114 protein-coding genes and 1 other annotated feature (1 of these 115 only partly in view) are annotated in these 115,343 nt (G+C 45.4%); of the genes, 7 read left to right on the forward strand and 107 right to left on the reverse strand.

Annotated features, from left to right (window positions below):
* From OM416_RS04605 to mtrB, 32 genes are all read right to left on the reverse strand, one after another.
* On the reverse strand, positions 1 to 272 hold the start of the coding sequence (locus tag OM416_RS04605) for a sporulation protein YpjB (RefSeq protein ID WP_264927436.1). Its footprint begins 598 nt before the window's first position; 272 of the gene's 870 nt are visible here — the first part of the coding sequence; it begins with the start codon at positions 270 to 272; the stop codon falls past the left edge of the window.
* 66 nt (positions 273 to 338) lie between these two features.
* Positions 339 to 965 carry a DUF1405 domain-containing protein gene (locus tag OM416_RS04610; RefSeq protein ID WP_264927438.1) on the reverse strand — a complete coding sequence of 209 codons (627 nt, stop codon included), beginning with the start codon at positions 963 to 965 and terminating at the stop codon, positions 339 to 341.
* A gap of 110 nt (positions 966 to 1,075) precedes the next feature.
* Complete coding sequence (locus OM416_RS04615) at positions 1,076 to 1,960, reverse strand: menaquinol-cytochrome c reductase cytochrome b/c subunit (RefSeq protein WP_264927440.1); 885 nt, start codon at positions 1,958 to 1,960, stop codon at positions 1,076 to 1,078.
* A 21-nt stretch (positions 1,961 to 1,981) separates the two neighbouring features.
* Positions 1,982 to 2,653 carry a menaquinol-cytochrome c reductase cytochrome b subunit gene (qcrB, locus tag OM416_RS04620; RefSeq protein ID WP_017687726.1) on the reverse strand — a complete coding sequence of 224 codons (672 nt, stop codon included), beginning with the start codon at positions 2,651 to 2,653 and terminating at the stop codon, positions 1,982 to 1,984.
* 15 nt (positions 2,654 to 2,668) lie between these two features.
* Positions 2,669 to 3,211, reverse strand: a complete 543-nt coding sequence (locus tag OM416_RS04625) for a ubiquinol-cytochrome c reductase iron-sulfur subunit (RefSeq protein WP_264927453.1) — start codon at positions 3,209 to 3,211, stop codon at positions 2,669 to 2,671.
* 193 nt (positions 3,212 to 3,404) lie between these two features.
* Complete coding sequence (locus OM416_RS04630; RefSeq protein ID WP_264927455.1) at positions 3,405 to 3,827, reverse strand: YpiF family protein; 423 nt, start codon at positions 3,825 to 3,827, stop codon at positions 3,405 to 3,407.
* Positions 3,828 to 3,979: 152 nt separating this feature from the next.
* Complete coding sequence (locus OM416_RS04635; RefSeq protein WP_017687723.1) at positions 3,980 to 4,159, reverse strand: IDEAL domain-containing protein; 180 nt, start codon at positions 4,157 to 4,159, stop codon at positions 3,980 to 3,982.
* Positions 4,160 to 4,182: 23 nt separating this feature from the next.
* Complete coding sequence (locus OM416_RS04640; protein ID WP_264927457.1) at positions 4,183 to 4,689, reverse strand: gamma carbonic anhydrase family protein; 507 nt, start codon at positions 4,687 to 4,689, stop codon at positions 4,183 to 4,185.
* Between the two features lie 44 nt (positions 4,690 to 4,733).
* Positions 4,734 to 5,852, reverse strand: coding sequence for a hypothetical protein (locus OM416_RS04645; RefSeq protein ID WP_264927459.1), 1,119 nt, complete (start codon positions 5,850 to 5,852; stop codon positions 4,734 to 4,736).
* Positions 5,853 to 6,129: 277 nt separating this feature from the next.
* The gene (locus OM416_RS04650; protein ID WP_264927461.1) at positions 6,130 to 6,729 is read right to left on the reverse strand and encodes a histidine phosphatase family protein; all 600 of its coding nucleotides are present in this window, start codon (positions 6,727 to 6,729) and stop codon (positions 6,130 to 6,132) included.
* A gap of 43 nt (positions 6,730 to 6,772) precedes the next feature.
* Complete coding sequence (locus OM416_RS04655; protein ID WP_264927463.1) at positions 6,773 to 7,411, reverse strand: anti-sigma factor family protein; 639 nt, start codon at positions 7,409 to 7,411, stop codon at positions 6,773 to 6,775.
* On the reverse strand, positions 7,408 to 8,001 hold the full coding sequence (locus OM416_RS04660; RefSeq protein WP_062835180.1) for an RNA polymerase sigma factor: 594 nt from the start codon (positions 7,999 to 8,001) through the stop codon (positions 7,408 to 7,410). The genes OM416_RS04655 and OM416_RS04660 overlap by 4 nt, the downstream gene beginning before the upstream one ends.
* A 714-nt stretch (positions 8,002 to 8,715) precedes the next feature.
* Positions 8,716 to 9,810: a prephenate dehydrogenase gene (locus tag OM416_RS04665; RefSeq protein WP_264927465.1), complete on the reverse strand. Its 1,095-nt coding sequence runs from the start codon at positions 9,808 to 9,810 to the stop codon at positions 8,716 to 8,718.
* Positions 9,811 to 9,836: 26 nt separating this feature from the next.
* On the reverse strand, positions 9,837 to 10,937 hold the full coding sequence (gene hisC / locus OM416_RS04670; RefSeq protein WP_264927467.1) for a histidinol-phosphate transaminase: 1,101 nt from the start codon (positions 10,935 to 10,937) through the stop codon (positions 9,837 to 9,839).
* A gap of 86 nt (positions 10,938 to 11,023) precedes the next feature.
* The gene (trpA, locus tag OM416_RS04675; RefSeq protein ID WP_264927469.1) at positions 11,024 to 11,830 is read right to left on the reverse strand and encodes a tryptophan synthase subunit alpha; all 807 of its coding nucleotides are present in this window, start codon (positions 11,828 to 11,830) and stop codon (positions 11,024 to 11,026) included.
* Positions 11,827 to 13,026 carry a tryptophan synthase subunit beta gene (gene trpB, locus OM416_RS04680; protein ID WP_264927471.1) on the reverse strand — a complete coding sequence of 400 codons (1,200 nt, stop codon included), beginning with the start codon at positions 13,024 to 13,026 and terminating at the stop codon, positions 11,827 to 11,829. Before trpB ends, trpA begins: the two co-directional genes overlap by 4 nt.
* On the reverse strand, positions 13,023 to 13,724 hold the full coding sequence (locus tag OM416_RS04685; protein ID WP_264928810.1) for a phosphoribosylanthranilate isomerase: 702 nt from the start codon (positions 13,722 to 13,724) through the stop codon (positions 13,023 to 13,025). The genes trpB and OM416_RS04685 overlap by 4 nt, the downstream gene beginning before the upstream one ends.
* A gap of 35 nt (positions 13,725 to 13,759) precedes the next feature.
* Positions 13,760 to 14,548, reverse strand: coding sequence for an indole-3-glycerol phosphate synthase TrpC (gene trpC / locus OM416_RS04690; RefSeq protein ID WP_264927473.1), 789 nt, complete (start codon positions 14,546 to 14,548; stop codon positions 13,760 to 13,762).
* Positions 14,538 to 15,578 (reverse strand): anthranilate phosphoribosyltransferase, encoded by a 1,041-nt coding sequence (gene trpD, locus OM416_RS04695; protein WP_264928811.1) that lies wholly within the window; start codon positions 15,576 to 15,578, stop codon positions 14,538 to 14,540. The genes trpC and trpD overlap by 11 nt, the downstream gene beginning before the upstream one ends.
* A gap of 68 nt (positions 15,579 to 15,646) precedes the next feature.
* A complete protein-coding gene (gene trpE, locus OM416_RS04700) occupies positions 15,647 to 17,215 on the reverse strand; it encodes an anthranilate synthase component I (RefSeq protein ID WP_264927475.1) in 1,569 nt (522 codons plus the stop codon).
* Between the two features lie 732 nt (positions 17,216 to 17,947).
* On the reverse strand, positions 17,948 to 18,325 hold the full coding sequence (gene aroH, locus OM416_RS04705; protein ID WP_264927477.1) for a chorismate mutase: 378 nt from the start codon (positions 18,323 to 18,325) through the stop codon (positions 17,948 to 17,950).
* A gap of 5 nt (positions 18,326 to 18,330) precedes the next feature.
* Entirely contained in the window at positions 18,331 to 19,425 is a 1,095-nt protein-coding gene (gene aroB, locus OM416_RS04710; RefSeq protein WP_036607679.1) for a 3-dehydroquinate synthase, read from the reverse strand.
* 1 nt (position 19,426) lies between these two features.
* Positions 19,427 to 20,596 carry a chorismate synthase gene (gene aroC, locus OM416_RS04715; protein WP_062835188.1) on the reverse strand — a complete coding sequence of 390 codons (1,170 nt, stop codon included), beginning with the start codon at positions 20,594 to 20,596 and terminating at the stop codon, positions 19,427 to 19,429.
* Positions 20,597 to 20,775: 179 nt separating this feature from the next.
* Positions 20,776 to 21,570 (reverse strand): CheR family methyltransferase, encoded by a 795-nt coding sequence (locus OM416_RS04720; RefSeq protein WP_264927481.1) that lies wholly within the window; start codon positions 21,568 to 21,570, stop codon positions 20,776 to 20,778.
* Between the two features lie 25 nt (positions 21,571 to 21,595).
* Positions 21,596 to 22,039, reverse strand: a complete 444-nt coding sequence (gene ndk, locus OM416_RS04725) for a nucleoside-diphosphate kinase (RefSeq protein WP_264927482.1) — start codon at positions 22,037 to 22,039, stop codon at positions 21,596 to 21,598.
* 193 nt (positions 22,040 to 22,232) lie between these two features.
* The gene (locus OM416_RS04730) at positions 22,233 to 23,207 is read right to left on the reverse strand and encodes a polyprenyl synthetase family protein (protein WP_062835191.1); all 975 of its coding nucleotides are present in this window, start codon (positions 23,205 to 23,207) and stop codon (positions 22,233 to 22,235) included.
* 343 nt (positions 23,208 to 23,550) lie between these two features.
* Positions 23,551 to 24,171, reverse strand: a complete 621-nt coding sequence (locus OM416_RS04735) for a UbiX family flavin prenyltransferase (RefSeq protein ID WP_169482454.1) — start codon at positions 24,169 to 24,171, stop codon at positions 23,551 to 23,553.
* A complete protein-coding gene (locus tag OM416_RS04740) occupies positions 24,172 to 25,038 on the reverse strand; it encodes a UbiA-like polyprenyltransferase (protein ID WP_062835193.1) in 867 nt (288 codons plus the stop codon).
* The gene (locus tag OM416_RS04745; RefSeq protein ID WP_264927490.1) at positions 25,031 to 25,759 is read right to left on the reverse strand and encodes a demethylmenaquinone methyltransferase; all 729 of its coding nucleotides are present in this window, start codon (positions 25,757 to 25,759) and stop codon (positions 25,031 to 25,033) included. Before OM416_RS04745 ends, OM416_RS04740 begins: the two co-directional genes overlap by 8 nt.
* 15 nt (positions 25,760 to 25,774) lie before the next feature.
* Positions 25,775 to 26,638, reverse strand: a complete 864-nt coding sequence (locus OM416_RS04750; protein WP_264927492.1) for a heptaprenyl diphosphate synthase component 1 — start codon at positions 26,636 to 26,638, stop codon at positions 25,775 to 25,777.
* Positions 26,639 to 26,739: 101 nt separating this feature from the next.
* Positions 26,740 to 27,291: a hypothetical protein gene (locus OM416_RS04755; protein ID WP_264927494.1), complete on the reverse strand. Its 552-nt coding sequence runs from the start codon at positions 27,289 to 27,291 to the stop codon at positions 26,740 to 26,742.
* 121 nt (positions 27,292 to 27,412) lie between these two features.
* The gene (mtrB, locus tag OM416_RS04760) at positions 27,413 to 27,634 is read right to left on the reverse strand and encodes a trp RNA-binding attenuation protein MtrB (RefSeq protein ID WP_105409088.1); all 222 of its coding nucleotides are present in this window, start codon (positions 27,632 to 27,634) and stop codon (positions 27,413 to 27,415) included.
* Positions 27,635 to 27,781: 147 nt separating this feature from the next.
* On the opposite strand from mtrB, the gene OM416_RS04765 reads away from it, so the two are divergent.
* Complete coding sequence (locus tag OM416_RS04765) at positions 27,782 to 27,943, forward strand: hypothetical protein (RefSeq protein WP_264927497.1); 162 nt, start codon at positions 27,782 to 27,784, stop codon at positions 27,941 to 27,943.
* 66 nt (positions 27,944 to 28,009) lie between these two features.
* On the opposite strand, the gene OM416_RS04770 is transcribed toward OM416_RS04765, so the two are convergent.
* The 23 genes from OM416_RS04770 to OM416_RS04880 all read right to left on the reverse strand — a co-directional run bounded on the left by OM416_RS04770 (position 28,010) and on the right by OM416_RS04880 (position 47,658).
* Positions 28,010 to 28,282 (reverse strand): HU family DNA-binding protein, encoded by a 273-nt coding sequence (locus OM416_RS04770; protein WP_024630670.1) that lies wholly within the window; start codon positions 28,280 to 28,282, stop codon positions 28,010 to 28,012.
* Between the two features lie 217 nt (positions 28,283 to 28,499).
* A complete protein-coding gene (locus OM416_RS04775) occupies positions 28,500 to 29,486 on the reverse strand; it encodes an ABC transporter permease (RefSeq protein ID WP_062835197.1) in 987 nt (328 codons plus the stop codon).
* Positions 29,483 to 31,000, reverse strand: a complete 1,518-nt coding sequence (locus OM416_RS04780) for a sugar ABC transporter ATP-binding protein (protein WP_264927505.1) — start codon at positions 30,998 to 31,000, stop codon at positions 29,483 to 29,485. The genes OM416_RS04775 and OM416_RS04780 overlap by 4 nt, the downstream gene beginning before the upstream one ends.
* Before the next feature lie 113 nt (positions 31,001 to 31,113).
* A complete protein-coding gene (locus tag OM416_RS04785; RefSeq protein ID WP_264927507.1) occupies positions 31,114 to 32,211 on the reverse strand; it encodes a sugar ABC transporter substrate-binding protein in 1,098 nt (365 codons plus the stop codon).
* A gap of 218 nt (positions 32,212 to 32,429) precedes the next feature.
* The gene (spoIVA, locus tag OM416_RS04790) at positions 32,430 to 33,908 is read right to left on the reverse strand and encodes a stage IV sporulation protein A (RefSeq protein ID WP_036607700.1); all 1,479 of its coding nucleotides are present in this window, start codon (positions 33,906 to 33,908) and stop codon (positions 32,430 to 32,432) included.
* Between the two features lie 455 nt (positions 33,909 to 34,363).
* The gene (locus tag OM416_RS04795; RefSeq protein WP_264927511.1) at positions 34,364 to 35,143 is read right to left on the reverse strand and encodes a DUF3939 domain-containing protein; all 780 of its coding nucleotides are present in this window, start codon (positions 35,141 to 35,143) and stop codon (positions 34,364 to 34,366) included.
* 46 nt (positions 35,144 to 35,189) lie between these two features.
* The gene (locus tag OM416_RS04800; RefSeq protein ID WP_074095650.1) at positions 35,190 to 35,540 is read right to left on the reverse strand and encodes a 2Fe-2S iron-sulfur cluster-binding protein; all 351 of its coding nucleotides are present in this window, start codon (positions 35,538 to 35,540) and stop codon (positions 35,190 to 35,192) included.
* Between the two features lie 17 nt (positions 35,541 to 35,557).
* A complete protein-coding gene (locus OM416_RS04805) occupies positions 35,558 to 36,175 on the reverse strand; it encodes a hypothetical protein (protein ID WP_264927513.1) in 618 nt (205 codons plus the stop codon).
* 83 nt (positions 36,176 to 36,258) lie between these two features.
* Positions 36,259 to 36,438: a DUF2768 family protein gene (locus OM416_RS04810; RefSeq protein ID WP_017687688.1), complete on the reverse strand. Its 180-nt coding sequence runs from the start codon at positions 36,436 to 36,438 to the stop codon at positions 36,259 to 36,261.
* Between the two features lie 173 nt (positions 36,439 to 36,611).
* A complete protein-coding gene (locus OM416_RS04815; protein WP_017687687.1) occupies positions 36,612 to 36,887 on the reverse strand; it encodes a stage VI sporulation protein F in 276 nt (91 codons plus the stop codon).
* A 102-nt stretch (positions 36,888 to 36,989) separates the two neighbouring features.
* A complete protein-coding gene (locus OM416_RS04820) occupies positions 36,990 to 38,030 on the reverse strand; it encodes an NAD(P)H-dependent glycerol-3-phosphate dehydrogenase (RefSeq protein ID WP_264927517.1) in 1,041 nt (346 codons plus the stop codon).
* On the reverse strand, positions 38,023 to 38,646 hold the full coding sequence (plsY, locus tag OM416_RS04825) for a glycerol-3-phosphate 1-O-acyltransferase PlsY (protein ID WP_264927519.1): 624 nt from the start codon (positions 38,644 to 38,646) through the stop codon (positions 38,023 to 38,025). Before plsY ends, OM416_RS04820 begins: the two co-directional genes overlap by 8 nt.
* 11 nt (positions 38,647 to 38,657) lie before the next feature.
* Positions 38,658 to 39,980: a ribosome biogenesis GTPase Der gene (gene der / locus OM416_RS04830; protein ID WP_169482442.1), complete on the reverse strand. Its 1,323-nt coding sequence runs from the start codon at positions 39,978 to 39,980 to the stop codon at positions 38,658 to 38,660.
* Between the two features lie 185 nt (positions 39,981 to 40,165).
* Positions 40,166 to 41,380 carry a 30S ribosomal protein S1 gene (rpsA, locus tag OM416_RS04835; RefSeq protein WP_062835205.1) on the reverse strand — a complete coding sequence of 405 codons (1,215 nt, stop codon included), beginning with the start codon at positions 41,378 to 41,380 and terminating at the stop codon, positions 40,166 to 40,168.
* A gap of 141 nt (positions 41,381 to 41,521) precedes the next feature.
* Complete coding sequence (locus tag OM416_RS04840) at positions 41,522 to 42,109, reverse strand: lysophospholipid acyltransferase family protein (protein ID WP_062835206.1); 588 nt, start codon at positions 42,107 to 42,109, stop codon at positions 41,522 to 41,524.
* Positions 42,106 to 42,810: a (d)CMP kinase gene (gene cmk, locus OM416_RS04845; RefSeq protein WP_264927523.1), complete on the reverse strand. Its 705-nt coding sequence runs from the start codon at positions 42,808 to 42,810 to the stop codon at positions 42,106 to 42,108. Before cmk ends, OM416_RS04840 begins: the two co-directional genes overlap by 4 nt.
* Before the next feature lie 103 nt (positions 42,811 to 42,913).
* A complete protein-coding gene (locus OM416_RS04850; protein WP_264927525.1) occupies positions 42,914 to 43,138 on the reverse strand; it encodes a hypothetical protein in 225 nt (74 codons plus the stop codon).
* Between the two features lie 63 nt (positions 43,139 to 43,201).
* Complete coding sequence (locus tag OM416_RS04855) at positions 43,202 to 43,855, reverse strand: flagellar brake protein (protein WP_264927528.1); 654 nt, start codon at positions 43,853 to 43,855, stop codon at positions 43,202 to 43,204.
* A 149-nt stretch (positions 43,856 to 44,004) separates the two neighbouring features.
* Positions 44,005 to 45,351 (reverse strand): germination protein YpeB, encoded by a 1,347-nt coding sequence (gene ypeB / locus OM416_RS04860; protein WP_264927530.1) that lies wholly within the window; start codon positions 45,349 to 45,351, stop codon positions 44,005 to 44,007.
* Between the two features lie 123 nt (positions 45,352 to 45,474).
* The gene (locus OM416_RS04865; protein ID WP_167350887.1) at positions 45,475 to 45,645 is read right to left on the reverse strand and encodes a hypothetical protein; all 171 of its coding nucleotides are present in this window, start codon (positions 45,643 to 45,645) and stop codon (positions 45,475 to 45,477) included.
* 118 nt (positions 45,646 to 45,763) lie between these two features.
* Positions 45,764 to 46,459, reverse strand: a complete 696-nt coding sequence (gene prsW, locus OM416_RS04870; protein WP_062835211.1) for a glutamic-type intramembrane protease PrsW — start codon at positions 46,457 to 46,459, stop codon at positions 45,764 to 45,766.
* A 43-nt stretch (positions 46,460 to 46,502) separates the two neighbouring features.
* Positions 46,503 to 47,117: a genetic competence negative regulator gene (locus tag OM416_RS04875; RefSeq protein WP_062835212.1), complete on the reverse strand. Its 615-nt coding sequence runs from the start codon at positions 47,115 to 47,117 to the stop codon at positions 46,503 to 46,505.
* 187 nt (positions 47,118 to 47,304) lie between these two features.
* Entirely contained in the window at positions 47,305 to 47,658 is a 354-nt protein-coding gene (locus OM416_RS04880) for a hypothetical protein (RefSeq protein WP_264927534.1), read from the reverse strand.
* Positions 47,659 to 47,752: 94 nt separating this feature from the next.
* Between OM416_RS04880 and OM416_RS04885 the strand changes: the two genes are divergently transcribed.
* Positions 47,753 to 48,649, forward strand: a complete 897-nt coding sequence (locus OM416_RS04885; RefSeq protein WP_264927536.1) for a polysaccharide deacetylase family protein — start codon at positions 47,753 to 47,755, stop codon at positions 48,647 to 48,649.
* A gap of 45 nt (positions 48,650 to 48,694) precedes the next feature.
* Here OM416_RS04885 and OM416_RS04890 read toward each other — a convergent pair whose 3' ends face one another.
* From OM416_RS04890 to OM416_RS04900, 3 genes are read right to left on the reverse strand one after another with little or no spacing between them, the layout of a single operon-like run.
* Entirely contained in the window at positions 48,695 to 49,492 is a 798-nt protein-coding gene (locus OM416_RS04890) for a metallophosphoesterase (protein ID WP_264928812.1), read from the reverse strand.
* A 29-nt stretch (positions 49,493 to 49,521) separates the two neighbouring features.
* Complete coding sequence (locus OM416_RS04895; RefSeq protein WP_062835216.1) at positions 49,522 to 49,974, reverse strand: hypothetical protein; 453 nt, start codon at positions 49,972 to 49,974, stop codon at positions 49,522 to 49,524.
* On the reverse strand, positions 49,971 to 50,564 hold the full coding sequence (locus tag OM416_RS04900; protein WP_062835217.1) for a CPBP family intramembrane glutamic endopeptidase: 594 nt from the start codon (positions 50,562 to 50,564) through the stop codon (positions 49,971 to 49,973). The genes OM416_RS04895 and OM416_RS04900 overlap by 4 nt, the downstream gene beginning before the upstream one ends.
* A gap of 335 nt (positions 50,565 to 50,899) precedes the next feature.
* Positions 50,900 to 51,130 (forward strand) — a binding site (T-box leader).
* A 199-nt stretch (positions 51,131 to 51,329) separates the two neighbouring features.
* On the opposite strand from OM416_RS04900, the gene serA reads away from it, so the two are divergent.
* The gene (gene serA / locus OM416_RS04905) at positions 51,330 to 52,925 is read left to right on the forward strand and encodes a phosphoglycerate dehydrogenase (protein WP_264927540.1); all 1,596 of its coding nucleotides are present in this window, start codon (positions 51,330 to 51,332) and stop codon (positions 52,923 to 52,925) included.
* A 65-nt stretch (positions 52,926 to 52,990) separates the two neighbouring features.
* Here the strand turns inward: serA and OM416_RS31800 are convergent, their stop codons facing one another.
* The 45 genes from OM416_RS31800 to OM416_RS05140 all read right to left on the reverse strand — a co-directional run bounded on the left by OM416_RS31800 (position 52,991) and on the right by OM416_RS05140 (position 110,428).
* Positions 52,991 to 58,450 carry a BclA C-terminal domain-containing protein gene (locus OM416_RS31800; RefSeq protein WP_319951889.1) on the reverse strand — a complete coding sequence of 1,820 codons (5,460 nt, stop codon included), beginning with the start codon at positions 58,448 to 58,450 and terminating at the stop codon, positions 52,991 to 52,993.
* Positions 58,451 to 58,646: 196 nt separating this feature from the next.
* Positions 58,647 to 60,044, reverse strand: coding sequence for an ATP-binding protein (locus OM416_RS04925; protein WP_319951901.1), 1,398 nt, complete (start codon positions 60,042 to 60,044; stop codon positions 58,647 to 58,649).
* A gap of 55 nt (positions 60,045 to 60,099) precedes the next feature.
* Positions 60,100 to 60,816 (reverse strand): response regulator transcription factor, encoded by a 717-nt coding sequence (locus OM416_RS04930; protein ID WP_017687664.1) that lies wholly within the window; start codon positions 60,814 to 60,816, stop codon positions 60,100 to 60,102.
* A 137-nt stretch (positions 60,817 to 60,953) separates the two neighbouring features.
* On the reverse strand, positions 60,954 to 62,216 hold the full coding sequence (gene ccsA, locus OM416_RS04935) for a cytochrome c biogenesis protein CcsA (RefSeq protein ID WP_264927546.1): 1,263 nt from the start codon (positions 62,214 to 62,216) through the stop codon (positions 60,954 to 60,956).
* Positions 62,213 to 63,886: a cytochrome c biogenesis protein ResB gene (locus OM416_RS04940; protein ID WP_264927548.1), complete on the reverse strand. Its 1,674-nt coding sequence runs from the start codon at positions 63,884 to 63,886 to the stop codon at positions 62,213 to 62,215. Before OM416_RS04940 ends, ccsA begins: the two co-directional genes overlap by 4 nt.
* 14 nt (positions 63,887 to 63,900) lie before the next feature.
* Positions 63,901 to 64,428, reverse strand: a complete 528-nt coding sequence (locus OM416_RS04945; RefSeq protein WP_264927549.1) for a redoxin family protein — start codon at positions 64,426 to 64,428, stop codon at positions 63,901 to 63,903.
* A gap of 257 nt (positions 64,429 to 64,685) precedes the next feature.
* Positions 64,686 to 65,435: a pseudouridine synthase gene (locus OM416_RS04950; protein ID WP_264927551.1), complete on the reverse strand. Its 750-nt coding sequence runs from the start codon at positions 65,433 to 65,435 to the stop codon at positions 64,686 to 64,688.
* A gap of 195 nt (positions 65,436 to 65,630) precedes the next feature.
* Complete coding sequence (locus tag OM416_RS04955) at positions 65,631 to 66,449, reverse strand: S1 family peptidase (protein ID WP_264927553.1); 819 nt, start codon at positions 66,447 to 66,449, stop codon at positions 65,631 to 65,633.
* Positions 66,450 to 66,512: 63 nt separating this feature from the next.
* Positions 66,513 to 67,046, reverse strand: a complete 534-nt coding sequence (locus OM416_RS04960; protein WP_264927555.1) for a spore maturation protein — start codon at positions 67,044 to 67,046, stop codon at positions 66,513 to 66,515.
* Between the two features lie 6 nt (positions 67,047 to 67,052).
* On the reverse strand, positions 67,053 to 67,679 hold the full coding sequence (locus OM416_RS04965; RefSeq protein WP_264927557.1) for a nucleoside recognition domain-containing protein: 627 nt from the start codon (positions 67,677 to 67,679) through the stop codon (positions 67,053 to 67,055).
* A gap of 32 nt (positions 67,680 to 67,711) precedes the next feature.
* Positions 67,712 to 68,899 (reverse strand): D-alanyl-D-alanine carboxypeptidase family protein, encoded by a 1,188-nt coding sequence (locus OM416_RS04970; RefSeq protein WP_264927558.1) that lies wholly within the window; start codon positions 68,897 to 68,899, stop codon positions 67,712 to 67,714.
* Between the two features lie 164 nt (positions 68,900 to 69,063).
* On the reverse strand, positions 69,064 to 69,867 hold the full coding sequence (locus OM416_RS04975; protein ID WP_264927560.1) for a sigma-70 family RNA polymerase sigma factor: 804 nt from the start codon (positions 69,865 to 69,867) through the stop codon (positions 69,064 to 69,066).
* Positions 69,868 to 69,922: 55 nt separating this feature from the next.
* Entirely contained in the window at positions 69,923 to 70,642 is a 720-nt protein-coding gene (locus tag OM416_RS04980) for a lytic transglycosylase domain-containing protein (RefSeq protein ID WP_264927562.1), read from the reverse strand.
* Between the two features lie 63 nt (positions 70,643 to 70,705).
* Positions 70,706 to 70,915, reverse strand: coding sequence for a hypothetical protein (locus tag OM416_RS04985; protein WP_264927564.1), 210 nt, complete (start codon positions 70,913 to 70,915; stop codon positions 70,706 to 70,708).
* A 2-nt stretch (positions 70,916 to 70,917) separates the two neighbouring features.
* On the reverse strand, positions 70,918 to 71,292 hold the full coding sequence (locus OM416_RS04990; protein ID WP_264927566.1) for a hypothetical protein: 375 nt from the start codon (positions 71,290 to 71,292) through the stop codon (positions 70,918 to 70,920).
* A 79-nt stretch (positions 71,293 to 71,371) separates the two neighbouring features.
* Positions 71,372 to 71,755: a hypothetical protein gene (locus OM416_RS04995; RefSeq protein ID WP_264927568.1), complete on the reverse strand. Its 384-nt coding sequence runs from the start codon at positions 71,753 to 71,755 to the stop codon at positions 71,372 to 71,374.
* Between the two features lie 135 nt (positions 71,756 to 71,890).
* Positions 71,891 to 72,457, reverse strand: coding sequence for a sigma-70 family RNA polymerase sigma factor (locus OM416_RS05000; RefSeq protein WP_083679489.1), 567 nt, complete (start codon positions 72,455 to 72,457; stop codon positions 71,891 to 71,893).
* Positions 72,458 to 73,054: 597 nt separating this feature from the next.
* On the reverse strand, positions 73,055 to 73,471 hold the full coding sequence (locus OM416_RS05005) for a Na-translocating system protein MpsC family protein (RefSeq protein ID WP_076331364.1): 417 nt from the start codon (positions 73,469 to 73,471) through the stop codon (positions 73,055 to 73,057).
* Between the two features lie 239 nt (positions 73,472 to 73,710).
* Positions 73,711 to 73,908: a hypothetical protein gene (locus tag OM416_RS05010; RefSeq protein WP_264927575.1), complete on the reverse strand. Its 198-nt coding sequence runs from the start codon at positions 73,906 to 73,908 to the stop codon at positions 73,711 to 73,713.
* Positions 73,877 to 74,200 (reverse strand): hypothetical protein, encoded by a 324-nt coding sequence (locus tag OM416_RS05015; RefSeq protein WP_264927577.1) that lies wholly within the window; start codon positions 74,198 to 74,200, stop codon positions 73,877 to 73,879. Before OM416_RS05015 ends, OM416_RS05010 begins: the two co-directional genes overlap by 32 nt.
* 155 nt (positions 74,201 to 74,355) lie before the next feature.
* Positions 74,356 to 75,150 (reverse strand): hypothetical protein, encoded by a 795-nt coding sequence (locus tag OM416_RS05020; RefSeq protein WP_264927578.1) that lies wholly within the window; start codon positions 75,148 to 75,150, stop codon positions 74,356 to 74,358.
* A 12-nt stretch (positions 75,151 to 75,162) separates the two neighbouring features.
* Entirely contained in the window at positions 75,163 to 75,564 is a 402-nt protein-coding gene (locus OM416_RS05025) for a hypothetical protein (RefSeq protein ID WP_264927580.1), read from the reverse strand.
* Entirely contained in the window at positions 75,561 to 76,397 is an 837-nt protein-coding gene (locus OM416_RS05030) for a hypothetical protein (RefSeq protein ID WP_264927582.1), read from the reverse strand. Before OM416_RS05030 ends, OM416_RS05025 begins: the two co-directional genes overlap by 4 nt.
* A gap of 12 nt (positions 76,398 to 76,409) precedes the next feature.
* Entirely contained in the window at positions 76,410 to 77,201 is a 792-nt protein-coding gene (locus tag OM416_RS05035; protein WP_264927584.1) for a hypothetical protein, read from the reverse strand.
* Between the two features lie 15 nt (positions 77,202 to 77,216).
* Positions 77,217 to 78,158 (reverse strand): hypothetical protein, encoded by a 942-nt coding sequence (locus OM416_RS05040; RefSeq protein ID WP_264927586.1) that lies wholly within the window; start codon positions 78,156 to 78,158, stop codon positions 77,217 to 77,219.
* Positions 78,158 to 79,216, reverse strand: coding sequence for a hypothetical protein (locus OM416_RS05045; protein ID WP_264927588.1), 1,059 nt, complete (start codon positions 79,214 to 79,216; stop codon positions 78,158 to 78,160). The genes OM416_RS05040 and OM416_RS05045 overlap by 1 nt, the downstream gene beginning before the upstream one ends.
* Before the next feature lie 12 nt (positions 79,217 to 79,228).
* Positions 79,229 to 79,576, reverse strand: coding sequence for a hypothetical protein (locus tag OM416_RS05050; RefSeq protein ID WP_264927589.1), 348 nt, complete (start codon positions 79,574 to 79,576; stop codon positions 79,229 to 79,231).
* Positions 79,577 to 79,580: 4 nt separating this feature from the next.
* Positions 79,581 to 81,353 carry a hypothetical protein gene (locus OM416_RS05055; RefSeq protein WP_264927591.1) on the reverse strand — a complete coding sequence of 591 codons (1,773 nt, stop codon included), beginning with the start codon at positions 81,351 to 81,353 and terminating at the stop codon, positions 79,581 to 79,583.
* A 62-nt stretch (positions 81,354 to 81,415) separates the two neighbouring features.
* Positions 81,416 to 82,561 (reverse strand): DUF1349 domain-containing protein, encoded by a 1,146-nt coding sequence (locus OM416_RS05060; protein ID WP_264927593.1) that lies wholly within the window; start codon positions 82,559 to 82,561, stop codon positions 81,416 to 81,418.
* Positions 82,562 to 82,577: 16 nt separating this feature from the next.
* A complete protein-coding gene (locus tag OM416_RS05065) occupies positions 82,578 to 87,224 on the reverse strand; it encodes a hypothetical protein (protein WP_264927595.1) in 4,647 nt (1,548 codons plus the stop codon).
* Positions 87,225 to 87,268: 44 nt separating this feature from the next.
* Positions 87,269 to 92,854 (reverse strand): hypothetical protein, encoded by a 5,586-nt coding sequence (locus tag OM416_RS05070; RefSeq protein WP_264927597.1) that lies wholly within the window; start codon positions 92,852 to 92,854, stop codon positions 87,269 to 87,271.
* A 78-nt stretch (positions 92,855 to 92,932) separates the two neighbouring features.
* Positions 92,933 to 94,078, reverse strand: a complete 1,146-nt coding sequence (locus OM416_RS05075; protein ID WP_264927599.1) for a hypothetical protein — start codon at positions 94,076 to 94,078, stop codon at positions 92,933 to 92,935.
* 16 nt (positions 94,079 to 94,094) lie between these two features.
* Entirely contained in the window at positions 94,095 to 95,990 is a 1,896-nt protein-coding gene (locus OM416_RS05080; RefSeq protein WP_264927600.1) for a hypothetical protein, read from the reverse strand.
* Positions 95,991 to 96,001: 11 nt separating this feature from the next.
* The gene (locus tag OM416_RS05085) at positions 96,002 to 96,367 is read right to left on the reverse strand and encodes a hypothetical protein (protein WP_264927602.1); all 366 of its coding nucleotides are present in this window, start codon (positions 96,365 to 96,367) and stop codon (positions 96,002 to 96,004) included.
* 63 nt (positions 96,368 to 96,430) lie between these two features.
* Positions 96,431 to 96,847: a hypothetical protein gene (locus OM416_RS05090; RefSeq protein WP_264927603.1), complete on the reverse strand. Its 417-nt coding sequence runs from the start codon at positions 96,845 to 96,847 to the stop codon at positions 96,431 to 96,433.
* Positions 96,847 to 99,987 carry a M23 family metallopeptidase gene (locus OM416_RS05095; protein ID WP_264927605.1) on the reverse strand — a complete coding sequence of 1,047 codons (3,141 nt, stop codon included), beginning with the start codon at positions 99,985 to 99,987 and terminating at the stop codon, positions 96,847 to 96,849. Before OM416_RS05095 ends, OM416_RS05090 begins: the two co-directional genes overlap by 1 nt.
* Before the next feature lie 15 nt (positions 99,988 to 100,002).
* Positions 100,003 to 101,415 carry a hypothetical protein gene (locus OM416_RS05100; RefSeq protein WP_264927607.1) on the reverse strand — a complete coding sequence of 471 codons (1,413 nt, stop codon included), beginning with the start codon at positions 101,413 to 101,415 and terminating at the stop codon, positions 100,003 to 100,005.
* A gap of 40 nt (positions 101,416 to 101,455) precedes the next feature.
* Entirely contained in the window at positions 101,456 to 102,106 is a 651-nt protein-coding gene (locus OM416_RS05105) for an S-layer homology domain-containing protein (protein ID WP_264927609.1), read from the reverse strand.
* A 14-nt stretch (positions 102,107 to 102,120) separates the two neighbouring features.
* On the reverse strand, positions 102,121 to 105,975 hold the full coding sequence (locus OM416_RS05110) for a hypothetical protein (RefSeq protein ID WP_264927611.1): 3,855 nt from the start codon (positions 105,973 to 105,975) through the stop codon (positions 102,121 to 102,123).
* Positions 105,976 to 106,042: 67 nt separating this feature from the next.
* Positions 106,043 to 106,375 carry a hypothetical protein gene (locus OM416_RS05115; RefSeq protein ID WP_211175732.1) on the reverse strand — a complete coding sequence of 111 codons (333 nt, stop codon included), beginning with the start codon at positions 106,373 to 106,375 and terminating at the stop codon, positions 106,043 to 106,045.
* 20 nt (positions 106,376 to 106,395) lie between these two features.
* On the reverse strand, positions 106,396 to 106,875 hold the full coding sequence (locus tag OM416_RS05120) for a hypothetical protein (RefSeq protein ID WP_264927615.1): 480 nt from the start codon (positions 106,873 to 106,875) through the stop codon (positions 106,396 to 106,398).
* Positions 106,876 to 107,003: 128 nt separating this feature from the next.
* Positions 107,004 to 107,825 (reverse strand): hypothetical protein, encoded by an 822-nt coding sequence (locus tag OM416_RS05125; protein ID WP_264927617.1) that lies wholly within the window; start codon positions 107,823 to 107,825, stop codon positions 107,004 to 107,006.
* Positions 107,826 to 108,077: 252 nt separating this feature from the next.
* Entirely contained in the window at positions 108,078 to 108,716 is a 639-nt protein-coding gene (locus OM416_RS05130; protein WP_264927619.1) for a hypothetical protein, read from the reverse strand.
* Positions 108,700 to 109,791 carry a glycosyltransferase gene (locus tag OM416_RS05135; RefSeq protein WP_264927621.1) on the reverse strand — a complete coding sequence of 364 codons (1,092 nt, stop codon included), beginning with the start codon at positions 109,789 to 109,791 and terminating at the stop codon, positions 108,700 to 108,702. Before OM416_RS05135 ends, OM416_RS05130 begins: the two co-directional genes overlap by 17 nt.
* Positions 109,784 to 110,428: a glycosyltransferase family 2 protein gene (locus OM416_RS05140; RefSeq protein ID WP_264927623.1), complete on the reverse strand. Its 645-nt coding sequence runs from the start codon at positions 110,426 to 110,428 to the stop codon at positions 109,784 to 109,786. Before OM416_RS05140 ends, OM416_RS05135 begins: the two co-directional genes overlap by 8 nt.
* Before the next feature lie 190 nt (positions 110,429 to 110,618).
* Between OM416_RS05140 and OM416_RS05145 the strand changes: the two genes are divergently transcribed.
* From OM416_RS05145 to OM416_RS05160, 4 genes are all read left to right on the forward strand, one after another.
* A complete protein-coding gene (locus OM416_RS05145) occupies positions 110,619 to 111,359 on the forward strand; it encodes a GT-D fold domain-containing glycosyltransferase (RefSeq protein ID WP_264927625.1) in 741 nt (246 codons plus the stop codon).
* Positions 111,360 to 111,542: 183 nt separating this feature from the next.
* Positions 111,543 to 111,812 (forward strand): hypothetical protein, encoded by a 270-nt coding sequence (locus OM416_RS05150; RefSeq protein ID WP_264927627.1) that lies wholly within the window; start codon positions 111,543 to 111,545, stop codon positions 111,810 to 111,812.
* Positions 111,813 to 111,987: 175 nt separating this feature from the next.
* The gene (locus OM416_RS05155; RefSeq protein ID WP_264927629.1) at positions 111,988 to 112,215 is read left to right on the forward strand and encodes a hypothetical protein; all 228 of its coding nucleotides are present in this window, start codon (positions 111,988 to 111,990) and stop codon (positions 112,213 to 112,215) included.
* A 180-nt stretch (positions 112,216 to 112,395) separates the two neighbouring features.
* Entirely contained in the window at positions 112,396 to 112,602 is a 207-nt protein-coding gene (locus OM416_RS05160) for a hypothetical protein (protein WP_264927631.1), read from the forward strand.
* Here OM416_RS05160 and OM416_RS05165 read toward each other — a convergent pair.
* From OM416_RS05165 to OM416_RS05180, 4 genes are all read right to left on the reverse strand, one after another.
* Complete coding sequence (locus OM416_RS05165; protein ID WP_264927632.1) at positions 112,599 to 113,378, reverse strand: N-acetylmuramoyl-L-alanine amidase family protein; 780 nt, start codon at positions 113,376 to 113,378, stop codon at positions 112,599 to 112,601. The two genes, OM416_RS05160 and OM416_RS05165, sit on opposite strands and share 4 nt — an antisense overlap.
* Entirely contained in the window at positions 113,378 to 113,800 is a 423-nt protein-coding gene (locus OM416_RS05170; protein ID WP_105409163.1) for a holin family protein, read from the reverse strand. Before OM416_RS05170 ends, OM416_RS05165 begins: the two co-directional genes overlap by 1 nt.
* 161 nt (positions 113,801 to 113,961) lie before the next feature.
* Positions 113,962 to 114,444, reverse strand: coding sequence for a GerW family sporulation protein (gene ytfJ / locus OM416_RS05175; RefSeq protein ID WP_036607830.1), 483 nt, complete (start codon positions 114,442 to 114,444; stop codon positions 113,962 to 113,964).
* A gap of 148 nt (positions 114,445 to 114,592) precedes the next feature.
* Complete coding sequence (locus tag OM416_RS05180; protein ID WP_264927638.1) at positions 114,593 to 115,330, reverse strand: DUF2953 domain-containing protein; 738 nt, start codon at positions 115,328 to 115,330, stop codon at positions 114,593 to 114,595.
* Positions 115,331 to 115,343: the final 13 nt, after the last annotated feature.

Raw genomic sequence — 115,343 nt, forward strand, 5'->3', positions numbered from 1 at the left:
TGTCCCTCAAAGGAGATATGCTCCAGACTTTTACTGATGCGCAGAATGCTTCCTCGTACTTCTTCAATATTATTCTCGAGCGCCTGACGATACAAAACGGCTGCTTCTTCATTCAGCTGTGCAATTGAATTGCTTGTGGACACTTGCTGATCTGAATTCGAATTCAATCCTTCACTTTGCGCGGATACACGATATGCTAAGTTCGTCCAAAGCAGCAGAGCCATGAACGATACCACCAATAAGCCAGTTTTGAACCTGAACGTTCTCTTCATGGACATCCCTCCCACCATCAATGTATGGCGGGGCACAGTTCCTTAGAACAAGCTCAAGATCGGATATCAGGTTCGTTTCGCTTGTCTGAGCGCAAGCCATGCACACAGAATACTCACCAGCGTCAGTCCGAATGTGAAATTACGCACACCATCTACATGATCGTAGAGGGAGGCGGGTAACCAAGGGTAAATATCATATGTATAATCCATCGTATCGTTCAACAGCGTCCAGAGACCTGCAACGACAAGAGCAGCCCAGCGGAAACCGAAAAACCGTACATATATAAGAGCTTCAATAGCCATCGCACTATGCGAAGCAATCAACATCCAGTCTTGCCAGTGCTGTGTGCCACCCTGCATCCAGCCAGCGAAAATAATAGAAACGGCCCACACGCCATATTTCACAGATGTGACCACGGCAAGCGCCTGAATTACATGTCCGATCTGTTTAATGATGATAGACCGTGGTGGGTATAAGATCCATAGCAATCCTAAGGTGAAAAACAAACTCGCCGTTGGACTATCCGGCACAAATATGACCTGCCACACCGGCTGTTCAGCCAGCGTCATTTTCATTTGCTCTCCGTACCAGATGTATCCGTATACCGTTCCTACTGCATTACACCAAAACAAAAGCCACAGAAAATAACGATTGGTCAGAAATTCCCTACTCCAGAAAAACGATAAAGCCACGCTCCCTGCCCCTTCCTTCTTCACATGTTATGCACGATAACGTGCTGCCCCAAAAACACTTCAAAAAACCTGACCGCATAAACGATCAGGTTTCATTGGTTATTTCGATTTTACTGTTCTGCTTTCTGTTTCGCAAGCCATTCGGCCAGATGATTAATTTCTTCATCCGTAACACCTTGAGCGATGGCATTATTGTACTGAGGAGGCATCTCGTTGTAGCCTTCTTTGATAATGGTGAGAATCTCTTCCTGACTGTGCTTGTCACCCACACCCCGAAGTGAAGGTCCACTTGCGCCCTTCATATCAGCCGCATGGCAGCCAATACACCCAGCCTTCTTGTACGTTTCCATTGCAGGGTCATCCTGTTCCACGATGGCCACTTCCTGTTGCTGTCCAGGTGCATTGGAAACTGGTGGAAGCCCCTGTTCATGCCTCTCCAGCGCTTCTTCCTCACGCTGAATGTGCTCAGGCTTCTGTCCACTTGCTTCCAACTCATGCTCGTAATGCGTCCACGCTACATTCGTCAGGTAAAATACAGCAATGACCGACAAAATCATCAACGATGAAGCAATGGGACGTTTATAGAAACGTCGCTCCTTGCCTGTGTCCAGGAACGGTGCAAGCAGTAAAGCTCCGAAAGCGACTCCACTGACTCCCAGTACCCCGAGCAGGACGTAATCGCCTGATGCGTATGGATACTTCAAATACTGATACAGAAAAAGGAAGTACCAGTCCGGCATGGGAATAACGGATGCGCTTGGATTGGCCGGATATCCCAAAGGTGCAGGTTCTGAGATCGTGAGAACCAAAATCCCTACCAATACAACGACACCAACCATCCATTCTTTCAGCAGGAAGTTGGGAATAAAGGCTTCTGATTTGCCGGGATACGCCGTGTAATCAGGAGGGGTTATAAATCCCGCCCCTTTACGTACGCGTGAATCACCGACAAAGATAACCTTTTCCTCATCATCCTTCTTATGTCCGTGAGCCATTGCGATTCCTCCCTTCTCAGTTTATAGTGGTCCCGAAATGCCCTGTCTGCGGATCATGATAAAGTGTCCGACCAGAAGCACCAGAAGCACCGCGGGGAGGAAGAATACGTGCAGGGCAAAGAATCGGGTTAGTGTCTGTGCACCGACAATCGTACCGCCTTGCAGGAATTCTTTAATGATTGGTCCCAGCCAAGGAACCGTATTGGCAATCTCCAGTGTTACTTTTGTTGCAAAATAGGCTTTGTTGTCCCATGGTAGCAAGTACCCTGTCAGCCCCAGGCCCAGCATGACGAAAAAGATCAGCATGCCGACAACCCAGTTCATTTCTCGCGGTGCCTTGTAAGAGCCTGTAAAGAACACACGCATCGTATGTAAGAACATCATTACGATAACCAGACTGGCTCCCCAGTGGTGCATGCCGCGAACAATTTGGCCGAAGGCTACTTTGGTTTGCAGGTACTCCACACTTGCGTAGGCATTGATAATATCAGGTACGTAATACATGGTCAGGAACATGCCTGACAGAATCTGAATAACAGTAATAAAGAACGTCAATCCACCAAAGCAGTACACGAATGCGGAAAAGTGATGAGCCGGATTTACATGCTCTGGAACTTCATGATCCGCAACGTCCCGCCAGATTGGCGTGATGTCAAGACGCTCGTCAATCCAGTCATAGACATTTTTAAACATCTGCGTTCACGCCTCCTAATTCACTCGGGTGTTCGGAACAATGTCGCCCAGATATACCCAACCCTGCTCTTCCTTGATTACGTACTCATCCAGCGGTTTGGGGGCTACGGCAAGATTCTTCCCTTCCTTGTCATAGTGCGCGCCATGGCAGGGGCAATGATACTCTTCAGGATAACTTTTGTCACTATTCCAGCCCACTGTACATCCCAGATGTTTACAAATAGGTGAGAGCGCATAAATTTTACCCTGCTCGTCTTTGCGAATCCACGCCACTAACGATGCATTACTCAGATACCAACCATCCTGTTGTTGAAGTTCAAAGGTGAATTCTTGAGGCTCATTCGTAATTTTACTGATTTCAGCTACTTTTACAGAGGTGCCTTCTCCCTTATGCTGCAAAATCGGGTCCACCGCAAAACGGACCATGGGAAGGATTGCACCGGCGGCCATGTAGGCTGTAGCTCCACCAAGCGTGTACGTCAAAAACTGCCTGCGTGACATCTCCATGCGGCTTGGCAATTTCAATGAAGCTTCGTGCTGGTCATGCTCACTGCTCATACTGTCTCCAACCCCCTTTTTCAGCCAACTCTCTCAAACGTTTTCATTTTCAGAAATTCCACGACTTACTAGAACATACATAATCATATAGTAGCCCTAGAACACCGTCAAGAATTTGTCACACATTTTTAAGGTTCAATTGTAAGCGTTATTAAAAAAGTGTTGTAAAATTGTCACATTTGTCACGCGAAACTCATTTTTTCCACAACTCTCGTATTTTCTCCCCGACAAATCTCGCAATTCCCTCTTCTCCAACTTCACGCGTTAACGCTGACCGACTCAAAACTAAATCAGCAGATGCAATTTCCATACCATCAAACTGACCATCTGATGACATAATAACCACATATTTGAATCCTGAAGATTTAAGCTGTGCGGACAAGGAATTTAATGTCATTGACATTTCAGAATTAGCATAATGAAAGGCTGGATACGTCATAATTCTCCCTTTGAAAGGAATCTCTACCATATCCAGAAAATCTCTCAGCCGCTCCAGTGCTTCGGTAGCTTCAACTGGCGACTGCTCACCGCTAAGAGCCGTGTATGGAATAAGGCATGTATCCAGATAGAGTTGCAGTTCAGCCCAGCTGTCTTGAGTCATCTCACTGAATTTCAATTCCCTATATCCCCTTTCTATCCATTTTATTCCCATATTATATATGAGCATATCTTATAAATCCAGACATTCATTTTGGAATTACACATAGCAAAAAAGGAAACACGCATCTGCGCATTCCCTTTTATATCAGAAAAGATGTATTGTGCCCATCAGTTTATCGTCCTCAGTTCATCCGTCAGACTCCGGAAAGCTACTTCGTCTCCGGTAGCTAACGCTTTATCGATTTCCAAATAGAGCTTTTCGCTGCGCTGTTTGCGAAGCGCTTCGTCCCACACCATCTCAGCTGCCAGCCCCAACATGACTTCATACGTAACTTTCATTTTATCCAATAGGATGCACCTCCAAAACGGATTTAAGAGCTCCTATATTCTTTTCCTTTGGTAACATAACCCAGTGAAGTTCTGGACATTCGCTCGAGATCGGCATCAGTCAGCTCACGTATCACTTTGGCAGGTGTCCCCAAGGCCAGAGTATAGGGCGGAATTTTACTATTCTCAGTAACAACTGAACCGGCCCCAATCAGCGTATATTCGCCAATGTCGGCTCCATTCAACAGAATGGCTCCCATGCCGATTAATGATCCTGTTCCAATACGACAACCATGAATGATCGCTGAATGTCCTACCGAAACATCGTCTCCCAAAATCAAAGGTTGATCTGTGTTGACATGCCCTACAGCATTATCTTGAATATTACAGCGCTTTCCAATGATTATGGGAGCCAAATCGGCTCGTAGGACTGCATTGAACCAGACGGAAGATTCTTCTCCCATTCTCAAATCACCGATCAGTTTTGCACCTTCAGCCATATATACTGAAGGGTGTAACTGAGGTTGTAGACCTTTGTATGGAATTATCATTGATATCACTCCTTAATTTGGGAGTGATTTTAGCAACTTGTCCTTCACTTGTCAAACATAATAGGTGTAACGTCTCCGGAGATGGAACGACAGGATGCAGCAAGACGTGTGCCCCAGGCTGTCATTTGTACAGTCCGGCCTTCCTCATGTTCCCCGATGCGGACCATGCCAAGATGCAACATCATTTTAACAATTCTGTTATCATAGATGGCCTCGGCCGTATCGTAATAGAACGGCTGAATGAATGGACCGATCTGACCAAACAGCGATTCGGCAGTTGACCATTCCGAGGCACATTCGCCTGTCCAATACACAATAGAGGACAGATTGGGAATAGCACCTTTATACAATCTTAACCAAAACCTAAATAGCTGTATCATTTCGGCTGTTTTCTCAGCCCCTAGCTTGTCTTCACCAGCTGGTGATAACCTCAGCGTACCTTGCTCCTCGCGAACCAGCCGATGGTGAAATGCGTAGTCGTATAGAAGCGCGAAACGATCCGGGTAATCCTTGAACGAACGGCCATATCCGAATCTCCAACCGGCTTTGCCCACCAATTCCTCACTGATGTGCAGATGCTCCATAATCTGCTGTTGGGAACGACGATACATCATGCCTTCAGCGTTAAGGGCAATTTCATGCTGCTGGACAAACTGCAGGAACAATTTGAGATCATCCGCTAAGAGATGGTACTCATCCCGATACATGGGCGGTTCCGTCGTTTTGGTAATCCCAGCTCGCAAATGTGTGGATAACACATCCCTAAACCTTAATTTCAGATCCTGAGGTACCTGATACAGATATCTGGTCTGCTGCGTCGTCCCATTGAACAACCATCCGCTCTTATTGAAGCGAACGATGAGGTCACGTGGACTGGCTCCAGCCTCACTCTCCTTTTTGTCCATCGATTGACGGGCTATGGCAACGAGTTCTTCCATACCATAGTACTGGCGAGGATCAAACAACAAGTTGTTCAAGAAGCGCTGATCTGCTTGATTCAGTTGACGTACCTGCTGCTCAAAAAAGGGTCTGCTGCCCAATGTAGTGAGAATACTCTGGATGAGTTCATGTTTGGAGTTGGGCTTGCATTCACATTGGTAATAGTCTGCTATTCGATTAAGCTGGCCAATATCGGCAAAAGTAAGCATATCCGCTAGATTCATGGGTCCATCGCCTCGCCCGTTAACTACTTCGACTGCTGACTCGGAGCCTGAAATAGTTTGGTTTTGTAAACATCGTTGACGGAATTCCCACAATCTAAACCTCTTTTTGGAAATCTTTTATGTTTGAATCCATTTCATAATATCTTTAGTGAGTTATGAAATTAATTCGTTAATCATACTATGCCTCAAGTTGGTCAATCAGAAGAAAAATGAGAGGTTTGAAATCATATAAAGTCTTTCTTTCCCCATAAAACGCAAAAAAACAACCCAAGTTGGATTACTCAGGTTGTTTCGCTGTGTCCAAAGACAGATGTCGTGTGCAATTATATAACAGCGGACTCCAGTCATCACGTTCCTTTTCCAGGATCGTCAGCGACAGGTTTCCAATGCGTTCCGTATACCGATCTTTATACAAGGCCGTTAACAGGTTGGCTAGAAAAGCTCCATGAGTGACAATGAGTACGTTCTGGTCAGGATAGGCAGACCATAGATCTTCCAGAAACGCCAGTGCACGAATTTGGATATCCGCTATCTGCTCCTGTCCCAGATCGAGCGTCTCCCAGGCTTCGCCCCAACGGGCAACCCGTTCTTCTGAAGTCAGACCTTCAATCTGACCAAAAGCCCTTTCTTTCAACCGTGCGTCCGGTTCAAGCAAGGGTACATTCAACAGTTTAGAGATAATCTCCCCTGTTTCCTGTGCCCGCGATAATCCACTTGTGATGATATAGTCCCATTGGTATTCTTCCGTCAGCAGACGTCTTCCCAGGCGTTCTGCCTGTTCACGTCCTTCGCCATTCAAAGGTATATCAGTCTGCCCCTGGATACGGCCCGCCGCATTCCAGTCTGTAAGACCGTGACGAATAAGCCCGATTCGCACTTACATCCCTCATTTCTCCACACGGCGAACGAAAGGTTATTACCTATGCACGCGCACCTTGTTGTTTACGTTTATTCGTTGTTCGATGCATACGTCCAAGAGAAATTAAAGCCATCCCTATTGCTAGTAAAGACAGGGCCATCCAATACTGAGGATAAGCAGGTCCCATGCTCACAACAAAAGGTTCAATGATGCTTCCTCTGTCCGCTCCAGTCATGTTGTACTGATATAATCCAGAAGACGATGGTCCACTTCCGGCAACCCCTGTCTCCAGAATACCCGTAGCAACAACCTTGGTTTGCTCAGCTTCTGATACGTCTGGCTTAAACATTGCCATGTACAGAAAGCTGCATAAAAAAATAGCCAGGAACGCGGCAATCCACAAAGACATATGTTTGCGGATCGCAGCAGAGAAACGATTAACCTTTGCCTCTTCCGGCAATAGCCATGGAGACTCCGCATAGATCCGGTCCATAACGTTACGGTTGACTCTCTCTGCCTGTTGTTCTGTCACTGGAACCGGGATGCTGTGCAGCAAGATCTGGGCTTCTTCCCAGACCTCAAACTGCTCGGAGCACTCTTCACAACCAGCGAGATGAGCCTGAAATGCAATCCGCTGAGGATGAGCTTCCGGCAAGTCCCAGACCAGTGCAAACAGTTCCTGGGCTTCATTGCAATTCATCGGTTCTTCATCCCTTCATATGGCTCGTACACCGGTTCGAAGAAATAAGGTTCCAATTGAGTTTTCACGCTTGATCTTGCTCTGAATAATAGCGATTTCACAGAACTGACGCTCTGCCCAAGAATATTCGCAATCTCCTGGTAGTCTAGTTGATCATACTCGCGGAGTATAATCGCAGAACGCTGCTTTTCTGGCAAATTGTTAATCGCATCCCTAACCAGCATCACCCGCTCGCTGCGTAGAACAGCATACTCCGGTGCATTCTCCGAAGGAGCAACGGGAACGATCCCGCTCTCTTCAAGTGGGACATTTCCGCTGCGCTGTTTGCGAAGCTCACTCAATACCGTATTTCTCGCAATGGTATATAACCAGGTTGAGAATGAGGCATCCACCTCACGGAAAGAGTGCAGACTGCGGAACGCCTTATAGAAAGTCTCAGAACAGAGATCTTCCGCAAGCAGCTCCATATTGGAACTTTTCAACATATGATATACGAAAGCCAGTATTTTACGCTGATAACGACTCATCAGCTCGGAATATAACTCCAGGTTACCTTCCTTGATCTCTCGAATCAACTGGGAATCCGTCATTTGAGTGCGACCCCTCCTCGCCCATCCATGTGCTTCTCCCCGTTCGACTCTATCCATATATTACCGAACAGGCACAAAAAAGTTGCGGTTTTCACCGCATATAAACAGCGTTCAGCGCCATAACTGGCCTTCCCGCCAAATTCCCCTATGTAATGGCAATTTCCCCAACGTTTCTACATTAACAGTATTTATTGTACAACGGTCTGCATCATCCTGGCAAATCCATTGCTATCCACAGAAACCCGACCTGTCATTCATATGCGGTCATTTTCACGTTCATGACTTCTTTTTGGACCTTTTTGACAAGCCTTTTGTATATAGACGAACGAAGTTCTGAAAAGGTTACAAAAATGTGACTTTTTTTTGATCTAAGGTATCCTGACAGATTAAGGAGGGTGATGTATATAGAGGATGTAAATCTTAATATACTGGTAACGGACCACTAACTTTTTAAGACAAAAAAAAGACCGCTTACATAAGCGGCCATTGCTCACTTGGAGCAATACAGTTATTGGATAGGAGTGGAGAGAAACCATACTGTACTCTTATTATATGTATACGTTTTCATTTTGTCAACACTTTAAGTAAAATTGTTTGAGTTAATTATATCTTTCGGTAATTCAGGATAATACATCCTTTTTTTCTGTGACTGAAAATCAAATAACAACTCCAATATAACCTACAAAAAAGAGGGCTTTCGCCCTCTTTCTCGTCTTATATCCACACCTGATAGCCTAAGGAATCCAATAACATCTTGGCTCGTTCCAAATCTTCTTCCTGACGGAAGGACAGACGCATAATGCCTGGCACATCCACCCGGTTCTCGATAATCTCCAAGTTGCTCAAGTTGATGTCATTGGCCCCAAGTTCAGTTGCGATCTTACCAATCATACCAGGTGCATCCTGGACATCGGTATACAGGTCAAATAACGGCGAAATCATGCCTTTGCGTCGTTCTGGCAATACACTGCGGAACTCGCGGGCCTGACGGAATGCTTCCTCAATGGCTTCACCATTCTTATGCTCCAGCATATCCGTGAAGGCCGTCATTTGGCTGTTCCAGTCCTTAAGTAAGCCCAGCAGTACATCCCGGTTGCTAAGCAAGATATCTCTCCATACAATGGCGTCACTGGATGCAATCCGGGTGATATCCCGGAAACCGCCTGCAGCCAGCATTTTATACAGCGGATTCGACTCATTATATTCACGCACCTGATTTACCAACGCAACAGCAATAACATGTGGCAGATGACTAATCGCCCCCACAATGTCATCGTGCAGCAAAGGCTCCACACGTACGATCTGTGCCCGCGTATACGCGAGCAGCTCAGACAACCTGCTGTACGCTTCCTCAGGCACATGTTCTGAAGGGGTCAAGACGTAGTATGCATTCTCAAACAACACGGCTGAGGCCGCATCAACGCCTGCACGCTCCGATCCTGCCATAGGATGACCACCGATGAAATAAGCGTCAGTCAACCGCACATGCTCGGCACAAGCGGCAATGGAAGCCTTAGTGCTTCCTACGTCCGTGATAATACATCCTTTTTTCAATGGCAGCTTGGAGAGCTGATCGAAATAGGATTCAAGCAAACCTACGGGAACGCACAAAAAAATAAAGTCGGCATCCTCTACCGCTTCTTCTAGAGAGAGCGTAGCATTATCCACTACACCGCTCGCTATGTACTTGTCCTTCAGTTCATCCAAATGGGCGTAGCCCATCACGGTTACACCTGGCTTGCCTTTGAAGCAGAGCGCAAGTGAACCGCCGATGAGTCCTACACCGATCATTGCAATTTTTAGTTTCATGGGTCCTCACTCTTTCATCGCCAGAATTAAGGGCGTGTTACCGCCTTCTCAGCCAGCGTGTTCTCCAGTGCCGTGACAAATGCACGGTTCTGTTCTGATGTTCCGACGGACACACGAATGTATGTTGGATATACGTGGAATCCTGGGCGAACGATAATGCCTTGTTTGAGCAAGGATTGGAACGCCGTTGCGGAAGGCATTTTCAGATCAACCATAATAAAGTTACCCTGAGAAGGGAAATACGACAATCCCAACCGGGTAAATTCATTTTGCAGGAAATCCCGATCCGTTGCATTCCGCTTCGAGCACTCTTGAACAAACTCCTGATCGAGCAGTGCTGCCGTTGCTGCGACCTGTCCAAATCGCGAAGTGTTAAATGGCTCACGTACACGGTTAATCAAATCAATAATTTCGGGACGTGCAATTCCGTATCCGATCCGGAGCGAAGCCAAACCGTAAATTTTGGAGAATGTCCGCAGAATGACCAGGTTCGGATACCGTTCGATCAATGATACGCTTTGCGGATATGCTTCATCGGTTACGAATTCATAATACGCTTCGTCCAGTATGACCATCACATGAGCAGGCACGCGGTCCATAAAGGCCGTAAGTTCCTGCTCGGAGATAATCGTACCTGTTGGATTATTTGGATTACACACCCATACTGCTTTGGTTTTGTCATTAATTTGCGCAAGCATCGCGCTCAGATCATGCGTTCCATCTTTCAGAGGCACTTCGATGGTAACGGCACCCTCAATATCTGCATTACTTTTGTATACGGAGAAGGTCTGATCTGCCATGATGGTCTCGTCACCCGGCAAGAAGAAAGCTCTGGTGATCAGAGCAATAATCTCGTCGGAACCGCAACCAAATATTAGATTGTTCCGTTCCACGCCAAGATGGCTAGCAAGAACTCCCGTCAACTCAACCGAGCTACCGTCTGGGTATATGCTTATGTTTGTCATTTCTCTCGTAATGGCTTCCAGAGCGGCAGGAGAACTGCCGTACGGATTTTCGTTGGAGGCCAGCTTGATGACTTGATCAAGCCCCAGTTCACGTTTCACTTCTTCAATCGGTTTGCCCGGCTGGTACACAGGCAGATTGACAATCTGGGATTTCGGTTTCAACCCGACCGCCTCCTGTTATTAAAATAATGTTGGACACAAATCAGCGTGTACCTCACGTGTCCAAAGGATGTACTTTCAGGACATCCCTATCCCTTTAATTGTGCCACAAAGTTACGAATTTGCAACAGTCCTGCTGCACGCGTATCCGGATTTTCAAGCAGAGGAATCGCATCTTCCACTTGACGAACGATAGCACTACCGACAACAACGCCATCGCAGATGCGGGAGAAATGTGCAACCTGCTCATGACTGGAGATACCGAAACCTACCGCTACAGGGAGGTCTGTCAGACTTTTCACCGTCTCAATGAAGCTTTCTACCCCATCAAAGAAAGAAGCTCTCTCTCCGGTTACCCCAAGGGAAGATACACAATAGATAAAGCCGCTCGCTCCCGTCACAATCCGTTCTATCCGTGCATTAGATGTAGGTGCAACGAGCGGCACCAGATGTACACCGGCACGATTTGCACGTTGTCGCATCTCTTCCGCTTCCTCAATAGGCAGGTCCGGAATGATCATGCCACTAATATCATGTTTGACCAATTCTTCAAAGAACACATCCAGTCCTGTCTGCAACACCGGATTATAATAGGTGAACAGTACAAATGGCAGTTTCACACCTGCCTTACGAGCTTTTGCAGCGGTTTCCATAACAGTACGAATCGTAATCTGGCTTTTCAGCGCACGTTCGGAAGCACGCTGAATGACTGGGCCATCCGCAAGCGGATCAGAATAGGGAACACCCAGTTCCAAAATATCCGCTCCAGCCTGTTCAAGCTCCTTGATGATGTCGATCGTTGTGTCTACATCCGGGTCTCCCACGGTTAAGAATGGAATAAGTGCCGTGCGATTCTGTTCCTTCAATTGCTGGAAGGTCTGGTCCATTAGATTCATGCCAAGTCGCCTCCCGTGTATTTCATGATGGATTCAACATCCTTGTCCCCACGTCCCGACAGACAGATGACCACAATATCGTCTGCTGTGAGTTCAGGCGCCAGTTTGATAACTTGGGCGACCGCATGTGCAGACTCCAGAGCAGGAATGATTCCTTCTGTTCGACATAGCAATTGCAGGGCATCCAGTGCTTCCTGATCCGTGATTGGTACATATTTTGCCCGTTCAATATCCTTAAGATAGGAATGCTCCGGACCAACACCCGGATAATCAAGCCCGGCCGAGATGGAATGTGCTGGCTGAACCTGTCCATACTCATCCTGCAACAGGTAACTCATAGATCCCTGGAATACACCATGCGTGCCTTTGGTCATCGTCGCAGCGTGATACTCGGTTTCGACCCCTTTGCCTGCGGCTTCAACACCAACAAGCTTCACATCCTGGTCACCGATAAATGGATAGAACATCCCGATCGCATTACTTCCTCCACCAACAGCGGCTACAATCACATCCGGCAGACGTCCTTCGATCTCCTGAATCTGACGACGGGTTTCATCACCAATCACACGTTGGAAATTCCGCACCATCATCGGATATGGATGAGGACCAACCACGGATCCGAGCACATAAAACGTATCCTCCACATTGCTGACCCAGTAGCGAAGTGCTTCATTACCAGCATCCTTCAGTGTCCGTGTTCCGGACGTCACTGGAATCACTTCTGCTCCGAGCAGCTTCATCCGAAATACGTTTAACTGCTGACGCTCTGTATCTTCTTCACCCATAAATACTTTACATTCCAGTCCGAGCAATGCGGCTACTGTCGCCGTTGCAACGCCATGTTGGCCTGCACCCGTTTCGGCAATGACTTTCTTTTTGCCCATCCGTTTCGCAAGTAAACCTTGTCCAATGGCGTTATTAATTTTGTGCGCACCTGTATGATTCAGATCTTCACGTTTCAGATAAATTTTCGGTCCGCCCAATCGGCGTGATAATTGCTCTGCATGATACAATGGCGTTTCACGTCCAGAATACTCGCTCAGCAGATAGTTCAGTTCCTTGTTAAATTCCTCGTCTTCAGAAAAGTGGCTATATGCCTCTTCCAACTCTATGAGTGCGTTCATTAGTGTCTCAGGTACAAAGCGGCCTCCGAAGTGACCGAAACGCCCATGTTGATCCGGCAATTGATGTGTCATGCCTGCTTCACCCTTTCTACGAATGCTGTAATTTTGGCAATATCCTTCACACCTTCAGTCTCCACGCCGCTGGATACATCGACGCCGAAAGGTGCATATGTCTGTATCAGTTGTTGTACATTGTCCGGCTGCAAACCTCCTGCAACGAACAGAGAGATTCCATGACTGTTCGCCCAATCGGCATAGGCAGGAATACGCTCCCAGGCAAACGTTTTGCCGGAGCCCCCTCCATATAGAGGATCATAGGTATCAAGCAATATCGCATCCACGAATTTATCGTAGGCATCAAGAGCCCTTATGGCTGCATCATCAGCTTCCGGACCCGTTTCATCTTTGGGAAAAGAAAAAGCCTTGAATACTTCGGCATTCCACCGCTGCTTCACCTGCTGACAAAATTCCACAGTCTCCTGTCCATGCAGTTGAATAACATCGAGGTGAGCAACCTCCATAATGTGTTCCAGCTCTTCGAGCGTAGGATTCACAAATACACCCGCAAGCTTCGGCCGTTCATAGGCCGACCATTCGAATAGTACCGTTCTTAATGCAGCAGCCTGCTCGGGTTCGATTCGGCGGCGTGATTTGGCAAAAACAACTCCAATGTAATCCACAGGCAAGTTTATCATCGATTTTAGCACTTCAACGTCCTGAAGTCCACATATTTTTACGGCCGCTGGCAGCGGGTTTCTCAGTTCTGACATACTGTCGCCTGTGCCATCGTGTATGGAAGTATTCATCATTTGGGTCCCATCAGATCATATACAGCTGCCTCGACATCATCCTTGCGCATGAGGTGCTCACCTACGAGAATACCGTGTACACCGGCTTGGATCAAAGGTACTGTTGATTCTGGTCCATCAATACCACTTTCGCTGATTAAGGTGACACCACTTGGAATCAATTCCATCAAATCCAGTGTCGTGTTTAGACTGGTTTCGAATGTTTTCAAATTACGATTGTTGATACCCACAAGGGTTGCCTGCGGAATTTCCAATACCTGCTCCAGCTCTGTCCGATCGTGGACTTCAATCAAGGCGTCCAACCCCAAACTTTTGGCAAATTCCAGATATTGACGAATCTGTTCTGGTGTCAGAATGCTGGCAATCAGCAATATCGCATCCGCACCCAGTAATCTTGCCTCTGCAATCTGTCGTTCATCTATAATAAAATCCTTGCGCAATAGCGGAATGTTCACTGCTTGATGGATAGCCTGCAAATACTCGTTGCTCCCTTGAAAATACGATACATCCGTTAATACGGAGATGCAGTCTGCACCCGCTCGTTCATAAGCCGCAGCAATCTCTACCGGATGAAAATCCGGACGGATCAATCCTTTGGAAGGGGAAGCCTTCTTCACTTCAGCAATAAGACCGAGTTTGCGATTGCGTCTGGTCGATAATGCTTGTTCAAACCCCCGGGTTGCGGGTAATTGTTCGATTTTTTGGATAGCCTCATCCATGTTAAATGTTTGTGCCAGAACTTCAACTTCTTTATGTTTGGTTGCAACGATTCGATCAAGATACATGACTGTACGCCTCCGTTGTATGAATTAACTGTTCAAGCTTCCCGGCAGCTTTGCCCGAATCTACCGCTTCTGCGGCAAGTGTCACCCCTTCAGCAATGCTATCTGCAAGACCGGACACATAGATGCACGCTCCGGCGTTCAACAGAACGACATCACGGTATGCACTTTGCTCACCCTGGAAGATCCTCTTAATAATTTCGGCATTCTGTGCTGCATCTCCTCCAAGTACCGCTTCGAGCGGATGCAGAGACAAGCCCATATCACGTGGATCAATATTATAGGTGTGCACTTGACCATTGCGAAGTTCAGATACCTGAGTTGGCGCCGAGATACTGATTTCATCCAGACCATCATGGCTGGCCACGACCAAAGCTCTTTTGAGACCCAGACGATTCAGTACTTCAGCAATCATTGGCGTCCGGGAACGATCATACAGGCCAAGCAATTGGCGATCTGCTCCTGCAGGGTTGGTTAAAGGTCCGAGCATGTTGAAAATAGTACGAACACCCAGCTCCTTTCTTGGTCCTGCCGCATGTCGCATGGAAGGGTGATATACCTGGGCAAAACAGAAACAGATTCCGATATCATCCAGACATTGTCTGGCCTGCTCACCGTTCAGATGGATATTTACACCGAGTGCCTCTAATACATCTGCACTACCCGCTTTGCCTGAAGCTGAACGGTTGCCATGTTTGGCGACCCGAACCGAGACGGCCGAAGCAATGATCGCGGATGCTGTGGAAATGTTGAATTTGTAAATACCCGATCCACCTGTTCCACACGTGTCCAGCAAGCCGCTGCCATCCGTGAGGATTCGTCCGCCTTGACCACGCATGGCTTCAGCAAAACCGGTGATCTCATCCACCGTTTCCCCCTTCATCCGCAGCGCCATCAGCAAACCTCCGATTTGAGCCGGCGTTGCCTCACCTCTCATGATCGAGTACATCAAATCTCGTGCTTCGGCTTGCTCCAGATGACCGCCCTCCAAAATCTTCGCCAGGCCATTTTTCATGCCTTCCTCACGAGTAATCTCAGCAATAGGGGTTACAAGGTTCTCATTCATTATTGGGTTTATGTTCATCTCCGGTCTCTCCTCTCTCAGTTCTTAGCGGCTGCTGGTGTGACAAAGTAGTCTGCATTCGCCAGTCTCAACGTGTTGTCCTTGTCTTTGGCAGGAAACATGGCTTCTGCTGTTCGAATCGCCTTGAGCAATGCTTTGGCTTTATTAACCGTTTCTTCATATTCATTCTCAGGTACAGAATCCCATACGATTCCCGCTCCGGCCTGTACATATGCTTTTCCTTTTTTGAAAATAATCGTACGAATCGTAATACAGGAGTCCATGTTACCCGAGAAACCGAGGTATCCGATTGCTCCTGCATAGGCACCACGAGCCTCTTTCTCCAGTTCCGCGATAATTTCCATTGCACGCAGTTTCGGTGCCCCGGATACGGTACCCGCTGGCAAGCACGAGAGGAATGCATCAAAGAAATCCTTGTCTTCTCTAAGCTCGCCCGTAACGTTGGACACCATGTGCATAACGTGAGAATAACGTTCAATCTCCATGAACATGTCACACTTCACACTGCCGAAGCTGGATACCCGGCCCAGATCGTTACGACCCAGATCAACCAGCATCAGATGCTCCGCACGTTCCTTCTCATCCTGGAGTAGATCCGCAGCGAGTGCACGATCTTCCGCTTCTGTCGCCCCTCTTGGACGTGTGCCTGCAATCGGTCGTGTCTCCACACGATTGCCGTCCACCTTGACCAGAGCTTCTGGCGAAGTTCCAACGATAATCTCATCATCCATTTTGAGGTAGTACATGTAAGGAGATGGATTCAGCGTCCGAAGCACACGATATACGTGAAGTGGAGAAACTTCCGTATCAATGTGGAAACGCTGGGATAATACCACTTGAAAAATATCACCTGCGCGAATGTAATCTTTGGCTTGCTCCACATTGCCGATAAACTGCTCCTTCGTGAGATTGGAGCGGATATCCCCCAGCTCTACATCTCCCGGAATAGAGCGCGGATTCAGGTTCTCCCCTGGTCCTTGCTGCTGCAAACGTTCTGCGGCCTGCTCCAGCTTCTCTGAAGTCACTGCATACGCTTGACGTATCTCTTCATCCGTTGCGCCGTCTTTGAGGTGTACATTACCGACCAGCAGCATTTGCTGCTTCACATGGTCAAACACGATAATCTGGTCACAGAACATAAAGCGAATGTCATCCATATTCAGGTCATCCAGCGCGTGAGCTGGAAGCTTCTCATAATAGGACAGCAGATCGTATCCAAAGAACCCAATTGCCCCACCTGTGAATGGTGGCAGTTCATCATCTTTCGGGCTGCGGTACTTACGCAGCAATGCTTTCAGTTCTTCAATCGGTTTGCCTGGCAATTCACGGGTCTTCCCTGCTTCTTCTACAACAATCCGGCCCTTCTTGGCCGAAATCATCAGGAACGGATCTGTACCGATGAACGAGTATCTCGCCCATTGAATACCACCCTCTACACTTTCCAACAGGAATGCCCGGTCGTTGTCAGCATAACGGCGGAATATTCGAATCGGAGTCTCCATATCTGCCAGAATCCGTTTGACTACCGGAATCAGATTATACTCATTCGACATTTTCAGTACTTGATTAACGTTTGGCGTTATCATTAGATCACGTCCTTTCAGATTTAGGTAAGTTCAACTAAAGATTGTTTCCACTAGCACTTCGATGACAGAACAACCTTCCGATCACTGTTATCCCCAGATTTTTTTGATTCCCTTTCTAAAGGGAAAATCCGGTGATAGCGTTGCTTCCGATGTAGCTTTCTTTCAGAAAGCTTTTAGGCGAACGCTTCGCTTCTTCACGTTATTTCTGTCCTCTTCGTTTTTGTGTAAAAGTTTAGTTGAACTTATAGGTGTAGAAGAAATAATTCAATATACAATGAAAAAACCTCTACCATCTGGTAGAGGTTTGGTTATAAGCTGTATTTAACAGGTTGATGCTTCATAAATAACAAGTCCCTATACTTCGCTGTCGGATTATTCACAGGTCGCTGAATTGATGCATCTCACATCATCTAATTCGGGAAAATATATCAGTTATAACACTTCAATTACTCATTCCAATATTTCATCAAATATGGGAAAGTATATTGATCGTGTTGAACCAAAATATATCAAAACAAAAGATGTCATAAGACAATTTTGTTTTCCCTGTTCCTGTTACCTATTCCGTAGCACGACGTACCGTGAATCAGTTGACCGGTTTCTGTTGCCCCGGTTACCACCCACTGGACTCTGCTATATACTCCACTAGCTCAGCTGCTCTCAGCTCAATCTCTACTCTACTCAACTGGTTCTCACTATACATCATTATGATCGGTTTGACAACCCACTTGCTTAAGAGCCAGAAGGTGCTGCCAAATCCGGACGTAATGCCTGTGCACCGTTCAGATACACATGGTTGATTTCATTCTGACCTTTGTTCGTGTTCACATGCACCATGAAACGAATGCATTGCGCCAAGGCACCTTTAACCGGAACCTCCAGTGCACACATTAGTGGTACCAGTTCCCAACCATCCAGTTGGCGAATAGCTTTTGCCGGGAAAGCAGCATCCAGATCCCCGGTTAATGTAATCCACACACTGCAGATATCTTCCGGTTGGATCTCATTGCGATCTACGATCTCCTGCAACAATACAGCCGTTTCCTTCAAAATCTGTTCTTCGTTGTTCTGCGTGACTGTTGTAGCCCCGCGAATTCCCCGTGTGACCATTGCTGTTATTCTCCCTTCCTGAGCATTTCAATGACGTCCCGAACTGCCGACACAGGTACGTCCTTCACAATTCTTGCAGCCCCAATCCGATCAGGAATGATGAACACCATATGACCTTCACGGAACTTTTTGTCGTGCATCATCGCTTCCATTAGTGCATCCGTGTCCAGATGCGCAGGCATCGTTGTCGGAAGGCGAAGTGAGCGCAGCATGCGGACAGTATCTTCATAGAGCCCTGCTGGTGCACCAAGCTTCTCACCAAGCAGTGCTGATCCAGCCATACCAATCGAGATTGCTTCTCCGTGCAGGAATTCTCCGTAGCCAGCAATCGCTTCAATGGCATGACCAATCGTATGTCCCAAGTTCAAGAGCGCACGCTCTCCATTTTCACGTTCGTCTCTGGATACAATCTCTGCCTTAATACCACATCCACGCTCCAAACCGTATCCCAGTGCTTCCGGATTAAGCGCAAGCAACTCTTCCGCATGCTCCTCACACCAATGTGCAAAAGCCTCATCACGGATCAGTCCGTGCTTCAGCATCTCTGACAAACCTGCCGAAACATCTCGTGGCGGCAAGGATTGAAGTGTATCCACATCGTAGAGTACAAGTTCGGGCTGGTGGAATGCACCGATCATATTTTTGGCCAGCGGATGATTGACAGCTACTTTGCCGCCCACACTACTGTCATGCGCCAAAATCGTTGTAGGTACTTGAACAAACTTGATTCCACGCATATATGTAGCGGCTACAAAGCCAGCCAGATCACCTACGACACCTCCACCTAGGGCCAGAATCGCAGAACTCCGATCCAGTTTGCCTTCGATAGCGACAGTCATCATATCCTGGTATACCGAAAGGGATTTCGATGTTTCACCTGAGGGCACAACCGCCGATACGACTGTATAACCAGCCGTACGCAGCGTTTGCTCCAAACCTGACAAGTATTTGGGAGCCACATTTTCGTCTGTAATGATGAGTAACGGGCTTTTCTTGGTCAAGCCATATTGCTCAAAATATTGAGGGGCTTGCGCCAAGAGGCCGCTACCAATCAGAATCGGATATGAGCGTTCCTCCAGCTGTACCGTCAGCTGACGCATATTAGTAATTCTCCAGTTGAGCGTTATAGCTGGCAACGTTCGCACGGATCTCTTCCATGGAATCCCCGCCGAACTTCTCCAGGAATGCTTTGGCAATTTCCCATGCTACGACATGCTCCATAACCACACTCGCTGCGGGTACAGCACAAGCGTCTGAGCGCTCAACCTGAGCCGTAAATGCTTCTTTCGTATCAATATCGACACTTTGCAGTGGCTTATACAACGTTGGGATTGGCTTCATCACACCACGTACAACCACTGGCATCCCGTTCGTCATACCACCTTCGAATCCACCCAGACGGTTGGTTGCACGGTGGTAGCCGCGCTCATCCGTATGCATGATTTCATCATGTACCTGTGATCCACGAATGACTCCGGCTTCGAATCCGATACCAATTTCTACACCTTTGAATGCATTAATGGACATTACGCCTTGTGCGATTCGTGCGTCCAGCTTGCGATCGTATTGAACATAACTTCCCAAACCAACAGGTACGCCTTCAACGATACATTCCACTATTCCTCCGATGGAATCGCCTTCTTGTTTGATCTGGTCGATGTAGGCTTCCATCTTCTTCTCTGTCTCAGCATCTGTGACACGTACTGAGGAAGCTTCTGTCACTGCAATAAGTTCATCAATCGGAAGGTCCTGATAAGGAGCTTCAATCTCTCCAATCCGAAGTACACGCCCAGCTACCTTGATTCCGAATTCAGCCAGGAACTGACGTGCAATGGCACCACATGCCACACGTACCGTTGTCTCACGCGCACTGGAGCGCTCCAATACGTTACGCAAGTCTTTGAGATTATACTTGAGTCCACCGTTCAGATCGGCGTGTCCGGGACGCGGACGATGAACGCGACGTTTCTCTTCGTCACTGCCTTCAATTGGCTCAATATTCATAATGTTCTGCCAATGTTTCCAGTCGTTATTTTGAACAACCAGCGCTACTGGAGCACCTGTTGTATATCCATGACGGATACCACCAACGAAATTGGCCTGATCCTTCTCGATCTGCATCCGGCGTCCACGACCATATCCCTTTTGGCGGCGGTGAAGCTGGAAATTCAGTTCTTCAAAGTCAATCGTCAAATTACTTGGCAATCCTTCAATAATAGCGGTCAATTGGGGTCCGTGCGTCTCCCCTGCGGTTAAATAGCGTAAACTCATAATACGTTCCCCCTTTAAACTGTTAAACTTCACATTGCTAAAATCCCATAATTTCTTTGCTTATTATAGTATAGCTGACCCGCTTTGACAAGAAAGTCGGCACTTTCTTGTACTTGATATACAAATAACCGCCTGAACACATGTAACATGTGCTTCAGACGGCTCAACAACTAATATGATTATTTCTTCCGATAGAAGAATGTCTCTGCTGTCTCCAGACCATATTGTCCTGGGGAGAAGATCTGCTCCGTACTGCCCACAAACAAAATACCGCCTGGACGCAAACTTGCTGCAAATTTGTGATACAACAGGTTTTTGGCTTCCTCAGTAAAATAGATCATGACATTCCGGCACACAATCAGATCGTATCCATCGTCAAAACGGTCCACGAGCAAATTTTGTTTCATGAACTTGATCGAATTTTTGAGTTGCTCATCAATACGGTATACCAAGCCATCCTGCTTGAAGTAACGGTTCGCCGTTTCCTTTGGCACATCCTTAAGTGAGCGTTCCATATAACGCCCTTCCTTGGCTTTGGCCAATGCACCTTCATCCAGATCACTTGCCGTAATGGAGCTGTCCTTCAAAATTCCCATCGTATCTAGAATCATGGCGAGTGTATAAGGTTCTTCACCTGTTGAACAAGCTGCACTCCAGACTTTCACACGTCGCTTGGAGCCCAGTAGCTCAGGCAGAATCTCGTCCCGTAGTACTTCCCAACGATTGGGATTACGCCAGAATTCCGAAACGTTAATCGTCATACGATCAAGAAACTCGAAGAACAATGATTTATCTTTCTGCATAGCATCAAAAAAATTAGAAAATGTATGAAACCCGTTTTTGTTGCGAAGTGTGGTCAGCCTTCTTTTCATCTGGCCTTCCTTGTATTGAGCAAGATCAATGCCTGTGCTCTCTTTGATTTTACGAATGAATCCGGTGTAATCCGGGTCTAGTAATTGTTCTTGCTCCAGCATCGTGTATCACCCTTTTGGCTAATAATTACAACCAGGCTGCGATGCTCTTGTCATATACCACCAGTTCATCTGAAGCAAAGAAATTTTCTGCTTCACGGGAAGCACTTTCCGGTGAATCTGCCCCATGAATCAGATTATGTGGTGTGTGGCTGGCGAAGTCTCCGCGAATGGTCCCCGGAGCGGCTTCCTTCACATTGGTTTTTCCGATGACGATGCGCGCAAGCGCCACAATATCGTCCCCTTCCCACACCATGGCAAATACAGGCCCAGATGTGATAAAACGAACCAAATCATCGAAAAAGGGTTTGCCCTCATGTTCAGCATAATGGCGTTTTGCCTGATCCTCAGACATCTGCACCAATTTGCCTGCCACCAACTTAAATCCTTTGTCTTCCAGACGGCTAATAATTCGACCGATCAATCCACGCTGCACACCATCCGGCTTCACCATCAAAAATGTACGATCCATCAGCTCACTCCTCACTCACGGTTCAAAGTTAATCACTATGTAAACGCAATCCCTCTGATTGTAACATACATGTCCAAATCCTCCCAATGAGGAATTTCACACATCTGTTCTCCTTCGGGTGTGAGTACCTGTGTCAGACCCAATCAACTATGCGTTGTCCAGTCCAACATGTGAGTCGAAGGTCATACAAAGTTTAATGCGTACGTTTAACCACAAAATGAGCGATATCACGCAGGTTTTTGGTCGTCTTGATGTTAGGTAGCTGATCGAGAGCATCGAGCGCTTTCTTCATATATCGGTCAGCAAGGGCTTCTGCTTTAGCAATTCCTTGACTTTGGCGAATCATTCCAATTGCATCCGATGCACTTGCCCGTCCTTCTTCATGTTGGACACGGGAAATCTCCTTCAACAGAGGTTCACGCAGATCGGACTCTTGCAGCGCATACAGCACAGGAAGAGTGATATTTCCCTGCTTCATGTCACTGCCAGGTGGCTTGCCGAGTTGTTTCTCGGTACCCACCAAATCAAGTACATCATCTTGAATCTGGAAAGCCATACCCACATTGTATCCGTACGTATACAGCAAGGAAGATACATGCTCAGGCGCACGTGTGGCCAAAGCTCCTAACTGACAGCTAACCGCAATCAGAAGTGCTGTTTTGCGACGAATCCGCAGCAAATAGTTTCGGACGCTTTGTCCCGTATTGAAAAAGTCGCGAATTTGCTCCATTTCACCGATGGACATCTGTACCATGGCTTTGGCAAGTATACGATGAATAGCTGGATCGGATAATCCGGCAGTCATTTCAAGTGCCTTACCGTAGATATAGTCTCCAGTATACATGGCGATCCGATTATCCCATTTTGACTTCACCGTGGGTTTGCCTCGGCGTGTCTCCGCATTATCAATAACATCATCATGAACGAGAGATGCGGAATGAATGAGTTCGAGCGGAACCGCAACCAGCTTCAGACGTTCAATGTCATATGTACCAAATTTCCCGCCAAGTAATACAAAAACGGGCCGCAACCGTTTTCCTCCTGCTTTGAGCAAATGAAGCGACGTTTCACTCAGCAGCTTCTGTTCTCCTCGAACACTGCGATACAACTCTTTCTCAATGTAATCCATGTCCTTTTTTAACAACCCGAAAATATCCAATAGTTTCATTCGTTCACCCGTATCAGCGTATTGTCAGTCCATAAATCCATGCTTACCTTCCCCTCCAGCAAGTCGGGCCTGCAGGCATTACGAAAAACCCGGCTTACCGTTCTTGCTTGTGTTTTTCTATAAGGTAATCTAACGTATTCTTCTTCTCCGAATGTCATGGCCGACACCCGGGAATTAAACTCTGCGACTTGTTCTGAAACAAAATACAGAAGTTGCCGGAGCATGGGTCAAGACTGTGGTTCATGAAGACTCACCATCAGCACTCACCAATACCCCGGGATTCGGGGGACAAATAAACCGAGCAACACTTTGGCAAAAAACTGCCTTGTATCGGACTCAGTCGTTATCCCCGTTCATCCGGTTCTCCCCATCTTGTAAACAGTTGATGTGGGATGCGCAAGCTATCCAGCACTTTACCCACCAAAAACATAATCAACTCATCCATAGTCTGAGGTTTGTAATAAAAAGCAGGCATAGCCGGTATCATTCGTACACCAAGACGGGAGAGCTTCAGCATGTTCTCCAGATGGATTGCATGGAGAGGCGTCTCACGTGGTACGAGGATCAATGTTCTTCCCTCTTTCATCATAACATCGGCTGCGCGGGACATCAGATTATCCGACGATCCCTGCGCGATGGACGAAAGAGTTCCCATAGAACATGGCATAATAATCATGCCATCGGCCAGATAAGAGCCACTTGCAATGGAGGCCCCTATATCACTCACAGGATGATAGATCAGAGAACCGGCACGGTTGCCGAATTTTTCTTCCAGCACCGCGTCACGATTCGTCACATCCCAGTCCATTTCTTCTTTCAGTACACGCCACCCTGCATTGGATATGACCAGATGAACGTTATATTCCAAATCAAGCAGCGTTTCAATCAATCGAATGCCATATATGCTGCCACTCGCTCCGGTAATTCCGACAACCAGTCGTTTATTGTCCGGCTGCTGCACCATTTATTTCACCGCCAGATCAATCAAAGTGAACGTAAATACGATTAAACTAAGCAAGCTGTTCATGGTAAAGAATGCCGTTTGAACACGACTCATATCATTAGGCGATACAATATAGTGTTGATAGAACAGAATACCATACGTTACCAACATGCCTGCGCCATACCACCAGCTCAGATCTGTCATCAACAATAACGCAAGAAAACCAATTGCAGTAATCACATGGAAGAACTTGGCGATCTGCAATGATTTAACCAGGCCAAAACGGGAAGGTATGGAATGAAGGCCTTCTCCCTGGTCAAATTCAAGATCCTGACATGCATAGATAATATCAAAACCTGCTGTCCAGAACACAATCGTAACGTACAGGACAATCGCTGTCCAATCCATCGTCCCCGTTACGGCTACCCAGCCACCAAGCGGAGCCAAACCAATCGTCATACCTAGAACGACGTGGCATAACCATGTGAATCGTTTGGTGTACGAATACAGTACCAGCATAAACACAGCAATAGGCAACAGCTGCATGGATAATACATTAAGATTGGATGAGGCCCAGAATAACAATATAAAAGAGATAATGACGAATATAACAACTTCCCCATTTTTCAACAGTCCTGCCGGGATCGCTCTCATCGCGGTACGCGGATTTTTGCCATCAATCGCTTGGTCAATAATTCGGTTCAAACCGAAAGCCGCACTACGTGCGCCGACCATCGCAAGCAATACCCACATGATCTGCATCCAGCTTGGGAAGGTATCATTCACTACCATGGAGCCGAGGATGGCCCCCATAAATGCAAAAGGTAAAGCAAAAAGCGTATGTTCAATCTTGATCATTTCTAAAAAAATGCGAATTTTCCTAAACATGCTGATTCTCCTTGGTTCCAATATGCAGTGCCGCGATGCCTCCGGTTAGAGGGTAGGCCTGCACTTGTTGCAATCCAGTTTCTGCAAAAATGTCTGCCAGTTCCTTCCTTCCCGGAAAAATGGCCAGAGAGTCGGGCAGCCATTTGTACTGCTCAAAACTTTTAGCGAACACTTTGGCAAGATTCGGTAAAACCTTCTCAAAATAAAAATAATAAATGCCTTTGAACGGCTGCCATGTTGGCTTGGACAATTCCAGGCACACAACCATACCGCCCGGTTTGACCACACGTTTCATTTCAGACAACACTTGTCTGAGATCAGGAACATTGCGCAGCCCGAACCCAATCGTCACATAATCAAATGAATTGTCTTCAAAAGGAAGTGACATGGCATTACCCTGTGTAAGGGTAATCTGCTTCTGACGCTGCACGGCATTGATCTTCGTTTGGCCAACTTCGAGCATATTGCTGCTGAAATCAAGACCATGCATGTGCCCCGTTTCACTTGCCTCTGCCATGGCGAGCGTCCAGTCACATGTGCCGCAGCACAAATCAAGACCGGTGTCGCCCTTGGACATATTCATCTTTTTCATGGTGAATTTGCGCCAAGCCTTATGCCTGCGGAAACTTAGAATATCATTCATGACATCATATTTTCCGGCTATACTCTGAAAAACCGAATGGACATATTCTTCTTTCGGTTTGGTCTCTCCGCTCCCCATTCGTCTGTCTCCCCCTCAATCTTCCCTTACTGCCGCATGTGAAGGCTGCAAATATGTTAAGTACGGCTCAAGAATTGCATGTATCTCATGCAAGCCCATCAGCCCTTCCTCGTCTTGCAACAACAGTTGAATGCGGTGTGTACACTCGCGAAGCTTGTCCAACAAAACCTCGCCAACCCTATGCTTCAGCACCATAGCGTTCCATACACGTGCATCTGGTTCAGACTGACGCAGAACACTGCGCTCATCGTCCTTACCATACTCGTATATGTGCCAGTATGCATAGCTGTGAAGAAATTGTTGTTCGTCATTCATCCGCTTCAGTTCTTCCACGATCGTTTCGCAGGAGCTGAATTCGGTCAACAGGCTGTTCCATAAGGACTCTTCCTTATCTTGAATCATGCCTGTAAATGAAAGAAACAGCTGCATCCTCAGCTGTACCGTTTCACGCAAGTATTCATCAGCCGAAACGAGAAGCTTCATCATCCGTTCATACAGCGTCATCTTGCGTGCGTTCACTTCGGATACAGCAGCACTGAGTTTGCCAATCATTTCAATTTTGCCCGCATGGGCAAGCAATTGATAGAAACGGCTACTTAAATAATCCCCGGCGAGCACATTCAGCTGGCGTGAACGCATCTCCTGCTCTCTTCGCTCGCCGGAAATGGTATCGATTCGATCATGCGTATCCATGGCCAACTGAACGAGCGAAGTTGCGAGAGCATATAGCTCTTGATGCACCTTTTCGTCTGTGCGGCCCACAAATACCTGCAACAGACGTGCCCGGCTATCCGGAAATGATGGGATTTCCGTATGTTGTCGAATCATGTCGTATTCCGTATATTTCTTTGCTAGTTGGGGTACGCGATATGAATTCATTCTCAGCCTCCGAGCCTTAACATTGTTAAACCATTTCTGCACTACAATCTTATATATTATAGCATATGTTGAACGGGCACGCACTGAATCCTGCTATTCTATTACCCCTGACTTGTCATTTCGAATTGCTTCTTCCAGAGTTCGGTCTCCATCAAATGAAACCAGTCCTTCAATTCATCCGAAAAGGCTGCACTTTTCCAGTTCCGTAATGTTTCAATCGCATACAGGGGCCACTCTCCACGCCGAATGTCAGCAGCAAGCAACAGATGTCGTTTATGCATCCATTCATCTTCTGCCATCACACGTAGCAGCACCTGATCCACGTTGTCCAGACTCCGAAAGCCCAGATCCGCTACAGCTGCCATGTTCTCATAGATTTCAGTGTAACTCGTAGCCGTCCCTTTAACCTTGAGGTCCAGTCTCAAAATGGACTGTTTCCATTCCACTCTTGCAATGGGTGTAGATAGTTGCATGGAGTTTAGCACATCAACCAGATTGTCATCCGTTAGCTGGACTGGATGATGTGATGCAGAGACAGGTTGTACGTTTTCCCCGCCTAATGTACGCATATGTAAGGTTTGTATCGCAACAAGCAGAAAGACCGCCGCAACCGTTGCCAGCATTGAAGCAGTAACAATCATCCGCGGTTTCATATACGCCTCCCTGCCTTTACCTGTTAGTGTAGTCTGTCCGGTAAAGGCTCATACCTCATTGTACAATGAAAAAAAGCAGGCTATGCCTGCAATCTTCATTTGAGCGTATTTAACCTGTGCATTACTCCGATTCAATCTGTCCATGCTTGGTAATCAGCGTGGCTTTGCCCCGGATTTTAATAGCTGAAGTATGGGTGGTAAATTGGGCAAACATCACTTCACCCTTGTCCAATTTCTCGGTGTGGTGAAAACGTGTATCCTGACCTCGGGTTAATCCGATCACCTGGACACCATTTTCCTCTGCCTTAATTACAATATAATCATTGCCGGTTGGCTGATCCATCACGCATGTCCCCTTCTTTCGTTCAATAGCGTTAATGATGATTAAAGTTGTTTCATTTGTCAACCAGCGCCTTATACGAATGAACCGCAAGATTATGCTACCGTCGGGTCATACTACAGCTGTACAGCCACAGAAAGGAGAATCTGCATGAAGTACACCCCTGCCGCGCTTACTGACGAGCATATTCATCAGTTAAAAGAAATTGAACAGCATCTGTCTGCAGCTGCTGGCGAAGAACTGATTCTCGTAGCTTATGCCGGGCAACCGGATGATCCTGAACCCTCGGATAACCGCAAGAATCATCGTTAAAGGGCAAAAGAAAAGGCCGTGAACAAGTCACGGTCTTTTTGTCGACATATGGAATATGTAGAAATCTTATTTAATTCCGTCTTTGAGCGCTTTACCTGGTTTGAATGCAGGAATTTTGCTCGCAGGAATTTCGATTTCTTCACCTGTTTGCGGGTTGCGTCCTTTACGTGCAGAGCGCTCGCGAACTTCGAAGTTCCCAAAACCAACCAATTGTACTTTATCTCCGCTTTGAAGAGCCTCAGAGATTGCTTCGAATACGGCATCAACCGCTTTCGTTACATCTTTCTTGGACAATTCAGTCGCTTCGGATACATGTGTAATCAAGTCTGATTTGTTCATTTGTTTTTCACCTCCTGTATCAATGTCCTGAATGTTATACTGTGTTTCCGTTTTATAGCGAAATATACGTTCATACGCAAAAAATCTACGTACATCTTGAGCGATGAACACAAATCTCCGCCTGCGGTCAACAGTCATTTTCGGCAGAATGTCGCCTGAAACCACGGGGATTTCAGACGCCGAACAAATTTCATACTAATACAGACAGCCCACAATTTCAAGTCCGGTTGCGGTTTAAGACGTAAAATGTAACCGCCAGGGCAAGCACGAGAACCCCACCTTTTACAATATCATGTGTGAAATACTGTACGTTCATCATCGTCAAACCGTTCACGAGTACACCAATCAGGACTGAACCGATGAAGGTTCCGATGACATTCGGTTTACCCGCGCCAAACACAGAGAAACCGACAAATACCGCAGCGACAGATTCCATTAACAACGGTGATCCGGCATCAATCTGCCCAGATCCCACTTTGGATGCATAGATGATACCACCGATTGCAGCAAACACTCCAGCGGCTACATAAGCGAGTGTACGCACCTTTTTTACCTTGATTCCGGACAGACGCGCCGCTTCCTCATTACCGCCTGTAATGTACATCTGCCGCCCGTATTTTGTATACGTCAAAAAGATATGCACACCGATGACGGCAATTAGCAGCAGGATGACCGATATCGGCATACCCAGCCATTTACCCTGCCCTATAAGCAGGAATGTCGGGTCCATCTCTCCCGCAGCTTTGCTTCCATCAGGGAACTGCATGTGATTGTAAATGGTATATCCCTGCGCATACGTTTTGTGAATGCCCCCGATGATGTACATCGTGGCAAGGGTCGCCAGCAGATCCGGAATACGCAATTTTACGATCAGCAAAGCGTTCAGTAAACCAATAACAGCCCCGATAATCAGTGGCACAATAATGACAATCGCTAGTGGCTGCTGATACCAAATCATTAACGAAGCAGTAACGACGGTGGTCAATGAGACGGTCGCCCCCACCGAGAGATCGAATCCATCAACAATGAGAGATAACGTAACACCAATCGCTACAAAGGTAACGATAGAGATCGAGCCCAAAATATCGGTCAAGTTACTGTACGTAAAGAAATAAGGCAATTTAATGCCGAAAAATGCGATAACACCTATGATGACAATAATCGCCCCGTAACGGAACGCAAAATCCAGTGATTTATCCTTCATGATTGCACCTCTTGTCCACCGCTTGCATAGTATAGCAGCTGTTCTTGATTAGTCTCGCCCCGTTTGAACTCTTTTACGATAACACCTTCGCACATAACAGCGATTCGGTCGCCGATTCCCATGCCTTCATCCAGTTCACACGTGAAATAGATTACGCCTTTACCCGCCAAAGCCAGTTCATTGATGATGCGGAAAATGTCACTTTTTGCCCCAATATCCACGCCCTTGGTTGGTTCATCAAATATAAATACATCCGCATCCGCATTAAGCCATTTACCAATGGCTACCTTCTGCTGGTTACCACCACTTAGATATTTTACTTCCTGTTTTACGGACGATGTCTTGATTCCGAGTTGTTTCACCAATGATTCCGCATTCTGACGCTCCCGCTTGCGGCTTACGAAACCTAATGTACTGAGGCGACTAAGCAAAGGTAGACTTAAATTCCGTTCCACGTTCTCCTGAATCAGAATTCCTTGTTTACGTCGCTCCTCCGGTACAGAAACAATCCCCAGAGCCGCCGCATCCGCAGGCTGAGACAAGCGGAGGTTACGGTTGTTAAGCCGGATCTCGCCTCCCTCCAGTCGATCTGCGCCAATCAGCAAACGAGAGCTTTCCGTTTTACCAGCGCCTACCAGACCCACTACAGCGAGGACTTCACCTCTGCGTACAGACAAGTCAACACCCTTGACCTTCACTCCACGACGAAGCCCACGTGCCTCCAGTAATAATTCTCCCACAGGTGCTTCCGTCTTCGGAAACTCTTCCTCAAATGGCTTGCCCAACATCTGTGTGACCAGGTCGTTGATTGTCAGCCCCTTAGCTTCACCAGTAAATACATGTTGCCCATCTCTCATGACCGTAACGCGATCACAGTGACCCGTCACTTCAGCGAGGCGATGGGTAATGAAAATACAAGCTACACCCCGATCCTTCAGGAGATGAACGATTCGGAAAAATGCATCCGTTTCTTCCTGACTGAGTGGTGCAGTCGGTTCGTCAAAAATGATGACCTTGGCATCCTGAATCAAAATCCGTGCCAGCAATATCATCTGTTTCTCTGCAAGCGTCAGATCGGCCACTTTTTGGTGAACCGATATGTCTGCTCCTAATTGCTTCAGTGCTTCAACCGCACGCTGTTGCAGCTTCCGCGGACTCTTCCACCAGCCTCCAGCAGATGAAGCCAACTGATCCAGCATAATGTTCTCCGCAGCCGTCAGCTGTGGCACTAGTGCCGCATCCACTTCCTGATACACACAGTGAATCCCACTTGCCTTCGCGTCTCCCGGGGAACTCAAGTGAAGCGCTTGTCCACTCAACTGAATCGTACCCTGATCCAATTGATAGGCACCAGACAGAATTTTCATTAACGTGCTCTTACCGGCACCATTGGCACCGAGCAGCGCGTGAATCTCCCCACCTTTAACAGAGAAATCCACATCCTTCAGTGCAGGTATGCCTGAAAACTGCTTGTGGATATGTTCCATTTGAAGCAGAATCGGTGCAGTGCTCATGATGTTAACCTCCAATCGTTCCCATCCGGGAGTTTCCCTTTTCTCATCCTTATCTCGCGTATCTTCATTATGGTGGAAAAAGCGCGCCTTGCGGCGCGCTTCCCTTACGCTGCTTATTTAGCAGTAATACCGTATTCGCTCATCCAATCCTTAATTCCTTGTGTACTGCCTCCCCAACCTTCAACGAACTCCGACAGCTCTGAAGTGGAGATTTGTTTATCTGGCAAAGCTTCACGTTGAACATAGACCGGGTTAAGCACAACTGCATCTTCCGTCTCGTCCCCGTTCAGCTTCTGATAAGCATAACGAACTTGTACACGTCCGATGTCTGTAGGATCAACCGCAGCGGAAGCAACCCAAGGGTTTTTCGGGTCTTGAATCATTTGCAGGTCCTCGTCACTCATATCAATACCATACACTTTAATCTCGTCACGTCCGGCTTGTTGAATGGCACGCGCTGCACCTTTGGCGAACTCATCCCATGCAGTCCATACAGCTGTAATTTCGCCTTTTGGATATTGTTTGAGAATAGCCTCCATTTTGGCTTGAGTATCCAGCGCCGGGTTCTGTGCAGAACCAAATGTAGCTATTTCCTTGATGTCCGGATTTGCTTTCAGGAATTCACCGTATGCGATCTGACGGCGTTCCATCGGCGCGAATCCAGCTACCCATACTTTTACGATGTTGCCTTGTCCATTAATATCTTTTTTCATTTGCTCCAGCGTCAGCTCAGCCATCTTCTGGTCATCCTGCGACAGGACTGTTGCTCCCGGAACACTAATGGCTGCGTCGAACACGACCACTGGAATTTTTTGTTCTACTGCCTTCTTCACACCTGGCTCTAAAAGGGAATCCCCATGATCCGTGAGAATGGCATCGAATTTCTGATTAATTGCGCTATCTAACAATGATACCATCTTCGCTTTATCATTATCGGCAACAAACGTAGTCAGTTCCCCACCGAATTTTTCGATTTCTTCTTTGACACCTTGCACATATTGCTGCGAGAAAGTACCTGTATTGAATTCCATAATAAGTGCGATTCGTTTGCCGCTTAGAGGGCCTGTGACTGCTTCCGTTTTCGGTGTATCATCGGATGCACCCGAAGCCGGAGTAGATGCCGGTTCTTTTTTGATTCCGCAAGCAGATAGCGCCAATGTGAATACTAGTAACACACTCAACCATACCCATTTAGTCTCTTTTCTTTTCATCTCTGTTTCCCCCTGTTCACTCTCTGTGATCTCGATCACAATAGTTGAATATTAATATAACGGCTAATTCCTAGTATGTAAATGGGTTTTAGTAATTTAAAGCTAAAAATCGCTAAGTTTTTTCGAAAGCATCATTCTTCCTATCCATTTCATCCAAAATCAAGAAATCACACTAAAAAAGACCGCGAGGGGATGCCCCCTTACGGTCCTTTGATGTCTTACAGAATGATAGCGATCAAGCCACCCGAACCTTCGTTAATGATTCTTCCCAGCGTCTCTTGCAACTTGTATCTTGCATTATCCGGCATCATGGCAATCTTGCCCTGAATACCTTCTCGCACGATGGAGTGCAACGAACGACCGAACATGTCTGAATCCCATACCTTGATCGGATCGTTCTCGAAATCCTGCATCAGGTATCTCACCAGTTCCTCACTCTGTTTCTCCGTGCCAATGATTGGAGCGAACTCCGATTCCACATCGACCCGGATCATGTGAATGGACGGTGCCGTTGCTTTCAGACGTACGCCAAATTTGGTGCCCTGACGAATGAGCTCCGGTTCATCCAGAGCCATCTCGGCAAGAGACGGAGCAGCGATGCCGTATCCGGTCGTTTTGACCATCTCCAGCGCTTCTGCGAAGCGGTCATATTCTCTCTTCGCATGCGAGAACTCCTGCATCAATTGCAGCAGATGATCCTTGCCCCGAATTTCAATTCCGACCACTTCCACGAGAATCTGATCATACAATTCATCTGGCGCATACAGGTCAATTTCGGCTACACCCTGCCCCATATTCATGCCACTCAGGCCTGCGCGATCAATGAATTCATATTCCATGAACTGAGCAACAACCCGATCCACGTCACGAAGTCTGCGGATATCCTTAACGGTATCCCGTACGGAATTTTCGTAGTTGCTACGCAGCCAGTGAGTCTCGTTCAGCACCATAACCCAGCTCGGCAAGTTTACATTCACTTCATGCACAGGGAACTCATAGAGCACTTCACGAAGTACCCCCGTCACATCATCTTCCGTCATGGTCGCTGCACTGAGTGTCATCACCGGAATGTCGTATTTGGCAGCAAGCTCACTACGCAATTGCAGGGCTTCTTCACTACGAGGACGAGTGGAGTTGATGACCAGGACAAACGGTTTACCCACTTCTTTCAATTCCGCAATAACTCGTTCTTCGGATTCCACATAGGAACTGCGGGCAATTTCGGCGATCGTGCCGTCTGTTGTTACCACAACACCCAGTGTGGAATGCTCCTGAATGACTTTGCGAGTACCAATCTCAGCGGCTTCCTGGAATGGAATTGGCTCCTCGAACCAAGGCGTGGAGATCATGCGTGGACCATTCTCATCCTCGTATCCCTTGGCTCCTTCCACCGCGTAACCTACACAATCCACAAGGCGCACATTGACATCGAGTCCTTCTGCCACCTTGATTTGGACTGCGTTATTCGGTACGAATTTCGGTTCCGTGGTCATGATGGTCTTACCTGCTGCACTCTGTGGAAGTTCATCCACGGCCCGACCACGATCTGCCTCGTTTGTGATGTTTGGTAATACAATGGTTTCCATGAATCGTTTGATAAATGTTGATTTACCCGTCCGGACTGCGCCGACAACCCCGAGATAAATATCCCCTCCGGTCCGCTCAGCTATGTCCTTAAAAATGTCCACTTTCTCCAATGAAATCCCCTCCCTAAATTACTCCGAAGGAAAAATGCTAAAGAGCATCCGCTTCGTTTTTTCAATCAGAAGACTGAAATCCCTGCAACGGTAGAGCCGCCTTTGTGAGTGCCCGGAAGTCGTCCGCCGCCGAACGTTGCATTCTGATGAAACCGGCGAGAGCGGCGTTAACTCGTACATGCAATTGGACTAGTATCATCTTATGTATCCGTATGCGGCAATATGACGCGTATTTTTGTTTTTTTATCTTATGGTGATGACATTAGGAGAATCCCCCGATCTCGGACTGCGCGTCTTTATTTCAATCTACTTTATGTGATCCATGAAGCTTTTATGACGGTTACTGCTCATCATTTCAGAATATAAAAAGAGATATCCCTTATTTGGAATATCTCTTTTTGAACCATTGGAGCCATAATTGTTATACCGTTAGATCATTTGAATGGCAACCATGCTTATTTTATTAGCTGTGCAACAGGAGCATTATTTTGCCAAGCGTAGGGAACCGATTTAACGGGTACGAAGTAGGAATGTTCCACCAGAAAATCGCGAACATCATCATTCTCCGCCGGAGACACTTCAGACTTTTCCACCGCCTGCATAATATCAAAAGCATAATCCACATAGACCTTGCCTTCGTCATCCATCATAAAAGGTAAGGCCTGGCCCGAATATACACTATTCAGCGTAACGGAAGGAGTACCTGCCTGAGCAGCCTGCGCCATATCCACAGCATATAACCCCGGGTACAATTCTTCCCCGCTTGGCAGCTTATTGTTATGTACGGACTTATACTGATTAACTATTCGTTGCACATCGTTTACTTTCTGTACGGTCAGAAGATCCATCACTTTAACGGTCGGATTCACTTCTTCGTCCTGAATAAGGAAGTAAGCGCTCCCACCACTTTCAAAAGCAGTCCCCGGTATTTCATCCAGATACCCCAGTTGTTTCAACTTGGGCAGATCGACTCTGAACTTCTCATATTTTGGCGTAGCCATATCTGCATTGATGATTGGCAAAATCCCCTCATCTTGCTGGAATGTCTCTACCGCACTCTGGATACGACTCACACTTTCCCGATAGGCGATCTTGGGGTCCGAATTGCTTTGGGATGGATACATACAACCACTTGCTGTAAAAGCAAACAACAGGAATAACAGTAGACCGCCCATCTGATGCATAAGACGCTGCCGTCCGCTCCCTTTAACACAGTCTGGCTTGTTTCTAATCATCCGTATCCTCCTTGAATAACTCATTAGAGAATCAATTTCATAACGCTCAGAACCAGTCGTCTTCCTGTTGCTGACGTTCCAGTTGTTTCCGAATGGCTGCCTTCAGCGGGTCCTCTGGAACATGAACCGATAGAGATCCACACACCTTGGCCTGACAGGACAGTCGTGTACCTGCTTCCAACAGTGAACCCAGCTTACGCTTTTCTGCATCAGTTGGTGGATACAGTTCCGCCCGATGTTCTTCGTCCACGTTCACTTTGCACATCAAGCAAGCCGCTTTACCATCACAACGGGTCGTTATCTTGACTCCGGCACGTCGTGCTGCATGCAGAAGTGTTGCACCTGGTTTGAGCGCTATCGATTTGTTCATGGGTAAAAAAGTAACTTTATAGTCCATCATTTTCCTCCTTCAACCTACTGGGGCCATGCAAAGCCAACGAGTTCTTCCACTTCGGCTCTGAAGCGGCTTGTCCATACATTCTGTTGACTTAACAGCGTCATTATAGGTTGATGTTCATGCGGTTGCTCGCGCATCTGTCTTGCAATGGGTACATACCGATCTTCACGACCTCGCAGCAGATTAAACAACAGCTCATGCGCAAGCGGCATCAGTCGCAGGGTATACGTACCCACTTGTGCTACTGGTGCATGCGGAGCAAGTACATGTTCAATCTCGATACGGTACCAGCTTTTGCGAGCCCAGATTTCGAAACCACCAACCAGTTCCAGCGCACATGCTCCAACCTGATAGTGGCTCAGCAGAGAAGCATAAGGTCCTGTCTTATCCACTGTAGGCTCGTCAAGCATTACCCCCGGAGCGAATCGGTGAAGTTCCTTAGCAGCAGCAACATCCGCATAGATATCAATATCTCTGGGAGCCTGTTGCAACTCCACCCCCTGAAGCAGCAACCCACAGCTTCCTCCAAGCAACCATGTCTGTGGCTGTGTGTTCCAGGCTTTGGCCGTTTCCAGCAAAGCCGCGTGTAATTCCGGATAACGCTCTGTCCGACCCTCCGTATCATGCGGCCCCATAGGCTCACACTCCCCTCATCCGTGTTCATTGTGTCAGTTCTTATGATGTGCTTATGCGGATGTTATCCTTCAGGCATAGGAAATCAGGTCAGAGATGCGATTCCACCGAAAAAGCCAATCAGCATAATCAAAAATGCAATCAAAGAAAGAATCCCCCGTACAATGCCTTTTGTTTTGGCACGAGCAAACGTAATCAGGAATACAGATAGTCCCATAATGAGGATGGCGACCAATGACAGCCACATCTTGTCCATTGCGCTCATAATCCAGCAGTCTCCCCTTCAGTCCGATATTCATCACTGACACTGTGACAATTGCAACCATTATAACACGAAATTCAGCTTAACTTTCCAAAAAAAAGACAAAAAAACAAGCCGGTAGGAGCCGACTCGTCTTTTTGTCTTACTGGATCACCTGCACGAGCAGGCGTGATCTATTATTTTTTCATCATCATTTTCATTAACGATTCCATACTGCTTGGATTCAATCCGCTTTTCTTGACCGCACTCACAATATCCTTAACTGTATCCTCAGATACCGGAACTTTCGCCATGGCGGATACTTGTTTGATCAATTGACGCAACTGAGCTTCATTCTGGATCGTTGTTGGTTTTACCGTGCTTGCCAATTTCTTGACAGCACCTTCTGTTATCGTTTTACCCGTTTTCTTGTTGATTGCATTCAGTGCATCTTTCGAAATGTTGTTACCCATTCGTCTCCCCTCCTCCGGCAATACTCATGTGTATAGTATGAGTCCGCCACAGAAAAGGTGAATAAGCTTCTTATTTCACAAGGTACGTTTAGGTAATTACAATCAAGAATGCCACTGCTCCCAGGTTTCAAGCTTCATGACTTCCATTTCAGTCTTCGGGTCACGTCCCATCAAGGCTTCAACCGCATCACGCGGCTGTCTCTCCTGGAATAAAACGTGATACAACTGATCCGCAATCGGCATTTGCACACCGTATTTTTGCGAGATGAAATAGGCAGCTTGCGTGGTTCGAATGCCTTCCACCACCATGCCCATCGACTTCAGGACATCATCCAGCTTCTGTCCCTGGCCCAACATGGAACCCGCTCTCCAGTTCCGGCTGTGCTGACTTGTAGCCGTTACAACCAGATCTCCGATTCCAGCAAGTCCCGAAAACGTTAACGGATTTGCGCCCATCTCCACACCAATACGTGTGATCTCTGCCAGACCGCGAGTTAACAACGCTGCTTTGGCATTATCACCGAATTGAAGACCATCGGACATGCCTGCACCCAGAGCAATGATGTTTTTGAATGCACCTGCAAGTTCAACACCAAGCATGTCCCGATTCGTGTAAACACGGAAATAGGCATTCATAAACAGAGCTTGGGCCGCCTCGGCAGATCCCTTATCCAGTGAGGCCACAACCACTGTCGTTGGGCATCGTTTCACCACTTCTTCCGCATGGCTTGGGCCAGAAAGGACAACAACACGCCCTTCTTCACATTCCAACTCTTCTGAAATGACTGTGGACATCCGTTTCAGGCTTTCTGTCTCAAAACCTTTGGTTGCATGAATGATTAACATCTCAGGCTTATAATAAGCCTTAAGCTGATTCGTAACTGCACGCATGGCTGAAGAAGGCGCAACAATTAACACAGCTATGGCGCCTTCCACCGCAGCTTCCATATCAGTTGTTGCCCGAATTCGTGGTGAAAGCTCTGCATCCGGAAGATAGCGAGTATTGGTGTGCTTGTTATTAATTTCCGTAGCCTGGTCTTCACCACGTGTCCACATCATCACATCTAATTGATTTGCAGCGAGTACACTGGCCAGAGCCGTTCCCCAGCTCCCGGCGACCAGAACAGCAACTTTTTTAGACAACTCGTTTACCCCCTCCAGGGTTTTTCGATCCCAATTTATTTTCCTGTCCTTTGGCGAGCTTCGCAATATTGGTACGATGTCTCCAGAACGCAAACAGACAAATAATCAGACTCCCCCAGAAGATATTCATTGAATATCCGGGTAATACCAAAATAAAAATGGGTGTAAATGCTACAAAAATCAAAGATCCCAATGAAACATATCGTGTCAATACAATAGACAGAATGGCGATCACCCCAGCACATAACGCAGGCAGGAAAGCAAGGCTCAACAGAACACCAATAGCCGTCGCAATCCCTTTTCCTCCACGAAAATGGAAGTAAAGCGGCCAGTTATGTCCTGCAATGGCTGCTATACCACTGAGTGCAGGAATCCATGCAGAACCGTCGCCCAGCCAGATTCCAATCCATACAGCTACAACACCCTTAAGTACATCAAGCAGCAGAACAGCAATTGCCGGTCCTTTACCCAAAATACGCAACGTATTGGTAGCTCCTGCGTTTCCGCTTCCGTGCTGACGAATATCGATCCCCCGTATCGCTTTGGCAAGGAGGACACTAAAGCTGATTGAACCGAGCAGATAACTCAGTACAATCGCTGCGATTTGTAAAATCACACACTTCTCCCCTAACTTTCGTCGGACTTCCTCCGAGTAAATATGCGAATTGGTGTTCCTTCGAAATCAAACGCTGCACGGATTTTATTCTCCAGATAGCGCTCATATGAGAAGTGCATCAATTCCGGATCGTTCACAAAAACAACCATGGTCGGAGGCTTAACGGCAACCTGAGTCACATAGTTAATTCTCATTCTCCGTCCTTTATCCGTTGGCGGAGGGTTAATAGCTACTGCATCCGATACAACATCGTTAAGCAGATGCGTTTGTACACGTAACGAGTGTTGGTCCGCTACACGTTTTACAACTGGCAACAGTTTTTGTAAGCGTTGTTTTGTGAGGGCTGACAAAAATACGACCGGAGCATAAGTCATAAACAGGAAGTGATCCCGAATTTTCTTCTCAAACTCTTTCATCGTCTTGTCATGCTTCTCTACCACGTCCCATTTGTTTACGACAAACAAAGACGCTTTACCAGCTTCAAATGCATAACCTGCAATATGCTTGTCCTGTTCAATAATGCCTTCTTCACCATTAATGACAATCAGAACAACATCTGCACGCTCAATCGCACGCATGGCACGCATTACACTGTATTTCTCGGTTGTTTCATATACTTTACCGCGCTTACGCATACCTGCTGTATCAATCAGCACGTAACGTTGGCCGTCTTTTTCAAAAGGTGTATCAATCGCATCCCGGGTCGTTCCAGCCACGTCACTTACAATGACACGCTCTTCACCCAGAATCGCGTTAACCAGTGAAGATTTACCCACATTAGGGCGTCCGATCAGAGCTACACGAATGACATCCTCATCGTAAACCTCTTCCTCAAGTTCAGGCAACTTCTCCACAATCGCATCAAGCAAATCACCTACACCTGTACCGTGACTTCCGGATACGCCGATGGGCTCACCGAAACCGAACCCATAAAACTCATAAATGAGCTCACTTCGTCCGATATTATCCACTTTGTTAACGGCTACAACAATAGGTTTGCCTGAGCGGTACAACATTTCTGCGACCTCTTCATCCGATTGCGTGATTCCTGCTTTTGCATCACACATGAATACAATAACATCCGCTTCTTCAATAGCGAGCTCTGCTTGCATCCGGATTGATTTTAAGATGACATCCTCACCATCAATTTCGATACCACCTGTATCAATAATACTGAATGGTTTACCGTTCCATTCGCCGATTCCGTAGATTCGGTCACGGGTAATGCCCGGCTTGTCTTCCACAATGGCCAGTCTGTCGCCGATGATCCGATTGAAAATGGTGGATTTACCCACGTTCGGTCGTCCGACAATTGCCACAACGGGTCTTGCCATACATTCCACTCCTCCTGTCCATACTTACGATACTCATCATAGCAAAAAAGATATGTCTTGGCTAACGTTTCATGCCAAAATACTCGCAATAAAAACAATCGGCGAACCCGCCTGGGGCTCGCCGATCTTGCTTTTATTATTCAGCAAAATATGCAGTATATAACTAAGAACCATGCATTGTTAACTTATTTGAATTTGCTGAGTTTGTCACCAAACAGTTCGCCGAGCGTAGTGCTCATACCTTGATTGTTCAAGGAAACGTTTGGATTGTTGATTTCTTCACGTGGAGCGTTGTTTCTTGCAGGTCTTTCTGATTTTTGTGGTTGAGCTGGAGCTTCTTCTGTTTCTTTGATGCTCAAGCTTACACGTTGCTCAGAAGGGTTCATGTCCAAGATTTTAACTTGAACTTCCTGTCCTTCTTTCAACACTTCATGAGGAGTGCCGATGTGTTTGTGGGAGATTTGCGAGATATGCACAAGTCCCTCAACACCAGGAGCGATTTCAACAAATGCACCGAAGTCTACCAGACGTTTTACAACACCTGTTACGATATCGCTGGAATTGAATTTTTCGCTAGCTGTTTCCCAAGGACCTGGTTGAACAGCTTTCATGCTCAGGCTGATTTTGCCTTTTTCAGGGTCAACTTTCAGCACTTTCACACTAACTTTATCGCCTTCAGACAGAACGTCGGATGGTTTTTCAACGTGTGTCCAAGCTAGCTCGGATACGTGAACCAAACCGTCAACTCCGCCCACATCAACAAATGCGCCGAATTGAGTCAAACGTTGTACTGTACCTTCGATGACTTGACCTTCTTGCAAACCAGCCATAACAGTCGCTTTGTTTGCTTCGAATTCTTGCTCCAGTACGTCTTTTTGGGAAAGGATCACTTTGTTGTTCTCACGGTCGATCTCTTTCACTTTAACACGCAGTGTGCGTCCTTTGTAGTCGCTGAAGTCTTCAACGAAATGGCGTTCAACCATGGAAGCCGGGATAAATCCACGCACGCCCACGTCTGCTACCAGACCGCCTTTAACAACGTCACCTACAACAACTTCGAATACGTCTTGGTCTTCAAAATGCTTTTGCAATTGATCCCATGCGTTTTCGCTGTCGATTGCACGTTTGGACAGAACGAGTTTTTCTTTCTCGTCGTCGATGCTAAGAACTTTAGCTTCAACTTCTTGTCCAACTTCTACTGCATCAGACGCGCTGTCAACATGCAATGAAGACAGTTCACGAATTGGAATGACACCGTCATATTTATATCCAATGCTCACATAGGCTTGGTTATCTTCCAATTTGACGATGGTTCCTTTTACGGTATCTCCTTTTTTCAAGGAAACGAATTGATCCAACTCATCTTGGGTTGCTTCTTGATTTTTCATTTCTTCCGACATGTCAAATACCCTCCTCAATTCAAAAACCCCATTATATTCAAACCTGCCTGTAGCAGAGTTCAAAACACTTTCATCACTGAGTACTACTACTTAGTCTCCCTCAAAAATATGGAAACATGCACTCAGCTACTGACGAAGCCATTACTTGCTAGGCACGCCCGTTTGCACCATTTCGTTAATCTTGGACATAATCTTCTCAGTCGCTTTCTCCAGAGCTTCTCCAGATGGGTCTTCCTTGAACTCGTCCAAACTTACGGGTGCTCCGTATACAACTTTCATCTTACGAAAAACCTTGTAGTTACCGATAATAGCAGTAGGAATAACTGTAGCGCCACTGCGGAGAGCAAAACTCGCTGCTCCTTTTTTGCCGATACCTCCATCATTATGACGGCTTCCCGAGGGGAAGATTCCGAGCACTTCACCATCACGCAAAATATTGAGTGAGGTCTTGATGGATTCCTTGCTGACACCTCCACGTTTAACGGGGAAAGCGCCCACGGCTTTAATAATTCGGCCGAGTACCGGAATTTCAAACAATTCGCTTTTGGCCATGAAGCGCACCTGACGGCGAATTTTGATACCAACAGTTGGAGGATCGAAGTTACTAATATGATTGGAACATAAAAGTACGCCGCCTTCTTTCGGAATATTCTCCCGTCCAACGGCCTCCAAGCGGAAAAGAATGGTGTAAATGATCCGCAGTAATGTGCTGCAAAATGTGTAAATCATAGACCGATCTCTCCTCTGACCATTGTGCAATAAGATACGATTTTGTCAACCACTTCATGGATGTTCATCTTAGTTGTATCAAGAACGATAGCATCCTCAGCACAACGAAGCGGGGAAATTTCCCGACTCTCATCCAATCTGTCACGGGTGGCAATGTCTCGCTCCAGTTGTTGCAACGTCAGTCCTTCAGAGGGGTCCAGTTCTTTGAAGCGGCGAAGCGCACGCTCTTCCACACTGGCAGTCATGAAGATTTTCACTTCCGCATCGGGCAATACTGTCGTTCCGATATCGCGTCCATCCATGACGACGCCCTTGCGCAAAGCCATTTGCCGCTGAGTATCCACTAATTGCGTACGCAGCCCCTCGATTTGCGCATATCGGGACACGATTCCCGTCACTTCACGGGAGCGGATTTCCGAGGTTACTTCTTCCCCATTACAGAACACTTTCTGTCCGTCGGGATCCGGTTGTAAATCAATGACCAGCTTTTGGGCTTCCTGAAGTACCTGTGTCACATCTTCCGGTGTAATACCTTTCCGAAGCATATGCAAGGTTACCGCACGGTACATTGCGCCTGTATCGACGTAGACATACGCGAGCGCTTCTGCAACCAATCGGGCCACCGTGCTTTTCCCGGCTCCGGCAGGTCCGTCAATTGCAACGTTCATTTTCCCGTTCTCTGATGTGTTCTGGCTTGCCAACGGGGCATTCCTCCTCAAACGATAAACCTCAATAAAAAAACAGGCATTGCCTGCATCGTGAAAATTATACCACACTCTACACATGGATGCAAAAACAGACAAATCAACGACGTTCGTGATCAATCATCGTTTGCACTTGAATTGGCGTTCCTTCCAGTCGATCAATAGTGGTCATATTCTTTTTGAAACCTGGTACCAACAACAGCAATTGATACACCACAAGCAAGATTAAAAGAGCTGTGATCAGAATCAGAACCCTCCGTTCCATTCGCCTGAAGAAAACATAGTAGAGCCGTTCATATCTGCGGGTTGCATGACGATGATTCATGACAGATCCTCCGTTTTTTCCATTACGGTACCCGCAGTTTGCTCTTTTTATGCCAAAACATTCCTATTTCGTACGGTAATCCAATTGACGTTCAAAACAAAATTTGATGATCTTCTGACGTTCCGAATCTGAAATCTGCACAAATTTCAACATGCACAGTAGTCTACCGGTTTCCAGTGTTTTGATCCGAACGACTTCAGCCTCAAAGTTCACATGTTCAATTGTTGAATTGCGATATGGAACAAGCAACCAGCATTTCAGCTTTTGGCCTTCAGCTATTGAAAATCCTGCTTCGCCATAGATGGACAATCCACCGCCACCAATATCTTCAGTCAATCCCACGGTACGGGTCAGATCTTCACTCTGGATGGCCATTTCAAGGTTTGCATGAACACGAAGAAAGCTGCGGCGTTGAATTTTGGATATCTCGTTTGGGAGCGGCTTTCGGATACGGACAAGACGGACCACATCCTCTTCAAATCCGGTGACATAGGTATTAAAATAATGCCGGACTCCATCCTCCGTAATATATGAAATGGACAATTCCTCGCCAAAAAAGAGCCTTTTCAGACGGCTGCTTCCCTGTTGCATCGGGACCTCAATCAGAAAACTGCTGTCATCCATATCTGCAATGCGTGATTTGTACTCTTTGTTTTCCTCTTTTTCATCTGCCGAAGCAATCTGGATGTATAAAATCTCATTTATTTTAGGAAACAATTGGTTCACCGCCACTTTATGTATTTATCTTCGTATGTACAAGGACTATTATACCATGACCTTTCTCACATTGAACAAGAAAAAAAACAGACCACATCGTGGTCTGCCGTAATTTTTTGTGCGATTGAAATTCAGAGAACACCAGCTGTTTATGAGGTTGCGTTGACCGGTTTGATCTCCTCAACCGCTTCTTCTATACCTGTATTTGCATTAATGTAAATCCGGTAACGGGAACCGTTGATTTTCCCTCCAAACTCATAACACAATACCTCTTTGCTGTAATCATTTTCAATCAGGGATTTGCGAACATAATTTTCTTCGAACTCCGAATTAAGCTTTTGCCGCGCCTGTTGCTCCGTAAGAGTTGCTTTCGGAATTTTGCGCATGTCATTATGTTCGTAGACAAAGTCACTCGCCTGGAAGCCAGTTACTTCCCCTGTATCCAATCCAACGCGAACAGACATTTTTTCAGGATATATCAAGGTGTCCCCTTGCTTGCGCACATAAGTAAGGTTCCCCAAGTTACCATACTCATCGTAGTTTACAGCCTTCATATCCTTATAGCCTTTATTCATTAGAAACTGATCTGCTTTAGCCATGGCATTCTGACGAGATACTTTTTTGGTTCCAATCGGACGTGTATCACTGTAAGAGATCAGCATTCCGCCATTACGGGTGAAATCCATCATCAGTTTGCCATTCTTGGCATGATCAATCGTGGCCGTGTAGGACTCCCAGTCTGTTCCTTTACCGTTCTCCTGCACTTGGATTTTGCTATTGTCCGCATCAGAGAATTTCGCAGCCTTGCTCTGAATCTGTTCTTTGGTCACCGGCAAGCCGTCCAGTTTTTTGACTGATCGTTTTGCATAAATATTAGATACGGAAGGACCCCAATCAAGCTCCGGGTATTCCTGCACCTTTTTGTTTACGGTACGAAATCCATCGACGATTGTGTTGTCCATCGTTTGCTCTTGCGTTGCCATAGCAGTCTCCGCATCCATCCAGCGTAAACGGTCTGTGAGGACTTTCTGCTGCACATCCTGCAGATTCTTGGTAATCTCGGATGAATTCTGATACAGCTTTTTCAGGTTACCCATTTCTTTCTCACTTAGCGGTTCGTTCGTCAAGTCACGCATCGACGCCCGATAGGCAAAGTTGGAAATACGCGAGAGAAACTCTTCTGTCTCGTTAAATGGCAGCATGGTGAGTGGCAGTTGGTTGATCTCATTCTGAGCTTCACTGGTGAGTCGCCATACATTCATCAAACCTTTGCGATGCATCCCCTGTGATGTGGAGTGAACCGCCAAAGTGTTACCAATCTCCGAATGTAATTTGTCCATATGAAAAGATAAATCGTGAAAGGCACGCTGATATTGATTTTCTGCCTTGATCAGTATTGCATTCTTCTCCTGATTCTCCTGATAGCCCCATACGAGCGCACCGACCAGCAGGACCGCAAATATCGGAAACATAACTGAACTTAATCGTTTATACATAAGTAAAGTCTCCTTTCTTCTAAAAACCACTACCTCTATTGTGGATCGAAGAAAGATCTCTTATGCATGCGATTTCCAGTCCTTACACAAGCAGGCTGCTAAAGCACCGTTTGGGTACTACTTTTAATTCAATTGAACCCCGGTTGCCATGCCTTCCTCTTCGATTTCGAATTGGTCCCTGTTATCACAGAGGCACTGCTTGAATCCCGTCTCAATCCGGCCACGCTCTTTCTTGCCTCGTAATGTAAAACGTTCACCGCATTGCTTGCATCTGATTTTAATTTTAATTCTCATCACAACGATCCCCGTTTCTGTTGGTCATTCCCCGGGAGTTTTTTTCGCAAAAAAAATAAAAACACACCAGGGCCGCAGGCGCAATATGCGCTTCATGTCCACCAGTGTGTCCGTATTTTTATAATTTAACCTCTTCCTCCCGCTTCACAAAACGAAAAGGAGAACGGTTATTGGCGCGTGTGATTTTACCCATTGCCCCATACCATAGGCCCGCCATTAGTGGCGCTATAAACCACAACCAATGATTTACCATGGTATTCATGATGACATCGTACAATGCATGCCAGAAAAAAGGTAACACGAGAGAAAGAACCAGGTACCACCGCTTTTTCTTGCCACCGATAAACTTGGCCTTGCCCATGTAGTACCCCATAATTACCGCAAACATGGCATGCCCTGAAACAGGGAGCAGTGCCCGGAGGAACATGGCTGAGACGGATGCATTCCCCGCAAAGGCATACAACACATTCTCCACAGTGGCAAATCCAAGTGAAACAGCAACTGCATATAAGATTCCGTCATACGGCTCATCAAATTCGGTGTGATTATAGATGATATGATAAAGCACGAACCATTTGACGAATTCTTCCACACCACCTGAGATCAGAATAGCCTCAAGATAAGGATTATCCCCGAGCCACATCATCATGCCACGCTGAATAATCATCACAGGCAGTACCATCAGAATCCCCATGAGGAAAACCCGCAATACCATATGAAGTGGCTCATAATCATAACGGTCTTTCAGGTAAAAGTATGTTAACAAGGCGAGACCCGGGGCAACTGCTGCCGCTAAGACCGAAAACAAAAGCACCGAAATTCCCTCCTCTGACTAAAGACGCGATTACAACTAGAGATTAATCCTGGCGTTTGAAGTGGGTGCAGATAACATCAATCGCTTGTTCAGAAATAATAACCTTACCATACTCTTCCATAACTGCTGGAGTAACGGAAGAACCTTCACCAAATTCAGCAAGCAAGGCAATCAATGCCGCATGTTTGGTGGAATCCACCTCGTCTGGTTCCAAATGCAAGAACCACTTGTCTTTATAAGAATAAAGTCTCCCAGCATCCGTAACATGCTGACGCAACATATGTGCAGCTTCAATGAGCACTTCAAAGTCCTTGAACGCATAAACGATGGAATCGCTTTGCTCGAGTGTAACTTCCATTTCATATACTTCTTCAGGAAGATCATCTTCATGACCTGAACCATATTGTTGCGGATCATATTTTCCACGGGTGACAATGACAACCATCCCTTGAGCGGGAAGTGCGAATACTTCGACAGCAAGTGGACCAGTGGCATCAAATCCAAGTTCGGAATAGGCCTGATCCATCATTTCAGTGAACAGTTCATGAACCTTAGGTATTTCCTGCCACATATCTTCTTTTTGTATTCCGCGCTCGCTCAGATCGTCAAAGGTCAGGAAAATCCGTATCTTATCGTGACTTAGTCGTTCTATTTTCATACAGGATCTCCCCTTTATAAGCAAGTCTTATAACAGATTATGAAGCACAAAACAATATGTGCTGAAAATAAATCTATGTAGTTATGTTATCATTTTATACCTCTAAATGCACGAAGTAAAATCGACAAAAAAAGAATCATTCCACAGCAAATCAATACTGTGGATGATTCTAATTGGAGGTTTTGGTTTATAAACCCGGTACTGTTGTGTTTGTTTGAGTTAAAATTTGCTCCACTTCATGCTTCACATCCGGATTCGTCTTAATAAAATCCTTGAGCATGCTCATGTTCGCTTCTTTTTCCTGCGGAGTGATTGTGCTTGCGCTTTTTGCTGCTGGGTTTTTGTGTGATTCACCATGTTGATTTTGCTTGCTGGTGAACCCATCCATACCCGGGAAAGTCATCTCCATCATCTTATGTTTTGCCTGATCCATCATGTTTCGAGATGAACCCGAAGACAGCATGGGCAATCTGCCTTTGGACAGCCACGAGCTGGCTGCAACGCCAATTACAATGCCCCAAAAAAAGGATGACGCCTTCATTACACCAACCTCCTTTAAGTGTTAAAATCACATGTAGTGTTTGCGGGAGTGAGCGATCTCATTCCGTATAAATACAGGAAAGCGAGTTGAAATCATGTTCAGACATACCGCCGCATTGATTATAGCTGCAAGTTTGCTGCTATCAGCCTGTGGGGCAGCGGAAGAAAAAACATCAGAAAATTCCGCACCAGCGAGCGAACCCACTACCACAATTCAAGAAGAGCAAAGTGATTCTTACTTAACTGAAACAGGAGAACCCGGAACGGGCGTGACCAAGCCTTCAACGGGGGAATCAACTGCGCCAGAAGAAGAACCTGAACCTGCGGAGCAGGGTTCTGCAGAAGAGAAAGTGGAACAAACGTATCATATGAATGAAAATTATTATATTAAACCGAACGATGACACGAGCCCGAGCAAAGTGGTCTTGTTAACTTTTGATGATGGACCCAAAGAAGAAAAAATGATTACTTCACTAATCGACACTTTAGATAAACATAACGCTAAAGCGATATTTTTCGTCAATGGATATCGGGTGAAAAGCCATCCAGAATTGCTCAAACTCATCCATGAACGGGGGCAGATTGTAGGCAATCATGCCTGGGATCATGAGGATCTCAAAAAAATGTCTAACGCTGAGGCGGCAAAACAGGTTACAGACGTCCAGAAAATAGTGAAGGACACCATCGGGGAAGAACCGCAATTCTTCCGCCCCCCTTTTGGATCGGGTAATGATGCACTGAAGGCTACTGTGAAAAAAAATGGCATGTTATACATGACGTGGTCTAATGGTTCGCTTGATTGGGATAAAAGCACCAAAAACAAACCGGAAAAAGTCATTCAAAATGTACTGGACCAGTTAAATCCCGGAAGCAATATTTTGATGCACGAGTTGCCATGGACGGTTGAAGCATTGGATGAGTTGCTGACCAAGCTCGAAAAGAAAGGTTATTCCTTTGTCGATCCGCGTGCAATTGAATTGGAAGCTCGTTAATTCGTAATTTTGCGCATCAATATGAAACAGCCTTGATCCAATGGATCAAGGCTGTTTTTCTGTGAGTGCTTTTTCCGCGGGCACTCTTAACGTAATGATGTGCATCTCCGCAGGACAACCTAGTCGGAGAGGAAGATGATTGGTACCGTATCCTCTGCTAACCAGCATTTTGCCTTCTTGATGAACGTCCTCCGGACTGCGCTTCAGGGAGTACCACCCATTCGATATGGGACGATACGCTTTGCTCAGGAACACAGGTCCGAAAAAAGGTAATACCAATTGTCCGCCATGTGTATGGCCGCTCAAGATAAGATCTGCATTTTGCTCCAAGCGAAGGGCCTGTAAAGGATCATGAACGATGGCTATTTTGCAAAAATGGTCGCCGACCTGCTCTAACAATACATCTCCCTGTTTGGAACGATAGTCTATACCGATCAGGCTCACTCTGTCGTTGCCCCTACTCAGATATTCCACGCTATCCTGAAGGAGCTGAACGCCCGATTCCCGAAGGATTCGAGCAAGCTGAGCGGTACCAGCCCTCTTATCATGGTTTCCATACACGGTAAAAGAAGGAGCAATGTTCGATAAGAGTTTCATATTATGTCTAACTATGGACCATGAGATTCCTTTTTCCGCAACATCCCCACCGATCAGAACCCAGTCCACCTTGTTTTTATAATTTTCCAGATCCTTCTGTTTCAGCTTGCGCTTGTGCGTATCGGATACATACAAAATCATAGCCCCGTCAAAGGATGGTGGCAGATGAGGAACTTCAACCTCTTCTTCAATCACTTGATGAACATGGGCTTCACGCCACATATGAAAAAATAGTACAACTCCCATCAAAATGATTAAACCTGCGATGAATAGCATTACCACGGCAATGGAAGGAACGTATTCAGAGCGGGTGCCCCTTTTACCCCCCACCAAACCAGACTAATCGTTAACATGACAAAAATAAAAATGAGTGAATTGACAAACCTCTTGCTCAATTTTAACCGACGTGAAGGATGTAATTCTGTCCGTGTAGGAAGCGAACCCGCTTCGGGGATCGATTCTTCCGTTGTTTTTGGCGTTTTTTTGGAGCGTGATGGTGCTCTCTGTGGTAATACTGGACTTTCCAGCGTTTCTGTATAGGGCTTTCGCTGTGATCTAGGTATGGAAACGGAAGTTATTGGTGTGATTCCCCCAACTTCAGCAGCCGCTGCCGTTTCAGCAACCAGGCTTACTTGAGAAGCCACCTGACGCTCGGATGTCTCTTTTTTATCCGATTGACGATGGCGCTGACTGCCATATGTCTTCATTCTGCTTAATGGCTGATTCATGATCCCCTCCGAAAACGTATCGCTAATCCAGACACCAAATCAATTATAAAGTGACATAATATAGGCGCCCATAATGTGCCGGATTGCATGTAAATCCAACCCAATCCATAACTTGAGACAAACACCCATCCTGTTGGAATCCAGTGCCGCAAATAACGAATGTGGATAACTGCAAATAAAATACTCGTCCAGTAAGGACCGATGGCATGTTGAATGGCTCCACGGAATAATAATTCCTCACATACAGCTACAATGGCTGCTATACATACAATGTGCCAGATCGGACGCCCACGGAACAACATCTCATTAATTCCACCGTCATCCATGCTTTCCTGAGGTATAACATACGACAGTACCAAGTCCATAACAAGCATTACGCCAGCAAGACCAAGACCCCACCATATAAATTGGTAATTGTCGGGCCATGCGAGTACATCTAACAAGTTTCGTTTCTGTAGTAAAATCCATACAACCCCGATTATCAGTGTCAGACCTTGTGTAAAGTATAGATTGATTAAAAGCAAACGCTCTGTAAGCTGCTGTGGCTCAGCCTTCTGAATCTTGAACTTGGGAAACTTGAATTTTTTCATCGGATGCGTCTGTCCTCTTGAGTTAAATTTGATGGATAACAATTACGTTGTCCAATCGGATAGTATACTAAATGATAGCCAAAAAACCAATTAGGTTCAAGGCCTGCCCCAAGTCCTGGTTATATGTCCGTGCCATTACTTCATTAAAGCAGTAAAATTCAGTTCACCAAACAGCTTACTTTCCATCTTCTTGTCATAGGTCTATTAACTATTGTATTACTTATGGTGACTCTGTTTATGTGTGAATCTAAAGACATCTGCAAAACATTTTAAAACATTTAAGCCTATTGACATGCTCATGTCAGCCATGATACATTATGAAAAAATTAGTCACGTTAAACACGATGATGGAAAAAAGACGTTGCTTCGTCTTCCAGAGAGCCGATGGTAGGTGTGAATCGGTGGCAGGCAAATGGTCTTGAGCGCTCCTGAGTTATTGCATTGAAATTGGAGTAGGTGCAATCGGTTTAGACCCGTTATCCTCTTCGGTCTTCATTGACCGCTAAGACTGTCGTTGCGAAACGGCGGTGAATTAGGGTGGTACCACGACAACTCTCGTCCCTTATTGCGCAAGCAGTATGTGGATTGAGAGTTTTTTGATTTATTTTAAAGGATATCTGTGGGATCACTCTTTTTGCTTCACCTTCCCCCTCTGCTGCGACACCGCGTTGTTGGGCGGAAGAATTAACCTGGTTTTAAGGAATACCTCTTCGCAGAGGTCAGACCTTGACGATATAGATACACATACCTAAGGAGGAAGAAACCATGTACAAAGTGTTAGTGTCGGACCCAATCAGTGATCTGGGGATCCAGCAACTGGTGGATGCAAATGATGTTGTTGTTGAGAAGAAAACCGGTCTTAGTGAAGATGAACTTGTTGCCATTATTGGTGATTATGATGCCCTCTTGGTTCGCAGCCAGACTCGTGTTACAGATCGTATTATGACGGCTGGTGCCAACCTTAAGGTGATCGGACGTGCAGGCGTTGGTGTAGATAACATCGATCTGGAAGCTGCTACACAGCGTGGTATCATCGTTATTAACGCACCTGATGGCAATACCATCACAACCTGTGAGCACACGTTTGCCATGATGATGGCTCTGGCACGACACATTCCTCAGGCATATGCCAAAACCATTCAAGGTACGTGGGATCGTAAAACCTTCCTGGGTGTGGAATTAAGAAATAAAACGCTAGGTGTACTGGGCATGGGACGGATCGGTAGTGAAGTTGCCAAGCGCGCCAAAGCATTCGGAATGGACATTCTTGCTTACGACCCGTTCCTCACGGAGGAGCGTGCCGAGAAGCTGCAAGTGAAGCTGGCTAGTGTAGATGATATCATTCGCAATGCGGACTTCATGACCGTTCACACGCCATTAACACCGGAAACACGGCACATGATTTCACGTCCACAATTCGAAGTTATGAAAAAAGGCATGCGTATCATCAACTGTGCCCGTGGTGGAGTAGTTGACGAGATGGCACTTGTGGAAGCAATTGACGAAGGCATTGTTGCTGGAGCAGCATTTGACGTATTTGAAAGTGAACCACCTGCTCAGGACCATCCATTCCTGAATCACCCTAGCATTATTGTCACACCTCACCTTGGTGCATCCACTGTTGAGGCACAAGAAAACGTAGCGATTGACGTTTCTGAACAAGTTCTTCACATTCTGCGCAATGAACCGTTCAAGAACGCAGTTAACATGCCGGCTGTTGCACCAACTGTTATGAACAAATTGCAGCCTTATTTCAAACTGGGTGAAACGTTGGGTAGTTTTGCAGCACAGATTACACAAAATGCTGTGCAGGAGATTCGGATCGACTACGCTGGTGAGCTTTCTGAAGTAGATACATCTCCTCTCACTCGTTACATTGTAAAGGGTATCCTGGCAAGACATTTGGGTGGGGAAGCCAACATCGTCAACTCCATGCATTTGGCCAAAATCCGTGATTTGAATGTGGTTGTAAGCCAAACCTCTGCAACCAAAGGATTTACTAACCTGATTACCGTAACCTTGGTTACAACTCAGGATGCTGAGGAACGCCGTGTAGCAGGTACATTGCTTGCAGGTTACGGAGAACGTATTGTTCGCCTGGACAAATTCCCGGTAGATATCGCTCCGGAAAGTCATCAAATCTTGATTTCCCATAACGATAAACCAGGTATTATCGGACGTGTAGGAACTCTGCTTGGACAAAATGAGGTCAACATCGCATCCATGCAAGTGGGTCGGAAAATCATTGGTGGTGCTGCCATCATGATCCTGACCGTGGATAAAGCCGTTCCCAAAGATGTTCTTGTTCAGCTCGCTGCCCTTCCAGAAATTAATACAGCCGTTGAAATCGTGTTGGAATAGTTGCTTATCATTCAGTAAAATTCAAAAGAGACGAACCCCAAAGGGTCCGTCTCTTTTTTTCGTAGTTAGCTCAAGCGGATAATGTTGAGTGTCGCACCTGGTGGTGATAGAACAGCTGTGGCCACTAGGCCGAACAATTGAAGCTGAATGGTCGAACCCGCTGTGGCAGTGATAATAAAGTCGGTTGCCAATTGGCTTAAAGAGAGCACTGGTGAGATTACACTCGCCGGTACTACAGCTCCATTAAGCAATATCCGTGATTGTACGGCGATTGCTGCTGTCAGATTAACTTTATAACTGATATAGTATCTGCCTGCTGTAGCAAGAGTGAAGGTATCATTCCCTCCATTTACCGTAATACCTGTTCCAATGTTCTGGTTTGCAGGAAGAGCAACGACTGTTCCGCCCAAAATAACAAGGATGGTACCATTCGTATTCTCTGCGTAGGAAGAAGCTGCAGTGACAGAGGTTCCTGTCACGCCCGTTGCACCTGTTATACCCGTCTCACCCGTAATACCAGTTGCTCCGGTACTTCCGGTTACGCTGACTCCGGTTGCTCCCGTCGTACCTGTGGCCCCTGCTCCTCCAGTCGCACCAGTTGCTCCGGTACTTCCGGTTACGCCGACTCCGGTTGCTCCCGTTATACCTGTGGCTCCTGTTCCTCCAGTTGCACCAGCAACTCCAGTACTTCCCGTTATGCCAACACCGGTTGCTCCCGTTATACCTGTGGCTCCTGTTCCACCAGTCGCACCAGCAACTCCAGTACTTCCCGTTATGCCAACACCGGTTGCTCCCGTTATACCTGTAGCTCCTGTTCCTCCAGTCACACCAGTAACTCCAGCAATTCCGGTTATACCAAGACCGGTCGCTCCCGTTATACCTGTGGCTCCCGTAACCCCAGTGGTCCCTGCTAATCCCGTACTTCCTGTTACGCTGATTCCCGTAGCTCCCGTAATTCCAGTTAATCCTGTTACCCCAGTTGCACCTGTTCCTCCAGTGGCCCCTGCTAATCCCGTACTTCCTGTTACGCTGATTCCCGTAGCTCCCGTAATTCCGGTTGCACCGGTCAATCCTGCGATCCCAGTTGCACCTGTTCCTCCAGTGGCCCCTGCTAATCCCGTACTTCCTGTTACGCTGATTCCCGTAGCTCCCGTAATTCCGGTTGCTCCGGTCAATCCTGTGATCCCAGTTGCACCTGTTTCTCCAGTAGCCCCTGCTAATCCCGTACTTCCTGTTACGCTGATTCCCGTGGCTCCCGTGACACCTGTTGCTCCTACTCCTGCTATTAATGTGTAGTCTGGTGAGGTGCCTGGTGTTCCCGTCGGCGATGCCACATTGGCAATATACGTACTTCCATTGAACGTCACGACCTGACCCGCTGGATATGTCGGAGCTACCGCTGGATCGAATGGTACAACTCCCGTAAGACCTGCACCCGTTACGCCCGTGGCTCCAGTATTACCCGTCACCCCGACACCAGTTGCCCCTGTTGCTCCTACACCCGCAATTAATGTGTAGTCTGGTGAGGTGCCTGGTGTTCCCGTCGGGGATGCCACATTCGCAATATATGTGCTGCCATTAAACGTCACGACCTGACCCGCTGGATACGTCGGGGCTACCGCTGGATCAAACGGTACAACTCCTGTTAAACCCACACCCGTTGCCCCTGTTACGCCAGGTGTTCCTGTCGCCCCCGTACTTCCCGTTACTCCAACTCCGGTTGCACCCGTGACACCTGTTGCTCCTGCTCCTGCAATTAACGTATAGTCTGGTGAGCTGCCTGGTGTTCCCGTCGGGGATGCCACATTTGCAATATACGTACTTCCATTGAACGTTACGACTTGACCCGCCGGATACGTTGGAGCTACGGCTGGATCGAATGGTACAACTCCCGTAAGACCTGCACCCGTTACGCCCGTGGCTCCAGTATTACCCGTCACCCCGACACCAGTTGCCCCTGTTGCTCCTACACCCGCTATTAATGTGTAGTCTGGTGAGGTACCTGGTGTGCCTGTCGGCGATGCCACATTCGCAATATATGTGCTGCCATTAAACGTCACGACCTGACCCGCTGGATACGTCGGGGCTACCGCTGGATCAAACGGCACAACTCCTGTTAAACCCGCACCAGTTACGCCCGTTGCCCCTGTTGCGCCAGGTGTTCCTGTCGCCCCCGTATTTCCCGTTATTCCAACTCCGGTTGCTCCCGTGACACCTGTTGCTCCTACTCCTGCTATTAATGTGTAGTCTGGTGAGGTACCTGGTGTGCCTGTCGGCGATGCCACATTCGCAATATATGTGCTGCCATTAAACGTTACGACCTGACCCGCTGGATACGTCGGGGCTACCGCTGGATCAAACGGCAAAATTCCTGTGAGTCCTGCACCAGTTACACCCGTTGCCCCTGTTACTCCAGGTGTTCCTGTCGCCCCCGTATTTCCCGTTATTCCAACTCCGGTTGCTCCCGTGACACCTGTTGCTCCTACTCCTGCAATCAACGTATAGTCTGGTGAGATGCCTGGTGTTCCTGTCGGCGATGCCACATTTGCAATATACGTACTACCGTTGAACGTCACGACCTGACCCGCTGGATATGTCGGAGCTACCGCTGGATCGAATGGTACAACTCCCGTGAGTCCTACACCCGTGACACCCGTCGCTCCGGTGCTTCCTGTCACTCCAACTCCCGTTGCACCTGTAACCCCCGTTGCTCCTGCTCCTGCAATCAACGTGTAATCCGATGACGTACCTGGCGTTCCCGTTGGTGATGCTACATTCGCAATATACGTACTGCCGTTGAACGTCACGACCTGACCCGCTGGATACGTCGGAGCTACGGCTGGATCGAATGGCACTATGCCACTTAAACCTACGCCTGTGGCTCCCGTTGCACCTGATCCCCCTGTGGCTCCTGTAGAACCTGCACCTGCAAGCAGTGTATAATCCGTCGAGGTGCCTGGTGTACCTGATGGTGATGCCACATTGGTAATATACGTGCTTCCATTAAAGGTAACGACCTGACCGGCTGGATACGTTGGAGCTACTGCCGGGTCAAACGGCACAACACCATTTAAGCCAATGCCTGTGGCTCCTGTAACACCCGTCGCTCCTGCTCCAGCTATCAACGTGTAATCCGGAGAAGTTCCCGGCGTTCCCGTTGGTGATGCGACATTCGCAATATACGTACTGCCGTTGAACGTTACGACTTGACCCGCTGGATACGTCGGAGCTACGGCTGGATCGAATGGCACTATGCCACTTAAACCTACGCCTGTGGCTCCCGTTGCACCTGACGCTCCTGTGGCTCCTGTAGGACCTGCACCTGCAAGCAACGTGTAGTCCGGCGAGGTGCCAGGTGTTCCTGTAGGGGAAGCCACATTGGTTATATACGTACTACCGTTAAATGTCACAACCTGACCGGCTGGATACGTTGGAGCTACTGCCGGGTCAAACGGCACAACACCATTTAAGCCAATGCCTGTGGCTCCTGTAACTCCCGTTGCTCCCGCTCCGGCAAGCAACGTGTAATCCGGCGAGGTGCCCGGTGTTCCCGTCGGTGACGCTACATTCGCAATATACGTACTGCCGTTGAATGTTACGACTTGACCCGCTGGGTACGTTGGTGCTACGGCTGGATCAAACGGTACAATTCCACTCAATCCGGCACCAGTAGCTCCAGTGCTTCCCGTTGCCCCCGTTCCGGTTGCACCTGTGACTCCCGTGGCTCCTGCACCAGCAAGTAATGTATAATCGGGCGATGTGCCCGGCGTACCTGTTGGTGATGCTACATTAGCGACATAAGTACTGCCGTTAAACGTCACAACTTGACCTGCTGGATAAGTTGGGGCTACGGCTGGGTCAAACGGTACAATTCCGCTTAAACCTACGCCTGTCGCTCCCGTTACACCTGATACACCTGTGGATCCTGTAGGTCCTGCACCAGCAAGCAGTGTATAATCCGGCGAAGTACCTGGAGTACCCGTAGGAGAAGCCACATTGGTTATATACGTACTGCCATTAAAGGTGACGACCTGACCGACCGGATACGTTGGAGCTACTGCAGGATCAAACGGAACTGCACCATTGAGGCCGATGCCAGTAGCTCCGGTCGCACCTGTGACTCCCGATCCTGCCAGTAAAGTATAGTCTGGCGAACTGCCTGGCGTACCTGTTGGCGATGCGACATTCGTAATGTAGGTACTGCCACCAAACGTGACGATCTGACCCGCCGGATAGGTTGGTGCTAATGCCGGATCGAACGGCACGATGCCACTTAATCCTACACCTGTGGCTCCTGTTGCCCCAGTCGTTCCTGCACCTGTAGCTCCCGCAGCCGCAATTAGCGTGTAGTCCGGTGAGCTTCCTGGAACTCCTCCAGGGCTTGCAACATTCGTAATATAAGTACTACCGTTATACGTAACGACTTGACCTGCTGGATATGTCGGGGACTGAGCTGGATCAAAAGAAGTTATTCCAGTTAAGCCTACACCGGTTGCACCGGTTGCACCTATGGCTCCCGCAGCCGCAATTAATGTGTAATCCGATGAGGTACCCGGTGTTCCTAATGGACCAGCTACACTTGTAATGTAAGTACTACCGTTATACGTGATTACTTGACCTGCAGGATAACCCGGCGCGAGCGCTGGATCAAATGCTAAGGCTCCAGTCAAACCAGCTCCGGTTGCCCCCGTTGCTCCAGTTGTTCCACCCGACAACAAAAGAATGTAGTCTGGGGAACTTCCGGGTGTACCTAAGGGACCATTTACATTGGCAACATAAAGACTGCCCTCATAGCTAACGACCTGACCCTGAGCATAGGTCGGTCCAAGTGCAGGATCATATTCAGTAATATTGTTCAAACCTACACCAGGTGCTCCAGCTGGACCCTGCGCTCCCTGTGGGCCAACTGGCCCCACTGGTCCTACTGGTCCAATTCCTCCTGCTGGTCCCGCAGGCCCTTTCACCCCAGGCACGCCTGGTACACCCGGTACGCCCGGAACTCCTGGGACACCTGGAACTCCTGGGACCCCTGGTGGACCAGCGGGTCCGGTAATACCCCCGGTTCCGAAAGTCGTCGTTGCCCGACTTAAGGATACAGATATCGAACGGATTAACCCCACAAGTTTATCTTTTTCTGCAGGTGGCACTTCCAGAAGTAAAGTAACACTTAACAAATCATCCAGTAAGTTTTGCAAGTTACCTGCGAGATTAATTAGAGGAACAGGGACAACCTCTGACCCTGCAATCGTTAATTCCAGTACGGCTTGCAATTCTGCTTTTACCCCGGCACGAAATCCGGAATGATTTACAAAAGTAAGCAACTGGCGCAGTCCATTCTGCAAAGCCAGTATATTGGCTGAAGTCGGCTGACTAACTGCAGCAGGAATCGTCACAGCCAGAGAACGCAGTATGGATTCAAACTGCTCCAGTTCACTAGATGTTATGGGAATAAACGGAGATCCCGCTCTGAAAGATCTGCCTTCCAGAAATGCTTTAATATTGACCCTTTTTCGATCATCGGACATGCTTAACTCAATCCTCCTCTAACTTGCTTGTTTTTCAAGCTTATGTAACATAGGGAGGAAAATTATCTTGGACACTCTTTTTAATCAAAATAAAACAATGATTCATGTTCCACGTTGAACAAGATTAAACGGTACTCTTCAACAAAAAAACACCCTCCATAAGAGGGTGTTCTCGCACTTTTTGTATGAAATCGGGCTATTTCGATGAATCCACAGGAAATTGTAAAATAAACTCCGTACCTTCGCCCAGTACACTATTCACATTAATGATGCCTTGATGGGCATCCACAATATTTTTCACAATCGCTAAACCGAGTCCTGTGCCTACACTTTCACCCCGAACGCGTGCTTTGTCTGCTTTGTAGAATCGTTCGAAAATAAAAGGTAAGTCAGATGAAGGGATGCCTACACCCTGATCCTTCACAGATACTCTAGCAAACGGAGCGCGAAGATGTGTGACCAGCTCGGCAGAAATCATTACATTTTTGCCAGTAGGCGTATGCCTGAACGCATTGTCCAGCAAATTCGTAAATACCTGTTCCAGTCGATCCTCATCTGCCTGTTGAAGTTCAATGGTCGGCTGTTTGCATTCAAACTGCAGTTGGATTCCTTGTTCTTTCGAGCGCACCGAGAATTTTCGATATACACGTTCCAGAAGTTCTCCGAGGTCAACTTCCTTCATCACCATGTCCGTGTGTCCAGCTTCCATCCGCGCAAGATCAAGCAAGTCTTTAACCAGTCTGCCCATCCGCAGGGACTCATCATGAATGACCTGAATAAGTTCTTCACTCTCTTCCGGTGAGGTTGCCATGCCGTCCAGAAGCGCTTCACTGTATCCTTGCATCATAGATAACGGGGTCCGTATTTCATGAGATACGTTAGCCACGAAATCACGCCGCATTTTCTCCAGCCGGACTTCTTCTGTTACGTCTCTCAAGACAGCCACAGCGCCTCTGACAACACTGTCAGCATACAACGGCGCCATCTGAACAGACCACACACCTTGCTGTACATGAACATTGGAGCTCTGATCCCCGCCTTGTTCCATCACTAGTCTGAACAAAGGAAGGAGAGGCTCTGGTACATCACGTGAAGACTTGCCGGACTGCTCGGCATCTTGTCCTTCATCCATCTGTGCCCAATCCAGGTCATACCAAGCCTGCATGATCTTCTCTCCTGGCGGATTCGTCAGAATAACTTTACCTTCACCATCAAAAGTAACCACCGCATCGGTCATGCTTCGAAGTACACTCGCCAAATGTTCTTTCTCATGGTTAAGGTTCCGAATGTTATCTTCCAGTTGGGCGGCCATATGATTAAATGTGTTAGCAAGTTCACCAATCTCATCACTTGTTACCAGGGAGAGACGTGTTCCATAATTCCCTTTACGAATCGCATTGGCTGCCTGAATCAATTGCTGCATGGGTTGCGTAATTTTGGTGAATAAAAACAATGCAAAAAACGTCGTTAAACTGAATCCGATAATACAGATATAGGTAAACAACCGCTTAATATCTCTAGATTCCGATTCTGCAAAGTTCGTATCAATGTAGGGCAGCAAAAAAAGACCCAGCGCTATAAGTACACAACCCACAAGGCAGATAATAGTGATCCATAACTTCCCGACCAGCGATCTCCAGAAATTAAAACTATTTCGGTACTTCCAGTTTATAACCCACACCCCACACCGTCGTAATCATGGCCGCCGATTCAGGCGATACCTTGTTAAGTTTCTCGCGAAGACGCTTCACGTGCGTATCCACGGTACGAAGATCACCAAAGAATTCGTAATTCCATACATCTTTGAGCAATTCTTCTCTGGAGAAAACTTTGTCTGGAGATGTTGCCAGGTAGTGCAGCAATTCATACTCTTTTGGTGTAAGACTAATCTCTTCGCCACCAGCCGTTACCCGGTGTGCATCATGCTCAATAACCAGGTGAGGGAATACAATGTTGTTACTCGAATTGCTCTCCTTGGAGAGATATGCCGTTGCAGAAGATCGACGCAAAATCGCTTTTACGCGATAAATCACTTCACGCGGGCTGAATGGTTTTACTACATAATCATCAGCACCAACCTCGAAGCCCTGAACCCGGTTAATCTCTTCACCTTTTGCAGTGAGCATCAAAACCGGCGTTGATTTTACCTGACGAAGGCGGGTACACACTTCAACTCCGTCCATACCCGGTAACATCACATCAAGCAAAATTAGCCCGTAGTCCCCTGCTGTTGCTTTACGCAGCGCAGTTTCTCCATCCTCGGCTTCATCAATTTCATAACCTTCTTTTTCAAGATACATTTTCAAAAGCCTGCGGATTCTCTCTTCGTCATCCACGACCAGTATTCGATTCTCATGTTCAGCCATGCCTCTCCAGCCCCTTTGCAATAACTCCTCATCACTTCTATTATGTTCGATCTGGCGAACAATATTTGAATACCCTTCAATAAACGGGTACATTTGTGTTTCCCGCTTCTAAACCAACCTTTGCAATACGAGTTGTCCTAGTCCGCTCCAGCGTAAGAATGTAATCCGGCAATGATCAGATTCACCCCAACCAGCGTAAACATAACGACCAGGAAGCCAAGAACTGCAAGCCATGCAGACTTTTGACCTTGCCAACCTCTGGATAAACGCAAATGCAGATACACACTATAATATAGCCATGTGATTAATGCCCACACCTCTTTGGGGTCCCAGCCCCAAAAGCGACTCCAGGCAATCTGAGCCCAGATCATGGCAAAGATTAATGCTCCCAGCGTAAATATCGGAAAACCAATGGCAATCGCGCGATAACTAATCTCATCCAGATCATCGGCATCAATTCCATCCATCATCGGCTGTAACGCTTGTCCGAGTGGTCTGCGCACAAGAAGTCGTACAATTCCATACAGGATCAGACCCACAATAAGTGACCAAACCACCGTATTAAGCTTTCGTCCGGCATTTACCCCATTCATCCAGGAAGGCGTCTCAAGTAAAGGTTTTTTCATGCCAAGAAACGGTGTCACGCTCTCCACTTCGCTATTATATGGTGCAAAAATCGGAGGCATGCGATAAATCACTTTCTCTATTGTACTATTTTCCTGTACCTCTGTGTCAATGCTGACCGTTTTCTGTACAAAAACCGTCTCGTAACCAGCGGCACGAAAGGCAAATACCGTACCAATAAATCCGATGACTACGACAATCGTAATCAGGGTGAATTCCACCCAACCACGCTGGCGTCTTGAAGACTTGTCTTTGCCACTGAAATCAACGGTACGGAGCAAATACATGAAACCTGCCGCAAAACCTACGGCGAAGAACGCTTCACCAAGCGCGGCCAACGTCACGTGAATTTTCAGCCAGATGGACTGAAGTGCCGGGATTAATGGTTGTACCTCCTGAGGAAATACAGCGGCATACGCCATAATAATGATAGTAAGTGGTAAAGCAAACAAACCAAGTAATGACTTGCGGTATATGGCATAAACAACAATAAATGCAACCATGATCATCATGGAGAGAAAAGACATGAACTCGTACATGTTACTAACCGGGATATGACCTGCCCCAGCCCATCGGGTTACAAAAAATACGATATGTGCCGCCAAGGCGACAGTCGAAGCGATAAAAGCTCTTTTCCCCCAACGATTCATATGGTCCAGAGGATCACGATTACTCCATTTTTTGCCCATTACCGCGACAGCATATAACAAGAATGCAGCACAATAGAGAAAGAAAGCTACGATAAATGCGTCGCTGCTGAAATCCAATAAATTCATGCTTGGTTCCCCCCGTTATCCAACGACTTCTCTTCCACTTCCAAATTCATCTGTTTTAAGACGGCCGCAACTTCACGCCTGAAGCCAAACCAGTTTTTGTTGGTATGTCCACCCAGGGTGAGCTGACTATCATCAAAACGAATCCATATGCGGCGATGATGCCAATAAAAACCCATGACCAGACCCAACATAACAATTCCGGCTCCTACCCACACAAAAGGCATTGCCTTATCCACACGTATATTGAGATAACTTACGGACTGAATAATATCGACCTTGTCCATGCTGTCTACTTCAAGTTGTAAAGGGATCTCAGCTCCAATCAGCTGTTGGTTAATCGCATCCTGTTGAAACCGTTGCTTATCAATCTGCTTCGCAAAATACAGATACTGTATCCCCTCTTCGGGCAGATCCGGTCCCTTGATGAGAAAGAGAAAAGCAGGGGCATTAGGTGAAGGCGATTTGGATTTAGGCTCACCATTCTCATCCAAACCAAAATCCATAAACTTTTCTTTCACCGTCAGATGATAAGGCCCTGCTTCAAAAGTTCTTTGGGTATCTACCATATCGATCTTAATTGCCCCGTATACTTCACCCGTCTTTGTATTGACCAGATCAGGCGTTACGGACCGAATGGTGGGTGTTAGATCATAATCAAACTGATATGCTTTCAGACCGTTATAATTCAATGGATGATTCACCCGCACATCATGTCTTGCCACCTCAGCTAACTGAGGTTTCTTCGAAAGATCCGAACAATCTGCTGTACATTCATACAAAACAACTTTCGTTTCGAACAGTTTCGGAACAGTCTTATTCAGGTTACGGAATTGCTCAGGCACTTCTTCCTCACTGTAGAATTCAACATTAAACTGTTCATTTTGCAGATACATCGACGTATTCGGGATCTTTTTGATCTCACCTTCAGGAAAAGCGACATGCTCATCCAGATTCAGCCCAGGAAGTCCTCGTGCAAGCACCGCCAGCAAAAATATAATGAGTCCGATATGGATGACATATGGGCCCCAGCGACTGAATCGCTGTTTCTCGGCGAGTAATGCATCACCCTGCGTGTGCACACGGTACCCTTTCTTTTTCAGCGGCGTAACCGCTTTCTTAATCCAGTCTTCTGGTGCCTCTTCAATGGAACCTTGGTACACCAGACGCTGTCTTGTCAAAAATTGCGTATGTTTGCGTATTTTCTGTTTATTCAGTGCTTTATAGAGCGGTAAGACGCGATCCAGACTGCATATCACCAATGATGCGCCAATCAGCACCAGTAGCAGAATAAACCACCAGGATTCGTATGTATGGGACAGACCCAACAGATAATAGATATGACCCAACTGACCGTATGTTTCTTTGTAATACACGGAAGGATCAATATTCAAGAATGTACTTTCTTGCGGATAGATCGTGCCAAGCATAGAGCCTACAAGCGTGAAGACAATCATATAGACGGCAATTTTGACGGATGAAAAAAAATTCCATATGCGGTCAATGATATTGGGATTACTGCGCTGTGAACGCCGCGCCATGCCATCATAGCGCATTTCCAGCACTTCATCTGATTTAGCTTCAGCCTCCAGCAGCGGTTTTCCACATGCTTCACATAGTACAGTGCCTACCGGATTTTGGTGTCCGCACTCACATTTGGTATTTTGGAACACGAATAGACCTCCTGTCAGGGCTGCTTCGCCAGTTGCGAAATTTGAGTGTCAAGCGTGTCCAAATCAAGTTGCCCGATATGAATGGTAGAGATTTTGCCCGTGTCGGATACAAAGAATGTCGTTGGCATCGGTGAAATCCCGAAATCACGAACCGAGTTTTTCTCCCGATCCAGCATGATTGGAAACGTAACTCCAACCTGCCGTACAAAATTATCCACGGTCATCTGATCTTCCCCAACATTAATCCCGACAAATTGTACTCCCTGGTCCTTCCATTTGTCAGCTTGCTCCTGAAGTGCAGGCATCTCTTTAACACAAGGTTCACACCATGTGCCCCAGAAATTGATTACCATCGCTTTTCCTTTGTACTCGTCAGACGTATGAACTTGACCATCCAGGCCCAGCAGTTCAAAAGAAGGAGACTTGTCCCCTTCCTTTGGCTTGCCATTCGAGCCGGATACCGATGTGGTAATCGCATATCCGCCCAACACCAGGATCAATAACAAAATGACGATTTGCACCGTTCTTCTTGATTTCCCCATGTGCTGCTCTCCTTTTAAATCAGCATTTTGCATAAATTGATTCTAAACGCTCCCGGGTACAAGACTTTAGACGAATAACACCATTTCGATCTAATTCTTGCCTATTGAAAGTCGCTCCGGGGATTTATGCAAAAAGCTTGAGTGACTCTAGCATTCGCATCTCATTGATCTAAGACAACTGTGAACATCCTATGAACAATTATAGCGAATTTCGTCACAAAACTGCGGCGGTTTTATGAAAATTTTGTGTCCTCACATTACCTTTTTTTCATTTTTTTGGCTGGTTCTGATTGTGCGAGGGTAATCAGGTTGTTGACTTCCTCTTTGGTCAGATTGCGTGTCAAACCACGTTTCAGGTTTTGTAGCAAAATACCACCAAACGAAATCCGTTTCAGTCGGGTTACCGGATGGTTAATCGACTCGAACATGCGTCTAACCTGACGGTTACGACCTTCATAGATCGTAATGGAGATCACCGACTCATTGGCCGCTGTATCCACATCTTTGTACTCCACCTCTGCAGGAGCAGTCATACCGTCATCCAACATAATGCCTGTCTTTAATTTCTCCAGAGCTGAACCATGCGGCACACCTTTGACCGTTGCATGATACGTTTTGGGTACGTGATGCTTCGGATGCGTCAACAAATGTGCAAACTCACCATCATTGGTCAGGATCAATAAGCCCTCTGTGTCATAATCCAGACGACCCACCGGGTATACACGTTCCTTGACACCTTTCAGGTAGTCGGACACAATTTTCCGCCCTTCCGGGTCAGATGCACTTGTAATTACGCCTTTTGGCTTGTTCAACATCAAGTACACTTTTTTCTCACTGCGAATCGGTTTTCCATTAACCGTAATCATATCCTCTTCGGGGTTCGCTTTCGTACCCAGTTCGGTTACGACCTCCCCGTTAACTTCTACTTTGCCGGACAGGATCAGTTCCTCGCTCTTGCGGCGGGATGCGATGCCTGCCTGTGCGATAATTTTTTGTAATCTTTCCATGTTTGTCATGTCACCTCACACTAATGATACCCATCACGCAGGGAAATCACAAGGATTATCCAAGGATTTTGTAAACTCGGGACACGAATATCCATTTTAGACTACCTTCCTCATCGAGATTGACGCAAAAAAGCCTACCTTTACACAACCTGTTGAACACAGTTGGCGTAAAGATAAGCCTTTTTCTCAAATCATTTAATTGGAAACTTTGCCGGCAACCGCAACCTCCTTTTTGGCAGGCGTGGTACTATCTTTAATGAAAGACTGCAATGTTTTGGAAGTAATATAATAGGTTCGTCCACCGTACACAAACGTCATCATACCGATTACACGGTTATTCTGATCCAGAACGGGGCCACCTGAATTACCCTGTGCCATAGATTTCACAATACTGCCGATTCCCTTTTTGCCTGGAACATCCGAAGCTTGGGAACTGAACACCCGGCTTTTCGCTATCGTATTGTAGGTTGAAGGGAAATCTTCATCCAGAATGACCAGATCACCAGCAGGATTTTTGGGGAATCCAATGGTGTAGACGACCTGGTTATCCCTTGCGTTCGTGAACGTGACCGGTTTGGCGTCTATCTCCTTGTCCAACTTCAGCAATGCCATGTCTGTCACCGGATCTGTTTTAATGATCTTCGCCTTTACAGGCTGACCCAAGGAACCCGGACTTGCAACAGTCAGTGTGCCTTCATCGCCATCAGACAGTTCAGCATAACTCTGAACGACATGGTAATTCGTGAGCACTTCATCCTTGGAGATCAGTATCGAGGTACCAACATCATAATATACCATATCGGGTTCATCCTGCTTGACCAAACGTACATTCACAACTGGAAAAGAATCCGCTGTGACCGCCATTTGTGCACGCAGCTGCTTGTCGAAGTATCCTGTAAAATGTATCGTCTGAACGGCTTGAGCCGCCGCCAGCCCCGTTGACCCTGCGAGCATTGCAATAGCAAGCACGCCTGACATTCCGACACGGAGCATTCGTTTCCAACTCTTCTGCATGTCTCACTCTCCTCCGCTATTATTCTAGCATATCTAATATATCGGAAGGAAAGGAGATATCTTTTAACCAAAAACGAGCAAACAAATGGCGAGCGCAGCAATAAAACCAACGACATCGGAAAACAACCCCACTTTGAGCGCGTACCGACCGTTACGTATGCCTACAGCTCCAAAATAGACAGTCAGCACGTATAACGTGGTATCTGTACTTCCCTGAACCGTAGATGCCATGCGTCCAATCATGGAGTCAGGGCCATGAGTTTTGATCAGATCGGTTGTAAACGCAAGGGAGCCTGTCCCGGTCAACGGACGCAGAATCCCCAGTGGCAAGACTTCCCCCGGTACACCCATCCAGGACACAAGCGGAGTTAACAGGCTAATCACAAAATCCAATGCACCCGAGGCACGAAAGACGCTGATCGCGACCATCATGCCTACGAGATGAGGAATAATGCTGATTGCAGTCGAGAATCCATCTTTGGCCCCATCAACAAAGGATTCGTATACCGGGACCTTTTTGGTAAACGCATATAATGGAACAAACGCGATAATAACCGGGATGGCCCAGACGGAGATCCAGTTGATGAAGGTTAACAAGGGTGCTCATCCTTTCATGCCGGGATTGCCACTTTTCGATATGCGCGGCGGTTTATGTAATGCTCTGTTTCGATACCAGCGATCGGCGATTATAGCAGCAAGTGTGGCGATAATGGTAGCCATCAATGTTGTTCCCACAATCTCTGTTGCATTTGCGGAGTGATAGTTTAACCGGATGGCGATCAGCGTTGTCGGAATAATGGTAATGCTCGCCGTATTCAGAGCCAGTAAAGTGCACATTGCGGGAGAAGCGGTTTGTTTGTCCGGATTAAGCTCCTGCAGTTGTTGCATTGCTTTGATTCCCATCGGAGTAGCTGCATTTCCTAGCCCTAACAGATTCGCACTCATATTAGAGAGAATATAACCCATCGCCGGATGATTTTTGGGCACATCGGGGAACAAGAAGCCAACAACCGGACCGAGCAGCTTGGCAATCCGGGCCAGGAGACCCGCATCCTCAGCCATTTTCATCATCCCCATCCAGAACACAAGCACACTGATCAGTCCAAAACAGACCGTGACTCCCGTTGCCGCTCCATCGAAAGCAGCTTGCGTGACCACTTCGATGTTGCCGTTGATGGCCGCAAAAGCAAATCCGATTAAGATCATAAGTAACCAAATTAAATTGATCATGGGTTATACCCCTCCCTTCAACGAGATTTTAACTAAGGAGACAACAGGTGACTTAACACAGCACGCCATGCAGCTGCCCAGGAAGAGACATTGCCGATTCCACCCAGAGCTGCCTCCTCTGTCTTCGGTTCAGGAGGAATAAAACTTCCTTTGCGATATACCGGAATCGAGCCCACATGTTTGCCATTCAGCTGCATGTCAATGCGACCTGCTAATCCAAACGTAGGGTCTGTCAATTGTTTATTGCCTTCCGTTTCCGATTGGGCGCGACTTTCGTGCAGAATCAACTTTTTGGTCAATGAACTTTTCTCACTCTCAGCCAGTGGATACCAAAATCCCCGGCCTGTAACGACATCGGTATTTTGCACAGGCTGTTCTTGCTTCGCAATCTCTACCAATGGGAAGTATTCAAACCCGAAATCAAGCATCCGTGCATGATCATTCCAATCGTTTCCATCGTTCAGCGTTACCGCGGCGAGCTGCTGCCCATTACGTGTAGCGGAGCTGACCAAACATCTGAATGCTTTCTTCGTATAGCCGGTTTTCACGCCATCCGCACCCTCATACATCCTCAGCATTTTATTTTTGTTGTGCCAGAAGTACTCCCAGCTTTCATTGGGATTCGGTGCAGATTTGTCCTCCGTGGCTACGATGCGTTTGAACACTGGATTGTGCAACGCGTAGGCGGTTAACCTCGCTAAATCATTGGCTGTTGAGTAATGACCTTCTGCATCGAGTCCATGAGGGTTCATAAAGTGGGAATGCGTCAGGCCGATTTGCTCCGCCTTTTTGTTCATTAACAGCACAAAGCCATCTTCCGAACCACCCACATGTTCTGCAATCGCAGAGGCCGCGTCATTGCCTGAACGGAGCATTAGCCCATACAACATGTTTTCAAGAGTCATCTCTTCGCCTAACTTGAGATAGATAGAAGAGCCTTCTTTGGCAAAAGCCGAGGGAGACACTTTAACTTTCTCATCCAACTTGCTGTGTTCGATCGCTACGATTGCCGTCATGATTTTAGTTAAGCTGGCAATTCGCAATTCCTTATCCCCGTCCTTGCTGTATAAGATCCGGCCTGATGTGACATCAATGAGAGCAGCGCTTTGCGCATGTGTAGACGGACCTTGAATCGTTGCCTGGGCTTGAGTAACCCCTATTGAAGACAGCAAAAAGACAGGGATAAGCATACATGCAATGACTTTCGTTATTTTTCGCATCAATTCATTCCTCCGGGTCACTTGGAATCTTGTACTATCTTATGTTCGGACAACTTGGAGTATGTCCCATAGGGCAAAAACAGCAAAAAAATCCCTCTCGCTGGGATGCGGAAGGGACGTTATGTATGAGACGCTATGTCAGTAATACAGGGCTAGGTTAACGATTACGCCTGATCCGGTTTGTCCAGCATTTTAGCCACTTTTCTCATAATTCTGGAGACTCTCATCTGGCTGATGTCTTCCATATCTGCGGTCTGGGTTTGGTTAAATCCGTCTACACGATGCTTCAAAACAGTTACTTCTTTCTCACTAAGTTTGCGCTTGACCGAATCAATAACTGCATCAACGTATAACTTGTCCAGAACACCTTCTTCAATGTTCTCCCCACTATAGATGGTGTCCATCAACGTAACTGACTGGGTTTGTTGATCATCAGCACCTACAGGCTCGTCCAGGTATTTCACACCTTTACCCACTTGAAGTGCTTTACTGATCTTTTCTTCTTCCTCATCAAGCAGCAATGCGATTTCATGTGCTGGTGGCAGGTAGCCGATATCATGCTCGAGTCGATTGATTCGGTTAATTAATTCCGTAGCTGTGCGAGTTGGACGAATAATGCTTGCACTATCTCTCAGAAAACATCTGATTTCTCTGACAATGGCAGTAACAGCAAACGAACTGAATTTTACGCCACGCCCCTTATCAAATGCTTTAACCGCTTTGATGAATCCCAGACGGCCCAGTTGAAGAATATCATCCTTCTCCACACAATGATTCTTAATAATCATTTCGGGTTTTCCAATATACTTATGAACGGAATGCCATATCAGGTTCTCATTGACCAGAATACAGTCCCCGAGGAAATGCTCATCGAGCTTACAACGTTCAATATTTTCTACCTCATCCATAGTGTAAAACTTCTTATCTGCTTGCAAATTCGTGCTAATATGTTCTGGAAATTTTCCCATTTGAATCTCCCTATGTAAAATTGATAAACGATCTTATAGTATTCAATTTCTATTGTTAAATGATGTTTATTGACCTTTTTTTGATTATTTGAAGCATCTTGTTATGATGTTCCTTCACTTGATTGTAGTACCAGGGGCGAGCCTTTCCCTTAGCCACATTGCCTTCCCCCTGATTGTACGCAATGGTTGCTGTACGAAGATTTCCGTCGTATTTATTCATAAGATACTCCATGTATGTAATGCTTGTACTGATATTCGTTTTGGGCTGATATAAATCAATTTTGCTCACACCGAACGCTTTGGCTGTACTTGGAAGAATCTGAAGCAACCCAATCGCTCCATGAGATGATACACTATCATCTAACATTCGGCTCTCCTGCCACATCATAGCTAGAATCCATACGGAATCGATATCCGTATCCTTCGTGTATTGAGCCACCCACTTCACATACTTCAGTATCTTTGCCCGGCTCACTGTTTTCTCATGGTGGAGTTCTATATACTGCTCAAGCATATCCGTCATTTGTATGTGCGCAGGAGCAACCGATTTAACTTTAACTTGCTTCTCTTGCTTCTCTTGTTTTTCTTGTTTTTCTTGCTTCATTGGTTTTACTGGCTTTACCTGCTCTGCTTCCGTTGCTTGTTTTAATCTCTTGGAGATAACTATTTTTTCGTCGACGCGTTTGTAATTTCCTGATGCCGATAGACTCCCATATTGCGAAGCTAATATCACAACAGCAATAACAATACCTACTACTCTTTCTAAAGTGAGCAACAGATTCGCCCACCTCCTTAATGAAAGCCTCTATATTATAGAAGAAATAATCTTATACCTAAGTCAGGATTGATCTTGTTCACTTGGCTGATATACAATGATTGCTGCAAATTCCAACGTGTTACTGGATGGATCAACGGTGGAGCTAAACTCCAGTCCGGTAACGAACGTGTGTGGTTTGGATAACATCCATGCGTTGATTAATTCTTCCACACCTGCAGCGCTAGCGGACACAAACGTTTTTACAGCTAAATCCGAGGCGTAGTTTAACACTTTCATTGCTCTTTACCAGATGAATCTTGTTCCTCTTCCTTGTTCTCTTCAATGAGTTGATTAAACTCCTCTTCGGTCAGTTCGTGAATCTCCAACTCGAAAGCACTTGTCAGAATGTAACCCATACCATACGTTAAATGAACGTTATAAAATATTTGTGGTTGTTCATGAAAGGTACCCTCTTCATAGTTGAATCCAATAACGGCTTTTTCGTAACCAGCTACACGACCAGCAAACCATACGTTAGCCTGGGTTGTTGCGCCAGTTGGCGTCTGTACCTCATGCATATTGGTCGGTGCGTGGATATACTTTCCAATCATACTGGCTACAATTTCTTCCGTTAATTTATCTTCTTTTGCTTTGATCATATGTGTCATCGGATTATTCCTCCATTGAATTAAATTCTGGCGAACATTCATGCCCTTACATTCTCTATACGTGTTATCGGATCGGCAGTTAAATTGAAGGCGCAGATGAAGTGTTTGTTCCGCTGCTTATGACCAAATAGTTCGTCCGCATATGGATTACAGCCATGTCGAGATCAGCCACTCGTTTGGAGACAAATTCTTCAATCACAGGCTCCAACTGCGTAAAACCTACACCCAAGATCGGTTTCTTATGAATATAGGCATGGTGAATGATCACAATATCAGTAGAGGTCAAATGATTATCCAGATTAACCAAAACTGCGTCCGCTTGTAGGACTACTTTCTCGATAATCAAGCCATACTCCCTGTTGCTTAAATCAGAAGCTGTCGAAGAATCATGACTTGCCCAAGCGATATCCGAAAATCCCTCCAGATGTTCCATCGCAAATCCTAAAACCACCACACTAAGCATCTTGTTCCGCCTTTCTTACTGTACTAATCTCTCTATACGACATAAAAAAGCACCCAGTTAAGGGTGCGCTCTCTGTTCTATGTAGGTTACTGAATCTATCTTCATCAAACTTAGGCTATTAATTGCCATTTATGACTACAATGCTTCGTATTTCTCACGAATCGCTTTCCATAACTGGGATATACGTGCCTTGGATACACCTAACATTCCTGCAATCTCTACAAATTCATACCCCGAAGTCCGAAGTTTAAAGATTTGCTTCTCTCGTTCATTCAACTTCATATTCTCCATAATATCTGTTACAAACTCAAAATTCTCATAAGCAAACCCAGCATGACCAAGCGCTAATGCGATATCTGAGCCTTCCGATTCATCGCCACCACCCTGATCCGTACACATGATCTGTACAGCGTTAACCACACTGAGATTTTTCTCAGACATGCATTTGCGGTACATGTCCTTGATTTTATTTTCGATAAGATGATCAACAAACGTCGACATTTTCGCTTTTTCTGCATCATACTTGTCCAGAGAGTTAACCAGTTTGATCATTATCTCCTGGGTCACATCTTCTTTCTCCATCCCGGCAAACGTTTTACCTCTAAGCTTGTGACGACACTTCTCCTGAGCTTTGTTCAGGAACATGTCTATATCCCCAATTTCAAATAAATCATCAAAACCCATAGCAGTTGTAGCAGACATTATACATTTCCCCCATTAACGATTTAATTATCTGTAGTTCGCATACTTTCTTCACAATCTAGTTGCTATCCAGCATGTTCTTACTCTACATTCTCCCTATTTCTCCCAAATCTCGCATTCCATATGTAGTCTTGTCACACATAATTGAAGCTAATAAGCCTAATTACATACAAACGATCAGGAAACCGCTCCTTTGATCCGCCTCCTCATTCCCATTCGATTACATTCAGAATAACAAATACGAACTAATGTTCGCAACATTTATTTATTTCGTTCGCTTATATGCCTTTTACTGACTATATACGAAGTATACGTTGAAAGGTAAAGAAGCATTTTATACAAACAAAAAGACCAACACAGAGCGCACCACTGGAAAATACCAAAATGGTGGAATGTGTCGGTCTTGGTCTGACATCTATTTCGTCCCAATTACCGAAGATATGGCCTTCAAGTTCTTTAACAGGGTTATAGGCTTCGTCAAGATTATTAATCTATTCAATCGCCATAAGGGTAGTATAAGGAAATATGTAGGATATTGTCAACAACAAAATTAGTTCCTAAGAACCTGTCCAGTATTTAAACGGAAATTATTAGGTCTTAAGGCATGTTTATCTCATCATTTTTCAGCAGCACTTCAACATCCTTGTTCATCTTGAAGACTGTAATCTGTTCCGCAAAATCATGGCCAAAAAACGTTGTTTCGATGTCTTCAATCTTCAGACCCATGTTGATATAGGAGAAAACGGGATTGAAATCTTCCCTCATCATTAGTGCAAGCTTTACCTTGTATTCGGCGAAAATTTGACTTGAGTGCGATTGCATATGTTCCAGCATGAATGCTTCAGGCTTGGTGAATTTTGCTGTAAACTTTAAGATGATAAAATGATTCATGATGGAGACTCTGGTATCTACCGGCCCGCGTTCAGTAAAATCTTTTCTTATTCTGGATGCCAGCTTTGCGAGCTCTCTTTCCAAGTCTTTTATCTCAATGTCCCATCCCTCCTTGCCAATCATCCTGACCCCTTCTACTGCCCTTGAACATATGAATTCAACCTAGTTTAATCAAAACTGCTTATACAAGACAAGTTTCAATGGATGCATTAAATCAAGTCACTATCAACTTTTCATGAAAAAGGAATAGACCCCAGAACTAGGCTTGGGGTATATCACTTTATTAACTATATTTTATAATTATTCAAATAAATTAGAAGTTGATGCTGAAAAACTAACATTAGTTGACGTGAACGCTCTATTTAATTTATCGTTTCATTGGATATCTCTATTTTGAGCAAGCTAAACGCAACCAGGTTCAAAACGACATTGGCACCATAGTCTCGTTCGATCAAATCGAACGCTTCTTCCGTCGCTCCAACCATGTCTTCCTTGTCCGAAGTCATCTCGGTAGTGACAATTTCCTCATTATTCAGTGCGAAGGTCAGCCTGTACAGCATCTGTGTTCCCCTCCTTAGAGGTCAATTCAATATTTCGCACATCGGTAAGATCAATGATATGAACCACATCATCTGTATCTTCCAACGTAATCGATTTCCCTTCGTTCTTGTGTTTGGTGAAAAGTCGGCGATATTCTTGCTTAACCTCATCGGCAGTTAATGGAATTTCGCGTACCACCTTATCCGAATCTTTCTCTTTCTGTTGCAATCTAGGATTATCTTCCATCCAGTTTACCGTCTTCTTCTTCCCACTTCCCTTGAAATAGAAATGAGCAGTAAGTTCAATATTCATCGTACAACACCTCCCGGAATAATTACATTCTCATACTACTTTCTCTATACGCCTTGATCATAAAATTGTTAATGTTATCTTCATATGTCGATGCGGAATTCACAAATTATTTCGTTGTTAAAAGAAAAAAGGACAGCATATGCTATCCTTCCGTATTAGTATTTCTTAACCGCTATGCGATTGCCGGATGAGTCATATATATATTGGAAGTTGATTTGAACAGGTGTTGTTCCCACCCTAGTGATGGACTTGCCCACCAGTCTTCCCATATCATCATACTGATAGATTGCGTCAACCAAAGTAGGAAGCTGCACGAAGTCCAGACCGTCATATCGATATATCTCACCAATCGAAATGACCAAGAAGGAATCATCCTGTGCATAACCTTCTGGAGAAGCTGGTAGGGTCAGCACAGGTTCTCTAACCAGCTGCACGGTGTAGTTGTCTGTAACGACTTGTCGAATAACTCTTCCCTGCATGTCAAAAGCAAAATATGTAACCACATCTGTATAATCCACCAAGTCGCTGATCGATTCCCACGGATCAATGACATTAAGGCGTTTTCGTTCAGCCCAAGTCATGCTCACATGCGTTTCTCCATCGATGATCATGTCTGCACTATGGAAGGAGGGATGCTCGTATACCATAATTTCCAACCCGTCAATTGTAAGGATGCCATTGGATTTATAGCTAACATTAGATCCTGTAAGACGCGTATATTCTTCGCCATACATATATAATGTTGGCAGACTTTGATTACTTTCATCCGCAAGTACCGCATAAATAGCATCCGCTATCCCCTTTGGAGGAAGGTCTTTTTTTGCATTCACTGTTGTAATCGTACCTAATGCAATCTTGTCCAATCGAGCATCAAGAGTCCCGCTATCTTCCCTAGCTTCCTTGATCTCGTTTGAAAGCTTGACCACTTTACCATAAGTAATGATATCCATGATCGCTGTCTCCTATCTGACCGTCAAACCCGTGACTTCAATGGTAAAACCTGAAGGCACGGAACCTGGATTAATGATCTCAAAATGGAAATGGGATGTACCATCCTTATCGTCATAAGGTAAATCCACATTGTCGTATATCCCATCTATAAAGTTGCCTGTACTGAATTCTGCTGTATTAAAGTAAAGAATGTGGGCTTTTGCTTTAACCGCACGATCCATGATGTGAAGTTCCACATTCGTTTCTTCGGTTGGGATAACACGTACTGTCTTAATCAGAAAACGCGGGCTTTCCATGGGGAGCGAAACGATTAATGTTTCTCCCCCACCGTTTAGTGCTTCAACCACATGAGACAATTCTACCTGCTTGTACACATCTTTCAGCTCCTGCATAATTCGCCATGTTTTGTTCACCGGTCACTCCTCCTGCGTATTGGAATATAGGTAGCAGGGTACCTTCGTGGCAATATCGTGGTTGGTACAGTTGGTTCTATGTTGTCTCCTTGACCAGAAAGATAGCCTTGAAACTCATTCATTTCGTCTTTGTAAATGTGCTTTACAATATATTGAATTTTTGCATTCTCCGATGAGGCAGGGGTTCTCTGACCTACAATAATTGATCGAATAACTCCCTTGAATGAATCCTTTGAAGGCAAAACAATATTGGTAACATGTACCCAACGACCATTTGCTTGCTTCGTTAAAGAGCCCTGATAACCTGCCATACGAAGATTACCTGTGAATCGAGCTTCTGGCGTGTTATGCACTGGAAGATAACCCACGCTATCGTAAATGCTTATCTCTTTAGTATGGCTTATTATTGCACCATGGGTGTCAGTCAACATAAAACGGCCTGTATAATACTGAGGGAGATCCTCCTGATCATACCCCCAAATGGAATAAATATTTTGCTCCGATGGGTTCTCTGAAGTGAGATGATGAAGCTTTCCAACCGTGTACTCGTACTGGACTCCCTTGAGCTTCAGCTGCCCCGTTTTGCCGGAGCTTTTGCTCGTATTCAGGGACAAAGATTGCGTCGCCATGGAACGATATGGACCCTGAGCGTATGTGTAAAGTACGCCTGAATTATGTTGCTGGCCTGCTCTCTCAGGGTCATAGCTAGAGCTCGCCTTTGTTCTATTAGAATAATAAGTACTGCTTAGATATGTATAAAGAACTCCTGAATTACGCTTGATGCTTGCTCGTTGAGGCGTATAAATGGATCTCTCTATCCCTGCTACAGCCATATTCTCCCTCCTCTACTGCATCAATACAGCTACGGTGTTACCCGGTAGGAAGCTTGAACCTCCTGTGGTCAGAGAATATACCTTGTATGTCTTGTTGGCCACTGTAATCTCATCTCCGTGGCTTACACCTGCTGCAGGTGCAAAGTAAATATCATGCAATTCACCTCGCGGACCTTCTGCATTATTGGCCATAATACATGGCGAGAGATGGTAGAGTGCTCCCCACCCCGGATTGGTCGGTACCATCGCGGAGTATGATTTGTACACGTTATTGGTCTGAATGTTATCCAGATCCTTGACTGTACGTATTCCATTGAATCCCTGGTAGCTCACTCCGATCCCTTGAGCACCCGAGTGATTTTCTTGGGAATAGCGGTACATCAGACCGAAATACCCCAAATTAGATATCCCTGTTACCGAGTTCACATCCCCCGCCAACCACATGATGACACGATCTGCTGTAACCGATACCTGGTAGTCTGTTAAGAGGTTGGAATCAACAAGAGATGTATGGCAGTAGAAATTCCGTGTAGTAAACATTTTCCCTTCCGGAATACTCCCGTCAGCAAGTAATATATCTTCTGCTGAAGTTACCGTGATGTAATTGCCGTTTAATTCCTTGGTATTTCCTTTCTCAAACTTAATAAATAACTTATCTTTTCCTGTTGAGCCCACTGATTTCATGACGAGGATATCCGATGTTTCAAAATAGATCGACCAAGGCGAGGACGCAATTCCCTTGAAGCCATTAATTAACGCTTGAAATAACAGATTCATTTTGACTTTACCACTGAAGAATGACATGTATAGGAAACCTCCTTATATTTTAAATAGAATGACTCGTTGCCCACCCATAACGTTGTTGCTGCCGAAGAAACAAGGAACGCTGTATCGTGGATTGCCCACCGAAGTATACCATCGAGCGTAATTCGCGTTATAGGGCATTTGTTGATCCACTACATGGAATACGTAGTATTTGTTCTCTCCCAGATCTAGTATAGAACCATCTGGATGCTGAGATACATCCTTTAAACAGGCAGCATATACATCTGCAAACTGTCCTCTAGCCCCTTCTGCAGGATTAAAGACCATAAATGGGTTGACATAATACCTACCACCTACGCCAGGCGAAGTAAGTTGAGCATCGGTTGTAAAATTATAATATTCATAGTTGGTACCATTTCTGGATTTTCGCACAATTCCTCTACCAACATTATTGTCACCGTATGTAGCCGCACTATTATTACTCACATTGGAAGGCATGTGTGTGAATATCCCAACAAAATCATTTGCAATTGCTGGATCTTCAGGCTCTAGTGGAGCAAGTCTACCCATATATATACGAACTGGATAAGCATAATTAATGTTACTTTGATACTCTCCATGGATAAAAACTCCGTCTTTTGTAGTGAATAAAGTCCATTTGTAGGTTATGTTGTAGTTACCCGTATCACAAGAAAATGGGGTATCCGTCATCTGCTTATCTTGAGAATCCAAATGAACATCCGCTCTTGGTGATAAATTGCTGTTGATGCCCCATCGAATCGTGGCACCATTATTGGTTTGGATCGCCATCGTCAATTCAAGACTTCGATCACTCAAATTCGAAAAAACTACATTTCCATAGTTACCTCCACCAGCTACAGCAGCAGCAGAATATTTTTTCACTCCCCACCATGAGTCCCCTGCCATCTGTAATTCGGCGTTGTTTGAAAATTCAGATATTGTACTCACCCATGAATATCGTTTAGGTACTGCCATTACTTAGACACCTCCGTTGATAGTTCAAATAAAATCGCTCTCTGTCCATCCCCTAGTAACGAGTTGCTGTCAAAGAAGTAGGGTTGAATAGCCCTTCCTTTTCCATCAAAATCAATCCACGATTTAATACTCGTTGGCTGTTGCTGGTCACTAACATGAAACACATGGTATCTCTTCCCATCAAGATCAATCATCGTACCATCTGGGTATTGCTTAGCATCTTTAAACACAATACTCCTCATTTGTTGAAATTCTCCTCGCACTCCTTCGGCAGGTTGGAAAACATACCAGGGAGATATAAAATACCTATTACCTGAACCAGGTGAGGTAGCTTGAGCGCTTGTGCAAAAATTATAAAGTTCATATTTTTTATTATTGCGTGAAGCTTTAATTATTCCCCTACCAACATTGTAGAGGCTATTATTAGCCCAGTTACTATCACTAGCAACAGGTGCGTGAGAGAATATTCCAATAAAATCATTCTCAACCGTAGGGTCTTCTTTTTCATAAGGTACTAATTTCCCTAAATAAAGCCTAAAAGGATAAGCGTAGCTTATATTATTTTGCGCTTCCCCGAAAATAAAGATTGCTTCTTTTAGAGGGAAAACGGTCCATTTATATGTAATATTCAAAGTTGTATTTCCAGTTGATGTATGAAAAGGAATATTTGCTTCTTCTCCTAATCCCAAAGAAATATCCGGGTATGGAGATGAGTCTATAGTAGATTTAGTCAGTCCACATCTTAGTTGATATCCATATGTGGTCCAAACATTGGACGAAGAGCTATAAGATACACTTATATTCAAACACAATGAAAAAAACAAATTTGAGTTCCTAAAATTTTCAAATGTTAATGATCCTTGTGGACTGGAATATGTTCTAGTCTGAGCATTATGTGCCCTCGGCTGCGAATAAGGGTCATTGGGAAAGTATGTAACTTTCCAGTTGACATCTTCATATGGATAAGTATTCATTTCCTTTGCCAATGTACTCAAAAAACTGGTCACTGTGCTCGTGAACTCGTACCTTCTAAATCCCTGCACTACTGTAGCTGTCATGCGCTCACCTCCTTAAATGCCATATCGAACTTTCAATTCCTGAAGCATCGACTCTTTCATTGCTGTCAGAAAGACGGTGCGGATCTGCATCTGTCTGTCTTGCTCTTGACGTTGTGTATCCTGATCCACTAGCTCCTGGTTAATTTCGTCCGTTAACTCAAGAGGAAACACCTGTTCCAAAGCTTCCAGCATCGGAAGGTACTGCTGCCCTGTCCCATCGAAGATAATATCGCTCCGCAACATAAACATCAGGAGTTCCACCTCTTCCTCTGTAATTGGCGTAAGGTTCGTGCCTACCATTTTGTCGAACAAAGGACGAAATCCGGTTTTAATTTTGGTCATTGAGAAATGTAATTTCACTCTATCAGCCTACCTTTCTTTTTTGGACGCCAAGGATATTTCCATCCGAATCGTACTTATATTTTTTTACTATTTTCGAACCATTAAAGTCGACCATCTCGGTATCCACACTACCATCAGAGTTATAATTGTACTCAATAATCTTAACAATGAATGGTTTTATATCGTTGTTATATGTAATCTCTTTGGTAATCAGCCCGCTTTGAGGATCATACTCAAAATAGACATCCTGTTCTTCCATATCTTCAAGCACAGACACACGTTGTTTAATAGGGCGATCATCATAGGCCGAACTGCCTTGTAAGTAAAAGTACATTGCCCCATTGTTCAACTTGCGTCTAATTCTTCCTTCTTCCCGTTCGTAGGTTATCGTCTTAACTTGCCCATCACTCTCCGTAATGAGTTCCGCTATAAGATTCCCCTCAAGATCGTAGTCATAATCAATAACGCGGTTAATACCTCCAGTAATAATCTCACGCTTCATTCTGCCTTTAGAGTCATACTCATACTCTGAAGTTGAAGACGTATTGATGATCGACCCTCGGCTAAGAAGTGTCACACGCGAATCTACCGGAATATCATAGAGAAAACGAATTTCCGTATCCGTATATTCGATATAATCTTCCCCAGGAGTTACCCTAATTCCATCCAGAAGTACTTCTACACTGTCAGAACCAATGCTATATTTGGGACAATAAAAGCTCTTTTGTCCTGAAAGCCTTATATCAGGTGGGTACTCAATACGAAAAATTGATTGATTTTCCATCGTCCCCCTGGATGCAGCTAGCTCCAGCTTGGATTGCATGTGGTTTAAACGATCCGGTAGCTTATCAAATTCAAAGCCATCTTTGTCTATTCTAGCGTCTGAAACTTCAGCCTTAGTCTCACCAAAACCTTCAACTTGTTTGGACAAGTCTTCGGTACGATCAATCCACCTAACCACTTCTCCGTCCAATTCATTGATCTGAGATTGAGCGTCTGTGATTCTTGCTTGGAGATCTTGAAAATCTCCTGTAGACACCGTTTTGGTTAGATAATAGCGTTGGTCTTTAAGATATACCGCATCAGAGGTAGCACCTGTTGTGACAGATCCTAGAATCATGCCGTTATCGGGTTCATCGGAAACCAACTGATGTAAGAAGGTTCCATCATTCTTTAGAAATATATAATATCTGGTATCTTGCTCGGCTATAAATGAATAGAAAGACTCCTCTTTTTGAACGAGTGTACTGTTAATGCTTGCATAACCACCATTGATCTGAACCTTAAGCAGACCATTAGAATCAATAGCTACCGCGCTAATTGCCAAATCAGATAATGGGATCGTTTTTAGTTCATCAATGGAATGCTCTATATCTGATATAACATCTGCAAGTGATTCACGATTCCCCCGAGTATCTCCTAATTCATTCTCCAAACTCTCCAAACGTTCATTTTGTTCATGAACATCCGTGCTTATATCCGTTACGATTTTCTCAACTTCACCCAACTTGGACTTCTGGTCTTCCAACAATATTCCCTGATTCAATACCCGAGGTTCCAGGTCAGCAATACGCAATTCATGACCAGTTATCCCTGTTTCATTCTGTTTGCCTACAAGTTCCATCTGATCTAAACGCTCAGGGAGGCTGACATAAACGCTTCTGGCTTCCTCCATCTCTGAAAGATGCTCATCAATTTCTTGGTGGGATCGAGTCCCTTTGTTTAGCAAACTATTGTGGTCAAGCAACTTGCCATTGTTCGTTCCTGAACTTGTCCCGCTAAAGCGGACAGACATATTCTCACCTCCAACTCAACCCTTATTGAATCTATACGTGGTCGAGCACTTAAAGTTTAGAGCTATATATACGTTGAAGAAACTTTGATCCCAAACGTGACCTGGGCTTCATAATTGGTGCTGGTATCCAGCCTCTCTACTCTCACCCAGAATTGATAAGGGCTTTCTGGAGTTATCTCGGTTGCGTTCACTTGCATACTCCAGGCTCCTGGTTCTCCCTCAACATCGGGCGCTAACTGAACTGCGTTTTGATACTGATCTCCCCGATACGAGACAAGCTCAAAGTTAACATTTTGAAAAATACCTTGGTTCAATGAATTTTTGGCAATAAACAACACATTCTCTGTTACGGATTGACCAGAGGACATATAACCGAGGAAACGTTCCTGGTTGTCTTGTAACCGCACGTCAAGGAATTCTCCATTGTCGCTATACTCACGATAGTAAAGATCCACTCTAGGTTCAAAGTAATATGTATCGCCACCGTATATACTTAATATGTCCGACGCCTCAAATCTATTGTGATCAGGCAAAGTCACAGCAAAGCTGCCTGTAAACGGGTAACCATATCGTTGAAGGTCGAACATGATGGAGGTATTCTCATACTTACATATTTTCTTTTCAAGAGTTTTTCCTGCCTGATCCCGGAGCTCAACCTGATAACTTTGTTTCAGATTATCTACCTTCACCCTGGCACTTCTTTGAATTCGTATATGATTAATGATTAGTGGTTCACCTTGTGTTCCTGATTCTAAGAAAAGCCCGATCTTAGGTACAGAGGAGATGACTTCCTGATTACCAATAAAGCGCCATATCTTCCCGTCCTCTGACCAGTATGCGGAATATACATTAAAACTTCGTACCAAACGGATCCAAGGATAGCTTCTAGCTATCCCTTTTTCCTCATCAAAATACTCTTCAAGTTTCACCATATTCTCATCGTCTGCATATACAATAAGTCCCCCGGAGTCTCCCTCAACAGTTGGATTATACTCATTCTTGACATCCATCACGAACTCTTCAATTCCGGTTAATTCCGTGAAAAACATATATATTGGAGACTCTCCGTGTCTTAGTTCCAGTACCCCATGATCAGTACTGTACCTTCTATGATCGTCAGTCAATACTTCCCACCCTGAGTCAAGTTCGGATTCATTGAATTCATCAAAATAAATTAGCCCTTTTTCCTGACGTTTCACAATTCCCATCCAGATCCTCCTTTCTTTACGTGAATAACCATATCCGTTTACCGATTACACACATTTTCGGCCTTGCTTTCCAAACTTCCAGCAAGCATTTAATAAGCGCTTCAACACACTTGTCTCCTCCACCGCCTTCACAATAAGGAATGACATAGACGTCATCACATATCCAGTTGGTCAGTTCCATCCAGTCCAGATTAGCGTATTCGTAGCTCCGCGTACCCACTTCTTGAAGTGAGGTGAACACCCATTTGAATTCATGTTTGCCTTTGGGCACTGGATGTGAAAATGTATAGTATCCACCCTCTTGGGTGAATGTTTTGATCAGCTCATCGTCAATGAAGAAATCCAGTTGACAATCAAACGGCTCAGGAACCCACACCCATCTTTCGTAGGCTTTGAAGTCATGCAGCCGGAAGGTGGTCAGATATCGTTTTCCTGTCCAGTCGCTGATCTGCCCCTTCTGATCTGTTGTAATCTCCACCTTATACTTGCTATAAGGCTTGGGAGCCAGATCATTCAGTTCGAAACCCCGATATCCGTCTCCGTAATACTTTTCATCCCATAATACTTTTCCGTCCTCGCGGGTAATTTTCACGCCCATATTACTGTTATCGCAACCGCCCATCCAGATCGGTTTGTTATCCCATACTTCAAAGTGAGTCACCTCTGCCCAGGATGGATCAATTTTACTGTTATCATCAAGTTGCATCGATCCGCCCCAGATCATCGCTCCATCTCCCGGGCAGCCCTGCTCAAATCGAATGCGGATCTCGTAATTTTTCTTCTGATCTGATGTATTTTCTACCTCAATAGAAATGATTTGATCATCTTCATTTGTAACTGGTCGAGTATCAATTACTTGCCCTTCTTCAAGAGTTTCGATCACAATTTTAGTTCCCGAACAAGCTCTACTTATATTTTTATATAAACGAATTACATCGAGCCAGGCATGACTCCCACCATCTGGCGCGGTCGTAACTGGTCCAGGCGGATTCCATGTATCCTCCCCAGGATGTGGCGATTGTCCTTCCAAATATAATCGTCCCTGTGAATCTGTACAGTACGCATTCCAAGATTCTCTAAAACGTCCTCCACTAAGTGTAAATCCTCCAGCATCCAAGCCACTACCGCCAGCTGCACCTGCTGCTTTATGCAAACTGTATTGAACTGTGTATGCCTTACCAGATAATGTATAAGGAGAAAAATCCATATTGTACGTCTGTATCTGTCCATTACTTGCCGGGTAACGATAGGAGTAAAGTGTTGAACCTATAGTTTTATCGATCAAATCAACCAATACATACGTTTCACTATCCGTTCTGTTTGGATAAACCAGATTGCCGCCGTTCAATCCGGCAGAATCTTTTGTTTTAATGGATAGATTCTTAATAGAAGCATGGTAGAGAAAACCATCTTTATCTTGATCACTATCACCAAAAGTATCCGTAATGCCAATACAGATATAGTAATATCCTGCTTTCAAATTAGGGACTGTTTCAGAAAAGGTCGCTGCTGTGTTCCAGTCTGAAGCACTTATGTTTTTGTAATTTACTTTCCCGTTATTCTTACCCCTGTTATTTTTTTCATTTAATATTATTCGTTTTGTACCAGATTCAGGATAAAAGTAAACTCTAAATCTCGCTTTTTGTTGATCCCCATCTTTCAGATAACAAATATATCTAAAATCAATGCTAAACTCGCCTTCACAGTAAAAACGTTGATAAATCATTTTGGTATGTGGACTATCAAACTCCGTTTTCGGATCCCCAGGAGATAGACTTTTCACATTTAATCCGTAATAATTATTTTCTTTATTTTGATAAATGGTACCTGGTTCCGCATAATACTGTCTCATCATGTCCGAAGTTCGAATGGGTCGTAAACCCGTGTTGTTTAATTTCTTTATAGGATATACCTTTAGCGTCTCAACATAATCAATTTTACCAATGTGAGGAGCATAAAAATCCCGGGTAATATATTTACCTTCATCCAGAAGTCTATGACTACCGTCATAAATTGCTCCTTCATTTTTCCATCCCCACAGACTCGTCTGTTCAGACCGTCCTGAATAAGAATTTTGTCCATACTGAATATCATGATTTTTCATTCCACTATGAAAACATACTTCTCCAAATGGACTTGTAGTCGAACCATTTGACGGACCATTTCCGGTACCGTTTCCTCCCGGATTTGTATAACTGCTGCCAGATCCACCTGGGTTACCGTCGCTAGGCACATATGCCTTACCATCCCGGTAAATCCAGCGAAAACGGTGACTGCCTGAGGAAACTGGATACATACAGTTTGTTCCATCGTTTCCATTGGACTGATTCCCTGTCCAGACTGTAACGCCATCTACTTGAAGCTCCAATTTCTCTCCGGGATCGAAATCTCCACCATACTGCCAGAATATATAACCGGGCTTATTTAACTGAGCTTCGAGTTCGCAGATGAATTCCTGATTGTGCCCCTGAGCCCACATCACACCATCACCAGCAATTAGCTCCTTCCATTCCCAGCTTCCTGTAAATCTTAATCTTGAACTAATTTTGTCTTCTTCATTGAACAGCTCATAAAAAACCAATTCATCTCGATTCGCGCCCGTTTCCGGATCATAATTATAGTCCATCGCAGGATAGATTCGCATGTGTTCTTTAATCGTCAGCTTCGTACCTGGATTTAACTCGGAACGATATGTAATTGTGTCGTTATTCGTTTCCGTGGTTGCTCCAGCATCCGTTACATCCCACCCGCGTGTCACATCAACATATGAACCTAGCGGAGACGTTGTGCGATATGTATTACCTGTGTTATTGCCATAGGTAAACAACTTATCCAACTGATATTTAAAGGGTTCCTCCGTTAAACTATCTCTGATTCGAAATTGGATTACGTTGTTTCCAGCTTGCAAAGGAATGCGTACTTGTTCGCCATTACCATTCGTCGTTGTATAATGAACAGACATACCATTTACAGTAACCTCAAAAGCTTCAGTAGGCCGTAGCTGATGCTTATAGCTGAATATGAACCATCCATCATCCGGCAAAGTTATTATGGTTTGAGCAATCATATCTCCCTGCTTCGGTTCATCCAGACGAAGCACATTCCCTTGATTCACCCAACTCGGATTTCCCGACATATACCATTCATATTCCCCAATGCCTTGTCCATAGTGAAACGGTTCCCAATGATCAATTTCTCGTTGAGGACAAGTTACTTCGAGTGAACCTCTCAAATCCACCGTCGTATCCGGCCCTGCTACAATTTCATATTCGATTTTAGCCTGGTTGGTCTCTGTTTCTGAATAGTCCCCATTCAGTTTCCATTCAACACCATGCACTGAGCGAGCATAGCTACCATGATCTCCATCTCCACGCTGGGTCCGCTGAAAAAATTCATCATCAAAAAACAACTGATACTCATAATCGGGATACGGCTCTTCATCCACACCCATTTTGTATGCAAATGAAACCGTACCATCACATTCGTTGTCCAGATCCATCGTCATGGTTTTCTTACGCAAATCATCCGTAATGAACTGTCCTTTAAAATGAGCCTGTGCCACACTTTGTGGTGATCTTACAACCCAGTTACCATACTCATATACGTCCTCACCATCCAGATCGTAATCTTTCGGAGCAGGCGGCTTGCGTGTATCCACAATCTCAACGACTTCAACATCCTTGATATAGATGCCATTGTTCTGCCATACCTCTGGTCTCATTTTGCGGATTAACCAGTCGAACTTGTACATCTGCCCTGGCTGCAACATAAATGCAGCTTCCTGCCATCCGCTATTCTCGCTCCATTCACCTCCGACTTGCTGCCCATTAATATAGAACAGCATGCCATTACCGCGCTTGGCACTAGCCAGGTACTTGAACCTGATCTGTCCATAACGCTTCACACGCCAGTTAAATGTTATTTTGGATGAGTTGCCAATCTCCAGAAGCCCTAAATCCAGTTTTAAGATCATCTCAGAACCAGATTGTTCATTTCGGCCTACGGAGTGAACAGCTACCCATTCCTGATCCTCCGTTGATGATACATATCTGAAGAAATCAGGGAATTTATTGGAGAAAGGGACGTCCTTTTTCATCGAGAAGAGCGGGATCTCATATACGGTTGCATCAAAATGATTAAAGTAATTCCCACTAAAATGATGGTAGTAGGGTGCCGGACAGATCGGCAATGACACACCGTGATGACTACCGCCAGGCTTCTGGGCGTTTTCAAGAATTTTGTGAATACAATCTTTCACCATTTGCAGTACTCGCTGATATTGTGTTTTATCTGGAGGCTGCTGCTGTTCTACCCACCATTCTATCCTGCGGTACATATTCCACAGTGCTTCACGGCATCGTACACTCGCATACCACGACTTATCTTTCAGATATTGCTCAATGATTTGATCAATACTGTTTTCCAGTGCATCCAATTGAACCGTCTGCCATCGTCCTATCTGACCGTAACCTTGATCACCCAGAATAGGATTATTTTCTTCGCCATGCCGGTCCGTTTCACTTCTCGGTGCATTGGGACTCTCCGGGAGATGCTCTGGATGGTTAGGATTGGCATAATCGTCTTTATCAGCTATCTTAACTCTCATATTGGCGAACAACACGCCTTTTTGAGACATTGTAAATAATCCAAATGTATGACCCATAAAATCACCTCGTACTCGCTCTATACGAAAAAAAGAACACTGAGTTAATCAGTGCCCGTTAAATCGTATTGTAGTTTGGAATCGGTATAGATTTGCAGTTTACCTTTCATGATGGATACTGAGATTGTGTACCATCGATCCCTTTCCCATTTAAAAGGTTGCATCGGAGAACCTACAGACTCTTTTCTACCCGCGACGACATGATACAGCTGCATCGGTGTCCTCATATCTAGAGCGTTTGTAGAATCACCACCATTGACCATGAACATCCAATAGTTATTGGCATCTTGCATTTTAAAAATAATACCAACGCCATCGTCACCCTTCTCGTTCTCATCTACCTTGAAATCAACGGAGAATTTATACTGATCGCCCAGAAAATTATTCCGGTACCATCCGTTAATTTGAGAAGTTTCATTTTTACTATAAAACTTGCCGAGGAGCTCATCCCGTTTCCAATCGCCGCCTCCGAATTGAACCCAATCATCCGCCTGAACAAGTTCAAGTGCATCCATCTCTTTGGAGTATGGGAAATAAACGTTGAACGGGTCATGAGGATCATACTCTTCGGGCACGCCAAAACCACCCTCCCAGTCTTCAGGATTCATTCCGTGGTCCAACAGATTATCGGTATAATCGAAAACAAGTCCCTGCGCGGTAGTATCCATAAGAGGCAGATATCCCTCAGTGATCCGATCCCGATAAGCCAACACCGAATCAACTTCAATCTCAGAAGCCCTTCCTTCCACTTTGGCTTCGTGATAGATCTTCATAAGATGTGCTGTTCGTTCAGGCAGAAATGCAAAAAGCTGTTCCAAATACTCTGCCCGCATCTCAGGTCGTTCAGCGAAAATAAAGCCCGTGATCACCTGCGCACATCGTTCCTCAAAGGTTGCGAATGTATCCTCCGGATTCTGCAATTCAGACAAACGAGCATTCGCAAATGTTGCCTCTCGTGTCTGGTTTTCCAGATGAGATATTCGTTTATCCTCTCGTTCTACAGTGATGACATCCTGTTGAACAAGTGCCACTCTGCCCTCAAAATCTGCATATGAAAAATCATCGACTTCTTGTCCTGACCCGCTTAATTTGATTGACATGTTAGTATCTTCTGTATTTAATTCGCCATTAAGATTATTCTTAAACGCAGTCGTCATTTCGTATTGCCCTGTAGACTCAAGTGGTCCGGCTTCACCGGATAATCCTGCCCCAACATTAGCGTGGTGCGCTGAGTTCGAGCCAGTCCATGTAAAATCGATTAATTCACCATCCACATGTCCTTTCTTTCCTTCTGAACCATCTAGAAGAGAAACATCTTGTTCCAACTTGCTAGCATTTAATTGCTCTCCCACATGCCCATGCTGTTGGATTTTTAATGCTTCAGACATAGTAACAATTGAAGAATAATTGCTCGTCTTGTCACTCATTAAAGATTGCTCCCAATCAGCTTGGGAATTACCTTTTATGCTTAACAAACCGGATTCAAACGTAGCCGGCAATGGATTCAGAATTCCAGCTATATCTTCCTCAAGACCTGTGATTCGCTCGCTCTTTGATCCGTTCCACTGTTCTTCAACATACGAATCTCTTACACGTTTATCTCCATTGTTGGTGAAGTGGTATTCGGAACTTTTACCACCCTTAGTCGCGAGAAGATTTTCTTCCAAATTGCCATATTGAGGCTTGGTTGAAAAAAGCAGTTCTTCAATTTTTCCATACTGAGGTTTAATTCCGAGTAGCTGCTCTTCCAAGTTGCCATACTGGTATTTAGTTGCCTGCAACTCCTCTTCAATCTGCCCATATTTGAGCGGCAAACCTCCAATGGATTCTACTGGCACGTCTGCGTACTTAGGTTTATCTCCACTGTCAAGATATTGCTCCATCAAACCATATTGATATTTGTTAGCAACCCACTGGCTCTCCAGATTTCCCTGTTGTGGCTTATCAGCTACCCACTGCTGTTCCAGATTACCCAGCTTGTATACCTGACCTTGAAAATCTTCATTTACCCATGAATCTTTCAATTGTGTAGCATGTTCAACTCGACCTGATTGCTCTGCCAATCGTTCTGAGTTCATGGCCAATTGCATTCCGTCTTTCATGTTTGCCTGTTTTAATTCCATATAACTGTAAAATAATCTTTTTTCCGTTACACCCAGTCGATGATTCGTTTCCCCCATATAACCATCATCCCATTGCATTTCACGCAAATCCTGACATCCAAGGCCATAGCCTTCACTAGATAGACCTTGGCGTAAAAATGGATCTCCTAATTCATAACCCTCACTTGTATTTGCATGACGAATTCCAGAAGTACTGGAGGTATACAACTGAATGACCTGAGCTTTTCTCATTTGTGAAGAAGCTCCTGAGACTATCTCTCCAGTCTGTTGAAGCTCACGACTAACAGGACTGCCTAAGTTATATTCCTCACTCACATGCGCTTGTTGACTGAAACGGGCACCAATGGAGTACTCTTCGCTAATATACAGTTCTCGCAGATCTGTCGAACCCGCAACGTATGTATTAGAGTGCTCGCCTGACCGAAGGATAGATTCTCCTGTAGCATAATCTTGCTCGTTAAATAATCCATCTCGATCGTGATTAGAGCCATCGACTGTTTCATTCACCATGCCAAACTTTTCCTGTGAGTGAGCAGCGCTCATTTCTGATAGATCCTCATCGAAAACTCCTGGAGATGAATCAACAAAACCAAGTGGAGTATCAAAATTAAAAGTAATCGGTTTGGCATCCCAATCCGCATAAGTCACCTCAATGGTTTCTCCGCGCCGATCAAACTTTGAACCCGTATTTTGCTCATTCAGCAACCCTACTTGATTATACTCACTGTCTTTTTCCTTGAAGGCCTCGGACATTTTATCATCTACATTCCCCTGACGGGGTAGGTGATCTGCATTTAGATATGGTGTGTCTGTCCATGCATCATCGGGCTCTTGATATGCTTCTGGCATGTCCATGTCGATGATAACTTGTTTCAATTCTCTAATACCCTCTGAACTGAATGTAACGAGTCCATTATCACTTTGTTTATTTGAACACAAGATACCCACTTCAATTAATGCATCGATTCTCTCTCGAATTCCAGTAAGAAGGTTTTCATCCATAAAGGCGACATCATCGGTCTGATACATCGCATCAATCATCATCTCCAACACAAGCGCAGGGCGATCTAATAATTCAGCTGCCAGCAATGAATCTTCCAGATGACCCGGATATAATTTGTTTCCAATCGTTCCACCATCACTGATAAACTTTTTTAGTAAGTCATCCAAGTAAACCATATGCTTCTGCGTCATATTTTTTAGGGATTGCCACAATTTCTCTATATTGAGCTCTTTGCTGCCTTTAAGTGCTACATACATCTCATCGTCAAGAAAAAGGTTTTTACTATCCCTACTCTTCAGCGCCTCGTAGACCGTATCTTCAATCGTCAATGTCTTATCTTCACGTTCTCCACGTAAAGCTTGGGGTAACCAGATTCCTTGCTCAGTAATGCGGTTACCCGCACTTGAGGATATTAATTCTATCTCATATGTATCCGTTCGCTCGGCAGCCACTTCTGTTTTGGGAATATACATGGCTCGCGGACCAACATGACCCGTATCGAATTGGGAAGATACAAATGATTCAAATTTGTCGACCCTGCGTCCTTCTGAATATTCTCGAAGGAGATGTGCAGCTTCTTTATCTACCCGAGTGCCCTCAGGTTTATCCCTCTCAACATTAGCGAATTCTACTGTATCTCGATGTGCTTCGGGTTTATTTCGCAAGACATTTCCGAACTCCGTAGCATCCCTTGATGCAAGAATTTGCTTATTCGTGTCCTCAACCGCTCCAAGTACAACAATAAGTCTGTGAGCCTTGATTTGCGTATTCACATCTTCATTATAAGCAGGATTATGATCTATGATTCTTTTGCCCCATGGAAATTCCTGATCTATTGTTGCCGGATTATGACCTATAATACGTTGTCCTCTTGGAAAAGCATTTTGGATCACCCAGGGATCACTACGAATATCTCTTAACGCAGATGCAGGATGATACCTATTGGCTGAAGATCTGTCCATATAGGTTTGCACACCTTTAGCCATACTTCCCCATAGACCTTCCTTATTAATCAAGGTAGGTGCTGTCAGTCGGCTCCGATCCAAATTTATGATCTCGTTTAAAGAAATAATATCATGCTCTAAGCTTCGTCTATATAACTGTGTTTCCGCTAAAAGTAGTTCTTTATTCGTATCTCTTTCCATTCGGAGAGACTGATGTACCACACTTGGGAATTGGCGTGTTTTCAGCTTAGCCAGAACAGGTGGACGCATGACTAACCCGTTTTCGAAATCTTTGCGTTGCCCCCATTGTTGTACATACTGCATCTGCGTTTCAAAATCAATATTACGCAAGGCTTGATTGAACTGAGCCAGTTGCCCTTCGACCTGAAAGTTTCTTTCACCCTGATCTGGCTTATGAACTCTGATTTCTCTCGTATGATCTATTGATAAGAGGATTTGCTCATGTACAATTTTCATATATTCTTCTTGTAGGAAGCGTGAAGAATTCCCTATTTGTATGTCATGATCTATGCTTGAATCCCGTTTATAGAAACGCTGGGAGTCACTCATAAGCTCGTTGGAGGTGTTCCGATGATGGGTTATTGCAGCTTTTAGCATGTTTCCATATGAAACATCGAGTTCACGCCGAGTCATTGATGAAGCCAAGTCCAGCTTGGATATCGCAGTATCTTTCAGTCTCTCTTTAACACTGTCAATTACTCTAACTATGATGCTGCGTCGCTCAGTTTCTTTCAAAGCACCATCCATCACCATTTGCTCCGTGAGCATCGAAACTGTCCGATTAGCTATCGCTAAAATCTCAAGCCGGGTATGCTTCTGATGATCTCTGGCTGACGCCATGATTCGTTCAACAACGGTTTCAATTGCATCATCTCGATCATAATCTCCAAGATAATCCAGAATAACGTCCTGATCCGTGAAACGAACACCCCATTGGGATGGATGAATTATGTCCAGATTTTTCAGCAAGTTGCGTGTCACTGTAACATTTTTGAATACCCTTAACTCTTTATTATTATCAACACGCCATGCTTCATCTCCCGTATGCAACTGTCCCGGATGCAGCCACCGCATTCGATCCGCAGCCTTTTGCTCAGAGCTATCCATAAGATGGCTATCTCGAAGAGATGTTCGAATTCCTTCAATCACTTCTAAGGACTTATCGGCACCTAATCGATTACGCATAGCCTTAATGCCTTCTTCAATCTCGCTTTGTACCGTATTTCGTTTGTCTCCAATAGGTATCTCGTTTATCGATACATGATTCCTTGTTCTTCCATCAGACAGAACGATAAATTGTTCTTCTCCTTCCAAATCTCTTTTGATGGAGTCAATCAATTCGTCTTTTATCGTATCATCAGCAGCGTTCCTTGCCATGTAGAAATCCAGCATCAATATGCTGGCATAACGACTATAAGGAATATATACAAACATATAATCCAAAGGCCTGCTTCCTGTACTGCCTATCCTGAGCAAATATCCCTGTGATGTCTGAACAATGTCCCGGATGCTGAAATAGTATTCGTTTGTTGTGAGCACTGCATCACCCCCTCCAAATAAAAAGGGAACTCCTGAGCGGAGTCAGGGTTCCCTCTACTGAATCTATACGATTCAGGTCTATGCTTGTTTACTTGAGTAACGTACCTCTTTCAGAATCGCTACGCCCATCCGTTGATTAGCTGATAAGTTCATGAAGTTCTGTTGTGTATCTGTATCGAAATAACGATAAACCTCTTGATGCCAAGGCTTTCCTTCCACGTCAATAATCAACTCATCCAGGTGAAGGATATTATGTTTCGTTACCGCAATGCAGTTGTCAAACTGACCACGATATCCCTCATAGGGGTGGACAACATAAATTGGAGACAAGTGATATTTGGACGTCCATTTGGATGCTTGGAAACCCTGTGGTTCCAGTTCAAGTCCCGTATCCCCAAGTTCAGGATCAATAAAGGCTTTGCCTACTGGTGGTGCTTGTGTAATGAAAGAAGGATAATGACTTTGGAATTCAATACCTGATTTGGTCTTGAGCATCTGCAACGTATTGTTACCTGCAGAAGTATACTGTCCATAGTAGTATGTACCGTCTTTGGCGATTGTTGCGATATCCGGTTCATCAATAACTGCACCTGCCGTCAGCATAACGTTTCCGTCTACATCATTGAGGTTGTATTTGAATGGCTTCAGCGCACCTACATAGAGGAATGATTTTTTGTAATCCAGGAAATTTACAGCCGGATCTGCAACCAGAACCATAGCCAGACGATTATTCATCACATTGATATACATGTAAACTGGCTTTTCTTTATTTCGATCCGTTGGCGTATGACTCTCCAGTGCCCACTGGTACAGTACAGGGTGACCTGTTAATTTGAATGTTGGCAGTGTCTTCACTGGCAAAGCAGCAGGCTCTTCTCCTTCCAGTCCTTCAAGCAATTGGACCGTCAATGTACTATGCTCTACATATTTAGGTGTTGGTGTGATCACTCGTGGAACGATGGCGTGATTCGTGAACTGTACATAATATTTTTTGGTGATTGGTTTTTCTGTTGTTCCGATAATCATGGTGCCTTGAAGAATCAACAGACTGATACGATTTTCAGCATCCTTTTCCTCATAAAACACCTTCCACGAGTTATTCTCAGCTGTTTCACCCGCTGTTGATTCGAAGGGGAATTTCTCGAAAGCCGTAATCTCCTCCTTCAACTTGTTCAGAAGATCCTGGGATGTTGTAATGGTTTCTACATACTTGAAATTTGCCATGTAATGTTAATCCTCCTTATTTAATTTCCTTAAGTATTGCAATCGTGACCTGATCCGGTGCAGGCGACTGCTTGAAAAAGTTCATCGGTGATTTGATACTGAAGAATTTGTACACTTCAGTCCAATTACCAGCTGCAGGGTTATCATTATCTTTGGGAATCTCCGTATCTACAATCAGTTCATCCAGATTAACGAGATTCTGATCATATATCGCGACAACCCCATCCATATAACCCCGATAACCTTCCGCTTGGTGCACCAAGTAGACTGGACTTGCATGGTATTTCCCAGTCCATAGTGACTTTTGGAAACCGTCCTTGTCTAACACTAGTTTAGACAGTTCTTTTGGGATGCTCCCAACATCGGGATAATTCGGCAGCTGGGTAATAAATGCTGGATAATGAGCTTGATACAATACGTTACCTCGAGTTCGAAGAAGAGATACCGAGTCCATCCCGTTCGAAGTATACTCTCCGTATTGCGCATACTTGTCAGGATTCAAATCCGTTCGGATTTCATTTTTTGTGTATCCTGTTAGATCTTGTTTTAAGTCTCCCATACCTACGGTTAAACCAAAGTTGCCAATATGATCATGGTCATTGAAAGGTACGATTTTTCCAAAATAACCGAAACTTCGGTAATATCCATGAATATTTGGAGAAGGATCTCCTTCAATGACAACCGCAGCCCGGTCGTTATTGACTGAAATATGGTAGGCTACCAGATAATCCGGTCTCCGTTTTTTGTTTGGCAACCATTTTACGGTAGAGTTACGTCCGTAAAAGAAATGGGAAGCTGGACTGATTAGTTCAGTAAGGCCATCAAAATCCTTGTCCCATGTGATAGTTGGCGGTGTGTATAATTTAGTTGCTTCAGGATCATTCCACTGCTCGTACATCGCTTCTGCTGCTGTCTGATCCAACACCACGGGTGTTGACCCAGGTGATACGGTTGAAGGACTGCAGATTCCTTTGTATGTAGCTGACGGATCACCCTTGCTTAATTCCCCTACAAATCCTACACCATGCTGGCAGTCAAAGTAATTATAATCTCCACCCCCAAAGCTCTGAGGCTGAGTAAACATGATGAAGTAATCCCGAGCGGAAATCCCCTCTGGTACATCTGGTGTAGCTTTCAACACAACCTTTGGTGTAGTGTAGTTGGTTGGTTCAGCGATATAGTATCGTTCGGTAAACGTGTATTTCTCCGCCAAAACAGGCTGTTGATCAACAGTGGTATAATAACTGCTTGATGTCCCAGTAACTAAATATCTATTACGTTCAACTCTGAACTTATATCCCAGCTGTGTTAGTGCATAATCCCAGTCTTTCGGTAGTTCCGAAAGCAATTCAAATTCATTCCAGTCAATTTTATCAATCTTCATGCCGTTCTTCTTCACATGAACTTGCTTTACAAGATAAACCCTTGATCCCCACTGAGAATTGGCATCAGGAAGTATTACTACAAGGCTTCCTGGGACCATTACAGACTGAGTTATCCCCTCATTATCAATGTATTCAAATGAAACAACTTGAATCTTTTTTCCCGTTGGATTGTTTCCATAAAATGAACTTACCTCAGAAAGAAATCCTTCTTCATCCACCAAAGAAGTGCCGTCTTGTGTCTTAGTCAGATTCGGTAAGTTAGAAGCAACCTTCAATACATCATAGAGCTTCCCATCAGTATGCTTATATTTTCCTTGTACGCCTGAACGGGTCATCTCTTTGTAAGTCACCCATACATCTGACATGGACTCGTAGACCTTTTTCCATTTGTTTTCCACATTTAAACCATTGGCGGATGGAATCTTCGCGCTTACAATTGCATTGGCCAGATCGAAAATAATATCCTCAGCTTTACTTTCGCCCGACACGAACCCACTGAACTTGGTTAATGGTACTGTCTGTGCCATCGTCACCCTCCTTATCTCAAAAATTTGATGTTGTACCAGACCGACTTGGCTTCAGCGACCGCGTTGTAGAAGTCAAACGTGATAGTCGTTCCCGCCGGAATCGGGTAGACAATTCCGAAACTGTTCCCCATAGAAACCGACTCGGGAAGTTCCTTCGCATAAATGGTACGGCACACCTTTTCAGTCCCGATCGTCAGTTCCCAGTAATCTCCGACACAGTAGTGGCTCGCCGCAAACGCAATGCTCAGAAACTCTGTGTCATACGCCAAGGTGAACGTATCAGACTTGGTGGTCTTCGCCGCCGGAATGTCCAACATCTGTCCCCGAATGAACGGGATCGTCTTTTTACTGAAGTGTGGGTACGGCAGCTCGCGCACTTTGTCGATGACGCCACCCGCGATGTAAGATACATTAAATGCCATGGAACCACCTCCTACATGTTATATACGACTTACGCTCGTTCCAGTTAAGCGTCCTTCGTCATCATAATTTAGACCAATATTGTAAGTGAACATTGACTCTCCACTCGGATCATATGTACGGGCCGTCACCTGCGTTAACCTGAAATACTTGTAATACTCATAATCCGGGTGGGAATAACCTACTCCAGAAGGAAAGTCTTCCTCATCCTCTGAGCCAAACTTCATCCAGATCGAAACCTTCCATGCCGATTCATACAAGAGATCTGCTCCAGTCACCCGGTCCGGGTCCTGCATGTGCTCCCGATATAATGTAACGGAAGGCTCACCTTCAAGAGGAGAAACATTCGAATTGGAGATACTGCTATATTTGCGAAGTTCCCGGTGGATTAGATCCAGCACAGGAAATACAATATTTTCATTCACAATGCCGGCCATTATACCATCACTCCCTTTCTTGCCCACATCATATCAATGACCTGTAACATGCCACGGTCGACCGAATAACTGGTTTTAATACTTTTAATGGTATATTCAGCTCGTGTGGTGGTCGTTTTATCCGTCACAATGACGTTGTCGAGCAGATCAAGCGCAGGATTCGCAGGAATGGACACCTGAAGCGTACGGCACATACGTTTCATATCAAAAAAAGCTCGCTCTGCTACTTGCCTTTTTGCTTCAACCGTTTTCGCCCAAGGAACGGCCAGCACCATGGTTCGGATTTCTCCTTTGAGTTCGAGCAAAATCTCCTTGTCTACGAAACTGCTCTGACTATCATTCGAGTCGATAACAACGATGTGACTTCTTCCTCTGGACCAGTCTGTAGATTTGGTTATGGAGATCAGATTGTCATTCTCGGAAAATTCTGCTACGACCGGTTTGTCATAATTCAAGCTCTCCAGTCGGTACGTACCATAACGGTCACAGTAGCTTCGATACGGAATCTCCGAGATCACCTCCTGAACAGCTTCCGTAACTTTGGCAGACCATTGCTCAAACGTCTTGCCATACTCCTCAATAAATGGATTAAGCCATCCGTTCGGTGTCAGCACTGTGCTTGCATCCTTGACTTCAAACTCACCTTCCTGACCCGGTACGGGGACAATGACCCTGCCCGTCTTTTGATTCACTTCAATCAGATAGGTCTCGTCAATTACGTAGTCAGGATAAGAGCGATCCTCACTGGTTGCCCTCCAACCCACCATACCTGCATGTTTAACCAGATCTAGTACAACGGTTGATTTGACCCAAGCCGGCTTTTCAAATTCTACAGGCTGAGCGGGTGTTGGTGTAACTGCCGGAGTGGAGGTTGCTGTAATGGCCCAGCTTGCCGGATCTGCGAGCATCTCCTGATAATAGGTCCATACCTTGTCCACCCAATTCTCTCGATCTTGACTCCAGGTCATGGGAGCAATGTCTCCACCATTATGGAAATAAAGTACATCCGCCTTGGAACTCACTTTTTTCCCTCTGGAAGCCAGCGCCTTGGACATCCGTTCTGCTCCGCGCTTCATTTGCTCCTGAATACCTGCGTATTTATCCGTACACGGTCCCTCACTAGGACAGCCATATCCAAGAATAAAGCTGCCGTTCTCATCTTTACCCTTACCTTGTGTTCCAAGAACGGTCTCGTGCCTGCATATCGCAAGCAAAAACTTATGATCAGGCACACCATACGCTGCAGCTTGGGCCTGTGCAGCCTGAATTATGGATGATGTCCGGTCCGTGCCAACTGCTGCAGGCGGCACCGGATCTGGCACATTATCAATCTCATCTACTTCTGGATAGGCTTTTTTCTCGGAAATAACTTTCTCGATAATACGCTTGTACATATCTCGGGCCGTAATCTCCAGCGTGGAGCCTTCGCCATTGATGTCCACCTTGTCAATCAGTCCCGTAAATACCCGCATCATGTGCTGACCATATCCCATATATATGCGTATCGGTGTATTTTCACTCAGGACTCCGATATGGAATCCGTTTGCGAAATAAGACCATGGAGACGTCACACCACCAAGCTCGGGAAAATGAGCAGGATTATAATCCGGAGAGAAGAATCCTCTCGGATTGGAGATCGTCAGTCGTGCTTCCCTGGCTTCAGAATCAAACTGATCATCAATTTCGGCACTAATGATATTGGGAAGAACCTGCGTGTCCATATAGACAAAAGACCCGACCTGAATAACATCCGTCTCTGTCCTTCTATTATTGATAAAATCTGTGTAGCTGTTCGTTTGATAATATCCTTTAGATGGATCGAGCCCTTCTTCACTCTTTTGATTCTTCAACGGAGCAGGCAACAACTCTTGTATGCGAATATAATCAATGGCGAACTTTTTATACTTCTTACTCGAAGCAGGAACAGACCCGGTTGGGACAGCGGGGTTTTGTTTCCCCCCATAGGTCACCTTAATCTTGATACTCTTGGCTTTTGCAGGGATCACAATATTATTCAATTCCGTCAGTTTGGTCAGATCATATGCCCCGTTAAACTTATTCACATAGGCATACGTTTTACCATCAATCACCACGGCGAAAGAATCCCCTTCCGCATCACTAAAATTAGTCCCCATTCCAATACTAAGCAGCCCTTGCGTGGGCATACTCAGTTTTGTCACGTTAATCTCAAATTCAGCTACGGCGGCTTTGCCTTCAAACGTATACAGCAACTTGCCTCCTGAATCAAACATAGTCCAGCCCGATTCAATCTTGGCATAATCCGAAAATTTCAATCCGGTTGTATAAACGTTTTTCTCATGCCAGTTTCGTTTGTCGAATTTCTCATTCAGTTTGATCTCTCCGGGATATCCCTCGACCTGAACCGGCTTTACATCAGTAAATGTTGTTTTCGCATTTCCGTGCAACTTGCGCTGGCCTTTGAAATACAATTCAGGATTAACTGGCTTGCCTCCCTCTCCGGTTCTCGTTGTTGGATTGACTCCTTCCCAAATTTCAAAATGTAGATGTTTTCCCTTGCCCGCCGCACGTTCAGCCGGGGACACCTTATGCCCACCGGTATATACGCCACCTGTATTGCCTAGCGTTCCAATGACAGCCCCTTGAGCTACTTCATCATCCACCGAACAGAGAATTTCTTTCAAGTGAAAATACTTGGTGATTACACCATTAGCATGTCTAATATTTACGGCATTACCAGCACCTTCTGTTCTATTCAAGGATGTTCGGACTACTTTTCCGGCCCACGCAGCCAAAATTGGCGTCCCGATCTTTTCTGACAAATCGATGCCTCGGTGAATTTTTGACGCGCTATCACGAGGACTACCAAATTTATCTGTCACAGGAGTAGTAATAAACGTTTTACCTTTGATCGGAAAACAAATCTCCTGGGTATTCGCTTGAGTCGAACCGTTATATATGCCATCACTCGATTCATCCACCCAAACGGATTCTGTACTGATGATGGGTATCTGCTCGTCTACGATATGCCTGAACTCTTCCGTCCGTCCCGGGATAAAGGCCAACCGATCTACTTCGACCCGGATATTGGGAAGCGCTCCTTCCCCCAGCTTCAGACGCTGGGACAGCACATTCATAACCTCATCCGAAATTGGAATCATATTGTAATCTCCCCCTTACTTGAATCGCTCGATGGTCCATTTCATGAATCGGTCCAGGAAAGCTGCGGCTTCAGCCCGGGTCATAGCGGAATTTCCAAGGAACCATATCTCTTCCTCGTCCGTACCACCTACAGGTCTTCCCATATCCGTGACTTCCGCTGCACCATCCACCTTTTTCTTGATAGGAATGCCATTGATTAGTGGATCATTGTTCGCAAATGTTTCGTCTTCCATTTCCGAGACGGCTATTTTCCAGAAAGCATCCTTGGACTGTTCTACCCGCTCCTTTTTGTCCTGATAATAAATGGCCGAATCTTTGCCAACGTCTGCGAACCTCTCGCTCACATCTTTGAGATAATAGAACGTCACTTCGTCGCCCTCTGACAAAGGTTGACTAAAAACAACCGTGTGGTTGTCAATTTCCGAATAAGCCGGTGTCTCTGGGACTTTATCTTTTTTTAATTCATTAAATTTCACTGTAACTTTAAGTTTCTTTTTACCCGCCGGATAATTGCCGTTAAGCCTAAACACCCGTTGCCCTTGAAAAGCAGATATGGTTTGATTAATCTCCGTCGTTGGTGCTTCCATGTCCGTAAATCTGGCATAGAACACCTTGCGTAACTTATTAATCAGATGAAAGGCTTCTCCACGCTGTATAATGGCATTAGGAAAAAAACAATTGTTGTATGCTGGTTTGAGGGTTGTGGCTTTGATATCTTCACTCATGAACTTGTTATTCTTCGTCCAATAATTGAACTTGCAGGTAACACCGTTCAGATTAAAAGGAAGAAACACCGAGCCCCCCGGGCTGACACAATATACATCGGTTCGGTAACCAATAGCCTTTGTTGCAATTTTGGTTACCGCCTCTACATCTCCCATGGTGTCTGCCCATACCTCGGAAGGAATACTGAGTCTCCGAAGCGGTTGGCCTGCTGCATACAAATATTCCTGATGGTTACGACTGAATGGATCGTAGAAATAGGTCGTCGCTGCACTAAGTACAGCTCTGGGCAGATCTCCAGTCCAGGACACCGGTGGCCTTTTCCAAGCACTGTCCAGCAACGGTTCACCATAACTACAGAAGGACACCACCTGTCCTGCTTTTACTCCGGTATACAACTCCACATCAGTTAATCCCTTACTATTGGTTTCAGCCGTTTGGTAGATCGTTTGAACACCATCAATAAACACATACAGTGGATTGTCATCTGTTGGTTTAATCAGCACAGGCAGACTAAATGAGGTTTGCCCCGCTTGTCCCTTGATTTCTTCATATACAAAAGGCTTGCCTTCCTCAAACTTGTTATAGTTGATTCCGGCAACAAAGACTTCACCATCTTCCAAGACCATATTCGTAGCTTCCATAACATCGTTATAGAACCAGTCCCCTTCGTTTACATCAACCCATTTTCGTATGATAAACACCTCCTACCTTTAGAATAGACAGAAAAGAGAGTAGGTCACCCTACTCTCGAATTGTTCGTTCCAGCAGACGCTTGGTTCGCATCAGGAAAGTAACAAACTCTGCTCTGGTGATGAAGTTTTCCGGTCTGAAATATAGAATTGGGGTGCCATCCAATTGTGTTACAACCGTCAGTCCCAAATCAGCCAAGCGTTCAATGGAATCTCTTGCCCAGTGGTCCTTGCCTTCTGTCGTCTGTAAATCCTGAAACTGTATTGCACTCTTACGGTCATAACCATCTTTTTTGATCAGGGTCATGGTCAATTCGACCTTGTACCCCTTCTGATCCTTATCCATCGTATCCTGATGGTAGAAAATAGGGTCGACTTTGATGGACTCTACAACACCAAAATAGATATTACCCTTCTCATCATAAAATTTGTGTGTCCAGCCTACGTACATCGCGTAGTCGTGATAGGATTGCTTATCTTTAAACAGGATGTTAATGATCGCCTTGTACGAAGACACGCCCATCTGATGAAAATGCGAGGGAGCATTAATCATTTTAATTTCCCTCACTTGCGGATTAGGCGAAGGTGAAGAGTACGGATCAATAATTCTTCCGTTTACTGGCTCGAACTTCATGCCTGTATCTACATACAGCTTTCTTTTATACCGGTCATTAACTAAGCCAAACGGATTTTGCTGAGTCATATCAGAGTTCCTCCTTATCTACTATATCTAGGGATATGATTAATTCCCATTCCCGCACCAACATTGCTGGCCATATAGTTCACCATGCCCGGGCTGTTCTGCCGCAGTGTTTTATCCAACGTAGATGTCAGCCTCTCCACATCTTTTGTGCTGCCTGTCATATTATCAATGTTCACATGAACCGTAACATCACCCGAACCAACCATCACACTTTTATGTGTATTGTTTGTCGTCATGTAATCAAAGTAATCCATGACCTTAAGACCTGCTGGAATGTTGAATGAAGATATCGGTTTATCCATTTTTTTGCTAATTTCATACAAATTTTTGGACTGTTCTACACCCAATGACTGGATTTGTTTAAAAATCTGCATATATTCATCCGTGCCCGGTTTAAACAATCCACTATTTAGCAAATTATTCCAATCTTGCTTGATCGAACTTATTTGTGAGTTCATTTCAGATGCACGGGATTTGTTCAATGCAATTAATTCAGGTGCATCTTCCTTACCCCCATTAGCCGCCAGGAGATCATACATTCGTTTATCATAATCCAACTGCGTCAACTCAAACTGATCATTCATTTTGCGTCTAAGCTCATCAATTTGGCTGTTTTTAACACCACTTAGTTCAAGTTCTGACTGTGCCTTCTGCTGTTTCTTCTCATTGATCTCCAGACCCAGTTCATCTTTCTCCTTGCCTTCAGCCATCTTGTCGTACGTCTTCTGTAAACTTGCAATGGCCTTATCAAAGAACTTGATATTCTCTTGCAAATATTTCTCCATTAGCGCACGCATCTGACCAGAATCTTCGCGAACACCACTAATCAACAAACGGGATCGTGTGACTTGGTAATTGGTTTCGTTGTCACTTGTCGATTTGTTAAGCTGCCGATTAATTTTGGCGATCATTTCATCAATGCCATTGCTTTGCGGCTGAGGTTTATACCCATTAGCCATGGCCCCTATTCCGCCCGCAGCAGGAATGTACTGCATTTGGGGTTGAATGTATTGTATCTGTGGTTGTTGTTGAGTGTTATCGCCAGGTGGCTTTCCTGACTCTTTATCCATTTGAATCTGGGCCTCTTTCTTCTCCTGCTCGTAGTTATACTCTTTGGCCAGTTTCTTCTCAACCGCATCTCCGCCTTTTTCGGACCATACCGCTTTGAAACCCGCCCAGTAATCCCCCATCTTATTGTTGGTGGCATTGTTTCCGAACAAGGTGCTCATTCCGCCCTTGAAAATCCCATCCATTCCCAGGTTAAGACCTTTCCACACTTTACCTACAAATGAGGATTGCTCCATATCTTTAAAATCCTTGGCTAGTTCTTCTTTATTTGTTGCACGAATACTCTGCTTTTCTGCTTCTGATTTCCCCATATTGCTCAGAGGATCAACCAGACCGGATACTACATCCACCGCAGTCATGGCCATGCCCAGGTATGGGACAGCTTTTAGCGGTTTCAGTATCGACTTGCCCAACTTGCCGAGCTTTGCCCATTTCCCTGGAATATCTCCGTTTTTCTTACGCTCTCTCGTAATATCACGTTGGGTAAGGATATCTCCAGGGGTTCCATCTGGCTTATCCGGTCCTCTGACTACGTTCCCGTCCTTGTCACGAATAGGTGCATGACCATTAAAAAATGCTTTTTTACTACCGACTTCCTTCATATCTTCGAATCTCTGTTTAATCCCTCGTCTCTTGGGCTTGTCCTTCTTCTTCTTGTCTGAACCAAAATCCATAACTTCCTCAATCTTTGATGTAGCCATATCCTTAATTACGTCATTGATGAGATCTTGATGTCTCTCTAAAAAAGGTTTGTTTGCTGAATCTTCCTTGTCATCCTTAACAGGGGATCCACTGCTTCCTGCTCCTGGAACAACTAGTAATCCTCCTGGACCACTCATCATACTCGCGAGCTGAACTCGTTCAAGTTCCTTCAGTTTGGATATGTATGCTGTAGCATCAATCATGCCCTGTCTAAAAGAAGCATTTAACTCATTGACTTCGGTTCTCAATGTGGAGAGAACGTCATTCAATAGCGTTGACTGCTTACGCAGCTTCTGGATCTCGGATTCGTACCGCTGAACATCGGTTGAACCGTATGTAAACTCAGCATTAAGGAAATACAACTTGTTTCGTAGTTCAACTGCATTCAGGTCCATGTCATCCATCGCCATCATCAAAACTCTAGCTTGGTGTTCAAGTTGCATCATTGCTCTACTCGTGTCATCCAGTTCTCGGCCTAGAAACTCAAGACTTCGCTTCGTCTTTACAATCTGAATATCGAGTGAATGCATTTCTTCTCGCAACAGAAGAAGTTCTCGACTATACGTTTTGACTCGCTTCTCAGCTTCGTCACGTTCTTCTGCATGAACGGAAGAAGCAGCTGTATCCCCATCTTGTATAGCCTGATTGTACATTTCATGTTGATGATCTCGGGTTGTCCGAGCCTGAAGTACATCATCTTGCTTGGCTGCGGCCTTACTTTGAACTTCAGTTCTGCGATGATCCAGAGTCTGTAGACGACTCTGCTGTCTGCCCATTTCCTGCGCTACACCAGCACGCTGCACATCCGTGACTTGTAGTCGCTCGGGAACATTGCTCCCCGTATTACCAACTTTCTCTGGATCTGCATTCGTAGCACCATATCGTTTCTGATCGCCTTCATTCATCACTTCACCGAACTTATCCCAGGCAACCTGCACTCCGACTTCATCCATAATTCGGTTAAGCAGTTCCATATGATCAACAATGCTACCCGTACGATCACCAATTAACCGCATGACTGCGATAAGATAATCGCCCAGCTGGGCAAATTCCTCTTTCAATCCTTGCATCGCCTCATGTGTTGCAATCTGAAATGCGATTTCGATCTCTCGTTGTCGGAATTGAAGGTTGTCTCTACTACCGGTGCGCTGATGGATCGATGCGTTTGCATCCGTAGCCTTCAATTGTTCAGCAAGAATATCGAATCTAACTCGATTCGATGCAAAGCCCTGCTGAGGATGATCTCCTTTGGACTGAACCAACAATCCAGCCTTGCTAATCCAGTTGGCTAATGCATCCTCTTGTGCAAGCGTTCCATCAAGGTTACCAGCCATCGGAAAGGTCTGACGCATCATATCCATCAAGTCCTGAACGCCAATATCCAACATCGTTGAAGCTCTGATCATCATGTCTGTGACTTGGGACAGATCAAAGCTACTGCTTCCCCATGCCGAATTAACAGCTTCCAGACCTGTTGCCGTCTGTTCTACATCTGTATTGCCCACTGAATTCAGCTTGGCCACTTCTTCAGCAAATGCGACAGCCTCAGATGCATGATCATAATTACGAGAACCAATGCGATAGGCAAGACCTACATCTTCCTGATCCATACCATGTTGCAGTGCAATTCGTTGCAGATTTTTGACTGTTCCCGTTTGTGTGTATTGCCTACTATCATCCGATGTTCCAGACGATCTAAGCTCGAAATTCTGGTTGGCCCGGGTCATCTGTTGATCCATCTGTTGCGACGAGTCAAGAGATTTCTTGAGTAGTGTTGATGAATACCCCTTGGTTTCAGCTGATGAAATATATTTCATCGTATTCATCACGGAGTCTAACAACTCCTGTGATCCAGCTGCCGACACATCCTTCATTTCACTGAAAGCTTCTCGATAAAAGTGCTCCAAATCAGTAGTCAGCGTTTCAATCATTTGCGACTGCATATCACTTCTGATTGTTTCCACACGTCTAACCAACGCGCTAACACCTGAAGGGGATCTCCCTTTCAGCGCTGCGTTTTGTCCAGTTAATTGATCCATATCCGTTAATATTTCTTGTGTTAAGGAGTGTTTCTCTCCTTGTCCTTCTGTTTCAGTCAAAAGAATCACCGCCTTTATGCATAAATCCCGTTCTACCTTCATTTAGGCAAAACGGGATGTCTCTCTCTTATCCTCCGAGCGCTTGTGCAAGCATACCGATATCATCTTCTGATATCTCTGTGTAATCCTCGTCATTGAAGGTTCTTTTACGTCTGACGGTGCCATCTTCTTCGACTTCCTCGCCTCCACCGCCACCGAACATGCGGAAAGGTGCTGTCATAAGTTCAATCTCAAATTGAATATATTTCTCGGCTGACTTGCACAGCTCCGCAACCTGAGGGAGTGTGTACTCCCAAATCTCCCACTTGTTCAGCCCACAGTGTTTATGGAGGGTGAAGAAGATTTCTCCCCAGTGAACGGGTTCCTGTGTTTCCGTATCACGGATTTCGGTTCCCTCCAAAGATTCCCCCTCAGTGCGTTCTACTTTTTTAAACCATTGAGCCCTATGAGCATATCAATGACTTTGCGAGCTGTGTTCAGATCAAGATACTCATCCAGATATTCTCGATTGATGATATACTCACCGTGCTCGTCTTTGGTCACGATATGAGGATAATTTTTGAACGCCATTGCCAATACATCAAATAAATCCTGCTGCCGCTTTTCGTCCAGTTCATCATTCTCAGTCGGAATGAAATTAAGGATAATGGCATCAATATTGACCGTCTTCAGCAACTTCATCAGACGACGGGCATCCTTCAGGTTACACGGCGGAATACGATATTTCCGTCGATCCCGCAGCGTAATAATCTCATCATCTTCGAAGAATGCACGTTCAGCAGCCTCCACTTCCTCCGGAGTCACCCGTTTGTTTTCCGGATCATCTTTGATTCGTTTCGACGCTTCCTCATTCAGCTTTTCCGCAAGCTCACGCTCGGCTTTTTCTTGTTCTGTTTCCATGAATTTAAAGACCTCCCCAGGACATTCTCCCCCATATACTAAAAAACCTGGCAAGGCAAGGCTCTGTGAAGGGGAGGACACAGATGCCGTTTGATACCTTGCCAGGAGCAATCAACCTTATTTAGATATTAGATCTTGCTTGGTGCGCTGAAGCGTTTGATACTGCCGATTTTTCCGTCAGCACGTTCAGGATCAAGAATCTGCAAGGAGATTGCAGATGCAGAAGCGGCAGCGCGCTGGGCATTGATGCTGAATGTTCCTTTTGCACGGCACATGTACAGCTCGGTTTCAACACCTGCATAGGAACCATCTTTTTGCTGGAACGTACCGTGATGAATGACAGAGATCGGGAACGGTACTTCGTCAACCAACAGATCAACCATGTCTACAATTTGATCTCGTTTGTAGTTCAACACAATCTCTTTACCGATATGGGCAGCATTCAGGATGATTACACCATTCGCTTCGTCGTAGAAGAATGCATTTGGTTCCACGGCTGTTCCTTTAGTAGTGAGTTGTTTCAGCAACGTGTTGGAATCTTTGAGACGAACCGTAATGTCACCGTTACTTCCATAGATATCACTCGCATGCTTCGGTTTGGCTTCAGCAAATCCAGAATTGGATACGCCTGCAGCCACTGTAGACTGCTCATTCAGCACCCATACATAAGACTTCACTTGCTCTTGTACTGTTGAACCCATCATCAGCTGGATCGCATCCAGATCGAATTTGGCATCTGTTGCCGATACTTCGATCGATTTCGACTTCACCAGTACATCAATGGCGAACAGCCCGTCACCACCAAAGATGTCCTCAAGCTCCACGTTAAGGTCAATTTTCAGATCTTGCAGGGTACCCAGGGTAACTACCTCAATTTCGCCCATCGGATCTTTTGGAAGGCGTTTAGCCATGAACGTACCTACACCTTTGATAATCATTTTTTTAGCCATTGAACAGTCCACTCCTTAGGATAGTATGTATTTTTAGCTACGGAGACTTGCTTAAGCCGGGATCAGGTTAAAGGACTTGATGATCGGGAGATCCTTCTTTAATCCGTCTGGCTATTCACCGTCTCTGCTTTTTATAGTGTAGAACGCTATCTTCATTCCCTAACGATAATGTAAACGAAATATATTGAAGCACGATTAGCCCCGTATTCTTTGGAAAAGGAACAGCCTCCTATAAGGTCAAAGAAAAGACCCCTACATCAGAGGGGCCATTCTGTTTGGCAAAGCATCTATAATTTGGGCTACCTGTTCTGCTCGTTCTTTGATCTCAAATTCATCGGCAGTAACCAGATGAATATGCGAGCAATATTTTCCATGCTCATAGATTCTCTCGGGTGTAATGAAGACAACGTCAGCAACTGCTTCCATCTTGTGTTTGTGCTTCTCATATTGATCGGGATCGGTCAACGAATCAAATACGACCAGATCAGGATAGGCTGTCTCGACAGAACTTGCCAGCCGACTATCGTTCACCCAGTAGATCACGCGATCACCTTGAAACAGCGTACGGACATTCTGTCCTACACGGGCCACGACAAAGTTTGGAAGCTCAGGATATGGATACTCCAAGGCTTCAACCTGATAGAACTCATCACTCGAGTTGATATATATTACATTGTAGCCTACTTCCGCGAGTGCTTTTAACAGCCGCTGTGGTCGACGCCCGAATCGTTCACTATGGAAATCGATCGCAGGCAGATATACAATCGTTGTATCCGTTTTTGGGGTGTATGTCGTAACATTGAACTCCGTCGCATCAATCTCTATTTTTTCAAACTCAATTGTCGGTGTGGTCGCCTGGCTACCAAACATTCGTTTAAATATCTTTTTCATTATTTCTGCCTCCCATGACCTGATTAATCATCTTCACAGCATCCATTGCCCTGCCATCCCAGCTATTAGACTTAGCCACCCTTACTCGTGCTGCAATTTTGGAAGCACTATTCTCCCGAATCGCTCTCTCCAACATCACTCCGCAATTATGCTGATTCATAAAGTAAGTTACATCGCTGTACTTATGAACAATTTCCTCCATACGCGTCGTCAACACAGGTTTACCCGCAGACAAATATTCATAATACTTGATCGGATCGCAGCCCCGGATCATCTCTGTCAACTTGAATGGCACGATACAGACATCGAATTGAGCAATGTAGGCGGGAAGCACTTTATAATCTTTGTGCGGAAGACAAGTCACATTGGGATGCACAATATTTTTTTGATAGAGGGCATTGTTTCCAATCAGAACGACACGATAACCCTTATCTGCAATAGCCGTAATCAGCGCATAATCCACCCATGACGCCATTGCTCCATGGAAACCCACAACCTTTTGCCCATCTTGAACCTCGGGGAAGTCCGCCGGTTTGGGTAGAACTGCACGCGATTTCTGAAAATGTTGGTAATCTGCCCCATTAGGGCACATAAAGATCGGTTTGCCGTCATGTTTGTGGGCTTCATACATCACCTTGGCAGTCGTAGCAATAAGATCCGCACGGTCAAAACATTTCGGGATGTAGGATTTCCACACAGCAAACTCGTCAGCCGAATTATCCAGGTAATCAAATACGGTAAAATCAAACTTCCGTCCATCCGAATAATTGTACTGGCCTGGATTGGAGAACCAGAGCACCTTTTTTCCTTTGACCAGATGATCGTAATTCACGCCTTTTTGCACAAGAAACAGATCTTCATTTAACTTTTCAATCGGACGGCTCTGCTTTCTGTACGTTTCTTCATTGATAAAGATAGCCCGTATACCTGGAATATTGGAGAAGGCGGTCATCATTTGCTGAGGACGCTGAAACAAGAGGTTCCAGTCGAGTGCGGGCGGGTAGACAATGGTCATTTCTATACTTTCAAAAACCGGATTTTCTCGTTGCTTCCTACGAAGCAGCCAATTAAGCAATCAACTCCACCCCTTCCGCATAAGCATGAACGGGACGCAACCGAGTATCCGCAAATAGTTCAAACCCCAGTATTCGTGCTTGCTCACAGAATGGTGCATCTTCCCCTGTTGGATGGGAACCATATCGAACCCCTGCTTCGATCACTTCACGCTTAATCAAATATACGGCACCTGTCAGATCTACCGGGAACAAACCCGCTTTGAATTCAGGTATATGTTTTCCGCCGATCATGGCATTATGAGCCTTCAACTTTGGATGATTGCGTATAAGCATGGAGCACACATCCTTGTCATTATCCATTAACTGCTGCAGGCTATGCTCAGGAATGATGATATCCGTATCAATCGAGAACAGATAATCACAGTTCGATTTCAGAAACTCATCCAGAAGCATATTTCTCAACAACGCCAGATTATGATAGGAATATTGCCCACGCATATGACCATATGTTCTCCCCAGATTGTGAGTCAGATAAGGAATCTGATGATCATTAAGGATGTTTTCCGTCTGATCTTCACTATCATTCAGGATGTACATATAATGCTTCTGCACTGCTTGTTGCTCAAGCGACTGCAGGTGCCGTTCCATAATCCAAGCCCGATTTCGCACAGGACTACCTATAAATACGTTTTTCACAGTCCATCCCCTCTCCCTTTTTACATAGTCTAGACCGTTCCTCAATATCCTTCCCACGTTGAACAAAAAAGGAGTGATTCCTCAAAAGAAGAGAGAGAACGAAGTATTTTTCCTATTCTAGTACAGAAGGAGTTGATGAATATGTATACCAAAGAAACCATTATTCACACATGGGAAGAAGGTGACTGGCATGCTGGGGAGTGTCGAATTAATCCGTAACTGGTTTCAAATGGCCTCTGATGGAGAGGCCCATGCTTCTGTTCGATTTGGGGATGCTTCCAACACTATTCTGGCTCACGATACCGTTTTGACTATGGATTTCATCAAGTCACATTACGGCTGGTTGAACGATCCTACCTATTGCGGGATAACCTTACCCAATGCGAGTGCGAGAGAAATTATTGTACACTGTCTGCGAAAAGCGGATTACGTCGGACATCTGATCCAGACAGATCACTGGTATTTCAAACCGTTATTCGATATGTGCCTTGCATATTACAAGGTTGAACCCAAGGAAACCTTCTATGCTTTTGAGAATAATTACATTGCCCGATTCAAGTTATTCTATGAAACATTCAAGACCATGCCTATTCTGATCTGTGGAGCCAAGGCTGAGCAGTATAGAGAAGTGCTGGAGCGGAGATACGGGTGGACAAGCATCGTGGGAACGGTGGACTGTCCCTCGTGGTCTCATGTGAGCACGGCATCCAAACAAATGGAACATATATTCCAACAGACACCGTGGAAGCTCGCTCTGGTATGCGCAGGTGCACCCGGCAAAGTGCTAACTATTAAGGCGAAAGAACTGCACACCGTAGGTGTGGATTTTGGTTCTGGAGCAGATGTTGCCATTCAAGCCGACACCGAAAATCTGAACGCCTGGGATTACAACGGATTTCCCGACTATTGGGAAGGCAGACCCAAAAAATGACCCTCTCCGGGTCTTTTTTACTGGATAATACTGTGATTCTAATCGAATTTTATCTCCTTAGTGGCTGTTGATAATTTAAACTATCTGCCTTATTATTGTTAAGATAACTCCTAATCTAACCTGGTTTAGACTTGCATGAAGAGGAGCTCTGCTAAGATATTCAAACCGTTGGAGGGAAATGTAATGGCGCACTCGCAGTCAAAGACCGAAACAGTAGCAACTCATTTAAGAACAAGATTTATGGAAGGTAACGTAGAGGGACACGAGATCGTTGTTGCCTTGATCAGTATGGTCAAAGCCGGGAAGATTAATCTAGATGAGGTTGCCCCTATTCTCTCTACAGTCTTTTTTGAACAACCGCAAGGTATTCTGTTGGCACTCGAAAAAGCTAGCAGTCTGATTGATGATGAATTAATTGATTCCATTCTCCACGAAGTAAACGAAAAAGCTTAATCTTACATACAAAGGGAGAGCTTATCATCAGATTTTAATTTACAACAACCAGTTATTCTCTCCACACTTTTAGATTGAATAGATTCATCACTGAGAAATTGGAATTTCTCGTTATTTTCTGTCCTCCTCCGCTTATCCTAGTAGTATTACGAAGGAGGGGACACCAATCGAGACAGTGAATAAAGCCATTTTATTTTTAGCAGTTATTGAAAACATGCTTGAAGCGCTCCACCATACAGAAGTAGATCAGACAGAACTTGTGGATTCGCTTGTCATGTTAGGTTTTGATCCCATTGAGATGTTGTACGAGACAAATACCATTAGATCTTTCCAAAAGATATGCAGGGCTTTCGCAGAACTCCATCTTACAGATGAGGCCCTGGACACCTTCTCAAAGGAGTAGTTACATAAACAGAACCCCACATCACATTCGACGTGGGGTTCTGTTTTTTTTGAATTTTGAACCCGTTTTGATCTTGATCAGCTTAACCTTCCCCATCCTGCCTCGTATAGGTCATCTAGGGACCATGGACATCTTCATCGCCCCTGTTGACTCTGACTTAATAAACGAAAGGATGGTTGTATGAGCCCAGCCAAACCAACACATGTGATCGAAACGAATCAACTCGCTGTAATTGGAGTCGTCGATGCATCCTCGATTCAGACCCAATATGAACTTGAGTATCCTGATCATATCGTGATTATACAACATTATTATTTTTTGAAAGATCCCTCTCACTTTAACTCCTGGTTAACTAGCAGGCATAGCCTTATTCAAGATACACTTTAGACTTTGGTCAGGCTTTTTTTGCGTCTGCGCTCATCAATTAAAACCTTCAGCAACAGTAACTCTCCATAAGTCAACTTCTTCTTACGTACCTTCTCTACCCATGCCCAATCGTCAATTACTTTGTCGTTGTAGGCATCTCCGATGTACTGATCAAGTTCATTCCAGGCCCATTGTGCGTAATCCAGAACGGTATTCATATCATCATCCTCCGTGACTGCTATTTCTTGCAGTGGGTTTAATTTTGTATGTACTGCTTGCTTGAATCTCTCATATTCACCTGGTTGTTTAATCCATGGGAGTGGACATTCCTTCCATCCTACGACTTCTTTATGGGTGAAGAAGACGGGTGGGAAGCCCCGTTCCCTGATTAGGTATACCGCGAGGTCTACAACGTTATTGAATGTATCTTCATGGATACTGCCATCCTTTTCAATGCACATCTCAATGCCCACTGTACTATTGTTTGGATATGTCCCAAGCTTGGCTAGCGCTTCCTTCGTGTACGTTGTGCTCCCGCAGTGGTAGGCCAGTTCATCATCCGGTAGACTGTTATATATCGAAGTTCGATCTACCGAGAAATGTGCGCTTGCATAACGGCTTTGCACTGCTTTATTTGAATCTTGCTGTGCCAAACTTGCAAAGTATTTGCTAATGTTCTTCGCGGGCGCTCCGGGAGAAGCCGTATAATGCATCACAATTCCACGTTTCGCTTTTAATTTCAGTCCGGCTCGACTGTATTTATTAACAGGTATGTAATCCTTGGTGATCTGTATCATTACATCTTCTCCTTGTCTTCAACTTGATCTTCATTACCTCGAAGCTTAAATAGAGCTGAAGTGATAAACTTCGGTACAGGCAGGCCCAGTTTCCCCATGTTCTCCAAAATACTAATTCCTTCTGTACCAATAATGAACATTAACATTGCATCTCGCATAAAATCATTGGAATTGCCTGCAACCATATCCAGTTGATGTGCAATAATGACAAAGACAAATGTCAATGACTTACGAGCAAGCCCCCACCATCCAACCCTGCTGGATAATTCCTTCCTATACCATGCAGACAACACCCCTGTGATGTAATCCAGCCCAACAAAGATGGTCACTGCAATAAACAGGTGATCAATTCCCCCTACCAAATACACGACTGCTGATAGCAGCCAACCAAACAAAACCATAAAAACGGTGTCTCTGTGCATTAACGTTCCCCCTCAATAACCTATTTCATGTCTAGGTTAGGCGGATCACAGACATAAGTCTCATACCAGACAGAAACCTCTGAAAAAACACTCACCATTCGCTAAACAAACAGCAAAAAAACCCTCTCGCTGGGATGCGGGAGGGATCATGACGAAAGGATTCAGCTATAGGTTGATGGATCTGGTGTAACGGGTACACCTGTTGTATTCGTTGGCGTTGTATTACGTTGGAACATGCCTTGAATTCGGTCCAAAACATAAGGGGTGGAGTCAATAAGTTTCTCAAACAGATGTGTGGAGTTATCGAGTGGTACAATGTGTACCCCCTGTTTACCTACGACCAGGAACGCAATAGGACGTATGGATACACCGCCGCCGCTACCGCCACCAAACGGAGAAGCAACTTTAGCTGAACTCGCATGTTCAGCAGAGGTGCCCGTAGCACCACTTTTGCCACTACTTTCTCCATTAACGTGAAAATCACTACCACCGGCAGCAAATCCGAATCCAACCTTACTGATCGGCAGAATTACGGTCCCATCTGGTGTTTCGACTGCATCGCCAACAATTGTATTGACATCCACCATGGCCTTGATATTCTCCATTGCGGTTTCCATTAAGCCTTGAATTGGATGATCTGACATTTTAATTCCCTCCAGTTTCAATGTAAGCTAGGTTTGATCTAACCATATCATCCCCAAACTTGAAGGGACTTATGTAAATAAGCAATTGAAGTATACGCTGTGTACTCCAACCCCACATTTTCAAAAACAGACCTGATATGATGGAAATTTATTGTGTTGTTCCACTAAGCTTTTGCTTTTGCTTTCGCTTCTCCTTACGCTTGCGTCGTTGTTCTTGAAGAAGCTTAAGCCACATCCGCCATCCGCCTTCGACTTGAAGCACTCGGGTGAGTAGTGTGATTCCAGCGATCAAAAGGGCTGTAATCCGAATCTTCACTCTGCAATCAAGCTCTGTTCTGAACTCCATTTCGTCTGACCACACCGGCATAACCTGAAGCACGGGTGTATCATCGAAACGGATCTGGTATGTGAGAAAACCAATGATAATGGACTTGATACTCCACACCCAGCCCGTTAACACCGCTGTGTATGCTGCATCGCCAACCCCGATGTGGGTAGACCAGGACAGCTCAGTCATATGTACATGCGTGAGTGTTTGCTTGAGCCACAGCTTGAGCGCATCAGTCGCCCTTAGCATAACTTTTACATCTTTGGCCCACTTCTTGACTTTACGTTTGTTAACCCGCTCGCTTCCCTGGGCTTCCCCTCTGGAGTGATTCATGGATTGTTCGGTCTTGACCAGAAAACCTTCCTTCATATTGCGAAAAACAATACTCGGAATCTCATAGTTAATCCGCACAATTCCATAGAGAAGACGAACATTAATATTGGCGTAATCATCACTTTTATGTTTACTGAATGTAAAATGTACATGAACATTTGAGATGAGGACTGCGGCAATCAGCAATGCGAACAACAAACCGATTCCTCCAAGCCAAATCCACACAGGCCTTACCTCC

This window comes from Paenibacillus sp. LS1, assembly GCF_026013365.1.
In the GTDB taxonomy this organism is placed as follows: Bacteria; Bacillota; Bacilli; order Paenibacillales; family Paenibacillaceae; genus Paenibacillus.

Excerpts from the sequence above, each read along its gene's own strand:
- OM416_RS04990 (WP_264927566.1), bottom strand. The coding sequence starts at position 71,292 with ATGACACATATGATCAAAGCAAAAGAAGATAAATTAACGGAAGAAATT.
- OM416_RS04685 (WP_264928810.1), bottom strand. The coding sequence starts at position 13,724 with ATGTCAGAACTGAGAAACCCGCTGCCAGCGGCCGTAAAAATATGTGGA.
- OM416_RS04840 (WP_062835206.1), bottom strand. The coding sequence starts at position 42,109 with ATGATTTACACATTTTGCAGCACATTACTGCGGATCATTTACACCATT.
- OM416_RS05035 (WP_264927584.1), bottom strand. The coding sequence starts at position 77,201 with ATGTCATTCTTCAGTGGTAAAGTCAAAATGAATCTGTTATTTCAAGCG.
- OM416_RS05040 (WP_264927586.1), bottom strand. The coding sequence starts at position 78,158 with ATGGCAGTACCTAAACGATATTCATGGGTGAGTACAATATCTGAATTT.
- OM416_RS05165 (WP_264927632.1), bottom strand. The coding sequence starts at position 113,378 with ATGATACAGATCACCAAGGATTACATACCTGTTAATAAATACAGTCGA.
- OM416_RS04995 (WP_264927568.1), bottom strand. The coding sequence starts at position 71,755 with ATGCTTAGTGTGGTGGTTTTAGGATTTGCGATGGAACATCTGGAGGGA.
- OM416_RS04625 (WP_264927453.1), bottom strand. The coding sequence starts at position 3,211 with ATGAGCAGTGAGCATGACCAGCACGAAGCTTCATTGAAATTGCCAAGC.
- OM416_RS05170 (WP_105409163.1), bottom strand. The coding sequence starts at position 113,800 with ATGCACAGAGACACCGTTTTTATGGTTTTGTTTGGTTGGCTGCTATCA.
- OM416_RS04895 (WP_062835216.1), bottom strand. The coding sequence starts at position 49,974 with ATGAATCAGCCATTAAGCAGAATGAAGACATATGGCAGTCAGCGCCAT.
- OM416_RS04745 (WP_264927490.1), bottom strand. The coding sequence starts at position 25,759 with ATGGGGAGCGGAGAGACCAAACCGAAAGAAGAATATGTCCATTCGGTT.
- OM416_RS04955 (WP_264927553.1), bottom strand. The coding sequence starts at position 66,449 with ATGCAGAAGAGTTGGAAACGAATGCTCCGTGTCGGAATGTCAGGCGTG.
- ypeB (WP_264927530.1), bottom strand. The coding sequence starts at position 45,351 with ATGTATAAACGATTAAGTTCAGTTATGTTTCCGATATTTGCGGTCCTG.
- OM416_RS05075 (WP_264927599.1), bottom strand. The coding sequence starts at position 94,078 with ATGGCAAATTTCAAGTATGTAGAAACCATTACAACATCCCAGGATCTT.
- OM416_RS04850 (WP_264927525.1), bottom strand. The coding sequence starts at position 43,138 with ATGAATCATCGTCATGCAACCCGCAGATATGAACGGCTCTACTATGTT.
- ytfJ (WP_036607830.1), bottom strand. The coding sequence starts at position 114,444 with ATGTCAGATCATCCAATTCAAGGCTTAATGGAAACCGCAATGGAGAAT.
- OM416_RS05015 (WP_264927577.1), bottom strand. The coding sequence starts at position 74,200 with ATGAATATTGAACTTACTGCTCATTTCTATTTCAAGGGAAGTGGGAAG.
- OM416_RS04775 (WP_062835197.1), bottom strand. The coding sequence starts at position 29,486 with ATGAAGGATAAATCACTGGATTTTGCGTTCCGTTACGGGGCGATTATT.
- OM416_RS05045 (WP_264927588.1), bottom strand. The coding sequence starts at position 79,216 with ATGACAGCTACAGTAGTGCAGGGATTTAGAAGGTACGAGTTCACGAGC.
- OM416_RS04665 (WP_264927465.1), bottom strand. The coding sequence starts at position 9,810 with ATGAAACTAAAAATTGCAATGATCGGTGTAGGACTCATCGGCGGTTCA.
- aroH (WP_264927477.1), bottom strand. The coding sequence starts at position 18,325 with ATGGTCACACGGGGAATTCGCGGGGCTACAACAGTCACGCAGAACAAC.
- OM416_RS05095 (WP_264927605.1), bottom strand. The coding sequence starts at position 99,987 with ATGATTCCAATTTCGGATGAGGTTATGAATGTGCTGTCCCAGCGTCTG.
- OM416_RS05030 (WP_264927582.1), bottom strand. The coding sequence starts at position 76,397 with ATGGCTGTAGCAGGGATAGAGAGATCCATTTATACGCCTCAACGAGCA.
- aroB (WP_036607679.1), bottom strand. The coding sequence starts at position 19,425 with ATGCGTCAGCTGACGGTACAGCTGGAGGAACGCTCATATCCGATTCTG.
- OM416_RS31800 (WP_319951889.1), bottom strand. The coding sequence starts at position 58,450 with ATGTCCGATGATCGAAAAAGGGTCAATATTAAAGCATTTCTGGAAGGC.
- OM416_RS05090 (WP_264927603.1), bottom strand. The coding sequence starts at position 96,847 with ATGGCCGGCATTGTGAATGAAAATATTGTATTTCCTGTGCTGGATCTA.
- OM416_RS05160 (WP_264927631.1), top strand. The coding sequence starts at position 112,396 with ATGAGCCCAGCCAAACCAACACATGTGATCGAAACGAATCAACTCGCT.
- OM416_RS04810 (WP_017687688.1), bottom strand. The coding sequence starts at position 36,438 with ATGAGCGCAATGGACAAGATGTGGCTGTCATTGGTCGCCATCCTCATT.
- OM416_RS04765 (WP_264927497.1), top strand. The coding sequence starts at position 27,782 with ATGAAGTACACCCCTGCCGCGCTTACTGACGAGCATATTCATCAGTTA.
- OM416_RS04755 (WP_264927494.1), bottom strand. The coding sequence starts at position 27,291 with ATGAAACCGCGGATGATTGTTACTGCTTCAATGCTGGCAACGGTTGCG.
- OM416_RS04660 (WP_062835180.1), bottom strand. The coding sequence starts at position 8,001 with ATGACGGATTCCCAGTTGATTCGAGAGATCAAGGAAGGTAACCTGGAG.
- OM416_RS04615 (WP_264927440.1), bottom strand. The coding sequence starts at position 1,960 with ATGGCTCACGGACATAAGAAGGATGATGAGGAAAAGGTTATCTTTGTC.
- qcrB (WP_017687726.1), bottom strand. The coding sequence starts at position 2,653 with ATGTTTAAAAATGTCTATGACTGGATTGACGAGCGTCTTGACATCACG.
- OM416_RS04750 (WP_264927492.1), bottom strand. The coding sequence starts at position 26,638 with ATGAATTCATATCGCGTACCCCAACTAGCAAAGAAATATACGGAATAC.
- serA (WP_264927540.1), top strand. The coding sequence starts at position 51,330 with ATGTACAAAGTGTTAGTGTCGGACCCAATCAGTGATCTGGGGATCCAG.
- aroC (WP_062835188.1), bottom strand. The coding sequence starts at position 20,596 with ATGAGTTTACGCTATTTAACCGCAGGGGAGACGCACGGACCCCAATTG.
- OM416_RS04975 (WP_264927560.1), bottom strand. The coding sequence starts at position 69,867 with ATGGGAAAATTTCCAGAACATATTAGCACGAATTTGCAAGCAGATAAG.
- OM416_RS05125 (WP_264927617.1), bottom strand. The coding sequence starts at position 107,825 with ATGGCTAAAAAAATGATTATCAAAGGTGTAGGTACGTTCATGGCTAAA.
- OM416_RS04795 (WP_264927511.1), bottom strand. The coding sequence starts at position 35,143 with ATGATTAGAAACAAGCCAGACTGTGTTAAAGGGAGCGGACGGCAGCGT.
- OM416_RS05145 (WP_264927625.1), top strand. The coding sequence starts at position 110,619 with ATGCTGGGGAGTGTCGAATTAATCCGTAACTGGTTTCAAATGGCCTCT.
- OM416_RS05065 (WP_264927595.1), bottom strand. The coding sequence starts at position 87,224 with ATGGGTCATACATTTGGATTATTTACAATGTCTCAAAAAGGCGTGTTG.
- OM416_RS04640 (WP_264927457.1), bottom strand. The coding sequence starts at position 4,689 with ATGATAATTCCATACAAAGGTCTACAACCTCAGTTACACCCTTCAGTA.
- OM416_RS04890 (WP_264928812.1), bottom strand. The coding sequence starts at position 49,492 with ATGGGAGTTGTACTATTTTTTCATATGTGGCGTGAAGCCCATGTTCAT.
- OM416_RS05010 (WP_264927575.1), bottom strand. The coding sequence starts at position 73,908 with ATGCTGTACAGGCTGACCTTCGCACTGAATAATGAGGAAATTGTCACT.
- OM416_RS04655 (WP_264927463.1), bottom strand. The coding sequence starts at position 7,411 with ATGAATTGCAATGAAGCCCAGGAACTGTTTGCACTGGTCTGGGACTTG.
- mtrB (WP_105409088.1), bottom strand. The coding sequence starts at position 27,634 with ATGGATCAGCCAACCGGCAATGATTATATTGTAATTAAGGCAGAGGAA.
- OM416_RS04900 (WP_062835217.1), bottom strand. The coding sequence starts at position 50,564 with ATGAAAAAATTCAAGTTTCCCAAGTTCAAGATTCAGAAGGCTGAGCCA.
- OM416_RS05055 (WP_264927591.1), bottom strand. The coding sequence starts at position 81,353 with ATGTCTGTCCGCTTTAGCGGGACAAGTTCAGGAACGAACAATGGCAAG.
- trpC (WP_264927473.1), bottom strand. The coding sequence starts at position 14,548 with ATGTATCTTGATCGAATCGTTGCAACCAAACATAAAGAAGTTGAAGTT.
- OM416_RS05120 (WP_264927615.1), bottom strand. The coding sequence starts at position 106,875 with ATGGAAACAGAACAAGAAAAAGCCGAGCGTGAGCTTGCGGAAAAGCTG.
- OM416_RS05105 (WP_264927609.1), bottom strand. The coding sequence starts at position 102,106 with ATGACTCAGCAAAATCCGTTTGGCTTAGTTAATGACCGGTATAAAAGA.
- OM416_RS04865 (WP_167350887.1), bottom strand. The coding sequence starts at position 45,645 with ATGAGAATTAAAATTAAAATCAGATGCAAGCAATGCGGTGAACGTTTT.
- OM416_RS04815 (WP_017687687.1), bottom strand. The coding sequence starts at position 36,887 with ATGGGTAACAACATTTCGAAAGATGCACTGAATGCAATCAACAAGAAA.
- OM416_RS04785 (WP_264927507.1), bottom strand. The coding sequence starts at position 32,211 with ATGAAAAGAAAAGAGACTAAATGGGTATGGTTGAGTGTGTTACTAGTA.
- OM416_RS04645 (WP_264927459.1), bottom strand. The coding sequence starts at position 5,852 with ATGAATCTAGCGGATATGCTTACTTTTGCCGATATTGGCCAGCTTAAT.
- OM416_RS04805 (WP_264927513.1), bottom strand. The coding sequence starts at position 36,175 with ATGGGGCCGCATGATACGGAGGGTCGGACAGAGCGTTATCCGGAATTA.
- trpA (WP_264927469.1), bottom strand. The coding sequence starts at position 11,830 with ATGAATCTAATGGACCAGACCTTCCAGCAATTGAAGGAACAGAATCGC.
- OM416_RS05080 (WP_264927600.1), bottom strand. The coding sequence starts at position 95,990 with ATGGCACAGACAGTACCATTAACCAAGTTCAGTGGGTTCGTGTCGGGC.
- OM416_RS05060 (WP_264927593.1), bottom strand. The coding sequence starts at position 82,561 with ATGGGAATTGTGAAACGTCAGGAAAAAGGGCTAATTTATTTTGATGAA.
- OM416_RS05150 (WP_264927627.1), top strand. The coding sequence starts at position 111,543 with ATGGCGCACTCGCAGTCAAAGACCGAAACAGTAGCAACTCATTTAAGA.
- OM416_RS04950 (WP_264927551.1), bottom strand. The coding sequence starts at position 65,435 with ATGGAAAGATTACAAAAAATTATCGCACAGGCAGGCATCGCATCCCGC.
- OM416_RS05130 (WP_264927619.1), bottom strand. The coding sequence starts at position 108,716 with ATGAAAAAGATATTTAAACGAATGTTTGGTAGCCAGGCGACCACACCG.
- OM416_RS04780 (WP_264927505.1), bottom strand. The coding sequence starts at position 31,000 with ATGAGCACTGCACCGATTCTGCTTCAAATGGAACATATCCACAAGCAG.
- OM416_RS05000 (WP_083679489.1), bottom strand. The coding sequence starts at position 72,457 with ATGTCTGCTACAACTGCTATGGGTTTTGATGATTTATTTGAAATTGGG.
- OM416_RS04970 (WP_264927558.1), bottom strand. The coding sequence starts at position 68,899 with ATGCGAAAAATAACGAAAGTCATTGCATGTATGCTTATCCCTGTCTTT.
- OM416_RS04730 (WP_062835191.1), bottom strand. The coding sequence starts at position 23,207 with ATGAAACTATTGGATATTTTCGGGTTGTTAAAAAAGGACATGGATTAC.
- OM416_RS04735 (WP_169482454.1), bottom strand. The coding sequence starts at position 24,171 with ATGGTGCAGCAGCCGGACAATAAACGACTGGTTGTCGGAATTACCGGA.
- trpB (WP_264927471.1), bottom strand. The coding sequence starts at position 13,026 with ATGACACATCAATTGCCGGATCAACATGGGCGTTTCGGTCACTTCGGA.
- OM416_RS04965 (WP_264927557.1), bottom strand. The coding sequence starts at position 67,679 with ATGATCAATTTAATTTGGTTACTTATGATCTTAATCGGATTTGCTTTT.
- OM416_RS05020 (WP_264927578.1), bottom strand. The coding sequence starts at position 75,150 with ATGGATATCATTACTTATGGTAAAGTGGTCAAGCTTTCAAACGAGATC.
- OM416_RS04945 (WP_264927549.1), bottom strand. The coding sequence starts at position 64,428 with ATGGGGAAATCAAGAAGAACGGTGCAAATCGTCATTTTGTTATTGATC.
- OM416_RS04770 (WP_024630670.1), bottom strand. The coding sequence starts at position 28,282 with ATGAACAAATCAGACTTGATTACACATGTATCCGAAGCGACTGAATTG.
- ccsA (WP_264927546.1), bottom strand. The coding sequence starts at position 62,216 with ATGAATTTATTGGATTTCAGCAGCGACGCATTTATCGTAGCTTTCTTT.
- rpsA (WP_062835205.1), bottom strand. The coding sequence starts at position 41,380 with ATGTCGGAAGAAATGAAAAATCAAGAAGCAACCCAAGATGAGTTGGAT.
- OM416_RS04800 (WP_074095650.1), bottom strand. The coding sequence starts at position 35,540 with ATGGACTATAAAGTTACTTTTTTACCCATGAACAAATCGATAGCGCTC.
- OM416_RS05005 (WP_076331364.1), bottom strand. The coding sequence starts at position 73,471 with ATGATTGGCAAGGAGGGATGGGACATTGAGATAAAAGACTTGGAAAGA.
- OM416_RS04720 (WP_264927481.1), bottom strand. The coding sequence starts at position 21,570 with ATGCTGGAGCAAGAACAATTACTAGACCCGGATTACACCGGATTCATT.
- ndk (WP_264927482.1), bottom strand. The coding sequence starts at position 22,039 with ATGGATCGTACATTTTTGATGGTGAAGCCGGATGGTGTGCAGCGTGGA.
- der (WP_169482442.1), bottom strand. The coding sequence starts at position 39,980 with ATGGCAAGACCCGTTGTGGCAATTGTCGGACGACCGAACGTGGGTAAA.
- OM416_RS04880 (WP_264927534.1), bottom strand. The coding sequence starts at position 47,658 with ATGAAGGCGTCATCCTTTTTTTGGGGCATTGTAATTGGCGTTGCAGCC.
- OM416_RS04930 (WP_017687664.1), bottom strand. The coding sequence starts at position 60,816 with ATGGCTGAACATGAGAATCGAATACTGGTCGTGGATGACGAAGAGAGA.
- trpE (WP_264927475.1), bottom strand. The coding sequence starts at position 17,215 with ATGATAACGCCAAACGTTAATCAAGTACTGAAAATGTCGAATGAGTAT.
- OM416_RS04740 (WP_062835193.1), bottom strand. The coding sequence starts at position 25,038 with ATGTTTAGGAAAATTCGCATTTTTTTAGAAATGATCAAGATTGAACAT.
- OM416_RS04885 (WP_264927536.1), top strand. The coding sequence starts at position 47,753 with ATGTTCAGACATACCGCCGCATTGATTATAGCTGCAAGTTTGCTGCTA.
- OM416_RS04875 (WP_062835212.1), bottom strand. The coding sequence starts at position 47,117 with ATGAAAATAGAACGACTAAGTCACGATAAGATACGGATTTTCCTGACC.